The sequence below is a fragment of the Wenyingzhuangia sp. 2_MG-2023 genome (genome assembly GCF_030548295.1).
In the GTDB taxonomy this organism is placed as follows: Bacteria; Bacteroidota; Bacteroidia; order Flavobacteriales; family Flavobacteriaceae; genus Wenyingzhuangia.
The window spans coordinates 634,384-749,726 of sequence record NZ_JAUOSB010000001.1; the positions used below are offsets into that span (position 1 = coordinate 634,384).

107 protein-coding genes, 1 tRNA gene and 1 pseudogene (2 of these 109 only partly in view) are annotated in these 115,343 nt (G+C 32.9%); 73 read left to right on the top strand and 36 right to left on the bottom strand.

The window, feature by feature from the left end; translation table 11 throughout:
- From sprA to Q4548_RS02535, 15 genes are all read left to right on the top strand, one after another.
- Nucleotides 1-602: the 3' portion of a cell surface protein SprA gene (gene sprA / locus Q4548_RS02465; RefSeq protein WP_303451112.1), read on the top strand. Its footprint begins 6,409 nt before the window's first position; 602 of the gene's 7,011 nt are visible here — the last part of the coding sequence; its start codon lies off the left edge, out of view; it ends in the stop codon at nucleotides 600-602.
- Nucleotides 603-613: 11 nt separating this feature from the next.
- The gene (gcvH, locus tag Q4548_RS02470; RefSeq protein WP_303451113.1) at nucleotides 614-994 is read left to right on the top strand and encodes a glycine cleavage system protein GcvH; all 381 of its coding nucleotides are present in this window, start codon (nucleotides 614-616) and stop codon (nucleotides 992-994) included.
- Entirely contained in the window at nucleotides 960-1,349 is a 390-nt protein-coding gene (locus tag Q4548_RS02475) for a VanZ family protein (protein ID WP_303451114.1), read from the top strand. The genes gcvH and Q4548_RS02475 overlap by 35 nt, the downstream gene beginning before the upstream one ends.
- Nucleotides 1,350-1,399: 50 nt before the next feature.
- The gene (locus tag Q4548_RS02480) at nucleotides 1,400-2,140 is read left to right on the top strand and encodes an energy transducer TonB (protein WP_303451116.1); all 741 of its coding nucleotides are present in this window, start codon (nucleotides 1,400-1,402) and stop codon (nucleotides 2,138-2,140) included.
- Between the two features lie 98 nt (nucleotides 2,141-2,238).
- The gene (locus tag Q4548_RS02485) at nucleotides 2,239-3,102 is read left to right on the top strand and encodes a hypothetical protein (RefSeq protein WP_303451117.1); all 864 of its coding nucleotides are present in this window, start codon (nucleotides 2,239-2,241) and stop codon (nucleotides 3,100-3,102) included.
- A gap of 258 nt (nucleotides 3,103-3,360) precedes the next feature.
- On the top strand, nucleotides 3,361-4,392 hold the full coding sequence (locus Q4548_RS02490) for a rhodanese-related sulfurtransferase (protein ID WP_303451119.1): 1,032 nt from the start codon (nucleotides 3,361-3,363) through the stop codon (nucleotides 4,390-4,392).
- A 4-nt stretch (nucleotides 4,393-4,396) separates the two neighbouring features.
- The gene (locus Q4548_RS02495) at nucleotides 4,397-5,641 is read left to right on the top strand and encodes a peptidase U32 family protein (RefSeq protein ID WP_303451121.1); all 1,245 of its coding nucleotides are present in this window, start codon (nucleotides 4,397-4,399) and stop codon (nucleotides 5,639-5,641) included.
- Complete coding sequence (locus tag Q4548_RS02500) at nucleotides 5,641-5,871, top strand: ferredoxin (protein WP_303451122.1); 231 nt, start codon at nucleotides 5,641-5,643, stop codon at nucleotides 5,869-5,871. Before Q4548_RS02495 ends, Q4548_RS02500 begins: the two co-directional genes overlap by 1 nt.
- A gap of 139 nt (nucleotides 5,872-6,010) precedes the next feature.
- A complete protein-coding gene (ricT, locus tag Q4548_RS02505; protein WP_303451124.1) occupies nucleotides 6,011-7,570 on the top strand; it encodes a regulatory iron-sulfur-containing complex subunit RicT in 1,560 nt (519 codons plus the stop codon).
- Complete coding sequence (locus Q4548_RS02510; protein ID WP_303451126.1) at nucleotides 7,563-8,048, top strand: gliding motility lipoprotein GldH; 486 nt, start codon at nucleotides 7,563-7,565, stop codon at nucleotides 8,046-8,048. Before ricT ends, Q4548_RS02510 begins: the two co-directional genes overlap by 8 nt.
- 10 nt (nucleotides 8,049-8,058) lie before the next feature.
- The gene (locus tag Q4548_RS02515) at nucleotides 8,059-10,350 is read left to right on the top strand and encodes a transglycosylase domain-containing protein (RefSeq protein WP_303451128.1); all 2,292 of its coding nucleotides are present in this window, start codon (nucleotides 8,059-8,061) and stop codon (nucleotides 10,348-10,350) included.
- A gap of 11 nt (nucleotides 10,351-10,361) precedes the next feature.
- On the top strand, nucleotides 10,362-11,126 hold the full coding sequence (locus Q4548_RS02520; RefSeq protein WP_303451130.1) for an exodeoxyribonuclease III: 765 nt from the start codon (nucleotides 10,362-10,364) through the stop codon (nucleotides 11,124-11,126).
- A gap of 6 nt (nucleotides 11,127-11,132) precedes the next feature.
- On the top strand, nucleotides 11,133-12,083 hold the full coding sequence (locus Q4548_RS02525; protein WP_303451133.1) for an OmpA family protein: 951 nt from the start codon (nucleotides 11,133-11,135) through the stop codon (nucleotides 12,081-12,083).
- Nucleotides 12,084-12,101: 18 nt separating this feature from the next.
- A complete protein-coding gene (locus tag Q4548_RS02530) occupies nucleotides 12,102-13,634 on the top strand; it encodes a LysM peptidoglycan-binding domain-containing protein (RefSeq protein ID WP_303451136.1) in 1,533 nt (510 codons plus the stop codon).
- 5 nt (nucleotides 13,635-13,639) lie between these two features.
- On the top strand, nucleotides 13,640-14,647 hold the full coding sequence (locus tag Q4548_RS02535) for a DUF4837 family protein (protein WP_303451137.1): 1,008 nt from the start codon (nucleotides 13,640-13,642) through the stop codon (nucleotides 14,645-14,647).
- On the opposite strand, the gene Q4548_RS02540 is transcribed toward Q4548_RS02535, so the two are convergent.
- Nucleotides 14,634-15,578 carry an ABC transporter ATP-binding protein gene (locus Q4548_RS02540; protein WP_303451139.1) on the bottom strand — a complete coding sequence of 315 codons (945 nt, stop codon included), beginning with the start codon at nucleotides 15,576-15,578 and terminating at the stop codon, nucleotides 14,634-14,636. The genes Q4548_RS02535 and Q4548_RS02540 overlap by 14 nt on opposite strands.
- Nucleotides 15,579-15,694: 116 nt before the next feature.
- Between Q4548_RS02540 and Q4548_RS02545 the strand changes: the two genes are divergently transcribed.
- Nucleotides 15,695-17,059 carry a hypothetical protein gene (locus Q4548_RS02545; protein ID WP_303451141.1) on the top strand — a complete coding sequence of 455 codons (1,365 nt, stop codon included), beginning with the start codon at nucleotides 15,695-15,697 and terminating at the stop codon, nucleotides 17,057-17,059.
- Between the two features lie 78 nt (nucleotides 17,060-17,137).
- Here Q4548_RS02545 and Q4548_RS02550 read toward each other — a convergent pair whose 3' ends face one another.
- From Q4548_RS02550 to Q4548_RS02565, 4 genes are all read right to left on the bottom strand, one after another.
- On the bottom strand, nucleotides 17,138-18,055 hold the full coding sequence (locus Q4548_RS02550; protein ID WP_303451144.1) for an AraC family transcriptional regulator: 918 nt from the start codon (nucleotides 18,053-18,055) through the stop codon (nucleotides 17,138-17,140).
- A 16-nt stretch (nucleotides 18,056-18,071) separates the two neighbouring features.
- Nucleotides 18,072-18,833, bottom strand: a complete 762-nt coding sequence (locus Q4548_RS02555) for an SDR family oxidoreductase (RefSeq protein WP_303451147.1) — start codon at nucleotides 18,831-18,833, stop codon at nucleotides 18,072-18,074.
- Between the two features lie 157 nt (nucleotides 18,834-18,990).
- Nucleotides 18,991-19,350, bottom strand: coding sequence for a thioredoxin (trxA, locus tag Q4548_RS02560; protein ID WP_303451149.1), 360 nt, complete (start codon nucleotides 19,348-19,350; stop codon nucleotides 18,991-18,993).
- A 189-nt stretch (nucleotides 19,351-19,539) separates the two neighbouring features.
- Nucleotides 19,540-21,627: a glutamine--tRNA ligase/YqeY domain fusion protein gene (locus Q4548_RS02565; RefSeq protein ID WP_303451150.1), complete on the bottom strand. Its 2,088-nt coding sequence runs from the start codon at nucleotides 21,625-21,627 to the stop codon at nucleotides 19,540-19,542.
- A 209-nt stretch (nucleotides 21,628-21,836) separates the two neighbouring features.
- On the opposite strand from Q4548_RS02565, the gene Q4548_RS02570 reads away from it, so the two are divergent.
- The 20 genes from Q4548_RS02570 (at nucleotide 21,837) to Q4548_RS02660 (ending at nucleotide 42,426) form a co-directional block, all read left to right on the top strand.
- Entirely contained in the window at nucleotides 21,837-22,304 is a 468-nt protein-coding gene (locus Q4548_RS02570) for a (2Fe-2S)-binding protein (protein WP_303451152.1), read from the top strand.
- Between the two features lies 1 nt (nucleotide 22,305).
- On the top strand, nucleotides 22,306-24,459 hold the full coding sequence (locus Q4548_RS02575; RefSeq protein WP_303451154.1) for a xanthine dehydrogenase family protein molybdopterin-binding subunit: 2,154 nt from the start codon (nucleotides 22,306-22,308) through the stop codon (nucleotides 24,457-24,459).
- Between the two features lie 7 nt (nucleotides 24,460-24,466).
- The gene (locus tag Q4548_RS02580; protein WP_303451156.1) at nucleotides 24,467-25,474 is read left to right on the top strand and encodes an XdhC family protein; all 1,008 of its coding nucleotides are present in this window, start codon (nucleotides 24,467-24,469) and stop codon (nucleotides 25,472-25,474) included.
- 1 nt (nucleotide 25,475) lies between these two features.
- The gene (locus Q4548_RS02585) at nucleotides 25,476-26,081 is read left to right on the top strand and encodes a nucleotidyltransferase family protein (RefSeq protein ID WP_303451159.1); all 606 of its coding nucleotides are present in this window, start codon (nucleotides 25,476-25,478) and stop codon (nucleotides 26,079-26,081) included.
- Nucleotides 26,082-26,105: 24 nt separating this feature from the next.
- The gene (gene folB / locus Q4548_RS02590) at nucleotides 26,106-26,483 is read left to right on the top strand and encodes a dihydroneopterin aldolase (protein WP_303451162.1); all 378 of its coding nucleotides are present in this window, start codon (nucleotides 26,106-26,108) and stop codon (nucleotides 26,481-26,483) included.
- 46 nt (nucleotides 26,484-26,529) lie between these two features.
- Nucleotides 26,530-26,600: transfer RNA gene (locus tag Q4548_RS02595), tRNA-Cys, on the top strand.
- A 218-nt stretch (nucleotides 26,601-26,818) separates the two neighbouring features.
- Nucleotides 26,819-27,682, top strand: coding sequence for an MBL fold metallo-hydrolase (locus Q4548_RS02600; RefSeq protein WP_303451165.1), 864 nt, complete (start codon nucleotides 26,819-26,821; stop codon nucleotides 27,680-27,682).
- Nucleotides 27,679-29,337, top strand: a complete 1,659-nt coding sequence (locus Q4548_RS02605; RefSeq protein ID WP_303451168.1) for a S8 family serine peptidase — start codon at nucleotides 27,679-27,681, stop codon at nucleotides 29,335-29,337. Before Q4548_RS02600 ends, Q4548_RS02605 begins: the two co-directional genes overlap by 4 nt.
- 61 nt (nucleotides 29,338-29,398) lie before the next feature.
- Nucleotides 29,399-31,228 (top strand): M1 family metallopeptidase, encoded by a 1,830-nt coding sequence (locus Q4548_RS02610; protein WP_303451171.1) that lies wholly within the window; start codon nucleotides 29,399-29,401, stop codon nucleotides 31,226-31,228.
- 44 nt (nucleotides 31,229-31,272) lie between these two features.
- On the top strand, nucleotides 31,273-32,226 hold the full coding sequence (locus tag Q4548_RS02615) for a nitronate monooxygenase family protein (RefSeq protein ID WP_303451173.1): 954 nt from the start codon (nucleotides 31,273-31,275) through the stop codon (nucleotides 32,224-32,226).
- A gap of 71 nt (nucleotides 32,227-32,297) precedes the next feature.
- A complete protein-coding gene (locus Q4548_RS02620; protein ID WP_303451176.1) occupies nucleotides 32,298-34,457 on the top strand; it encodes a tetratricopeptide repeat protein in 2,160 nt (719 codons plus the stop codon).
- A 94-nt stretch (nucleotides 34,458-34,551) separates the two neighbouring features.
- Entirely contained in the window at nucleotides 34,552-34,947 is a 396-nt protein-coding gene (locus Q4548_RS02625) for a polymer-forming cytoskeletal protein (protein WP_303451178.1), read from the top strand.
- Between the two features lie 34 nt (nucleotides 34,948-34,981).
- Complete coding sequence (locus Q4548_RS17200) at nucleotides 34,982-35,128, top strand: AtpZ/AtpI family protein (protein ID WP_369281292.1); 147 nt, start codon at nucleotides 34,982-34,984, stop codon at nucleotides 35,126-35,128.
- 521 nt (nucleotides 35,129-35,649) lie between these two features.
- Complete coding sequence (gene atpB / locus Q4548_RS02630; protein ID WP_408068625.1) at nucleotides 35,650-36,798, top strand: F0F1 ATP synthase subunit A; 1,149 nt, start codon at nucleotides 35,650-35,652, stop codon at nucleotides 36,796-36,798.
- A 37-nt stretch (nucleotides 36,799-36,835) separates the two neighbouring features.
- Nucleotides 36,836-37,030, top strand: coding sequence for an ATP synthase F0 subunit C (locus tag Q4548_RS02635; RefSeq protein WP_010136965.1), 195 nt, complete (start codon nucleotides 36,836-36,838; stop codon nucleotides 37,028-37,030).
- Between the two features lie 98 nt (nucleotides 37,031-37,128).
- A complete protein-coding gene (locus Q4548_RS02640) occupies nucleotides 37,129-37,629 on the top strand; it encodes a F0F1 ATP synthase subunit B (protein WP_303451186.1) in 501 nt (166 codons plus the stop codon).
- Nucleotides 37,630-37,636: 7 nt separating this feature from the next.
- Nucleotides 37,637-38,191 carry an ATP synthase F1 subunit delta gene (gene atpH, locus Q4548_RS02645; protein WP_303451189.1) on the top strand — a complete coding sequence of 185 codons (555 nt, stop codon included), beginning with the start codon at nucleotides 37,637-37,639 and terminating at the stop codon, nucleotides 38,189-38,191.
- 27 nt (nucleotides 38,192-38,218) lie between these two features.
- Nucleotides 38,219-39,787 carry a F0F1 ATP synthase subunit alpha gene (gene atpA / locus Q4548_RS02650; RefSeq protein WP_303451194.1) on the top strand — a complete coding sequence of 523 codons (1,569 nt, stop codon included), beginning with the start codon at nucleotides 38,219-38,221 and terminating at the stop codon, nucleotides 39,785-39,787.
- Nucleotides 39,788-39,900: 113 nt separating this feature from the next.
- Nucleotides 39,901-40,761: an ATP synthase F1 subunit gamma gene (gene atpG / locus Q4548_RS02655; protein ID WP_303451197.1), complete on the top strand. Its 861-nt coding sequence runs from the start codon at nucleotides 39,901-39,903 to the stop codon at nucleotides 40,759-40,761.
- Nucleotides 40,762-41,016: 255 nt separating this feature from the next.
- Nucleotides 41,017-42,426 carry a 7TM diverse intracellular signaling domain-containing protein gene (locus Q4548_RS02660; RefSeq protein WP_303451200.1) on the top strand — a complete coding sequence of 470 codons (1,410 nt, stop codon included), beginning with the start codon at nucleotides 41,017-41,019 and terminating at the stop codon, nucleotides 42,424-42,426.
- Between the two features lie 491 nt (nucleotides 42,427-42,917).
- On the opposite strand, the gene gdhA is transcribed toward Q4548_RS02660, so the two are convergent.
- The gene (gdhA, locus tag Q4548_RS02665; RefSeq protein WP_303451203.1) at nucleotides 42,918-44,261 is read right to left on the bottom strand and encodes an NADP-specific glutamate dehydrogenase; all 1,344 of its coding nucleotides are present in this window, start codon (nucleotides 44,259-44,261) and stop codon (nucleotides 42,918-42,920) included.
- Between the two features lie 70 nt (nucleotides 44,262-44,331).
- Here gdhA and Q4548_RS02670 point away from each other — a divergent pair, with 70 nt between their 5' ends.
- The 7 genes from Q4548_RS02670 (at nucleotide 44,332) to Q4548_RS02700 (ending at nucleotide 54,174) form a co-directional block, all read left to right on the top strand.
- Nucleotides 44,332-45,636, top strand: coding sequence for an HTTM domain-containing protein (locus Q4548_RS02670; protein WP_303451206.1), 1,305 nt, complete (start codon nucleotides 44,332-44,334; stop codon nucleotides 45,634-45,636).
- A 198-nt stretch (nucleotides 45,637-45,834) separates the two neighbouring features.
- The gene (gene pheS / locus Q4548_RS02675) at nucleotides 45,835-46,854 is read left to right on the top strand and encodes a phenylalanine--tRNA ligase subunit alpha (RefSeq protein WP_303451208.1); all 1,020 of its coding nucleotides are present in this window, start codon (nucleotides 45,835-45,837) and stop codon (nucleotides 46,852-46,854) included.
- An 82-nt stretch (nucleotides 46,855-46,936) separates the two neighbouring features.
- Nucleotides 46,937-48,808 carry a DUF4153 domain-containing protein gene (locus tag Q4548_RS02680; RefSeq protein WP_303451211.1) on the top strand — a complete coding sequence of 624 codons (1,872 nt, stop codon included), beginning with the start codon at nucleotides 46,937-46,939 and terminating at the stop codon, nucleotides 48,806-48,808.
- Nucleotides 48,809-49,087: 279 nt separating this feature from the next.
- A complete protein-coding gene (locus Q4548_RS02685) occupies nucleotides 49,088-50,452 on the top strand; it encodes a carbohydrate porin (RefSeq protein WP_303451215.1) in 1,365 nt (454 codons plus the stop codon).
- A gap of 36 nt (nucleotides 50,453-50,488) precedes the next feature.
- On the top strand, nucleotides 50,489-52,510 hold the full coding sequence (locus Q4548_RS02690; protein ID WP_303451218.1) for a glycoside hydrolase family 97 protein: 2,022 nt from the start codon (nucleotides 50,489-50,491) through the stop codon (nucleotides 52,508-52,510).
- 111 nt (nucleotides 52,511-52,621) lie between these two features.
- On the top strand, nucleotides 52,622-53,704 hold the full coding sequence (locus Q4548_RS02695; RefSeq protein WP_303451219.1) for a LacI family DNA-binding transcriptional regulator: 1,083 nt from the start codon (nucleotides 52,622-52,624) through the stop codon (nucleotides 53,702-53,704).
- Between the two features lie 68 nt (nucleotides 53,705-53,772).
- The gene (locus Q4548_RS02700; protein WP_303451221.1) at nucleotides 53,773-54,174 is read left to right on the top strand and encodes a hypothetical protein; all 402 of its coding nucleotides are present in this window, start codon (nucleotides 53,773-53,775) and stop codon (nucleotides 54,172-54,174) included.
- Between the two features lie 3 nt (nucleotides 54,175-54,177).
- On the opposite strand, the gene Q4548_RS02705 is transcribed toward Q4548_RS02700, so the two are convergent.
- Nucleotides 54,178-55,173 carry an NAD(P)H-dependent glycerol-3-phosphate dehydrogenase gene (locus tag Q4548_RS02705; RefSeq protein ID WP_303451554.1) on the bottom strand — a complete coding sequence of 332 codons (996 nt, stop codon included), beginning with the start codon at nucleotides 55,171-55,173 and terminating at the stop codon, nucleotides 54,178-54,180.
- Between the two features lie 116 nt (nucleotides 55,174-55,289).
- Here Q4548_RS02705 and Q4548_RS02710 point away from each other — a divergent pair, with 116 nt between their 5' ends.
- Nucleotides 55,290-56,435, top strand: coding sequence for a methionine aminotransferase (locus tag Q4548_RS02710; RefSeq protein ID WP_303451223.1), 1,146 nt, complete (start codon nucleotides 55,290-55,292; stop codon nucleotides 56,433-56,435).
- The gene (locus Q4548_RS02715) at nucleotides 56,420-57,190 is read left to right on the top strand and encodes an amidohydrolase (RefSeq protein ID WP_303451225.1); all 771 of its coding nucleotides are present in this window, start codon (nucleotides 56,420-56,422) and stop codon (nucleotides 57,188-57,190) included. Before Q4548_RS02710 ends, Q4548_RS02715 begins: the two co-directional genes overlap by 16 nt.
- On the opposite strand, the gene Q4548_RS02720 is transcribed toward Q4548_RS02715, so the two are convergent.
- From Q4548_RS02720 to Q4548_RS02730, 3 genes are read right to left on the bottom strand one after another with little or no spacing between them, the layout of a single operon-like run.
- Nucleotides 57,183-57,941, bottom strand: coding sequence for a 1-acyl-sn-glycerol-3-phosphate acyltransferase (locus Q4548_RS02720; RefSeq protein ID WP_303451226.1), 759 nt, complete (start codon nucleotides 57,939-57,941; stop codon nucleotides 57,183-57,185). The two genes, Q4548_RS02715 and Q4548_RS02720, sit on opposite strands and share 8 nt — an antisense overlap.
- 12 nt (nucleotides 57,942-57,953) lie before the next feature.
- Nucleotides 57,954-58,382: a hypothetical protein gene (locus Q4548_RS02725; protein WP_303451227.1), complete on the bottom strand. Its 429-nt coding sequence runs from the start codon at nucleotides 58,380-58,382 to the stop codon at nucleotides 57,954-57,956.
- Nucleotides 58,382-59,080, bottom strand: a complete 699-nt coding sequence (locus tag Q4548_RS02730) for a DUF6973 domain-containing protein (RefSeq protein WP_303451228.1) — start codon at nucleotides 59,078-59,080, stop codon at nucleotides 58,382-58,384. The genes Q4548_RS02725 and Q4548_RS02730 overlap by 1 nt, the downstream gene beginning before the upstream one ends.
- A gap of 62 nt (nucleotides 59,081-59,142) precedes the next feature.
- On the opposite strand from Q4548_RS02730, the gene Q4548_RS02735 reads away from it, so the two are divergent.
- Genes Q4548_RS02735 through Q4548_RS02745 form a run of 3 tightly spaced genes read left to right on the top strand, consistent with a single transcriptional unit; the run spans nucleotide 59,143 to nucleotide 61,920 of the window.
- Nucleotides 59,143-60,585: an oligosaccharide flippase family protein gene (locus tag Q4548_RS02735; RefSeq protein WP_303451229.1), complete on the top strand. Its 1,443-nt coding sequence runs from the start codon at nucleotides 59,143-59,145 to the stop codon at nucleotides 60,583-60,585.
- A gap of 34 nt (nucleotides 60,586-60,619) precedes the next feature.
- The gene (gene dut, locus Q4548_RS02740; protein WP_303451230.1) at nucleotides 60,620-61,054 is read left to right on the top strand and encodes a dUTP diphosphatase; all 435 of its coding nucleotides are present in this window, start codon (nucleotides 60,620-60,622) and stop codon (nucleotides 61,052-61,054) included.
- Between the two features lie 2 nt (nucleotides 61,055-61,056).
- Nucleotides 61,057-61,920 (top strand): DMT family transporter, encoded by an 864-nt coding sequence (locus Q4548_RS02745; protein ID WP_303451231.1) that lies wholly within the window; start codon nucleotides 61,057-61,059, stop codon nucleotides 61,918-61,920.
- Here Q4548_RS02745 and dprA read toward each other — a convergent pair.
- The gene (dprA, locus tag Q4548_RS02750; protein WP_303451232.1) at nucleotides 61,917-63,020 is read right to left on the bottom strand and encodes a DNA-processing protein DprA; all 1,104 of its coding nucleotides are present in this window, start codon (nucleotides 63,018-63,020) and stop codon (nucleotides 61,917-61,919) included. The genes Q4548_RS02745 and dprA overlap by 4 nt on opposite strands.
- A gap of 92 nt (nucleotides 63,021-63,112) precedes the next feature.
- Between dprA and Q4548_RS02755 the strand changes: the two genes are divergently transcribed.
- Both Q4548_RS02755 and Q4548_RS02760 read left to right on the top strand, forming a co-directional pair.
- Nucleotides 63,113-64,012, top strand: a complete 900-nt coding sequence (locus Q4548_RS02755) for an SPOR domain-containing protein (protein WP_303451233.1) — start codon at nucleotides 63,113-63,115, stop codon at nucleotides 64,010-64,012.
- Nucleotides 64,013-64,054: 42 nt separating this feature from the next.
- Nucleotides 64,055-64,564 carry an acyl-CoA thioesterase gene (locus Q4548_RS02760; RefSeq protein ID WP_303451234.1) on the top strand — a complete coding sequence of 170 codons (510 nt, stop codon included), beginning with the start codon at nucleotides 64,055-64,057 and terminating at the stop codon, nucleotides 64,562-64,564.
- 62 nt (nucleotides 64,565-64,626) lie between these two features.
- Here Q4548_RS02760 and Q4548_RS02765 read toward each other — a convergent pair whose 3' ends face one another.
- Nucleotides 64,627-64,962, bottom strand: a complete 336-nt coding sequence (locus Q4548_RS02765) for a single-stranded DNA-binding protein (RefSeq protein ID WP_303451235.1) — start codon at nucleotides 64,960-64,962, stop codon at nucleotides 64,627-64,629.
- Between the two features lie 176 nt (nucleotides 64,963-65,138).
- Here Q4548_RS02765 and Q4548_RS02770 point away from each other — a divergent pair.
- Nucleotides 65,139-65,423 (top strand): annotated as a pseudogene (locus Q4548_RS02770) (hypothetical protein); the annotation flags it as partial.
- A gap of 147 nt (nucleotides 65,424-65,570) precedes the next feature.
- Here the strand turns inward: Q4548_RS02770 and Q4548_RS02775 are convergent.
- Nucleotides 65,571-66,929, bottom strand: a complete 1,359-nt coding sequence (locus Q4548_RS02775) for a serine hydrolase (protein ID WP_303451236.1) — start codon at nucleotides 66,927-66,929, stop codon at nucleotides 65,571-65,573.
- A gap of 118 nt (nucleotides 66,930-67,047) precedes the next feature.
- Here Q4548_RS02775 and Q4548_RS02780 point away from each other — a divergent pair, with 118 nt between their 5' ends.
- From Q4548_RS02780 to Q4548_RS02800, 5 genes are all read left to right on the top strand, one after another.
- Nucleotides 67,048-68,262 (top strand): aminotransferase class V-fold PLP-dependent enzyme, encoded by a 1,215-nt coding sequence (locus tag Q4548_RS02780; protein WP_303451237.1) that lies wholly within the window; start codon nucleotides 67,048-67,050, stop codon nucleotides 68,260-68,262.
- A gap of 35 nt (nucleotides 68,263-68,297) precedes the next feature.
- The gene (locus tag Q4548_RS02785; protein WP_303451238.1) at nucleotides 68,298-68,756 is read left to right on the top strand and encodes a DUF1569 domain-containing protein; all 459 of its coding nucleotides are present in this window, start codon (nucleotides 68,298-68,300) and stop codon (nucleotides 68,754-68,756) included.
- Nucleotides 68,757-68,801: 45 nt separating this feature from the next.
- Complete coding sequence (locus tag Q4548_RS02790) at nucleotides 68,802-69,728, top strand: methylenetetrahydrofolate reductase (protein ID WP_303451239.1); 927 nt, start codon at nucleotides 68,802-68,804, stop codon at nucleotides 69,726-69,728.
- Between the two features lie 106 nt (nucleotides 69,729-69,834).
- The gene (locus tag Q4548_RS02795; protein ID WP_303451241.1) at nucleotides 69,835-70,419 is read left to right on the top strand and encodes a Crp/Fnr family transcriptional regulator; all 585 of its coding nucleotides are present in this window, start codon (nucleotides 69,835-69,837) and stop codon (nucleotides 70,417-70,419) included.
- A 90-nt stretch (nucleotides 70,420-70,509) separates the two neighbouring features.
- A complete protein-coding gene (locus Q4548_RS02800) occupies nucleotides 70,510-71,142 on the top strand; it encodes an NAD(P)-dependent oxidoreductase (RefSeq protein ID WP_303451243.1) in 633 nt (210 codons plus the stop codon).
- A gap of 75 nt (nucleotides 71,143-71,217) precedes the next feature.
- On the opposite strand, the gene Q4548_RS02805 is transcribed toward Q4548_RS02800, so the two are convergent.
- Complete coding sequence (locus tag Q4548_RS02805; RefSeq protein WP_303451245.1) at nucleotides 71,218-72,216, bottom strand: aspartate-semialdehyde dehydrogenase; 999 nt, start codon at nucleotides 72,214-72,216, stop codon at nucleotides 71,218-71,220.
- Between the two features lie 408 nt (nucleotides 72,217-72,624).
- On the opposite strand from Q4548_RS02805, the gene Q4548_RS02810 reads away from it, so the two are divergent.
- From Q4548_RS02810 to Q4548_RS02830, 5 genes are all read left to right on the top strand, one after another.
- Nucleotides 72,625-73,287, top strand: coding sequence for a succinate dehydrogenase cytochrome b subunit (locus tag Q4548_RS02810; RefSeq protein ID WP_303451247.1), 663 nt, complete (start codon nucleotides 72,625-72,627; stop codon nucleotides 73,285-73,287).
- Nucleotides 73,288-73,299: 12 nt separating this feature from the next.
- A complete protein-coding gene (locus Q4548_RS02815; RefSeq protein ID WP_303451248.1) occupies nucleotides 73,300-75,312 on the top strand; it encodes a fumarate reductase/succinate dehydrogenase flavoprotein subunit in 2,013 nt (670 codons plus the stop codon).
- Between the two features lie 14 nt (nucleotides 75,313-75,326).
- A complete protein-coding gene (locus tag Q4548_RS02820; protein ID WP_303451249.1) occupies nucleotides 75,327-76,067 on the top strand; it encodes a succinate dehydrogenase/fumarate reductase iron-sulfur subunit in 741 nt (246 codons plus the stop codon).
- A 77-nt stretch (nucleotides 76,068-76,144) separates the two neighbouring features.
- On the top strand, nucleotides 76,145-76,849 hold the full coding sequence (locus Q4548_RS02825) for a 2-phosphosulfolactate phosphatase (RefSeq protein ID WP_303451251.1): 705 nt from the start codon (nucleotides 76,145-76,147) through the stop codon (nucleotides 76,847-76,849).
- A gap of 2 nt (nucleotides 76,850-76,851) precedes the next feature.
- On the top strand, nucleotides 76,852-77,361 hold the full coding sequence (locus Q4548_RS02830; RefSeq protein ID WP_303451252.1) for a GNAT family N-acetyltransferase: 510 nt from the start codon (nucleotides 76,852-76,854) through the stop codon (nucleotides 77,359-77,361).
- Here the strand turns inward: Q4548_RS02830 and Q4548_RS02835 are convergent, their stop codons facing one another.
- Nucleotides 77,362-78,129 (bottom strand): TatD family hydrolase, encoded by a 768-nt coding sequence (locus Q4548_RS02835; RefSeq protein WP_303451254.1) that lies wholly within the window; start codon nucleotides 78,127-78,129, stop codon nucleotides 77,362-77,364.
- 77 nt (nucleotides 78,130-78,206) lie between these two features.
- Between Q4548_RS02835 and Q4548_RS02840 the strand changes: the two genes are divergently transcribed.
- The 3 genes from Q4548_RS02840 to Q4548_RS02850 are packed head-to-tail and all read left to right on the top strand — an operon-like array spanning nucleotide 78,207 to nucleotide 83,180.
- Nucleotides 78,207-79,196, top strand: coding sequence for a glycoside hydrolase family 113 (locus tag Q4548_RS02840; protein ID WP_303451257.1), 990 nt, complete (start codon nucleotides 78,207-78,209; stop codon nucleotides 79,194-79,196).
- 58 nt (nucleotides 79,197-79,254) lie between these two features.
- Complete coding sequence (locus Q4548_RS02845) at nucleotides 79,255-81,168, top strand: DUF3857 domain-containing transglutaminase family protein (RefSeq protein ID WP_303451258.1); 1,914 nt, start codon at nucleotides 79,255-79,257, stop codon at nucleotides 81,166-81,168.
- Nucleotides 81,165-83,180 carry a DUF3857 domain-containing protein gene (locus Q4548_RS02850; protein ID WP_303451259.1) on the top strand — a complete coding sequence of 672 codons (2,016 nt, stop codon included), beginning with the start codon at nucleotides 81,165-81,167 and terminating at the stop codon, nucleotides 83,178-83,180. Before Q4548_RS02845 ends, Q4548_RS02850 begins: the two co-directional genes overlap by 4 nt.
- Here the strand turns inward: Q4548_RS02850 and Q4548_RS02855 are convergent.
- From Q4548_RS02855 to Q4548_RS02885, 7 genes are all read right to left on the bottom strand, one after another.
- Nucleotides 83,177-84,460 (bottom strand): voltage-gated chloride channel family protein, encoded by a 1,284-nt coding sequence (locus tag Q4548_RS02855; protein WP_303451261.1) that lies wholly within the window; start codon nucleotides 84,458-84,460, stop codon nucleotides 83,177-83,179. The genes Q4548_RS02850 and Q4548_RS02855 overlap by 4 nt on opposite strands.
- A gap of 8 nt (nucleotides 84,461-84,468) precedes the next feature.
- Nucleotides 84,469-84,987 carry a DUF3575 domain-containing protein gene (locus tag Q4548_RS02860; protein ID WP_303451263.1) on the bottom strand — a complete coding sequence of 173 codons (519 nt, stop codon included), beginning with the start codon at nucleotides 84,985-84,987 and terminating at the stop codon, nucleotides 84,469-84,471.
- A 57-nt stretch (nucleotides 84,988-85,044) separates the two neighbouring features.
- Nucleotides 85,045-88,434: a hypothetical protein gene (locus Q4548_RS02865; RefSeq protein WP_303451265.1), complete on the bottom strand. Its 3,390-nt coding sequence runs from the start codon at nucleotides 88,432-88,434 to the stop codon at nucleotides 85,045-85,047.
- 84 nt (nucleotides 88,435-88,518) lie between these two features.
- Nucleotides 88,519-89,496: a polyprenyl synthetase family protein gene (locus Q4548_RS02870; RefSeq protein ID WP_303451267.1), complete on the bottom strand. Its 978-nt coding sequence runs from the start codon at nucleotides 89,494-89,496 to the stop codon at nucleotides 88,519-88,521.
- Nucleotides 89,497-89,533: 37 nt separating this feature from the next.
- Complete coding sequence (gene purE, locus Q4548_RS02875; RefSeq protein WP_303451268.1) at nucleotides 89,534-90,025, bottom strand: 5-(carboxyamino)imidazole ribonucleotide mutase; 492 nt, start codon at nucleotides 90,023-90,025, stop codon at nucleotides 89,534-89,536.
- Between the two features lie 104 nt (nucleotides 90,026-90,129).
- Nucleotides 90,130-91,278 (bottom strand): 5-(carboxyamino)imidazole ribonucleotide synthase, encoded by a 1,149-nt coding sequence (locus tag Q4548_RS02880; protein WP_303451269.1) that lies wholly within the window; start codon nucleotides 91,276-91,278, stop codon nucleotides 90,130-90,132.
- Between the two features lie 49 nt (nucleotides 91,279-91,327).
- Nucleotides 91,328-91,777 carry a hypothetical protein gene (locus Q4548_RS02885; RefSeq protein WP_303451270.1) on the bottom strand — a complete coding sequence of 150 codons (450 nt, stop codon included), beginning with the start codon at nucleotides 91,775-91,777 and terminating at the stop codon, nucleotides 91,328-91,330.
- 132 nt (nucleotides 91,778-91,909) lie between these two features.
- On the opposite strand from Q4548_RS02885, the gene greA reads away from it, so the two are divergent.
- Together greA and Q4548_RS02895 are read left to right on the top strand one after the other, a co-directional pair.
- Nucleotides 91,910-92,383 (top strand): transcription elongation factor GreA, encoded by a 474-nt coding sequence (gene greA / locus Q4548_RS02890; protein WP_303451272.1) that lies wholly within the window; start codon nucleotides 91,910-91,912, stop codon nucleotides 92,381-92,383.
- 81 nt (nucleotides 92,384-92,464) lie between these two features.
- Nucleotides 92,465-92,851, top strand: coding sequence for an HIT family protein (locus tag Q4548_RS02895; protein ID WP_303451275.1), 387 nt, complete (start codon nucleotides 92,465-92,467; stop codon nucleotides 92,849-92,851).
- A 65-nt stretch (nucleotides 92,852-92,916) separates the two neighbouring features.
- On the opposite strand, the gene Q4548_RS02900 is transcribed toward Q4548_RS02895, so the two are convergent.
- The 4 genes from Q4548_RS02900 to mutS are packed head-to-tail and all read right to left on the bottom strand — an operon-like array spanning nucleotide 92,917 to nucleotide 97,732.
- Nucleotides 92,917-94,068: a PAS domain-containing sensor histidine kinase gene (locus Q4548_RS02900; RefSeq protein ID WP_303451278.1), complete on the bottom strand. Its 1,152-nt coding sequence runs from the start codon at nucleotides 94,066-94,068 to the stop codon at nucleotides 92,917-92,919.
- A 7-nt stretch (nucleotides 94,069-94,075) separates the two neighbouring features.
- Entirely contained in the window at nucleotides 94,076-94,537 is a 462-nt protein-coding gene (locus tag Q4548_RS02905; protein ID WP_303451280.1) for an RNA methyltransferase, read from the bottom strand.
- Nucleotides 94,530-95,153, bottom strand: coding sequence for a trimeric intracellular cation channel family protein (locus tag Q4548_RS02910; RefSeq protein WP_303451281.1), 624 nt, complete (start codon nucleotides 95,151-95,153; stop codon nucleotides 94,530-94,532). Before Q4548_RS02910 ends, Q4548_RS02905 begins: the two co-directional genes overlap by 8 nt.
- Before the next feature lie 2 nt (nucleotides 95,154-95,155).
- Nucleotides 95,156-97,732, bottom strand: a complete 2,577-nt coding sequence (gene mutS / locus Q4548_RS02915; protein ID WP_303451555.1) for a DNA mismatch repair protein MutS — start codon at nucleotides 97,730-97,732, stop codon at nucleotides 95,156-95,158.
- 184 nt (nucleotides 97,733-97,916) lie between these two features.
- Between mutS and Q4548_RS02920 the strand changes: the two genes are divergently transcribed.
- Nucleotides 97,917-98,447, top strand: coding sequence for an RNA methyltransferase (locus Q4548_RS02920; protein WP_303451283.1), 531 nt, complete (start codon nucleotides 97,917-97,919; stop codon nucleotides 98,445-98,447).
- 60 nt (nucleotides 98,448-98,507) lie between these two features.
- Here the strand turns inward: Q4548_RS02920 and Q4548_RS02925 are convergent, their stop codons facing one another.
- The 4 genes from Q4548_RS02925 to Q4548_RS02940 form a co-directional block, all read right to left on the bottom strand.
- Nucleotides 98,508-99,893 (bottom strand): outer membrane beta-barrel protein, encoded by a 1,386-nt coding sequence (locus tag Q4548_RS02925; RefSeq protein WP_303451286.1) that lies wholly within the window; start codon nucleotides 99,891-99,893, stop codon nucleotides 98,508-98,510.
- Nucleotides 99,883-100,437 (bottom strand): RNA polymerase sigma factor, encoded by a 555-nt coding sequence (locus Q4548_RS02930; RefSeq protein ID WP_303451288.1) that lies wholly within the window; start codon nucleotides 100,435-100,437, stop codon nucleotides 99,883-99,885. The genes Q4548_RS02925 and Q4548_RS02930 overlap by 11 nt, the downstream gene beginning before the upstream one ends.
- Before the next feature lie 38 nt (nucleotides 100,438-100,475).
- Nucleotides 100,476-100,895, bottom strand: coding sequence for a hypothetical protein (locus Q4548_RS02935; RefSeq protein ID WP_303451291.1), 420 nt, complete (start codon nucleotides 100,893-100,895; stop codon nucleotides 100,476-100,478).
- Nucleotides 100,896-101,162: 267 nt separating this feature from the next.
- Nucleotides 101,163-101,672, bottom strand: coding sequence for a hypothetical protein (locus tag Q4548_RS02940; protein ID WP_303451293.1), 510 nt, complete (start codon nucleotides 101,670-101,672; stop codon nucleotides 101,163-101,165).
- Nucleotides 101,673-101,717: 45 nt separating this feature from the next.
- On the opposite strand from Q4548_RS02940, the gene Q4548_RS02945 reads away from it, so the two are divergent.
- The 3 genes from Q4548_RS02945 to Q4548_RS02955 all read left to right on the top strand — a co-directional run bounded on the left by Q4548_RS02945 (nucleotide 101,718) and on the right by Q4548_RS02955 (nucleotide 106,928).
- Nucleotides 101,718-102,224 carry a DUF456 domain-containing protein gene (locus tag Q4548_RS02945; protein WP_303451295.1) on the top strand — a complete coding sequence of 169 codons (507 nt, stop codon included), beginning with the start codon at nucleotides 101,718-101,720 and terminating at the stop codon, nucleotides 102,222-102,224.
- A gap of 228 nt (nucleotides 102,225-102,452) precedes the next feature.
- Nucleotides 102,453-104,156, top strand: coding sequence for a lysine--tRNA ligase (lysS, locus tag Q4548_RS02950; protein ID WP_303451297.1), 1,704 nt, complete (start codon nucleotides 102,453-102,455; stop codon nucleotides 104,154-104,156).
- Nucleotides 104,157-104,309: 153 nt separating this feature from the next.
- Nucleotides 104,310-106,928: an AsmA-like C-terminal region-containing protein gene (locus Q4548_RS02955; RefSeq protein WP_303451300.1), complete on the top strand. Its 2,619-nt coding sequence runs from the start codon at nucleotides 104,310-104,312 to the stop codon at nucleotides 106,926-106,928.
- A gap of 105 nt (nucleotides 106,929-107,033) precedes the next feature.
- Here the strand turns inward: Q4548_RS02955 and radA are convergent, their stop codons facing one another.
- The 4 genes from radA to panC form a co-directional block, all read right to left on the bottom strand.
- Nucleotides 107,034-108,389 (bottom strand): DNA repair protein RadA, encoded by a 1,356-nt coding sequence (radA, locus tag Q4548_RS02960; protein ID WP_303451302.1) that lies wholly within the window; start codon nucleotides 108,387-108,389, stop codon nucleotides 107,034-107,036.
- Nucleotides 108,390-108,455: 66 nt separating this feature from the next.
- Entirely contained in the window at nucleotides 108,456-109,424 is a 969-nt protein-coding gene (locus Q4548_RS02965) for a lysylphosphatidylglycerol synthase transmembrane domain-containing protein (protein ID WP_303451304.1), read from the bottom strand.
- Complete coding sequence (gene panD, locus Q4548_RS02970; RefSeq protein ID WP_303451306.1) at nucleotides 109,425-109,775, bottom strand: aspartate 1-decarboxylase; 351 nt, start codon at nucleotides 109,773-109,775, stop codon at nucleotides 109,425-109,427.
- 50 nt (nucleotides 109,776-109,825) lie between these two features.
- Complete coding sequence (gene panC / locus Q4548_RS02975; RefSeq protein ID WP_303451308.1) at nucleotides 109,826-110,671, bottom strand: pantoate--beta-alanine ligase; 846 nt, start codon at nucleotides 110,669-110,671, stop codon at nucleotides 109,826-109,828.
- A gap of 103 nt (nucleotides 110,672-110,774) precedes the next feature.
- Between panC and Q4548_RS02980 the strand changes: the two genes are divergently transcribed.
- Complete coding sequence (locus Q4548_RS02980) at nucleotides 110,775-111,584, top strand: glycogen/starch synthase (RefSeq protein WP_303451310.1); 810 nt, start codon at nucleotides 110,775-110,777, stop codon at nucleotides 111,582-111,584.
- 15 nt (nucleotides 111,585-111,599) lie between these two features.
- Nucleotides 111,600-113,006, top strand: a complete 1,407-nt coding sequence (locus Q4548_RS02985; protein ID WP_303451312.1) for a DUF4270 family protein — start codon at nucleotides 111,600-111,602, stop codon at nucleotides 113,004-113,006.
- Between the two features lie 94 nt (nucleotides 113,007-113,100).
- Here Q4548_RS02985 and ald read toward each other — a convergent pair whose 3' ends face one another.
- Entirely contained in the window at nucleotides 113,101-114,192 is a 1,092-nt protein-coding gene (gene ald / locus Q4548_RS02990; RefSeq protein WP_303451315.1) for an alanine dehydrogenase, read from the bottom strand.
- A 503-nt stretch (nucleotides 114,193-114,695) separates the two neighbouring features.
- Nucleotides 114,696-115,181: a hypothetical protein gene (locus Q4548_RS02995; RefSeq protein ID WP_303451318.1), complete on the bottom strand. Its 486-nt coding sequence runs from the start codon at nucleotides 115,179-115,181 to the stop codon at nucleotides 114,696-114,698.
- 142 nt (nucleotides 115,182-115,323) lie between these two features.
- Between Q4548_RS02995 and Q4548_RS03000 the strand changes: the two genes are divergently transcribed.
- Nucleotides 115,324-115,343: the beginning of a YgiQ family radical SAM protein gene (locus Q4548_RS03000; RefSeq protein ID WP_303451321.1), read on the top strand. Its footprint extends 2,020 nt past the window's final position; the window shows 20 of its 2,040 coding nt (coding positions 1-20); its start codon is at nucleotides 115,324-115,326; the stop codon falls past the right edge of the window.

The following is a 115,343-nucleotide window of genomic DNA, read 5'->3' on the forward strand; positions in this document are numbered from 1 at the left end:
ATTTCACCAATTTTACGCTTACGCACGGATACAATTCATCTTATACGATGAACAATTTCTCCAATAATTTAAACACAGATAGTTCTAATAAATTTCAATCAGATAAAATATTTTCAGGAATTACGTTGATTGATGCATTTTCTCCGTTGATAAAAATGGATGTGAAATTGAAAAATTCCTTTACATTTAAAGGTGTTATCAACACCAATAGAACGTTATCTCTAAACTTAAACAACACAACACTATCCGAAATTGTGGGTAATGAATATGTTTTTGGAATAGGATACCGTTTTAAAGATGTGAAAATCAGAACTCGATTTTTAAGAAAATCTAAAGTTTTAAAAGGAGATATCAACATTAAAGCAGATGTTTCTTATAGAACAGATGTAACCAATATTAGAAGTATAGATGCTCAGACAAGCCAGCCAGTAGGTGGGCAAAATTTATTGGGAATTAAAGTTGCAGCAGATTATAATTTAAGTCGTAATTTTACAGCATCTCTGTATTACGATCAGAACATGACGAGTTATGCAATATCTACATTGTATCCAAGTCAATCAATCAATGCAGGATTAAGTTTAGTATATAACCTAGGAAACTAAAAACAATAAATATGAATTTTCCAGAAGAATTAAAATATACCAAAGATCACGAATGGATAAAAATTGAAGGTGATTTAGTGGTGATAGGAATTACAGATTTTGCTCAGAGCGAATTAGGAGACATTGTTTATGTGGATGTAGACACATTAGATGACACTGTAGCAGTCAACGAAGTTTTTGGCTCTGTAGAAGCTGTAAAAACTGTTTCAGACTTATTTATGCCTATTACAGGTGAGGTAGTTGAATTTAACGAAGAGTTAGAAGATGAGCCAGAAGCTGTAAATGAAGATCCGTATGGTAAAGGATGGATGATCAAAGTAAAGCCTGAAAACATAGATGATCTAAAAGACTTGTTAGATGCAAAAGACTATAAGGAACTTATTGGAGCATAGTAGTCTTTTTTTGGCGATAGGTTTTTCTGTGCTTATTATGGTTTTGAGTCTAGTCAAATTACAACGCTTGCCAAATTTTGGTACTTATGAGCACTCAGACAAGGTAAAACACTTGTTTGCGTATTCAATATTGTCATTTTTTTGGCTGTTATCTTGCCAGTTTGGTAAAGTTAAAGTTAAAAGCTTGCATTTAATTTTGATGATAATAGGATATGGTGTAATTATTGAAGTGTTACAAAGTAGCTTGACAACCTATAGAACAGGCGATTTACTTGATATTTTGGCAAATTCTATGGGGATATTATTAGGTTACGTTTTTTTGAAATTACTTAACCGTATATATTTGCAAGTCTAATTCTAATTTCGTTATTTTAGCAAACTAAAATTCAATTGAACTGAATAAAAATGGAAGTTAAAAAGAATCCCAAATCTAATCTTGAAAATTTTAGTAAGGTTTTTACCATGCTGGGGTTGGTTTTAGCGCTGTATATAGTGTATGTAGCTATAGAGCATAAAACTTACGACAGGGTTGTAGATGAATTACAATCGGTAACCTTACAGTCAGATGATGTAGAAGATATGGTCTTGATGCAAATCAAACCACCATCTACACCACCACCACCACCACCACCACCGCCACCACCACCAACTCCTGAACAATTTGAGAAAGTGGAAGACGATGCTATTATTGAAGAAGTAGTAATTCAGACTACGGAGGCTGAGGTAGATGAAAAAATAGATATTGAAACTATTGAGTATAGTGATGAAGTAGAAGAAGTAGCTTATGAAGATGTTCCTTTTGCTGCTATTCAAAATCCTGCAATTTTTCCTGGATGTGAAAAAGAAAAAGGTGCTGAAGCTCTAAAAGATTGTTTTAGTAAAAAAGTAAATAGACTAATTCAAAGAAATTTTGATACTGGTTTAGCAGATGAGTTAGGATTGTCTGGAATTCAGAGATTGTATGCTGTTTTTAAAGTTGATACCAACGGTAAAGTAACAGACATCAGAATTAGAGCAAAAAATCCTGAGTTAAAAGCAGAGTTTGAAAGTGCAATTAAAAAATTGCCTCAAATGGTTCCAGCTAGTCAGAATGGTAGAAAAGTAAACTTATTGTTTCAATTGCCTTTAGTTTTTAAAGTAGAGTAGAGAAATAATTCAATTTTTTTAAAAGAGCAAGATTTTTAGGAATCTTGCTCTTTTTTGCGTTTATGATAAAAAATTCATAAATTACTGGGAAAAAAGCTATGAAAAAAATAATTCAAGGGGTCTTTTTGTGCGCAACAGTTTCATTATTTGGCCAAAATCAAGGAGATATTGCCTTTATTGGTTTTAATGCCGATGGTGATAAAGATTTTGCAATCGTAACTTTAGCAGAGTTACCAGCAAATACAATTATCTATTTTACAGATGCTGAGCCGAATTCTGATGGAACAGGTTTAGATTCCACCAGTGAAGGAGTTCTAGATTGGAATGTAGGTGCTTCTGTTGTTGATGCAGGTACTGTTGTTGTTTTTACAGATATTGAGGCTTCATTAACAGCGTCAGTAGGTACAATTGTTGATTCTTCCGATGATTTAGGGTTTAATATATCAGCCAGTGGAGATAATATTTTTGCTACTTTAGGAAATCCTGCTACAGGAAATGTTACAAAATGGTTGGCGGGTATAGAAAATAGAAATACAGGTCAAGGAACAAATTTTGCGATTACAGGTTTGAATACAACATCTACTTATGTTGTAATTGGTGATACTGCAAGTAAAGATGGAGGAAAGTATACAGGAGTTAGAACAGCTAATACAGTTGCTGGTTATAGAACATTGATTGCAAATGAAATTAACTGGACAACATCAACAGGTGAGGGCGAGACGATTTTACCGTTTGATACAACGGACTTTGAATTTTTAACATTATCAAATAGAGAGAATTCCTCAATAGAAGGTTTGTTTTTGTCTGTTAGAAATCAATCCATTGTAACAAATAAAGGAAAAGTGCTTACGGTGCATAATGTAATGGGACAACAAATCCAAAACCAATATCTTTCTAGAGGTTTGTATATCGTTTTGGTAAAATATGAAAATAAAACAGCGTACGTAAAAATTGCTATTTAAAGAAAAATCAACGAAAAACTTCTTTTTTTTTAGAATTTTTTGTTTTGGCACAGCATTTGTAACTAGTAAAATAGTTAGAATAGTTTTTTAAAAATAGTAATTTTTCATAAGTTTTAGTTTAGAACTCTCTGTAAAAAGGAACACTTTTGCAGGGAGTTTTTTTATGTTGTGGAGTCATTCCTGAAAACTAGGCTTCATAGTTGTTTTGGATTTAATACCTTTGCAAAAATTATTACTGTTTAACTAAATTGATATAGCATGCAACTGTATAATAAGTTAAGCGCAGAAGAACGTGCGCAACTCATAGATGAGGCCGGTAAAGACCGTCTAACCATTTCTTTTTACCAATATCACAACATTGGAAATCCTCAAGTTTTTAGAGATCATTTATTCATTACTTGGGATCCGTTAGAGGTCTTGGGAAGAATTTATGTGGCCAAAGAAGGAATCAATGCGCAATTGTCTTTGCCCGCGGATAGGTTTCATGAGTTTAAAGCACATTTGGATAGCATTTCTTTTTTAAAAGATATTCGGTTGAATGTAGCAATAGAGCAAGACAATAAATCATTTCTAAAATTAAAAGTTAAGGTTAGAGATAAAATTGTAGCCGATGGTTTGAATGATGATTTATTTGATGTTACCAACAAAGGTGTGCATTTAAATGCAGAAGAATTTAACAAATTGTTAGCGGATCCGAATACTATTTGTGTAGACATGCGTAATCACTATGAAAGTGAAATTGGTCATTTTGATGGAGCCCTTACACCCGATGTTGATACTTTTAGAGATTCTTTAGACATTATTGAAGCAGACCTAAAAGACCATAAAGAGGATAAGAATTTGTTAATGTATTGTACAGGTGGAATTCGTTGTGAAAAAGCAAGCGCGTATTACAAATACAAAGGGTTTAAAAACGTTTTTCAGTTAGAAGGAGGAATTATAGAATACACTCGTCAGGTAAATGAAAAAGGAATTGAAAATAAATTTAAGGGAAAGAATTTTGTTTTTGATCACCGAAAATCAGAAAGAATCTCAGAAGATGTGGTTTCTAATTGTCATCAATGTGGAGAATCTTGCGATACTCATGTAAATTGTGCTAACGAGGCTTGTCATTTGTTGTTTATACAATGTGATTCTTGTAATAAAAAAATGGAAGAATGTTGTTCTGTTGAATGTAAAGAAATCAATGCTTTGCCATACGAAGAACAAAAAGAATTGCGCAAAGGAAAGTCCAACAGTAATAAGATTTTTAAGAAAGGACGTTCAGAAGTTTTAAAGTTTAAAAAGTAAAGTGATGAATCAGATAGAGTTGATGGCTCCTGCTGGTAATTTTGAATCTTTACAAGCAGCTTTAGACAACGGATGTAATTCTATTTATTTTGGTGTTGAACAACTGAACATGAGAGCTCGTGCATCCATAAATTTTACGTTGGATGATTTGGATGAGATTTCAAAAAGATGTGCAAATAAAAATGTTCGTTCTTATTTAACGTTGAACACCATTATTTATGATCATGATTTGTCCATTGTTAAAACCCTAATTAAAAAAGCGAAGCAAGCCAATATTACTGCAGTTATCTGTATGGATCAGGCAGTTATTGCAATTGCAAGAGCAGAGGGAATGGAAGTGCATATTTCTACACAAATAAACATTACAAACATTGAAACGGTTAAGTTTTATGCAATGTTTGCAGATACAATTGTTTTGAGTAGAGAATTAAGTTTACGTCAAGTAAAGAGCATCACCAAGCAAATAGAAAAGGAACAAATTAAAGGTCCTTCAGGAAGGTTGGTTGAAATTGAAATTTTTGGTCACGGTGCATTGTGTATGGCTGTTTCGGGTAAATGTTACATGAGTTTACATTCGGCTAATTCATCTGCAAATAGAGGAGCTTGCAAACAAAATTGTCGTAAAAAATATACGGTGATAGATCAAGAAACAGGATTTGAAATGGAATTGGATAATGAGTACATCATGTCTCCTAAAGATTTGTGTACTATTGATTTTTTAGATGAAATTGTAGATGCAGGAATCAAAGTTTTAAAAATTGAAGGTAGAGGAAGAGCTCCAGAATACGTAGCAAAAGTGATCAAATGCTATAGAGAAGCCATTGATAGTTTACAGGCAGGAACTTTTGACAAAGAGAAAGTGATTTCTTGGATGCAAGAATTAGAAAAAGTATACAACAGAGGTTTTTGGAGTGGTTATTATTTAGGTCAAAAATTAGGCGAGTGGAGCAAAGGTTCTGGATCTCATGCTACACAAAAAAAAGTGTATTTAGGAAAAGGAATGCATTATTTTCCAAAAGCAAACGTTGGGGAGTTTAAGATAGAAGCTTATGATATTACTGTGGGAGATACAATTTTGATTACGGGACCTACCACGGGAGCAAAAGAAATGGAAGTGAAAGAGTTGTATGTAGCAGAAACATCAGCAAACAAAGCGTCTAAGGGAGATAGTTGTACAATAAAGTTAGATTTTAGAATTAGACCTTCTGATAAATTGTACAAAATAGTTGAAAATACGGTAGAAGCATAATGGTAATAATTACTTTGCAACGTAACAAATGTATTGGCTGTAATTATTGTGTGGAATTGGCTCCTGAACAATTTCAGATGTCTAAAAAAGATGGAAAATCGGTGTTGTTAAGAGCTCAAGAAAAAAAAGGTTTTTTTACGTTAAAATCTCCTGACGAATCAATTTTTGATGGAGCTTTTGAAGCTAAAAAAGCTTGTCCCGTAAAAATTATAGAAGTAAAGCAGATGTAAATTCAATATATAAGCTATTAGTTTTACTTTATATTAGAATAATTATATCTTTAGAAATTGATAGAAAAAATTAACAAAGTTGTTAATTTTAAATGAATTGTGAACCTTACACTTAGTGTGAATAATAGATAAAAAATATATGAGCTGTACTAGTTGCTCAACAAAAGAAGGAGGAGTACCAAATGGTTGCAAAAGCAACGGAAGTTGTGGTACAAGTAGCTGTGATAAATTAACGGTTTTTGACTGGTTGGCAAATATGGAATTGCCTACAGGACAAAAACCATTTGACATAGTTGAAATTCGTTTTAAAAACGGAAGAAAGCATTTTTATAAAAACGAAAAAAACATTCAATTAACCATTGGTGAAGTTGTGTCTGTAGAAGGAAATCCTGGCCATGATATAGGAACAGTTTCTTTGACAGGAGAATTGGTAAAGATTCAGATGAAAAAGAAAGGAGTTGCTGTAGATAGTGATGAAGTAAAGAAAATTTATAGAAAAGCTACTGTAAAAGATATTGATATCTGGGAAGTAGCCAGAAATAAAGAAGAAGAAACCCAAAAAAGAGGTAGAGAGATCATCATCAAACTAGGCCTTAAAATGAAACTTTCTGATGTAGAATATCAGGGAGATGGGAACAAAGCAACATTTTATTATACGGCAGACGATCGTGTAGATTTTCGTCAGTTGATTAGAGAATTGGCTTCTGCTTTTTCTATTCGTGTAGAAATGAAACAAGTGGGATTAAGACAAGAAGCTGCACGTTTAGGTGGAGTTGGTTCTTGTGGTAGAGAATTGTGTTGCTCTACTTGGCTTACAGATTTTAGAAAAGTTAATACAGCATCGGCTAGATATCAACAACTGTCTTTAAATCCACAAAAATTAGCAGGACAATGTGGAAAACTAAAATGTTGTTTGAACTATGAATTAGATACTTATTTGGATAGTCTAAAAAGTTTTCCTTCTCAGAATTTGATGTTGAAAACAGAAAGAGGGCTAGGTGTTTTTGTGAAAATGGACATTTTTAAAGAAGTGTTGTGGTACACTTACAAAGATGACAAATCCAAATGGTTCAAACTAACGCTAGAACAAGTGTTAGAAATTATCTCGGAAAATAAAAAAGGAAATTCTGTAGAAGGTTTAGAAGACTTTGATGCGGAGAACATAGAAGAAACTAAGGTTGATTTTGAAAATGTAGTAGGACAAGATAGTTTGACTCGTTTTGACGAACCTAAAAGATCGAAACGTAGAAGAAGTAAAAAACCAACAAATAGGGCTACTTCTGGTTCAAACACTAGAGGAGGGGCTACACCAAGAAATGCTGGCCCAAAAACAAATACGGATAAAACTTCAGAAACACCTGTAGCAAAACAAAACGGAAACAGACCCGCAGGGAGAAGGCCAAATAATAGGAATAGAAAAAATCCGAATCAAGCACCTCAGAAACCAAACTCTACGACCAATCCGGAGCAAAAAAATAACGAATCGGCTAAACCAATTAAGCCTAGACCGCAAAGAAAACCTCAAAGGAAAAAACCTCAAGGAGGTGTTGCACCGAATCAGAATGTAAATGAAAATAAGAGTCCAAACACGGCTCCAGAAAACACACCTAATGCGGCTGCTAATAACAAGCCAAGAAGAAGGAATAACAATAGGAGAAGACCAAACAAACCGAACAATGGACCTGCTAAAAGTGAATAAAATCCTTTTGATAATTATTGCAGCTATGTTGATTGTTTCCTGTGATGGAAATAAGATATATGACACCTACCAAACAGTGGAGAACAATCGTTGGGCAGCCAATGACTCCATTGTTTTTGAAGTAAATTTAAAAGAGGTTTCCAAGCCTTTACATGTTTTTTTAAACATGAGAACAGATGCTAATTTCCCGTATAGAAATTTATATGTTATTAGTAAAATGACTCTTCCTAATGGGGTTACTATCAAAGATACTTTGGAGTACGAAATGGCAGATGCTTATGGAAAATGGTTAGGAGAGGGACTTACAGATGTTAAAAACAACAAACTCTTTTTTCTAGAAAATTATAAATTCCCACAAGAGGGAACTTATCAATTTGAATTTACACAAGCAATGAGAAAAAGAGGAGAACTTCAGGGGCTGACAGAACTTATTGGTGTAAGAGATGTTGGTCTTAGAATAGAAAAATCACAAAATTAATTTTACGATAATGGAACAAGAAAAAGTGACAAAACCAAATTATTCTTTGTATTTAAAAGTTTTTTGGGGTTTGTTTTCATTTTTAATTTTAAGCATTTCAGCTGTCTTTTTATTAATCAATATGGGGGCTTTTGGGAAGCTTCCCACCTTTGAAGAATTAGAAAATCCTGAAAGAAATTTTGCAACAGAAATTATTTCCTCAGACGGAATTACTTTAGGAAAGTATTATAGAGAAAACAGAACTCCTGTAAAGTTTCAAGATTTGCCAGAAAACCTGGTAAAAGCTTTGGTTGCTACTGAGGACGAACGTTTTTTTGAGCATTCAGGAATCGATTTTTTTGCTTTGGCTAGAGCCGTAAGTAAACTTGGACAAGATGGAGGAGGAAGTACCATTACCCAACAGTTGGCAAAACAGTTGTTTACAGAAAATTACGGGACTAAAAATATTATAGAGCGTGTTTTTCAAAAATTAAAAGAGTGGGTTATTGCTGTAAAGTTGGAAAGACAGTATACTAAGAACGAAATCATAACCATGTATTTAAACAAGTACGATTTCTTGTACAATGCAATTGGAATTCGTTCTGCTTCTAGAATTTATTACAATAAAGAACCTAAAGATTTGGCTATTGAAGAATCTGCTATTTTAGTTGGAATGGCTAAAAATCCTTCTTTGTACAATCCTAGAAGATTCCCTGTGAATGCACAAAAAAGAAGATCTACCGTTTTTGGACAAATGGAACGAAATGGATTAATTACCAAAGCAGAAAAAGATTCATTAAACAAATTGCCTCTTGAAATAGAGTTTACTCCAGAAGGTCACAGTGATGGACACGCAACGTATTTTAGAGAACATTTAAGAGACTATTTAAAAGGATGGATTAGAAATAACCCTAAAGAAGACGGAACGTATTACGACTTGTATAGAGATGGTTTGAAAATTTATGTGACCTTAGATTCTCGTATGCAAAAATATGCAGAACAAGCAGTTTCTGAACACATGTCTAATTTGCAACGTATCTTTTTTAAGGAACAAAAAAGGAACAGAACAGCACCTTTTTATGATTTGAAAAATTCAGAGATAGATAAAATATTGTTCAAAGCCATTAGAACAACCCAGCGTTACCAAACCTTAAACAACCAAGGGGTAAGCAAGAAAGAAATTTTAAGAAATTTTAAGAAACCAAGAAAAATGAAAGTTTTTGATTGGAAAAAAGGAGAAAAGGATACGGTGATGTCTCCTTATGATTCCATCAAATATTACAAATCATTTTTGAGATCTGGATTGATGGCAATAGAACCACAAACAGGACATATCAAAGCTTGGGTAGGAGGAATCAATCATAAATATTTTAAATACGATCATGTAAAACAAGGAAAACGTCAGGTAGGATCTACGTTTAAACCCTTTGTGTATGCATCGGCAATCAATCAATTTAGAATTTCTCCTTGTGAAAAATATCCTAACACACCTTACACCATTCCCAAGGGAAAATACGGTTTGTTAAGTGACTGGACTCCTAAAAATGCGGGAGAAGAATATGGTGGAGAATTAACCTTAAAACAGGCTTTGGCAAAATCTGTCAACGTAATTACGGCAAGAATGATTGATAGAGTAGGGCCGGAAACGGTAGTGAATTTGGCTAAAAAGTCGGGAATTACATCACATATAGATCCTTATCCGTCTATAGCCTTAGGTACTTTAGATGCTAGTTTGTACGATATGGTTGGAGCGTATGCAATGTTTGCCAACAAAGGATTTAGAGTACATCAAACCATGGTGATGCGTATAGAGGATAAAAACGGAAGTATTTTACAGCGTTTTGTTCCTGCATCTGAAGAAGTGATGAGTGAAGAAGCTGCTTATGCTGTTTTGGATTTGTTAAAAGGAGTTACCATGGAAGGATCTGGAGTTCGTTTGCGTGGTAAATGGGGAAAATATCCTGAAAATGTAGCTACTGGGTATCCATACCAATTTACCAATCCTATTGCAGGTAAAACAGGAACCACACAAAATCAATCGGATGGTTGGTTTATGGGAGTTGTGCCTAATTTGGCTGTAGGAGTATGGACAGGTGGAGAAGAAAGAGCTACACATTTTGCGGGAATTACTTACGGACAAGGAGCAAGTATGTCTTTACCTACTTGGGCTTTGTTTATGAAAAAATGTTACGCAGATGAAGCACTGTCTATCAGTCAAGAAGATTTTGAACAACCAGAAAATTTTGGTATAGCAATTGATTGTAATTCGTCGGGTGAGGATGAAGATGCTTCTTCAACAATTGAAACTAGTACTGATTTTTAAATTTCATCAACATGAAGATTATATCTTACAACGTAAACGGAATAAGAGCGGCTCTTAAAAAAGGTTTTTTAGATTGGTTAGAAGCTGCCAATCCAGATATTTTATGCCTACAAGAAACCAAAGCTCACAAAGAACAATTGGACTTGACCGTTTTTGAAAATATAGGATACAAATATACATATTGGTTTTCTGCACAAAAGAAAGGGTACAGCAGTGTAGCGGTTTTGTGCAAAGAAGAACCTAAGCATATAGTTTATGGTACGGGTATAGAAACCATGGATTTTGAAGGAAGAAATTTACGTGTAGATTACGATACTTTTTCGGTGATGAGTTTGTACTTGCCTTCAGGAACCAATGATGCTCGTTTGGGTTTTAAACTAAATTACATGGATGAGTTTTTAGACTATGTAACTGAGTTAAGAAAAGAAATTCCGAACCTAATTATCTGTGGAGATTACAATATTTGTCACGAAGAAATAGACATTCACAATCCAAAACAAAATAAGAACACTTCTGGGTTTTTACCAGTAGAAAGAGCGTGGTTGAGTAAATTTATTGGGAGTGGTTTTGTAGATAGTTTTAGACATTTTAACAAAGAGCCTCATCATTATTCTTGGTGGAGTTACAGGGCAAATGCCAGAAATAACAACAAGGGGTGGAGAATTGATTACCACATGGTAACGGACAATTTAAAAGAGAGAATGGAACGTGCTTACATTTTACCAGAAGCAAAGCATTCAGATCATTGTCCTATCGTTTTAGAAATTTCAAAATAATATTTTATGAAAGCAGTCTTAGTTTCTATCGTTACTTTATTCATGTTTACTAGTTGTGTGACTAAAAAAAGATTTGTGGAATTGTCAGATAAATACGACAAGCTTTACAAAACCAATGGAAAACTAATCGCTAAAAATGATCAGTTGTTAAAAGATAAAAACACTATTGGTGAACAATTGAGTGAATTGCAACAAGAGAAAAAAGAGGTTGATAATCAGGTTGCATCTTTAGAACAAAGTTTTAAAGCATTGCAAAAAAAACAAGAAAATTTGCAAGATTCTTATGATTTATTATCGTCTAAAAGTTCTTCTGAAATCAATGCAAAAGCTTCTGAAAATCAAAAATTATTGATTGCTTTAGAAGACAAAGAAAACGAATTGTTTGAAGAAGAAGCGGAGTTGAGAAAACTAAAAGCAGCTTTGGATGCACGTTCTAAAAGAATTGAAGATTTAGAAGCTTTGATAGCAAGTAAAGAGCAAGCCATGGAAAAATTGAAAGATGCCATCAGTGATGCTTTGATCGGTTTTGAAGGAAAGGGGTTGACAGTGGTGCAGAGAGACGGAAAAATCTATGTCTCTATGGATAATAAATTGCTTTTTGGTTCCGGACAATGGGCTGTGGGTGCTAATGGAAAAAAGGCAGTGATTGAATTGGCCAAAGTACTGGTAGAAAATCCGGACATCAACGTATTGATAGAGGGACACACAGACAATGTTCCTTACAAATCAGGAGGAGTTATTCAAGACAACTGGGATCTATCAGTAAAAAGAGCAACGGCAATTGTACGCATTTTACAAAACGAAAAAGTATCTGCAAATCAAATAACGGCTGCGGGTCGTAGTGAATACAATCCAGTAGCTACAAATGAAACTGTTGAAGGAAAAGCAAAAAACAGAAGAATAGAAATTGTATTGTCACCTAATTTGGATGCGATTACAAAATTATTGAACGAATAGATTTAAAGATAAAGATTGATGAGGTTACTTTTATGTTTGTTTTTTGCAACTACAGTATTGTTTGCACAAAAGTCGAAAGATACAATACAAGATGTTGATGTAAAAAAGACAATTCTTACGGAAATGGAAAGCAACATTGATCTGTCTGATACAAAAGATAGTATTGATGATGCTGCTCTGGCTAAGATAGACAGTATATGGATGGAGAATTTGTACAAATCTTCACTCATCGATAGTGTTTTTAGTCGTTTACAACCTATTGATGAAGTTGAAAATGAATGGTCTTTTTCTAGCGAATTATCTACAGATACTTTAAAGTATCGTTTGGAAAGGTTGAATGAGAAAACACCTTTCCATATAGAGTACAATATTGAATTGGAGCGCATTATTAAAAGTTATTTAAAATATAGAGGAAGGTATTATCCTGAAGTAATGGCTAGAGCGGATTATTATTTTCCGTTTTTTGAGGAGCAATTAGCAAATCTAGAAATTCCGTTAGAAATTAAATATTTGGCAATTGTAGAGTCTGCATTAAAACCAAAAGCAAAGTCTAGAGTTGGAGCAACAGGTTTGTGGCAATTTATGTATCAAACAGGTAAAATGTTTGGCTTGAAAGTAAGTTCTTATGTAGATGAAAGACAAGATCCTGTAAAATCTACCAAAGCAGCTTGTAAGTATTTAGAGGAATTGTATCATAGTTTTAACGATTGGGATTTGGCACTGGCTGCATATAATTCAGGGCCAGGAAACGTTTCTAAAGCAATTAGGAGATCTGGTAATAGAACCAACTATTGGAACATTCGTCCTTTTTTACCTAAAGAAACAGCAGATTATTTGCCTGCTTTTTATGCAACCATGTACATTTTTGAATATGCAAAAGAACATGGAATTCAGAAAGAAGAACCAAGAATACATCATTTTGCTACAGATAGCATTCAAGTAAAACAATTGCTAACCTTTCAACAAGTTCATGATATGGTTGGTACTGACATTGAATTGTTAGAGTTTTTAAATCCATCTTACAACTTAAACGTTGTTCCTTATGTAAAAGGGAGTAATTACAAGTTGGTCTTACCTATGGAAGATGCGTTGAATTTTGTAGATAATGAAGGAGAAATTTACGCGCATGCTACAGCACAGGCAAATGAAAGAGAAAAACCATTGCCTAAATATTTTGAAATGAGCCAGAGGGTTCGTTATGCTGTTCAGTCGGGTGATTATTTAGGTTCTATTGCAGAAAAATTTGGAGTGTATGTTAGAGATTTAAAGAAATGGAACAATTTAAAGTCTTCTAATTTAAAAGTAGGTCAGAGGTTAACGGTCTTTCCAAAAAAGTTAAATTATAAGGCATCAACTCCTAAAAAAGCAATAGCAAAAGTGGAGGTTCCTAAAACAGGACCTAAAAAATATCATACAGTTGTTGAGGGAGATAGTCTTTGGGACATTGCAAAAAAATACAGTGTTACAGTTACTGCAATCAGATCTTGGAACAATCTATGGAGTAGTAATAACTTAAAATTAGGAAATCAATTGGTGATTTATAAAATGTAAATAAAATGAAAAAAATAATTGCAATTTTCAGTTTGATCATTCTTTTTTCTTGCGGAGGTAAAGAAGGGAAAAAAGATGAAAAAAATGCTTATACAAAACCAGAATCAACAGGAAGAATCAACCACATAATGGTGGTGGTAAATCCAGACGATTGGAAAGGGAAATTATCAAATGCTTTTCAAGAGTTGATTGGAGATGTGATTCCAGGTTTGCCTCAACCAGAATATCCATTAAATATTTCTACAATTCCGCATCACGCGTTTAATAAAATGTTTAAAAACAGTAGAAATCTATTGGTGTTAGATATTGCAGATAAAGAAGTTTTTAGAGTTATCAAAGACAAATATTCACAACCACAAACTATTATAGAATTCAAAGCTCCATCCATAGATGCTTTGGTAAAATTGATGGAAACCAAAGGTGCTGAAATTGTAAAAACATTTAAAGAAGAAGATTTAAAAATCACTTTAAAAGAGTTTAGAAAAAACAGATACTCAAAAAAAATAAATACGTTGTCTCATTTAAAAGTAAACATGGTAATTCCAGATAAATACAGAATGGTCATGGATACTTTAAATTCTTTTATGTGGCTACGTAATCATATTTCTGGGGGAATTGCTTCTGGAGATCAGAATAACAATATTATTGCGTATCAAGCTCCAATGTTTGATGACAGCAAACCATTAATAGATCAGATTATTAAAAATAGAGATAGTATTGGAAAGGCTTTTATAAAAGGAAACGATCCTGAAACAATGTATATGATTACTGAAGCGGCAAGAAACCCTGTGGTAAAAGAAGTAATGATTGATGGTAAAAAAGCATACGAGACTAGAGGAACTTGGGAAGTATTTGGTGCTTTTATGGCTGGTCCTTTTTTAAATTATTCTGTAATAGATGAGAAGAATAATAGAGTAATTGTTTTGGAAGGATTTAACTATGCTCCTTCTGTAAAAAAACGTGATTTTATGTTTGAATTGGAGGCCATTTTAAAGTCGGCTAATATTGAATAGCAATTGAAATTAATTCTTCTTTTTGGTAGGAAATAGAGCTGTTGATTAGAATGATGTTGTTGTTTAGCAGTGCTTCTATAAGGTAATGATTTCCTTTAAAAAAACTAGATTTCACGGTTGCTTTGATTGCAGAGTCTGTTACAATTTTAATTTGTTCAGGATAAAGGATTGCATTGCCTTTTTTTTCAATGTTTAAGAGTTCGTAAGGAATTTCATTTACTTCATTGAAAAAAGAAGCAATGTATTTTGTTTTTGGATGATTGTAAATCTCATCTGGCAAACCACTAGCGATTATTTTTTTATCTCGGATGATGTGTACTCTATCTGCAAAAGAAAGCGCATCAGTGCTATCATGTGTAGCTACAATACAACTAATGTTTTGAGATTTTAAGTAGCCAAACAATCGTCTTCTTAAATTGTTTTTTCTAAAATTATCAATGTGGCTAAAAGGTTCGTCTAACAATAATATTTTAGGTTCTTTGGCCAAAACTCTTGCTATAGCAACTCGTTGTTTTTGTCCACCACTTAGATTTTTAACTTTAATATGGGCAAATTTTACCATGTCTACCACTTCTAGAAGTTCAAAAACTCTAGCATTTTTTTTGTCTTTGTAAATGTTAGACAGAAATTCACCAACATTTTCCGCTACAGTTGTAAAAGGCATCAAGCTAAAATCTTGAGCCAAATATTTCATGAAAGGATGTCCTGGAATTAAGTTGTATTTTGGACCTCTTAATTTTTCATCATTGTAAAAGATAGCTCCTTTTTCAATGTCCATCAAACCGTAAATCAACTCAAGCAATGTGCTTTTTCCACAACCACTTTCTCCCAAAAGAGCAACATATTCTCCAGCCTTTACAAGTAGGGTAATATCTTCTAAAACTGTTATATCATTAGAATATCCAAAAGAAACGTCTTTAATTTTTAACATAATTGATGAATTGAAGGGCAAAGTTAAGTTATAAAACTATAAGCTGTGGATTGGGAGTTTGATAAAATAAAATATTAATTTACGACCGTACAAAACTATAAACTAAAATAAATATTATGAAACATTCAATTCGACTTCTTGCAGTAGCTTTGATGCTTTTTCAATTAGGGTTTTCACAAGATGAATATGAAAGCTCTTTTGATAAAGAAAACAGTATCTCTGGTAATTTAGGATATACCTCTGTAGATGGACAAGCCTTTGTAGGGTTTAGATTTCAACCACAATTTTCTTTTGGAAAAATTGGTTTGGGACTAGATGTACCACTTCTTTTTGACATTGAAAGTGGAGAGTTACGAAAAGAGGAATTTACAGAAGGGGTAGGGATTCTTCGTATGATTCGTTATTTGAGCTACGGAAATAAGAAAAAAGATCCTGTGTATGTGAAAATGGGAGATATGACAGGAGAACGGTTAGGGTTTGGAGCTATTTTAGGAAATTACACTAACTCAGTCTCGTTTGAAAGAAGAAAAGTAGGAATTAGTGCAGATGTGTTGTTTAAAAAAACAATAGGACTGGAGGCTATTTATAGTGATCTTAATTTTGATGGAAGCATGAAGTTGTTGGCAGTAAGACCCTACTACAAACCTTTTACAAAATCCGGAATTCCTGTTTTGAGAACTTTAGAAGTAGGGATGAGTTTTGTAGCAGATAAAGACGATTATGAAGAAGATACAGAAAACGGAATTACATCAAACACTATTTTTACCAGAGATGGAAACAGTGCTTTTGGAGTAGATTTAGGAGTTGTTTTATTAAAAAATTCATTATTGGAATTGACTTGGGATGTTCAGTTTTCTAAGTTGAGTAAAAACGATGCTTTGGCCAATTTTATAGCTGCCAATTCAGCTATTTATACTTCTGGTGCAAGTTATGATAGTGGTAAAGGTTTTGCTACAGGATTTGAAGGTAATTTTAATTTTATTGCCAATTTGTTTCATTTAAACGCAAGAATAGAAAGACAGTGGTATGGAGAAAATTACATCCCACAGTTTTACAATTTTGCCTATGAAATTAACAAAGATGCTCGGTTGAAGGAATTAATTGGAGCTGAAAAAGCGCAAGGGATTTATGGTAGATTGGGAGCAGAAATTTTAGATTTGGTAAAAGTAGAAGGGGAGTTGTTATTGCCAGATAATTTAGAAGAAAGTAGTAGAGGTGCAGTTTTAGGATTGACATTACAAACCAAAGAAATTGCAAAATTTAGAGCCAAAGGAAAATATGTAAAAGCTCAGTTGTCAGATTTAAAAGATGCTTTTAAGTTTGATGAACGTGCTTTGGCAAATATTTTGGTTACATACCGATTGAATCAATTTATGGAGGCAGGAGTAGATTACCAATGGACGTATGCTCAAAAAGAGGATGGAACTTATGGACCTGTAAATCAAGTAAGACCTTATATCGGGTTTAGCATGAAGTTTTAAAATACACAAACACATAAAAAAGGCTGTTTGCAATTTCTGCAAGCAGCCTTTTTTATGTGTTAAAGTTTAGATTCTTACTTATGCATGAAACTTGGATCGGAATTCTGAGGGAGAAATATTAGTTTTAGATTTAAATAGTTTGCTGAAAGATTGTGAATGTTCAAAACCAAATTCATAGGCAATTTCAGTAATAGATAAATTTGTGGTTGCTAATTTTTCTTTGGCTTTTTCAATCAGTTTTTCATGAATAAACTGTTGTGTGTTTTTTCCTGTTAGGCTTTTTAGCAAGCTGCTTAAATAATTAGGTGTTAAGTGTAACAAATCAGCTATTTCTTTCACAGAAGGCAATCCTTTATTTGTAGTATTTTTACTGTTTAAAAGCTCGGTTAAAACATCTTCTAGCCTTCCTAAAACTTCATGATTCTTCTTTTCTCTGGTAATAAATTGACGTTGATAAAACCGTTCAGAATATTGAAGTAACAATTCAATCTGAGCAATAAGGATATTTTGACTAAAAGAATCAATCGTAGATTCAATCTCGTTTTTGATGTTTGAAAAAATTCCATTGATGAGAGTTTCTTCTTTTGGAGACATAAAAAGAGCTTCGTTAATAGCATAATTAAAAAACTCATATTGATGTATGGTTTTAGCCAAAGTACTTTTCCATATAAAATCAGGATGGATGAGTAAGAGCCATCCTGAAGGTTTTTTATTTGCTCTGGAATTGGGTTTAATATGCAACAATTGACCTGGAGCAATAAAAGACATTAATCCTTCGTCAAAATCATAATTTTGTTGTCCGTAGCGTAGTGTACCAACATTTCTTTTAACACCAATAGAATAGAAATTAAAATGCCATTGCTCTCCAATATGTTCTGGTAATATATCAGTATCTACATAATCAATCAAACTAATCAAAGGATGTTGTGGACTTGACAGTCCTCTCATGGTATGAAAATCACGGATGGTTTCTATTTTACGGATGTTGTTTTTCATGATTTTTAAAAAAATGTTATAACATCATTCCTCCCGATGCTTCTATGCGTTGTCCATTGATCCAAGCAGCTTCTTCGGTACACAAAAAAGCAACAATACCGCCAATATCTTCAGGTTCTCCAATTCTTCCTAGCGTAGTAACGTTAGAAATAATCGATCTTCTTTCCTCATTGTTTTTGTTTTCGCCACCACCAAAATCCGTAGCAACGGCTCCAGGAGCAACTACATTAGCAGCTATTTTTCGATGTCCAAGTTCCTTTGCCAAGTATTTAGTAAACACATCTATTGCACCTTTTGCAGCAGCATAAGCAGAAGAGTTTGGAAGTGTAAAACGAGTCAGTCCAGAAGAAATATTTACAATTCTACCTTCATCATTTAGCATAGGAACAAGTTTTTGCGTTAAGAAATAAACTCCTTTAAAATGAATGTTCACCATCTGGTCAAATTGTTCTTCAGTAGTTTCTAAAAAAGGTTGATAAATTCCTGTACCAGCGTTGTTGATTAAAAAATCAAAATGAGGTTTACCGTATTCTTTATTAAGATAAGAAGATACTTGATGGATAAAATCATCAAAAACACCAATAGTACTGGTGTCTAATTGAAAGGATTTTGCTTTTTGTCCGTTTTTTTCAATTTCAGAAACTACTTTATCGGCTTCAGCGTTTTTGGAGTGATATGTGAGTATTACATCAATTCCTTTTTTAGATAGGCTGATGGCAATTTCTTTTCCCAAACCTCTACTTCCTCCAGTTACAAGTGCTATTTTATTTGGTTTCATTTTGTAAGATTTAAATTTTTATAAAGTTCTGTAGAAATACGCATTTGGTTGTAGTCAAATTCTTGGTATTTGTAGTCAAAACTAAAACGATTAAACCACAAAACACTTTTGCATTTGCAAAAGTGTTTTGTGGTAACATTGAAATAGAATTTAAAAATTATTTTTCTACTTTCAAAATATCTTTGATCAACTCTTCAAATTGTTGTTTAGGCAATGCACCTTGAGCCATTTGAGGTTTTTCTCCTTTTGGACAAAATAATAATGAAGGAATAGAGCGAATTCCAAATGCTCCTGCTAATTCTTGTTCTGCCTCTGTATCTACTTTGTAAATATTAATCTTTCCATTGTATTCTTTTTGTAATTCCTCTAACAAAGGAGCTAAGGCTTTACAAGGTCCACACCAGTCTGCATAAAAATCGATAATTGCAGGAACATCTCCAGCAAAATCCCATTCTTGTGAAACTTCAAAGTTGAATACTTTATCTAAAAAATCTTGTTTTGTGATTGTTTGTACCATGATTTTGTTTTTTATAGGTCAAAATTATTAATTACTAAGTCGGCTTTCTGTACCAAAGATTACATAAAGTAATTTACTGTGTTATTTAAAGAATGCATCTCGACTTCGCTCGATGACCAAAACAAGTTACATCCATTATATAACTTTTTACTTTGAACCATTAATTAGTTCAATAGGCTTTTATAATGTTTATGCAATTGCTTTTTCAATAATCTCTTTGATGAAAGGACTTTTTTCTTCAGCTAAAATGCTTTCCAAAGTAGTTTTATTCTCAGCCAGTAAATCATCATTTGCAATAGTAATGTTAAGGGCCTCTAGTTTTATAGCTCCATTTTTCATTGTCAAAGCTTTGCTAATAAATGCTTTTTGCTCATCTGTTGCAATTCCAACAAATTTTAATGTTAATAAACCAGCCAATACATCTTTGTTGGCAATAGCCTCGCTTAATTTTTTAGTTAAAACGTCTGCGTTTACTTTGCTAGCCAAAGGTTCTATTTCGGTTAAAAGAGTAGCTCTATCTTCGTTAGAACGTGCTTTTAAATATTTTCCAGCCAAAGCAATAATAGCATCGTAAGAAGCATCGTTGGTAGGTGCTGCTGTTTTCTTTTCTTCTTTAGCCCAAGAATCTGTCAATCCAACTGTGCGGTTAAAGATTAATTGATTCGTATTACTATCAACATCTGCACAAAAATATCCTTTACGTTGGAACTGGAATCTATCACCTGGTTTAGAATTCAATAAACTAGGCTCTACCAAAGCGGTAATTACTTCTAAAGAATTAGGGTTGATGAATTCTTTAAAATCGATGTCTTTATGACTGTCTGGAGCTTCATCTTTAAACAAACGATCGTATAAATTCACTTGTGCTTTTACAGCATGTTTGCTACTTACCCAGTGGATGGTTCCTTTTACTCTACGTTGACTTGCCTCGGTTCCAGATCCTGATCTAGAATCTAAATCAGCAGTACAGTGAACAACAGTAATGTTTCCATTTTCGTCCTTTTCTACAGAATCAGCTTTGATGATGTAAGCGTTTTTCAAACGAACTTCACCACCTATTTTTAGTCTAAAGAACTTTTTATTAGCTTGTTCTCTAAAATCTTCTCTTTCTATATACAACTCCTTAGAAAATGGAACTTCTCTGTTTCCAGCGTTTTCATCTTCAGGATTGTTTTCGGCAATTAAAATTTCTTCTTTGTCAGCAGGATAATTATCAATCACTAATTTTATAGGATCTAAAACTGCCATCACACGTGGAGCCGTTTTGTTCAATTCGTCCTTTATGCAGAATTCTAACAAAGCTACGTCTGTAACGTTATCTCTTTTAGAAATACCTGCTATTTCACTGAATTTTCTAATTGAATTAGGAGTATATCCTCTACGTCTTAAACCAGAAATGGTAGGCATACGTGGATCATCCCAACCAGAAACCAATTTTTCTTGCACCAATTGCAACAATTTACGCTTGCTCATTACCGTATAACTAATGTTTCTACGCGCAAATTCACGTTGTTTAGGTTGTGTTTTGGCAATTTCTTTAACTTGATCTAGATACCACTCATACAAATCTCTATGGCTTTTAAATTCCAAGGTACACAAAGAGTGTGTGATGGATTCTAAATAATCAGATTCTCCATGAGTCCAGTCGTACATAGGATATATTACCCAATCGTTTCCTGTTCTGTGATGTGTTTTTTTAAGAACACGATACATAATAGGATCACGCATGTGCATATTATTATGTTGCATGTCTATTTTTGCACGCAAAATAGCTTCTCCTTCGTTAAATTCACCATTCTTCATTTTTTCAAATAAAGCCAAGTTTTCTTCTACAGAAGTATTTCTATAAGGTCCAGCTACACCAGGTTCGGTTGGGGTTCCTTTTTGTTTTGCTATTTCTTCAGAAGATTGCATATCAACATAAGCATTTCCAGCTTTTATAATTTCAATCGTCCAATCATATAATTGTTGAAAATAATCAGAAGAATACAATTCTTTATCCCATTGAAACCCTAGCCAGGCTACATCACGTTTGATAGCATCTACATATTCCTGCTCTTCTTTAGCAGGGTTGGTATCATCAAAACGTAAATTTACAGGAGCATTGTATTTTTCTCCCAATCCAAAATTCAAACAAATAGAAGCAGCGTGCCCAATGTGTAAATATCCATTAGGTTCTGGAGGAAAACGGAAACGTAAATCTTCACGTTTCATTCCGTTTGCCAAATCTTCTTCAATGATTTGTTCAATAAAGTTCAATGATTTTTTCTCGATCATTTCAACAAAATAAAAGGTTATTAAGAGAACAAATTTACAGAAATCAGTCTGAATACGATGAATTAAACTTTGGAAGTTGAAATATGTTTTACGGAGGTATAAATAATATTGATAAATTAATAGTCTTAAGTGTATTTTGGTAACATAATTGTAGAATTAAGATAGAGTTTGTAGAAAAAGAATAATTTAAGAACAATAAAACAACAACTATGGAAATAAATCTTACTGTTAATGAAAAAATAAGAAAGGTAGATGTAGATAAGAATACTCCTCTTTTATGGGTTTTAAGAGATACTTTACATTTGGTAGGAACTAAATTTGGTTGTGGTGTAGGGCAATGTGGAGCCTGTTCTGTTCATATGGATGGAGTTATTACGCGTAGTTGTTTGTTGCCTGTTTCTATAGTGGGAGATGCTAAAATTACCACAATAGAAGGTTTGTCAGAGCATAATAATCATCCTGTTCAATTAGCTTGGAGAGAAATAGATGTACCTCAATGTGGTTATTGTCAGGCAGGTCAAATTATGACAGCTTCTGCTCTTTTAAAACAAAACAACAGTCCATCTAAAGAAGATATTAAAGATGCTATGCACGGAAACATATGTAGATGTGCAACCTATCAGAGAATTGAGAAAGCGGTAGAAAAAGCAGTGGAATTAACACAAACAACCAAGTAACATGAAAAAGAAACAGCTACAAATGGATAGAAAGACCTTTATGAAGGTGTCTTTGCTTTCTGGAACAGGAGTTATTTTTGGAGTTAATTTTTTACAAAGCTGCAAGTCAAAAAAAGAAACACCTATAGATTTAGAATCGTTAAACTACAATGATTTTAATGCATATATTCAAATAGCAAATAATGGAATGGTTACTATCTATGCTCCCAATCCAGAAATTGGTCAAGGAGTAAAAACTTCTATGCCTATGATTGTTGCTGAGGAGTTAGATGTACCTTGGAAACACGTAAGAGTGGTACAAGCAAATTTAGATACTCAAAAGTATACAAGACAAGTTGCGGGAGGTAGTCAGTCTATTCGTTTCTCTTGGATGCTATTACGTGAGGCTGGTGCTACAGCAAGACAAATGCTTGTAAATGCAGCAGCTTTAGAATGGAAAGTGGAACCTGCCGATTGTAGTACAAGTGATGGATATGTAATACATCCGAACGGCAAAAAATTAGGATATGGTGATTTGGTGTTGAAGGCTGCAACTTTAGAAATACCAGAAAAGGTAATGTTAAAAGATCCTAAAGATTTTAAAATTATAGGAAAACAAGCCCGTAATGTAGATAATTTTAAAATTACACAAGGAAGCCCTTTGTATGGAATGGATTATTTTGAAGAAGGGATGGTGTATGCTTCTATTATACATCCTCCTGCTTTTGGACAAAAATTAATTGACTTTGATGATTCTGAAGCCAAAAAAATAGATGGAGTTTCTGAAATAATTAAAATAGGAAATAATATAGCAGTAATTGGAATCAATACTTGGATAGCTTTTCAAGGGAAAAAAGCAGTAAAGGCTACTTATTCCGAAGCCAATAAAAAAGAAAGTTCTACTTATTTTGATGAGGTAATGGATAACATTTTATCTGGAGAAAAAGTCAAAGGAAGTAAAGCTAAAAAATTACGTGAGGATGGAAATATTACAAAAGCATTTAAAGAAGCCGATCAAATTATAGAAAGAGTATATGAAGCTCCTTTTTTAGCACACAATACCATGGAGCCAATGAACTTTTTTGCCAATGTAACTCCTGATAAAATTGAGTTAAAAGGACCTATTCAAACTCCTGAGCTAACAGCCAGGCAAGTCGCGAATAATTTAAAAAGAAATGTTAACGAGGTTTCTTTAGAAATGTGCAGAATTGGTGGTGGTTTTGGAAGACGTTTAAAAGGAGATTATGCTATTGAAGCAGCTTTAATTTCTGATAAAATAAAGAAACCAGTAAAATTAGTTTACAGTCGAGAGGACGATATGACTACAGGTTGGTACAGGCCTAAAGTAAAGTATAAAATTAGAGCAGCTGTTAAGGATGGAAAAATTACAGGATATCATTTAACAGAAGCTTCTGTGAACGCAACTATTAATAAACAGAGAGCTGATTTCTTCCCTTCTGGGGCGATAGATAATTTATTGATAGAAACACATAGCATAAAAAGTAAGGTGACTTGTTTTGCTTGGAGAGCACCTATTTGTAATTTTTTAGCTTTTGCAGAACAAAGCTTTTTTGATGAATTAGCTTTAGAATTAAAAATAAGTCCTGTTCAAATGCGAATGGATTTGTTAGAAAATGCAAAAAAACACAAGGATAACAATATGCAGTATTCTCCTGAAAGAATGCAAGCAGTAATTCAAAAAGTAGTGGCAGATGCAAATTGGGGAAATACTCCAAAAGGAGTACATCAAGGATTAAGTGTGTACTACAGTCATAACAGTCATGTGGCTCAAATTTCAGAGGTTGAAATTAAAGAGAATCAACCAGTTGTAACCAAAGTGTATTGTGCAGTAGATTGTGGAATAGTAGTAAATCCTATGGGAGCTGCAGCACAAGCAGAAGGTGGAATTATTGATGGAATTGGACATGCTATGTTTAGTGAAATGATAGTTGAAAATGGAGTGCCAAAAAGCAATAATTTTCATCAGTATAAATTAACAAGGTTAAAAAATGCTCCGCAAGTAGAAGTTTCTTTTGTAGAAAGTTTAGAAGCTCCAACAGGAATGGGAGAACCTACTTTACCACCAGCACCTGCAGCAGCAGCCAATGCTATTTATGCGGCTACAGGAAAAAGATTGAGAAAACATCCGTTTGTGAAAAATGGATTAAATAGTTAAATGTTTCATGACTCACGAGTTTAAAGAAATTATAGAAGCATACGTTAAAGCAAAGTCTTTTTCTAAAAATACGGTGTTAGCCACTTTAGTGGCTGTTAACGGTTCGTCTTATAGAAAAGAGGGAGTACGAATGTTAATTCATGAAAATCAGCAAATTGTTGGAGCAGTAAGTGGAGGTTGTGTAGAAAAAGAAGTGGTGTTGCAATCTCAATCGGTGTTTGCTACAGGGCAATCTAAATTAATTAGTTACGATGGTAGATACCGATTAGGATGCGAAGGAACCTTGTACTTGTTGTTAGAAAAGTTAGAAATTTCAGAGGAGGTTGTTCTTAAAATTCAAGAAGCCTTTACGGATAGAATATCTTTTACTTTGCAAACGTTTTATGATGACGAGACTATAGCTGGAGGAGGAACACAAATTCAATTAGGTAATTTGATAACTTCTCTTTCTAATTTTAATCTTACAGATGTATTTCCTAATCGTTTTTGTCAAACTATGCAGCCTATATTTCAACTGTACATTATAGGTACAGAGCATGATGCAAACACTTTAAGTCAGCAAGCTTCTTTTTTAGGCTGGGAAGTGATTATTGTAAATGCTACTAAAACTGTAAGAATAATTGATGATTTTATAGGGGCCAAAAAAATCATTAACATAGAAGTAGGAAAACAAAACGAATTGGTAATTGATCATCAAACAGCTATTGTGTTGATGAATCATAATTATGCAAAAGATTTACAATTTTTAAAACATCTAAAAAACACAAAACCAATTTATATAGGTTTGTTAGGAGCCAAAAAAAGAAAAGAGCAGTTGTTTCATGCTTTAATAGAAGATGACATGGGAATTTCTGAAGAGTTTTTAGAAATTATTCACGGACCTACAGGTTTAGATATTGGTTCTGTTACTCCACAAGAAATTGCAGTTTCTATTGTTGCAGAAATTATAGCTATTAATAAAAATAAGGAAGTAACTAATCTGCAAAACACCAATAGTTGTAAAATTTTGATGTAAAATGATTCAAAACACAGCCTTTTTAATAGTAGCGGCAGGAGGTTCTAAAAGAATGAAAAAACCTAAGCAATTACTTCCTTTCAAAAACGATGTTTTGTTAACACATGCCATTAAACAAGTGTTGGCTGTTTCTAAAGAAAATGTGTTTGTGGTTGTAGGAGCCAATTCCGATATGATTCATCAGGAAATAAAAGAGTTTCCTGTAAATGTAGTAGAAAATAAAGAATGGAAAAATGGAATAGGTAGTTCTATTGCGTGTGGAGTTTCTAAAATTCAACAACAAAATAAATACCAAAGAGTAATGGTGTTGTTGGCAGATCAGCCAAGTGTCAATTCTGATGATATTCAACAACTTTTACAGTTTCATATCACCAATAAGTATAAAATTACAAAAACATCTTGTGTTAATTATACGGGAGTTCCTGTTGTTTTTGAACGTTCTTTTTTTAAAGAATTAGCAATGTTGTCTAATGATAATGGAGCCAAATCAATTCTTAAAAATTACGAATCAGAGGTTGCTGATTTTTTTATAGAGAAAGAAATTTTAGACATAGATACTCCCGAGGATTATACTAAAATGTTGAAAAGTTTGGATGCTTTGTTATAGATTTGCGTTTCCAAATAAAAAGATATGGGAATTATTAGAGTTGAAAACATAAGAATATACAGCAATCATGGATGTTTACAAGAAGAAGCTAGAATAGGTTCCCACTATAGAGTAGATGTTGCTGTTAAGGCAGATTTGAGTACTTCGGCAGAATCCGATAAATTGGCAGATACTGTAGACTATGTGCAGATTAATAAAGTGGTAGAGGAAGAAGTGCTAAAACGCTCGGAGTTGTTAGAACATGTTGTAGAGCGTGTGTTGGTTCGTTTGTTAAAAGAAATTCCAATGATAGAAGAGGCTACCGTGGCATTGTCTAAATTGAATCCTCCAATTGGTGGTGATGTTCAGGCAGTAACCATAGAAATGACTAAAAAAAGATATGATTTTTCAAAAAAGATGTAAAATGTATTGTGCAATGTACAAATTTATATAAATTTGCACGCTCAATGGTGTTTTGGCCGAGTGGCTAGGCAATGGTCTGCAAAACCATGTACAGCGGTTCGAATCCGCTAGACACCTCAAAAAAACCATCACTTTGTTAAAAGTGATGGTTTTTTGTTTTGTATTAAAAAGTCTGTAAAGCCAGTTATACATATGTTAATAGAGAGTGGTTTTTGTGTCAGAGAGTGGTTTTTGGTCACATATTTTGTTGTTATTTCATAGTTTTTCAAACCTTTTTCTATTCAGATAATATGCATGTCCAACCCATTTTATATCTTTAAAAACAAAAAAAGAGAATGAAAATTTATCCTATTGAAACAGGGAATTTTAAATTAGATGGTGGAGCAATGTTTGGAGTAGTGCCCAAAGCTATTTGGCAACGAACAAATCCTTCTGATGCGAAAAATAGGATTGATATGACGGCTCGTTCTTTGTTAATTGAAGATGGAAACCGTCTAATTTTAATAGATACAGGTTTGGGGAACAAACAAGATGATAAGTTTTTTGGGCATTATGGTTTGTGGGGAGATTTTAGTTTGGATTTATCATTGGCAAATTATGGTTTTCACAGAGATGACATTACAGATGTGTTTCTAACGCATTTGCATTTTGATCATGTAGGAGGAGCTATTCAATGGAATCAAGACAAAACTTTTTTAGAGCCAGCATTTAAAAATGCAGTATTCTGGACTAATGAAAATCATTGGCAATGGGCTACTGAACCAAACCCAAGAGAAAAAGCTTCTTTTCTAACAGATAATATTCAACCAATAGAAGAAAGTGGGCAGTTAAAGTTTGTGAATATCAATGGTAAAAAGCGTTCAAAAAACTCAGAACTAAATTTTGGCATATTTTATGCGGATGGTCATACCGAAAAACAAATGATTCCAATAATTCAATACAAAGGAAAAACACTTGTTTTTATGGCGGATTTATTGCCAACCGTGGGGCACATTCCATTGCCATATGTAATGAGTTATGATACAAGACCTTTGCTAACTTTATCGGAAAAAGAATTGTTTTTGAATGAGGCAGCAAACAACGAGTATTTATTATTTATGCAACACGATGCTCATCATGAGATTTGTACAGTACAGCATACAGAAAAAGGAGTAAGATTAAAAGAAACTTATACATTTATAGAAATATTTAATTCATGAAAATAACAAAACAAATAACCATTGTAGCACTAAGTGCTTTTGTAGCAAGTTGTAGCTCTATTCGTAAAATAGCGGTTCCAGAAGGAAGTAACGTGTCGATTATGATCCCTGCGAAAAAAGTTTTTTCGGAAGATCAGGTAAATAATTGGTCTCATGCAGATTTGGCTACAGATTCTATTCCAGGAATCAGTTTGGCAAAAGCATATCAGTTTTTAAAAGGTAAAAAATCGGTGCCGGTAATTGTAGCGGTTACAGATTCTGGTACAGATATTTTGCATGAAGACTTAAAAGCAAATGTTTGGACCAATCCAAAAGAGATAGCAGGAAATGGTAAGGATGATGATAAAAATGGATTTATTGATGATATTCATGGATGGAACTTTTTAGGGTCTACTTACGATGAAACTTTGGAGATTACTAGAGTTTATAGAATGACTAAGCCTAAATACGAAGGGAAAACTTCTGTAGATATCAAAAAGAAAGATGCGGATGATTATACAGCTTTTAAAGCTTTGGAAGAGGATTACAAGAAAAGTTTAGAAGAAGCTAAAAAAGGTCAAGAACAATACATGCAATATCAAGAAATGCTGAAAGGTGTTGAAATTGCTATGCGAAAATTAACAGGAAAGAAAGATTATACGCTAAAGGATTTGAATGAAACCAATTCAACATTTGCAGAAGTAAATGCAAAAAAAGAAATGGCGATTAGAATTTTATCTTCTGGAAGTACTATTGAAGATCAAATAAAACAATTAGATGGGGCTGTAGATTATTACACATCAAAAGTAAATACGTATTACAACTTAGATTTTGATGGTAGAGCAGCATTAAACGATGATGCTTATTCTATGGATACCAAAATTTATGGAGATAACAACGTGAAAAACCAAGGAGATGATGAAATTCACGGAACACATGTGTCAGGAATTATTTTAGCTGATAGAACAAATAATTTGGGTGCAAAAGGAGTTGTAGACAATGCTTTGTTGATGGCGGTTAGGATGGTGCCAAACGGAGATGAGTACGATAAAGATGTTGCATTAGGAATTAGATATGCAGTAGACAATGGAGCAAAAGTAATCAATACAAGTTTTGGAAAAGGATATTCTCCAAAAGCAGGATGGGTATACGATGCAATTAAATATGCAGCTAAAAAAGATGTTTTAATTGTAAATGCAGCAGGTAACGATGCACAAAATATAGATGAAAAAGTTAGTTACCCAACTGATGTTGAAGATACAAAAGAAATTTCGGACAACTTTTTAACGATTGGAGCAATTACTCGTTTTTACAATGATGGATTGTTGGCGAGTTTTACAAATTACGGAAAAAAAGGAGTAGACGTATTTGCACCAGGGCATGATATTTACAATACAGTTCCAGATAATGAATACAAAAAATTAAGTGGAACGTCTATGGCTTCTCCAGCTACAGCAGGTGTTGCGGCTTTAATTCGTTCTTATTATCCTGAGTTGTCTGCAAGTCAAGTAAAACATATTATTATGAATTCAGGTACTTTGGTAGATATGGAAGTTTCTTTACCAGGAGACGAAAGTAAAAAAGTAAAACTATCAGATGTTTCTAAAACAGGAAGAATTGTAAATGCTTATAATGCAATCTTAATGGCAGATGCAATGGTAAACAAAAAGAAATAAAAAATATATTTTATGAACAATACCAGCCTTTATTTAGGCTGGTATTTTTATTTATAACACAATGAAAAAAGCTTTATTACTATTGGTTTTTGTTGCAATAAGTGCAAACGCTCAGTATTGGCAACAAAAGACAGATTATAAAATGGATATAGATATGGATGTGAAAACATATCAATATTTAGGAAAACAAAAAATTACTTATAAAAACAATTCTCCAGAAACGTTGACCAAGGTCTATTTTCATTTGTATAACAATGCGTTTCAGCCCGGAAGTGCTATGGATGTTAAAATTCAGAATATGGTAGACCCAGATCGTAGAGTTGTTACTAATGTAGGTACAAAAGAAGCACCGATCAATCAAAGTAGAATAGCAATGTTAAAACCTGAAGAAGAAGGGTATTTAAAAATAAAAAAGCTATCTCAGAAAGGAACAGAACTTACATATAGTGTTCAAGGAACTATTCTGGAGGTTGAATTGGCAAAAGCTATCAAGCCAGGAAAGAAGACTTCTTTTGAGGTTGAATTTGAAGGTCAGGTTCCTAAACAGATTCGTCGTTCAGGGAGAGAAAGTAAAGAAGGTGTTACTTTGTCTATGACACAATGGTATCCAAAATTAGCCGCTTATGACGATGAAGGTTGGCATGCAAATCCTTATTTAGGAGCTGAGTTTTATGCAGATTGGGGAGATTATGAAGTAAACATTACCATTGACAAAGACTATACTATTGGAGGTACTGGATATTTGCAAAACCCACAAGAGATTGGACATGGTTATGAAAACTCAGATAAAAAATTAAAACAAGAAGTGATAGATGGAAAATTGACTTGGAAATTCAAAGCTCCAAATGTTCACGATTTTTCTTGGGCTGCGGATAATGATTATGAGCATTTAAAACATCAAGTTCCAAATGGTCCTGAGGTGCATTTCTTGTATAAAAATTCTTTAAGCGAGGAGAGAAAAACATCATGGGGAAAACTTCCTAAAATTATGGATAAATTGTTTGGTTTTTATAACAGTCAAGTTGGAGTTTACCCTTACAAACAATATACAGTAGTTCAAGGAGGCGATGGTGGAATGGAGTATGCAATGTGTACTTTGATTACAGGAGATAGAAATTACGAGAGTTTGGTTGGAGTTGTAGCGCATGAGCTGGCACATACTTGGTTCCAGTTTTTATTAGCGAGCAATGAAACCAAACATGCTTGGATGGATGAAGGATCTACTACGTATATTTCTACATTGATAGAAAGTCAGATTCTTGAAAATGACGAAGCTTCTTTTGGTCGTGTTTATAACTCGTATTTAAATTTGGCTACTAGTGGTAAAGAACAACCGATGACAACTCATGGAGATGCGTTTGATTATGGTTTTGGTTATGGAATTTCCTCTTATTCAAAAGGGTCTTTGTTTGTATTTCAATTAGGATATGTAATTGGAAAAGAGGCTTTGCAAAAGACTTTGAAAGATTATTTTAAGGCATATAGTTTCAAACATCCTAAACCAGAAGATTTTATAAGAGTTGCAGAAAAGGCTTCTGGAATAGAATTGGATTGGTATTTGAATTATTGGACAAGAACCACAAAAACGATTGATTATGAAGTGATAGCTCCAATCACTAATAAAATTACAATTAGCAGAAAAGGAAAAATGCCAATGCCAATAGAGTTAAAAATCACTTACACAGATAATAGCGAAGAGTTGATTTATATTCCTTTAGATATTATGAGAGGACAGAAAAAATTAACAGATGCAACAGTATTAAATGATTGGGCTTGGGCAAAACCAACCTATGGTTTTGAAGCTAAAAAAGACTTTAAAAAAATAGAGATTGATCCAAATCAACAAATGATGGATGTGGATAGAACCAACAATGTTTGGGTGAAAAAATAACTAAAGAACCGTTTAAAAACAGTATATTCAAAGAAAAAATACCCATGCCCCAATCGAAATCGATCCAAGATATTTTAGGCATTGATTTGCCGTTTTTCATTGCCCCTATGTTTTTGGTTTCCAATACGGAAATGGTGATAGAGGCTATGAAAAAAGGTGGGGCTGGTTGTATTCCAGCATTGAATTACAGATGTACAATAGAGTTGAAAAAAGCAATTCGTGAGATGAAAGCCGCCAAACCATCTAACGGAGCTTTTGGAATCAACATTATTGTAAATCCATCCAATTTAAAATATAGAGAGCAATTAAAAGCCTGTTGTGAAGAAGGTGTAGATTTTATCATCACTTCTTTGGGAAGCCCTAGAGAAGTGATTGTAAAAGCTAGAAGAGCAAAAATCAAGGTTTTTTGTGATGTAGTTCATGTAGAACACGCTTTAAAAGCCGAAAAATTGGGCTGTGATGCCTTGATAGCTGTAAATAATAGAGCAGGAGGGCATAGGGGAGATTTGCCTCCAGAGGAGCTTATAAAGCAGTTGGTGGCACATACCAATTTACCTGTTATTTCTGCGGGTGGAATTAGTTCTAAGCAAGACCTAGACTTGATGTTGTCATACGGTGCCGCAGGAGCTTCTATTGGAAGTCCATTTATTGCTTCGTTAGAATCTAAAGTATCTGAAGAATATAAAAATGCTTGTGTAAATTATGGTGCTGATGATATTGTGATGACTAAAAAAATTTCAGGAACTCCTTGTACAGTTATCAACACACCTTACGTGCAAAAAGTTGGATTGAATGAAACTTTACTGGAAAGAAAATTACATCACTACAAATTTTTAAAAAAGTGGATCAAATTATTGAGATATTTAAAAGGAACTCAAGATGTAATTTGTTCTGCTAAAAAAGCAACTTATAAAAATGTTTGGGTTGCAGGTCCAAGCATAGAAAACACGCACAAGATAGAATCTGTTTCTAAAATAATAGATAGATTTACAGAGTAAGCGCAATTGTATTTCTTTGAGAACGTTATATTTGTGATTCAAATTGCCGATACACTATCAATACTCTTTTTGTGAAACATTATATTTTTTACATATCTGTTCTTTTTTTATGTTCTTGTAGTACCCATAGAGATAAATTTTTAAACAGAAAATATCATGCTTTTGTTACCAAATACAATGTGTTGTATAATGGTAAACTTGCGTATAAAAAAGGATTAGAAAAAGTTGAAGAAACGTATAGCGATGATTTTACAGAATTGCTACCCATAGAACCTTTTAGTTTTTATGCCAATCAAGATGAGGCCGAAGATGTAGCTCCTATTGGTCAGGAAGATTTTAAGAGAGCCGAAGAAAAAGCAGCCAAAGCTATTCAGCGACACTCCATGTTGATAAAAGGAGAAGAACGAAATTCTCAAATAGACGAAGCTTATTTGTTGTTGGGGAAATCAAGATATTACACCAAAAGATTTGGTCCTGCCTTAGAATCTTTTGAATACATTATAAAAAATTATCCAGAGGCGAGTTTGATTTATGAAACCGTTGTTTGGAGAGCCAAAAGCAATATTCACATAGACAATGTCGATTTTGGTAAAAAAGCACTTCACAGGTTATTAACAGCATCTACTTTACCACCAGAAACTAGACAGCAAGCAGAAATAGGTTTGGTAATGGCTTATGAAAAATCTCCAGATAGTTTAAGTTCAGTCATCAAACATTTAGAGGCTTCGTTAAAAGCTGTAGACAAAGGTACAACCGCTTCTAGAGTTGCTTTTGTATTAGGTCAAGCATATCGAAAGCAGGGATTGATTACAAAATCAGACAAAGCATTTGATAAGGTTATAGAGATGAAAAGAGGCTTGTATCGATTTAAATTGCAATCTAAACTAGAGAAAATAAACAATCACTTAGAAGATTTTACCACAGAAAAATTTTTAAAGGAATTGGATCATTTGATTTTTGTGACTAAAAACAGACCGTATTTAGGAAAGTTGTTTTATGAAAAAGGATTGGTGTATCAAGAGATAGATTCTATGGATTTGGCCAAGAGATATTACACGGAATCCGTACTGAAATCTTACAAAGATGCAGATCAAAAAATACTTTCGTATGAGAAATTGGGTGATTTGTATTATGGAGAAAAAAAATACGAACCTGCAAAATCTTATTACGATAGTTTGGTGAGTGTGGCTAGAAATAAAAATTCAAAAAGAGTAGTTAGAATTCAACGAAAGGCCAAAAATTTAGAAAAAGTAGTATCCATTCAACGTCATGCTTTTGCGAATGATAGTTTGTTGATGATTGCAAGTTTAGGGAAGTCTGATTTGGAAGCTTACTATAAAAATCACATCGAAAAAATTAAAGATGAGGAAAAGGAGTTGAGAAAGAAAGAGCTAATTGCTTTAGAAAAACAAAACACGTTTAGTTTTGATAGAGAGTCAGATTGGTACTTCTTTAACAATGCCGAAAGAACAAAAGGAAAACTTGCTTTTGTTAAAAAGTGGAGGTTGGTTGTTAAAAACAAAAATTGGTATTCAGCATCGTTAAGTAGCAGAAGTGCAGTTGCTGTAGTTGAGGTAGATTCATTGTCTAAAGAAAAAAATGTGGTTGCCCCAACAAACAACAAATACGAGGTGGCTTATTATACTGAGCAGGTAAAAAGAGATCCTAAATTTATAGATAGCATTACCAAAACAAGAAATTTAAATTATTACGAATTGGGTAATATTTATTACAGTCTTTTAAAGGAGAAAGAGTTGGCTGTTGAAAAATTAGAGAAGTTGATTGCATTCAATCCTTCTAGAGAATTGAAAATTGGAGCTTACTATAGATTGTATAAAATATATCAAGAAACAGGTGATGTTATGAATGAAAATTCATACAAACAAAAATTAAAACAAGAATACCCAAATTCATCATTTACCAAATTGGCAAACAAAGAAAGTTACAATCAAGATTTGGATGAGGATGTAAATGAATATATTATTTGTTACGAGACCATTTATGAATTGTACAATTTAAATTCATTTGAAGCAGCAAAACAAGAAATACTTGAAGCCATTCCAAAATATAGTGATACGCCACTTTCTGCAAAATATGCTTTATTGCATGCTTACATCATGGCTAAAGTAGAAGGGAAAGAAACTTTTTGTAAACTATTGAGCGAGTTAAAGTTAAGGTACCCAAATTCAATAGAAGCTAAAAAAGCGATTGAAATATTAAATAATAAATAACTAACTTTGAAAATAACAGTAATTATTAAGAGATATGTTTAGCTCGGATAAGAATAAAAAAGTAGTAAAAACAATGGTGCAGGAAAACTTAACAATGGAAAGGAACAGAATTTCTCAAAAATCAGTTTTTAAAGGAAGTATTACTTCTCAGGGAGATTTTAGAATTGATGGAACAATAGAAGGAGATTTAATTACAACTGGGAAAGTAATTATTGGTCCAGAAGGAAAAGTTTTAGGAGAAATGAAATGTGTAAATGCAGACGTTGAAGGTACATTTGATGGGCGTTTAGAAGTAAAAAACTCATTGTGCTTAAAACCATCTGCAAAAGTTTATGGTGAGGTTTTAGCGGAAAGTTTTACGGTTGAGCCAGGAGCAGTAATCAATGCAAATTGTAGTATGTTAAGTGCTGTTAAAGAATTAAAACCATCAAGTAAGGTTGAAGAAAAATCAAACGAATCCAAGCAAGGGAAAGCTTCAAAAGTTTCTTAAATTTTCAGGAATTGGAGCGCAATTAGGAGTAACTATGTATTTGTCATCTTTGATAGGTGTCAGAGTAGATGAGTATTTTGGTTTTGAAAAACCATGGGGAACTCTTTTTTTTATCATTCTATCACTTGTTTTATTTGTCCTTAATTTAACACGGCAATTGAACAAACTAAATAACGAATAAATTTGATGATTAAAAATCATGTCAAAGGTTTGACTATTTTTTTAGTAACAAACCTTTTTGCATTTCTAGTGCACACCACAATTGAAACAAATTTTATAACAGCAGGAATAGTAAAGGTGGTAAATCTTCCTTTATCTTACTTGTTAAATGCTTTGGCTTCGCTATTTGTTTGTGTAAGTATTTACTTTTTGCACAAAAAATACGAAAACAATATCGGATTCATATTTTTAGGGTTGAGCTTTGTAAAAATGTTATTTTTGTTTTTGGTGCTGAATCCCAAAAATACAATAGGTGAAGTGTCTAATTATGATGCTGTTGCAGTTTTTTGTCCTTTTCTTATCAATTTGGTAATGGAGCAAATTTTTGTGGTAAAAATATTGAAGATTAGCGATCTTCTTGGTCAAACTAAAAAAGAGTAATGTTTTTTATTTTTCAACAATTCAGTGTTGAAAACTAATAGTATTTTTAAATTATTGTTTACATTTGCACAAATTTTGAAAACAATCAATATTCACGAGGGAATGATAGTAAAATTGAACCTAAAAGTTTTAGTGGTGTTAATGTTAACGTTACTACCGTTTACAAGTCAGGCAAACGATGAACAGCATCACGATACTGCTCAACACGAGAAAAGCGAACATGTGGCAAAAAAGCCTCATTCAGAAGAAGAAGGTTTTTTAGAGGGAGTTAATACTCCTGAAGAAATTACGGCTTATTCAGAACATCACTTGGCGGATTCTCACGACTTTATATTTTTCTCAGATGAGGCGTCAAATCATCATTACGGGTTTTCTTTGCCAGTAATTTTGTTTGAAAATGGATTGACTGTTTTTATGTCTTCTGAATTTGATCATGGTGAAAAAGTAGTCGAAAAAAACGGACAACATTACAAATTATACCACGGAAAAATTTATAAGACGGATGCTCAAGGAACTATTCACTACGATGAGCACCACCATCCAACAAACGAAAAAGCATTAGATTTTTCAATTACTAAAAACGTATTGTCAATTTTGGTGATTTCTATTATTATGCTTTTGTTGTTTGTAAGTTTGGCAAACGGATATAAAAATGGACCTATTCCAACAGGATTTGCTAGAGTTTTAGAGCCTTTAGTACTTTTTGTGAGAGATGAAATTGCTAGACCAAACATTGGTGAAAAGCAATACAGAAAATTTATGGGGTTCTTATTGACCGTATTCTTCTTTATTTGGATAACAAACTTATTAGGGTTAACTCCGTTAGGAATTAACGTAACAGGAAACATTGCGGTAACTGTTTGTTTGGCATTGTTTACGTTCTTTATTGTACAATTTAGTGCAAATAAAGATTATTGGAAACATATATTTTGGATGCCTGGAGTTCCAGTACCTATGAAAATAGTATTAGCACCTATTGAAGTATTAGGAATGTTTACCAAACCTTTCTCTTTGTTAATTCGTTTGTTTGCAAACATTACAGCAGGTCACACCGTAGTAATGGGGTTGATTGCCTTAATTTACACAGGAAAGGCAATGTTAGGTACAGGAGGTAGTATTGGAGTATCGTTATTGTTAACGTTGTTTATCAATGTTATCGAAATATTGGTTGCGTTTTTACAAGCATACATCTTTACCATGTTATCATCATTGTTTATTGGTATGGCTGTAGAAGAACACGATCATCATTAAAAATAAATTTTTTGTTTAATTATTATATATCATTATTATGGAAATCCCAGGATTAGTAGGAGCAGGTTTAATCGTTATTGGAGCAGGTTTAGGTTTAGGTAAAATTGGAGGTTCAGCAATGGACGCTATTGCACGTCAACCAGAAGCAGCTAACAAGATTCAAACTGCAATGATTATTATTGGTGCATTATTGGAAGGTTTGGCATTTGGTGCTTTAATCTTAGGAAAATAATCACAAGAAAACTTAGTGCTATCTGTAACGGTTGGTTACAGATAGTATCTATTTAAACAAAAAGTACAAAACTAAACTATATTAAATATTTTACATAGATGGATAAGTTAATTAATGATTTTTCATTTGGTCTATTTTTCTGGGTAGCAATTATCTTTGTTATTTTAATAGTATTAATGCGTAAGTTTGCCTGGAAGCCTATATTAGAAGCTTTAAATACTAGAGAAGAAGGTATTGCGAATGCTTTAGAGGCTGCTGAAAATGCAAAAAAGGAATTAGAGAAATTAAATTCTGAAAACGAAAGAATCATCAAAGAAGCTAGAGCAGAAAGAGACACTATGTTAAAAGAAGCTCGTGAGATTAAAGACAAAATAGTTGCTGATGCTAAAGAGGAAGCTAATGAACAAGCAGAAATCATTATCACTAATGCAAAAGGAGCTATCGAAGTAGAAAAACAAGCTGCTTTGGCTGAACTTAAATCTCAAATTGCAGGAATTTCTATTGATATTGCTAAAAAAGTAATAAAGAGAGAATTATCTTCAGAAGCTACTCAATTAGAATTGGTAGAAAAATCGTTAAAAGAAGTTACTTTAAACTAGTAGAAATATGAGTACAAGAGCAGCAATACGTTACGCAAAAGCGATTTTAAATCTTGCTAAGACTGATGGGAGCGAAACAGCAGTATACAATGATATGCAGTTGATTGAAGAAACCATTCAAGGAAGCGATGATTTAAAAGTGTTGTTAAAAAGTCCAATCATCAAGCTAAGTGACAAAGTATCTGTTCTAGAAGCTATTTTTGGATCTAAAGTTAACAACTACTCTCTGGGATTGATCAAGCTTTTAGCAAACAAGAAAAGATTGGATGTTTTAGAAACTGTAGCAAGTGATTATCAAATAATTTATGACCATTTAAAGTCTATAGATGTTGCTAAAGTAACAACAGCTGTTCCTTTATCGGATGCTTTAAGAATACAAGTTATTGCTAAAGTAAAAGAATTGACGGGTAACGAAACTACACTTAATAATGATATAAATCCAGATATAATTGGAGGTTTTATTTTAAGAGTTGGAGATATTCAATACGATGCTAGTATAGCAAAAAGCTTAAGAGAGTTAGAAAGAAGTTTTGACGATAGTCATTACGAAGCAAAAATTTAAAAAAATTACATCAAATAATAAATAAAGATGGCAGCAATAAAACCAGCTGAAGTATCAGCAATTTTACAAGCGCAGCTAACAAATTTTGAAGCAACAGGTTCTTTAAATGAGGTTGGTACTGTATTACAAATTGGAGATGGTATTGCACGTGTATACGGATTAGCGAATGTGCAGTATGGAGAATTAGTTGAATTTGATTCAGGATTACAAGGGATTGTATTGAATTTAGAAGAAGACAATGTAGGTGTTGTATTGTTAGGTTCTTCTTCAGAAGTACATGAAGGTTCTACTGTAAAAAGAACTGAAAAAATTGCTTCTATCAATGTTGGTGAAGGAATTGTAGGTCGTGTAGTAGATACTTTGGGTACTCCTATCGATGGAAAAGGTCCTATTGCTGGTGAAACTTTTGAAATGCCATTAGAACGTAAAGCTCCTGGAGTTATTTTCCGTGAGCCTGTAACAGAACCATTGCAAACAGGTATTAAATCTGTAGATGCTATGATTCCTGTTGGACGTGGACAACGTGAGTTAATTATTGGTGACCGTCAAACAGGTAAATCTACTGTTGCAATTGATACAATTATCAATCAAAAAGAATTTTACGATGCAGGAGAACCTGTTTATTGTATTTATGTAGCTATTGGTCAAAAAGCCTCTACAGTTGCATTGATTGTAAACTTATTAGAAGAAAAAGGTGCTTTAGCATATACAACTATTGTTGCTGCTAATGCTTCTGATCCTGCTCCAATGCAGGTATATGCTCCATTTGCAGGTGCTGCAGTAGGAGAATATTTTAGAGATACTGGTAGACCAGCTTTAATTGTTTATGATGATTTGTCTAAACAAGCAGTTGCTTACCGTGAGGTATCTTTATTGTTAAGAAGACCACCAGGACGTGAAGCTTATCCAGGGGATGTATTCTATTTACACTCAAGATTATTGGAACGTGCTGCAAAAGTAATTAACAACGATAAGATTGCTGCTCAAATGAATGATATTCCTGCTTCTTTAGTTGGAAAAATCAAAGGAGGAGGTTCTATTACAGCTTTGCCAATTATTGAAACACAAGCAGGAGATGTTTCTGCATATATTCCAACAAACGTAATTTCTATTACTGATGGGCAAATCTTCTTAGATGGAGATTTATTTAACTCTGGGGTTCGTCCTGCAATCAACGTGGGTATTTCTGTATCACGTGTAGGAGGTAACGCACAGATTAAATCTATGAAAAAAGTATCTGGTACTTTAAAATTAGATCAAGCTCAGTTCCGTGAATTAGAAGCGTTTGCTAAATTTGGATCTGATTTAGATTCAGCTACTTTATCTGTAATTGAAAAAGGACAACGTAACGTAGAGATTTTAAAGCAAGCTCAAAATGATCCATATACGGTAGAAGACCAAATTGCTATTATTTATGCAGGTTCTAAGAACTTATTAAAGAATGTTCCTGTTAACAAAGTAAAAGAGTTTGAAGCTGATTACATTGAGTATTTAAATGCGAAACACAGAGATGTATTAGACGTGTTAAAGTCTGGTAAATTGGAAGGTTTAGACGTGTTGGAATCTGTAGCAGCAGAAATTTCAGCTAAATACTAATAACAAAACAAGTAGTAAACACTAAATGCATTACGCATTTAGTGTTTACATTTCAATAAAGTTTTTGAGAAGTAGTCTATGTACTAACTACTTAATACTTAATACTAAAAGAAATGGCAAACTTAAAAGAAATTAGAAACAGAATTACCTCTATTGGCTCTACAATGAAAATTACGAGCGCAATGAAGATGGTATCTGCAGCAAAGTTGAAAAAAGCTCAAGACGCTATTACTGCCATGCGTCCTTATGCAAATAAATTAACTGAGTTGTTACAAAACTTAAGTGCTACATTAGATGCTGATGCTGGAGGTGTATTTGCAGAGCAAAGAGAGGTGTCTAAAGTTTTATTGGTAGTAGTTTCTTCAAATAGAGGTTTGTGTGGAGGTTTCAATACTTCAATCATAAAAAAGACAGAAAAAGTTATTTCTGAAAAATATCAAGGTAAAGAAATTACGCTATATACCATTGGTAAAAAGGCAAATGATATATTATCAAAAAAATACAATGTTTTAAAAAACAATGTTACTGTTTACGATGATTTAACTTTTGACAATGTTACTGTAATTGCTGAAGAATTGATGGAAATGTATGCCAATGGAGATTTTGATAGAATTGAAGTTGTTTACAATGTGTTTAAAAATGCAGCAACACAAATTGCAACATTAGAACAATATTTACCAATTGAACCTGTAGAAGTTGCAGGAAATGTTTCTTCGGATTATATTTTTGAACCTTCAAAAGAGGAAATTGTAGCAGCATTGATTCCTAAGTCTTTAAAAACTCAGTTATACAAAGCAATCAGAGATTCTTTTGCAGCTGAGCACGGTGCTCGTATGACTGCTATGCACAAAGCTACAGACAATGCAAAAGATTTAAGAGATGGTTTAAAATTGACGTACAATAAAGCTCGTCAAGCAGCAATTACAGGAGAAATCTTAGAAATTGTTGGTGGAGCAGAAGCGTTGAACAATTAATCACAATTTAAGGTAAGCTAAACTTTATCAAAAAAACATAGAGCAATTTACAGATTGTGAGTAGGTTATGTTGATTGAACAGAGGCTTTAAAAATTGAGAAATACTTAGTGAAATTTAAAATTTATAAAATCAGAAATACTTAATAAAAGTAAGAGATATTAAAATTTTAAAATATTATATTAGTGAGTACGGTTAGATTTATCTTTCCGTACTCTTTTTTTTATACCCCTATTTAAAATAAGATATTTCAGAGTATGAGATTTATTACCCCATTCATATTATTGTTTTTTAATTTTGGATTTTCTCAAGAGTCGATAGAGATTGACGTTGACTTTACACTTAAATCATTAAAAAGTGAACTGGTTTATTATCTTGATGTTTCTACACTTGAAACAAAGGAATCAATACAGGATAAAGAGTTTAGTTCTTTTGATAAAAATTTTCCGGGAGCTAACGACTCCAGAGTGTGGCTTAGATTAAAATTTAAGAATGTAACAACTAAAAATAAAGAATTAGTTTACAGAATAAACACGACTACTTTTAACAATTTATCACTGTACAAGAATACAAACGGAAGCTTAAAAGAAGTTTATAGTTTTGAAGAGAAACAAAAAAAATACATTCAGTTTCCTTTCGTCTTAAATCAAGGAGAAACAGCAGAGTATTATTTTGTTGTAGATTTTACCAAAAGTATTTTCTTTCCAATAAAGGTTTTTTCAGAAGATGGGCTTACAGATTTTTATTACAAAAGATGGATGCAATTAGGTTTGTATTATGGGTTTTCTATCGTGGTTCTTTTGATTAATTTGATGTTTTACTTTATCAATAGAAATAGATTCTTTCTTCTTTATTGTGGCTTATTAATCAGTATTACATTGTCTATATTTGAATTAGATGGTTTGTTTTATGATTTTTTTGGAAATTCAAAATGGATAGAACATCTTAATTTACTTTTTTATTGGTTGATCTTGGTGTTTGTAGTTTTGTTTAGCACAGAGGCTTTACAATTAAACAAGCACTATCCCAAATTGATTTATTATGGTGTATCATCAATTGTGCTGAGTGGAATTGTTTATTTGTTGTTTATTGCGTCTGATAATTTACTATGGTATATAGTTGGAGAGGTAATAAACTCTCTTTGCTTTACAATTTATACACTGTCTGCAGTATCGTTGTTTAAAAAGTCTTTATATGCTAGATTTGCTTTGGTAGCTTATTTAGTTTTGTATATATCTAATATATTATACATTTTACCTTCCCAGTTTGGTGTTTTTGATATTGGTTTCTCGGTTGCAAATTTGAAAACTGGGAGCATTATAGAAATGATGGTTTTTCTTTATGCGATATCTTTTAGGCATAAGAAAGTAACTTTGGAGAAAGATAAAGTTCAGACAGACTTAAATGAAAAGATTAGAATAGAAAATGAAAGTCATTCAAAATCTTCTGAAGAAACTTTAGAAGCGTTTACAAAACATTATAAATTGTCTTTAAGAGAGAAAGAAGTGATGACGTTAATATTAAAAGGAAATTCAAACAAACACATTGCGGAGGAATTATTTATTCAAGAATCAACAGTTAAATATCATATTTCAAATATTTTTAAAAAATTAAACATAAAAAAAAGAATAGAATTAGGAATTATGTTTAATGATTTTAAAAAATAAAGATACTGATAAACAGTGTTTTATATGTTTTTTTATAAAAACTAGACGAAAGTATAGGTCTGTTTTTTTGAAATATTATCATTTGTTTGGAAGATTTAAACTAGATTTGGTATTAAAGTATTACTTTTTATGATTAAAAAATACATATGTGGTAATGTTGCCTTTTTACGATGTGTTGGGTGATATACTATTTAGAATTTTATAATTATATAAAAGAAGAATTTTTAGAGTAAACTATGTACTCAACTTCAAATAAATTATTAAAGACAAAATCGAATACATATGTTTTTATTTATGCAAAAAACAAAGTAGACGTTTCATTAAAATATTAATAGTGTTTAGTTTTCTTTTAGGGGTAATATGTTAATTTAAATACTAGAAAAAGCACTTGTTAAATTTTTTAACAAGTGTTTTTGTTTTAAGCAATAAAAAAAACCGTTGAATATAAAATACAACGGCTTGATAAAATCTAGGAAAAAAGAGTAAGTCTTTTAGATCACTCCTTGAGCCAACATTGCATCGGCAACTTTTACAAAACCTGCAATATTTGCACCTTTTACATAATTGACGTAGCCATCTTGTTCTGTTCCATATTCTTCACAAGAAGCATGAATGTCTTTCATAATTTCTTTTAATTTGTTGTCTACTTCTGTTCTTGTCCATTTGTAACGCAATGCATTTTGTGTCATTTCTAAACCAGAAGTGGCAACTCCACCTGCATTAGATGCTTTCCCTGGGGCAAAAAATATTTTTGCTTTGTGAAATTCTTCAATAGCATCTATCGTACAAGGCATGTTAGCTCCTTCAGTAACACAAAAGCATCCATTTGAAATTAACGAGATAGCAGCATTTTTATCCAATTCGTTTTGGGTTGCACAAGGAAAAGCTAAGTGACATTTTTCTGCCCATGGAGTTTTTCCTATATGATAAACTGCCGAAGTATATTTAGCTGTATATTCTGAAATACGACTTCTTTTTACATTTTTTAGTTCTTTTATAAATTCTAATTTTTCTTGATCAATACCATCTTCGTCATATATATATCCCGAAGAATCTGATAAAGTGACTACTTTACCACCCAGTTGAATACACTTTTCGGCAGCAAATTGGGCTACGTTTCCAGATCCGGAAATTAATATTACTTTATCTTTTAAATCTTTGTTTTGTGTTTTTAACATAGATTCTGCAAAATATACAGCACCATAACCTGTAGCTTCTGGTCTAATTTGAGAACCTCCCCAAGACAATCCTTTTCCTGTTAAGACTCCAGTAAATTCATTTTTTAATTTTTTGTACATTCCAAACAAGAAACCTACTTCACGAGCACCAACTCCAATATCACCTGCAGGAACATCGGTATCATGTCCTATGTGTCGGAATAACTCAGACATAAAAGCATGGCAAAAACGCATAATTTCATCGTCAGATTTTCCTTTTGGATCAAAGTCGGATCCTCCTTTACCACCACCCATTGGAAGTGTGGTTAATGAGTTTTTAAAAACTTGTTCAAAGGCTAAAAATTTTAAAACACTTTGGTTTACCGTAGGGTGAAATCTTAAACCTCCCTTGTAAGGTCCTATAGCAGAATTCATCTGAACTCTGTACCCTCTGTTAATTTGTATTTCTCCATCATCATCTACCCAGCAAACTCTAAAAGAAATCAATCTTTCAGGTTCTACCATTCTTAATAATATATTTTTACCATAATATATATCGTGTTCACAAACGTATGGAATTACAGTTTCGGCAACTTCTTGTACGGCTTGTAAAAATTCAGGTTCATTTGAATTACGAATCTTAACGAGATCCATAAAATCTTGTACTCTTTTATCCATTTTTAAAGTTTTTTTTTAATATAAAAATATCTTTGTGTATTAAACTAATTTATAAAAATCTTACACCATTATGATGGATTTTCTATTTAAAAAAATTGACAACAGTCCATTGGTTATTTTTAGAATTATTTTTGGTTTTGTTTTAACAGCCGAAGCTTGGGGCTCTATTTTTACGGGTTGGATTGAACGTACCTATATAGAGCCAACCATTCATTTTAGTTACATTGGTTTGGAATGGATGCAACCATTAGACGGATTAGGAATGTATTATTTGTATGGTTTAATGGGTTTGTTGGGTTTGGGTGTATTGTTGGGATATTTTTATAAACTGTCTATTATAACATATACCATTCTTTGGACATATTGTTATTTGTGTCATAAGATATCTTACAACAATCATTACTACTTGATGATTTTGTTATGTTTCATCATGATTTTTTTACCAGCAAATAGATACGCTTCTCTAGACGTAAAAACAAAACGTATTCCAATACAATTTTACATGCCATATTGGTGTAAGTTTGTGCTGATTTTTCAAATTTCTTGTGTGTATTTTTTTGGAGGAATTGCAAAAATTTATCCAGATTGGTTGGACGGAACTTTTACAAAAATTGTATTAAAAGGAGAAGCTTCTTTTCCGTTTATAGGTCAGTTTTTTACTCAAGAATGGTTTTACATGGCAATTGCTTATGGAGGACTGTTGTTTGATTTGCTGATTATTCCTCTTTTAATGTGTATAAAAACTAGAGTGTTTGGGTTTGTTATTTCTCTGTTTTTTCATAGTTTTAATTCCATTGTATTTCAAGTAGGGGTGTTTCCGTATTTAAGTCTCTCTTTTGCTTTGTTCTTTTTTGATGCGAAAAAAATCCAGAAAATATTTTTGCCTAGGAAAGAATATTTTAATACTCAAGCATCAGGTTTTGTCAATAAGAGAATTACAGGGCTCTTACTTTTATACATTATGCTACAATTGTTTTTACCACTCAGACAATATTTTATAGAAGGAAATACATTTTGGACAGAAGAAGGACATAAAATGAGTTGGAGAATGATGTTGAGAACCGCAAGAGGAAATACTCGTTTTAGAATAGAAGATGTTACTAACAACAAAACATACATTCATCACCCCAAAATACTGTCTCAAAAACAAAAACATTTGGTCAATACGCAGCCAGATGTTATTTGGCAATATGCTCAATATTTAAAACAAGAAGAGGCTAAAAAAGGACATGAAATAAAGGTTTTTTGTATCAGTAAAAAAAGCTTGAACGGAAGACCTTCAAAAACATTTATAGACCCTAAAGTTGATTTGGCAAATACATCATGGAACTACTTTAAGCATAATAATTGGATAACCAATTTTGAAGGTTGGTGATAATTTGGAAGGGTTACATAGCTTGTAAATTGTAAATGAAATCTTTACAAAGAGAGCTTAAAAGGTTAGGACTTCAATTGGTTGGAGAATAAAAATAATTGAAAAACTATCTACGGATAGTAAAAACTCTATGCAAATTTAAACATCCTATTATAAATAGTTTGTTTAAATTTGCCATCTAATTTCTGAAGAAAGATTATGTTAGATAAAGTTAAAGAATTGATTGGAGAAGTAAATGATTTTAAGGCTACTACTAAGGAGGAGCTTGAAACATTTAGAATCAAATACGTTGGTAAAAAGGGTATTTTAAATGATCTTTTTGCTGAATTTAAAAACGTAGCCAACGATCAGAAGAAAGAATTTGGTCAAGCATTGAATACTTTTAAAAATGCAGCTGAAGGAAAAATCAACGAAATGAAAGCTTTGTTGGAAGATGCAGCTTTAGAAAGTGACTCTTTAAATGATTTAACTAGACCGGCTGAACCTTTAAAATTAGGATCTCGTCACCCAATATCTATTGTGAAAAATCAAATTATTGATGTGTTTTCTAGAATTGGATTTACCGTTTCTGAAGGGCCAGAAATTGAAGACGATTGGCACAACTTTACTGCGTTGAACTTACCAGAATACCATCCGGCACGAGACATGCAAGACACCTTTTTTATAGAACAAAACCCAGATATATTATTGCGTACACATACATCGTCTGTGCAAACAAGATATATGGAAAATAACCAACCACCTATCAGAACTTTATCTCCTGGTAGAGTATTTAGAAACGAGGATATTTCTGCTCGTGCTCACTGTATTTTTCATCAAGTAGAAGGTTTGTACATTGATACAGACGTGTCTTTTGCAGATTTAAAACAAACACTTTTGTACTTTACTCAAGAAATGTTTGGTAAATCTAAAATACGTTTACGTCCTTCTTATTTTCCATTTACGGAGCCTAGTGCCGAGGTAGACATTTATTGGGGATTAGAAACAGAAACAGATTATAAAATTACCAAAGGAACAGGTTGGTTAGAGATTATGGGGTGCGGAATGGTAGATCCTAACGTATTGAAAAATGCGAATATTGATCCTACAAAATACAGTGGTTACGCTTTTGGAATGGGTATTGAGCGTATTGCCATGTTATTGTATCAAATTCCAGATATTAGAATGTTTTACGAAAACGACGTTCGTTTCTTAGAGCAATTCAAAGCGATTAACTAGTACAACTAAAAACATAAATTTAAAAAGCTACAAGAATTATAAACCTTGTAGCTTTTTTTATATTTGATAAAAACGCAACGCTATGAAGTTCTTGTCTATTAGGTATTTATACAACAATGCCAAAGATTCTTTTTTAAAGTATCCTTTGGTTGTTTTATCTGCTTTCGTAGCTGTTGTTTTATCATTGGTTTTGGTAGAATACGATGATGAAATTACCAACAAATTACCATGTATAAATGCGTTGTTAACTTTTTCTTTAGGGGTGCCATTATTTTTTTGTATTTCGGTTTTTAAACGTAAAAATCATTTAAGTGCTAACTATTTGTATGGAATCTATCTTTTAGGATTTCTTTTCTTAGGAACAATTTACGTGTCATTTCCTTCTATAGATACTACGCACAACACCTCTATTCCTTATATTAGATATGGTGTTTTTAACGTGATTATTCACTTATTGGTTTCTTTTGCTCCCTATCTTAAAACAAAAGAACTGAATGGTTTTTGGAACTATAACAAAGCATTGTTTTTAAGACTTTGTACTTCTGTTCTGTATTCAACGTTTATTTATATTGGGTTGATCTTAGCTTTGTTTTCCGTTAAATCATTGTTCAATGTAGAAATTCATGACGAGCTTTATTTGGATATTTATATTGTAATTATTGGATTGTTCAATACTTGGTTTTTTGTTTCGGGAGTTCCAGATGATTTAAACAAACTGGAAAAGGTTCGAGAATATCCCAAAGGACTAAAAATATTTACCCAATATATTTTGTTGTCTTTATTGGTGCTTTATTTAGTGATTCTATATGCATACATTGGTAAAATTTTTATTTCTTGGGATTGGCCAAAAGGAATTGTTTCTTACTTGGTTTCGGGAGTTTCTGTTTTAGGGTTTTTTACCATTTTGTTGATTTATCCGTACGGAAAATTGTTAGGTAATGAGTGGATTCCAAAATTTTCTAAAGTTTTTTACATTCTTATTATTCCTTTGGTAATAGTACTTTTTATAGCTCTTAGCATGAGAGTTTTAGATTATGGAATTACTATTAAGAGGTATGCGGCAATTACTTTGGGCGTATGGATTAGCATGGTCTGTATCTATTTTATCATTAAAAAAGACAACATTAAGTTCATTCCGGTTTCACTTTCTATCTTGTTGATTTTGACTTGTTTTGGACCTTGGGGAATGTTTTCTGTAAGTGAAAAAAGTCAAGCACATCGATTGGAAAAAATATTGATAGAAAACGGCATTTTGGTTGATGGGAAAATTGAAAATGAAGTTCTTTGGAATCTAGACAGTTTGCCAAAGTTTAGAACTAAAAAGAAATTGATCAACAATCATATTTTAAACGATTCTCTTCATAATGAAGTTAAATCTATTTTAGATTATTTAGTCGATCATCATGGTTTTCAACAAATAAGGCCGTGGTTTGTTCAAGATTTTACGGTTCTGATTGGAGACACCATCACACACAAAAGATTTTCTTACAATAGTGAGGCTAGGAGGTATATGGAGACGATGGGGATAAAATACCGCAAGTTATACAAGAACAGCAGCAATCAAAAAACGGTGTACTACAGAACCAAAAAACCAAAATTGATTGCTACCCAAGGTGCGGATTATCTTTATGGTTTTATGTTTTCAACAAAAAAGGCATCTAAAATTATTCCTCTCCAAAATCAAACTATTCAACTTAGTAGACAACAAAAAACACTCAGAATCATAACGCAGCACGATACCTTAGTGATTCCTTTAGAGAAACTAAAAAAGGAAATCATAGACAAATGGGGAACTAGCAACAATAACTCTCTGCCTGAAATTTTATGGAGTACTACCTTTACTTCTTCAGATCTGGAAATTATTTGTGAAATTGATTATGTACACCTTAAAACAACTCAAGAAACAAATCCTGTACAAAATTTTGGTGGAACCTTATTTATTATAGAAAAGTAGAATTTTTAACGTTTAATAAAAGAACAAAACTGTAGGCATCTTGTCTACAGTTTTTTTGTGTTTACAACTCTTCTCTTTGTGATTTTTTTCCTCGGTTACAAAAAAAGTCAAAATTAAGTGATTCTTAAAAATTGACCCAAACTACCGTATTAACTGCATTCTTGCATTGTCTATGTTTTCAAAAACATAATAAATGGCAAAAAAGGAAATTAAATTCATTATTTAGTTGTATGTTTGCGAAAACATTTTAATGTTTTTGTAACAACAAATCCAAAAAATATGACAATAACTATAAACTTTAAAACCAGGTTGCTTACCTATAGCGTTGTTTTGATGACGGTATTTTCAGGTTTTGGACAAAAATTATGGGAAGACGATCAGAATTACTTTGGTACTTCAGGTTATATCAGAACAGGAATAGGGCAGAGTGAAGGAGGTGCTACTCAAGCGCATTTTCAAATGCCTGGTGCTTTGAACAAATTTAGCTTAGGAAACCAAGCAGATACTTATGGAGAATTGGAGTTTGATTATACACGTTATATAAACAAAGAAAAAAATCAATCAATAGATGTGGTTTGGATGACTTCTTTTTACGAAGCCTTTGGAACTGAAAATGAAATGCAATTTGACAAAACAGCTCAACTCTATGTTCGCGGAAACAATTTGTTGGGAAACAAAGAGGTTTTATGGATTGGAAAACGTTATTATCACAGGCAAGCCATTCACTTATTAGACAAACAATGGATGAATCCTGCACAAACAGGGTGGGGTTTGGGAATAGAAAATTTAATTACCAACAAGGGAGCTCAAGATTTTAAACTAGGAGCTTGGGCTTTTGAAGATAAAGAAGTTGTGTCTTACCTCAATCAAAACCAAAGTGTGTTAAAAGCTTTTACTGCGGATGCGCGTTGGGTACATGTTCCTGTAAGCAAAACAAGTAAAATCAATTTGGCGGTGAACTATTCGATCCGTGCGGCCAACCCAACATTGGATTATGAAACTCGTCATGGTTTTGGTGCCTTTGCTTGGTTAGACACCGAAAAAAAGAACATTACCAACACCTTTGCTGTTTTGTTTAGGCAAGGAGCAACGGTTGCACAACATCACTGGACAGGAATGTCTCAAAAAGAAAACCCTAACAACAATCAGTTGGTGTTAAACGATTTAAGAAAAGCTTATGCGCTAGAAATCAACAACAACTTTTTGTACGACGATTTGGATCGTTTTGCTATCAATGGTATTTTAATGAGTGTGTTTAAAGATTTTGGAACACAGCCTTACAATTATCAAAATGGAACTAAAAGTTACCTAGAAAACACAGGAAACAAATTGTACTGGATAGCGGTTGGGGCAAGAGGAATGTATTATTTAAATAGGTATTTTAAGTTAAGCTTAGAGCTAAGTACAGAATACGTAAACAATCAACAGGTAAATGTTGAAGGAAATTTACAACGCATTTCCTTTACTCCAGAAATTTCTCTAAACAAAGGATTTTACAATCGACCTGTTTTACGCCCCTTGATAACTTACGCTTTTTGGAGCAACGATTTAATGGGACATATAGGAACCACTCCTACAAATGCCCCTTTTGGGAACAATACCGAGGGATTTACGTTGGGATTGCAATTTGAAATTTGGTGGTAAGAATAAATAAATAAAAAAAACATAAAATTTAGAATCATGAAAAAAATAGCATTTTATAAACTTGTATTAAGTTTAATACTGGTAACAACAAGCGCAATGGGAACAACAACACAAAAGATTACAGTTACATCGCCAGACGGAGCTACAAAAGCTCAAATTAACATTGAAAACGACATTCGCTACTCCATTTCTCAAGACGAGGTATTGGTATTGGCACCCTCTAAAATAGCCATGGCATTGTCTAATGGAGTGGTTTTGGGAAAAGAATCTAAAGTAAAAAACATTCAAAAAAGCACGGTTGATAAAACCATTACTTCCCCTTTTTACAAAAGCACTACGGTAAAAGATCATTACAACCAAGTTGCTATAGAGTTTGAAGGCAATTGGAGTTTAGAGTTTAGAGCTTACAATGATGGTGTTGCTTATCGATTTGTAAGTAATAAAAGAGGAAATTTTGAAGTTGTGAACGAAATTGCAGATTACGAATTTGTAAACGATGCAGATACCACCGTACCCTATGTATATTCTCCTGGAGATTTAGAGCATCAATTGTCTCAAGCTTTTGAAAACACATATACACATTTAAAAATATCAGAATTAGACAAAGAACGTTTGATGTTTTTACCTTTAAGTGTAGCCGCTCCTAAAGGAAAACGTGTAACAATAACCGAAAGTGATTTAAGAAATTACCCAGGGATGTACATGCAGGCAACAGAAAAGGAAAATACCTTAAGTGCCTTTTTTGCTCCTTTGCGTAAGGAAGTAGAAGAGCATTCAGGATACAACAATTTACAGGTAACCGTAAAGTCTCGTCATGATTACATTGCTAAAATCAATCAAAAAAGATCGTTTCCGTGGAGAGCGGCTATTGTAACTAGTAATGATGTAGAATTGGCCAACACAGATTTATCTTATCTATTAGCCGAAGAAAATGCCATTGGAGATACTAGCTGGATTAAACCTGGAAAAGTAGCTTGGGATTGGTGGAACAATTGGAATTTAGAAGGTGTAGATTTTAAAGCAGGAATTAACAACCAAACGTATAAGTATTATATTGATTTTGCAGCTAAAAACGGAATAGAATACGTGATTTTGGATGAAGGTTGGTCTGTAAACAAAGTCTATGATTTAATGCAAGTTGTGCCTGAAATTGACCTAGAAGAGTTGCTTGCTTATGGAAAAGAAAGAAATGTGGGAATTATTCTTTGGGCTGGATATTACGCTTTTGATAAAGACATGCAAAAAGTGTGTGAACATTATAGCAAAATGGGCGTAAAAGGGTTTAAAGTCGATTTTATGAACGGAGACGATCAAGACTTGGTATATTTTAACGAACGTGTTGCAAAAATGTGTGCAAATTACGATTTATTGGCCGATTTACACGGAACATACAAACCTGCTGGATTGCAAAGAACTTATCCAAATATTTTAAACTTTGAAGGAGTACACGGTTTAGAGCAAATGAAATGGCAACCACAAACTTGCGACCAGGTAACTTATGATGTTACCATGCCTTACTTACGTATGATTTCTGGACCTGTTGATTATACGCAAGGTGCTATGAACAATGCAGTAAAATCTTTAAATACCATTACCAACACAGTAGAAACACAGTATTATCCTAACTTTTCTAAACCTATGAGTCAGGGAACACGCATGCATCAATTGGCAGAATATGTTATTTTCTTGTCGCCATTAAACATGTTGTGTGACACACCTACCAATTATGAAAAAAATCCAGTAAGCACAAAGTTTATTGCAGAAATTCCAACGGTATGGGACGAGAGTAAAACCATTGATGGGGTGATGGGAGAATACATTGTGACGGCTCGTAGAAGTGGAGATACTTGGTATATTGGGGGTTTAAATAACTGGGATGCTAGAGATATTACGATTGACGTAAAAGGAATTACAGGAAAAAGTGGACAAGCAACCGTTTATAAAGACGGAATTAACGCAGACAACAATGGTTTAGACTTTAAGAAATCTACTGAGAATGTTTCAGACAAAATTACCATTCATATGGCACCAGGCGGAGGTTTTGTTGTTAAACTATAAATCTGTTACATCCCCTACTTATACACAAATCTACTTTCTGTTTTATACAGGGAGTAGATTTCTTTATGGTGAAGTTTTAAATCCCTTATCTTTGTTAAGAACCGTACGATTATGAGCAAAAAAGTCACTTTTAAAGAGGTAGCAGCCCTAGCTGGAGTTTCTACACAAACTGTATCTAGAGTTACCAATGGAGGGAAAGGAGTAGAGCCTAAAACTTTAAAAAAGGTACAAGAAGCTATAGACAAATTAGGGTATGTTCCTAACAAAGGAGCACAGTTGTTGGTGCAAAAAAAAGTAAAAGTACTGGGAATTGTTACTTTAAAAATGTCTATGGAGGGAGCTATGAATATTGTGGAAGGCATTCGTTTGGAAAGCAAAAAACAAGATTATAGCATTGCCATTACTGTAGTAGAGCAGCAAGAGGAGAATTTAGACGAAGCCATTCGTGATTTAAGATCGCAACAAGTGGCAGGAATTATCATCAACTTAGGAGTTTCCAAACATGTGGCCGAAGCATTGGTTACCAAACATCCTCAAATTTCTTTTTTGTTTATTGATGTACCCGAAGATGCAAATGTAGCACAGGTTTCCTCTAACCATCAGCAAGGAGCGCAACAAATTGTACAGCAGCATCTTATAAAGCAAGGATATCAAAAATTTGCTTTGTTAAATGGACCTCAAAATTCATGGGCTGCAGAACTACGAAAAACTACTTGGGAGAACGAAATTAAAAGAGCAGAACAAGAAATAATTTTACAATCCGAAGGAGATTGGACGGCAGCAAGTGGCTATGTAGAAACCACAAAAATGTTACTTTATCCCAAAAAGTTTACGGCTTTGTTGGTATCCAACGATCAAATGGCTTTGGGAGCATTAAGAGCTTGTGCAGAACAACAAATAAACGTTCCAGCGCATATGGCTGTTACTGGGTTTGATGATACTCCAGACAGTGCCTATTACAACCCACCCTTAACTACAGTAAAACAAAATTTTTTAGAAATAGGAAAACAAGCTGTGTCTGTTTTGCTGAATCAAATCAACGATAAAGGTTCCTTTGAAAAAAAACAAATTGATTTGGAGTTTATAGAAAGACAAAGCAGTTTAAAACTTGACAATACGACCAATACTACTGAAGAAATTAAAACCTTGTTACAAAAAATACAAGGATTATTACCCAATATTTCTGAGACCTAATTTTAGGATTTTAGACCTACAAATTGTTATTTTTGCAGTTCATTTGCAAAAGCACTATATTCATTCGCATGAAAAAAGACATCCAAATTCCAGAAGTAGAAAATGTATTTATGGCCGTTGTAAAAGAGTACAATGAAGAATTTCAGTGTGATGATTGGAATGTTTATTTGGTGAACGATGGAGATAAAGCTTTAGAGATGGCTATTATTGTTTCTAAGGGTTATGATGAAGACAAGCTGATAGAGACATCTGTAATGCGCAAAACCATTCAAGAATTACCTGCAAATTCCTTTGCCAAAGTAGAACTGGTTCAAGAAGAGCTTTTTAAGTTGACCAACTTTTTCAATACCTCATTTTTTATTGGAAACACTATGTACGATAAAAAATACGTATTTGAGAAAAATACGATTAAAGAAGGTGCTTTACGCAGAATAAAACAATTAGGTAAAGATGGGATTGTGGCGAAATAGACTTTAATCTAAATTTTCAGAAAGTATTTTAAAGTATTTTTTCGGACTTTTTCCTTCGTAAACAATACTATAAACGGCATCAATAATAGGAGTTCTAGCACCGTTTACTTGATTGATTTCATAGGCAGATTTTACAGCGTAATATCCTTCTGCTACCATTTTCATTTCCATCATGGCAGATTTTACAGTATACCCTTTTCCTATCATGTTTCCAAACATACGGTTTCTGCTAAAGGTAGAATAACCAGTTACCAAAAGATCTCCCAAATAAGCAGAGTCATTTATGTTACGTTTCATTTTATGTATTTTTTTGATGTATCGCTTCATTTCTCTAATAGCGTTAGACATCAAAACAGCTTGGTAATTGTCTCCATAACCTAAACCATGGGCAATACCAGCAGCAATAGCATATATGTTTTTTAGCATGGCAGCATATTCAGAACCAATAATATCGTCTGAGGTTTTGCAAAAAATGTAATCTGAAGTCAAGCACTCCGCCAAACATTTTGCCTTTTCTTCATCTTGACAGGCAATGGTTAAATAAGACAATCTTTCCATGGCTACTTCTTCTGCATGGCAAGGTCCGGTAATCACACCAATGTTTTCAAACGGAATTTTGTACGTTTCGTTCAAGTGTTCTCCAACAATCAAACCTGTTTCGGGAACAATGCCTTTGATAGCAGAAAAAATGGTTTTTGAAGTTAAAGAAGTAGTTAGTTTTTCTAGTTCGGCATTTAGAAATGCAGAAGGAATAGCCAAAATAATAATATCGGCATAAGCTACCATTTCATTAATATCGTTGGAAAGAAAAAGCTGTTCTGTTTTAAACTCAATAGAAGTTAAATAATTAGGATTGTGATTGTGTTCTTTAATATAGTCTATTGCGGTAACATTTCTCATGTACCAACCTATTGTTTCAACTCTTTCACTTAACATTTTTACTATAGCAGTTGCCCAACTACCCCCTCCAAAAACTGCAACCTTCACGTCTTTTTTCATCAAAAATAATCCTTTCAATTCCTCCAAAAATAAGATTTCTATACGGATTAAAGCCTTGTTTTGTGTATAAATGACAAATCAATCCTTATTTTTATAAGGTCTAAAAAATAAACACATTGAGAATCAAATCAAAATTGCCCAATTTGACCGAAAGTATTTTTTCTACAATGAGTGCTTTGGCTAAAGAATATGATGCGATTAATTTATCGCAAGGTTTTCCAAATTTTGAAACGTCGAAAGAACTACAGCATTTGGTATTCAAGGCAATGCAAGATGGATACAATCAATACGCACCTATGAGAGGAGATGCGGAATTAAGAGAAATGATTGCTCGTAAAATTGAGAATTTGTATGGTGTAAAATACTGCTCTCATCAAGAAATTACCATTACCGCAGGTGCTACAGAAGCTATTTTTAATGCAGTTGCCTCCGTGATTACTACTGGTGACGAAGTTCTTATTTTTAAGCCTGCTTTTGATAGTTATGAACCAGTTGTGAAATTGAATGGAGGTGTTCCCGTTTTTATACAATTGTATTATCCAAATTACAAAGTGGATTGGAATTTGGTGGCCAGTAAAATAACACATAAAACCAAAATGATAATTTTCAATTCACCTTTAAATCCTACAGGAACGTTGTTTGATGTTCAAGATTTATTGGCTTTGCAAAACCTGGTAACAGGTACTAATATTGTTGTTTTGAGTGATGAAGTGTACGAGCATATGACCTATGATGGTCAGGTACATAAAAGTATTTGTGAGTTTCCTGTTTTAAGAGAACACAGTTTCTTGATTGCTTCTTTTGGAAAAACATTTCATAATACAGGATGGAAAATTGGGTATTGTGCAGCTCCAAAAATATTAATGGATGAGTTTGTAAAGGTTCATGAATTCAATGTTTTTAGCATCAACACTCCTTATCAAAAAGCATTTGCGACATTTTTAAAAGATGCAAACAATTACAAGTATTTAAACACGTTTTATCAAGACAAAAGAGATTTGTTTTTAGAGGGAATTAAAAATTCTAAATTTACTTTTGTTCCATCTAAAGGAACGTATTTTCAATTGTTAAAATACGATCAAATTACGGATGAAAACGATGTGGAATTTGCAAAGCGATTGGTAAGAGAATTTAAAATAGCAACCATTCCTATTTCTGTTTTTAATACTCATTTTTTAGACGAAAAAGTTCTGAGATTCTGTTTTGCAAAAACGGATGAAACCATTATTAAAGCAACTAAAATATTATGCAAGATTCAATAAATATTACCTTAGTACAAACCGATATTCAGTGGATGGATAGCAAGGCAACGTTATCGTATTTGGAAAAACAAATTCAGAACATAAAAACAGATTTGATTGTTTTACCCGAAATGTTTGGAACAGGTTTTTGCATGGAACCTCTTAAAGTAGCAGAAGCTATGAATGGTTTTTCGGTGAATTGGATGTTGCAAATGGCAAAAAAAATGAATTGTGCTATTTGTGGATCTTTAAGTATTAAAGAAAATGATAAGTTTTACAATCGCTTTTTGTTTGTTACACCAGACGGAATTCAATCTATTTATGATAAAAAGCACTTGTTTACGTACGGTAAAGAAGATGAAGTATACAATGCTGGAGAAAAATCCATTTTAATTTCTTACAAAGGGTTTCGTATCAAACCTTTTGTGTGCTACGATTTAAGATTTCCTGTTTGGTCTAGAAATACGGATCAATATGATATTGCTTTGTATGTAGCCAACTGGCCAGCCAAAAGAGCTTTTGCTTGGAGCAGTTTGTTGACCGCTAGAGCTATAGAAAACATGAGTTATGTAGTAGCAGTAAACAGATTAGGAATTGACGGAAATAACTTACGATATCAAGGAGATTCTCAGGTAATTGGACCGCTTGGAGAATTGATAACTCATTGTGAAGATGAACCCGTGATGAGACAATTGACACTTAAAAAAGCATCTTTAATAACAACTCGTAATCAGTTTAAATTTTTAGAAGATAAAGATAATTTTGAATTTATATAATTTTGCTTTTTACAGAGGTCTCAATTTCAGCAAACAATTCGTCAAAATTTTTATCAGATACTTTTATAGGTGAGTGTGTTTCAATAGTTAGTTTTACACCAATATTCATTGGGAATTGTCCATATTCCCATAGTTTCCATGAGTTGTTTACTGTAACAGGAATAACAGTGGCAGAAGGTGCAAATTTGGTTAATATTTTCAATCCATTTTCAGAAAAACGTTTTGGTTTTCCATCTCTACTTCTAGTTCCTTCAGGAAAAATAACTCCAGCCCTGTTGTTTTTTTGCAAGTATTTTGCAAAAGCCCCAATGGTCGTTAATGCTTGTCTGGCATCACTTCTGTCAATCAATACAGATCCACCGTGGTTTAGGTTAAAAGACACGCTGGGTATTCCTTTTCCTAATTCTTTTTTGGCAACAAATTTTGGATGTAATTTTCTAAAATACCATCCTAATGGTGGAATTTCATGCGTGCTTTGATGGTTGGATACAATGATGTGCGGAACACTATCATCAAAAGAATATTTATTGATGAATTTTACATGGGTACCTAAAATGCACAAAGATTTGGTCAAACAAAAGTTTAAAACATCTACAGATTTTTTATGACCGTTGTAACCAAATATCTTTAAAGAAAGCCATTGTATAGGATGAAATATGCATAAAAGTAATGCATAAACAAAATAAAACAATACCGATAGAGGATAGGCCAAAAGGCTTTTACCTAATGGCATTTTTTTATGTTTAGACATGTTTTGTTTGTATTAAGACAACCACTGAGCCCAAGGAATTCTAGATAGAATTAACAACAAAGCAATTCCGTAAAAAATAGCAAAAGACTTAAATTTAGCTTTGTCCTCTGTTAATTTTTTGTGACGAGACCATCCAACAGTAATTAAGACAATAGCAATAATCATCATAAGTGGATGCTCAACAGTCATCAATCTTAATTCTGAATCTTTCATTGCTTTTCCCATTCCAACATTTTTCATGCTTTCATACCAAGGAGAAACATAATAAGTTACCAAACCTATTAAAAGTTGAGTGTGAGTAAGAATTAAAGCAATTAATCCTAATTTTCTGTCTCCAGATTTAAATTGTTCAGATCTTTTTAAGCTCATAATGGCGTTAAAAACTACCATAGAAATGGCAATTAATACAAAAGCTGCTAAAATGGAATGTACGGTCTTCATTATTTTTTTGTTTGTGACAAATTTAAGGATTTTGATGGATTATCAATCATTAAATGAAGAGCTTTGGTAGGAGTTAATATTCGTGCATTGCTCCATATACCATAATAATCTTTTTTAGGAATGATGTTTCCGTTTATGTCTAGATAATTTCCGCTTTTGTTCTGTAAAATCATTTTGGTTTTTCCTTGCAAAACAGCAGCTATTACTTTCTCTATCTTTTCAGATTTAGAAGTTTTTTGTTTTTTATATTTCTTATAGAGCGCTATTCCTACACTATTGTTGTGGGCATCCATGTCAGAACTAGCTTTGTCTGGCAATTCACCATCTTCGTTTATGTGTTGAAGATAAAAATCATAATTTCCTTTTTCATGAGCTTCTCCTAAACTGCTGGCAGCTCTCCATCCTATTTTTTCTGCCAAACTCCACATCCAAAAAGCGTGTTTAAAAGCGTCTATCTGATTTCCTACTTTTAAAGGCCCTAAGGTTTTTGTTTTGGCTATAGAATCCACAACTTTTTCTACATCTTTAGAAACTTGATAGGCTTTTTTAGCTGTAAAAGGATGAAAATACACCCAGTATTTTTCATGAGAACTTAAACTTTTGAATGCTTTTTTAGGTGATTGAGCCACACCTTTAGAAATGAAAAAAAGTGCTAGGAAAAACAAAGTTAAGAAAAGGGTTAGGAATTTAATTTTCATAGGAATCTACTTTCATTTTCTTTCTGTAAAAATAGAATATATTTGTAGTATATCTTAACAATTTGAGCACACTTAACTCTTTTTTAAAAAATACGGTTGTCTATGGTTTGGCAGCTGTTTTGCCAAAGGCAATCAATGTGTTTTTGGTAGGCTTTCATACCCAGAATTTAGCAAGTACGGTAGAGTTCAATGTCAATACTCAGTTTTTTGTTTGGGCAGCTTACTTTAATGTTTTGTTGACTTTTGGAATGGAAACTACTTTTTTTAAATTTTTTAATTCAGAAAATAACAAACAAAAGGTGTTGAGTACTTCGTTTACATCGGTAGGATTGGTCACTCTTTTTGTGTTGACTCCGTTGTTTTTATTGGCAGATAAAATTGCTCCTCTGCTTGAATTTGCTGAGGTGATTCATTTTAAAACTCTTGTAGGAATTCTTGCGTTTGATACCTTGGTGGTTATTCCGTTTGCTTATTTAAGGGTAAATAACAAAGCATTCAGTTATGCAGGGTTTAGAATTTTTAACATTTCTATTTATGCATTTTTAAATCTTTTGTTTTTGTGGTATTTGCCCAAACACAATCAATTAAATGTGCTTAGTTGGTATCCTACTCATTCAAATGTTGGGTATATTTTTTTAGCAACTCTTTTGGCTAGCAGTCTTACTTTTTTGATGGTGTTGCCTAGTTTTTTAAAATTTAAAATTTCACTCGATTTTAAGTTGCTAAAAAAAATGTTGTCATATGGTTGGCCTATTTTAATAGCAGGATTGGCTTATGTGACTAATGAAAATTTAGACAAATTGATTTTGCCTCAGTTTTTGAATGAAAGTATTGGGGGAGCGTATGCGGGTACGTATAAATTAGGGGTGTTTATGGCTTTGTTTATTACGGCTTTTAAGCTTGGAGCAGAACCTTTCTTTTTTAACATTTCTAAAAATAAAAATGCAAAAAACACGTATGCCATTATTTTAGAATGGTTTACTATTTTGGGAGCTTTGATTGTTCTTGTTATTGTAGCTTATATTGATTTTTTTGCAAGCTTGTTGCTTAAAAAACCTGAATATCATGAAACATTGGCAATTGTACCAGTCATTTTATTGGCCAATTTGTTGTTAGGTATTTATAACAATTTATCGGTTTGGTACAAAAATACAGGACAAACAAAATTTGCAATGTATTTTTCAATTTTAGGAGCTGTTTTTACCATTGTTGGGTTGTTGGTTTTTGTGCCGATATTTGGTTATATAGGAGCGGCTTGGGTAACGTTTTTTGTATATTTTCTAATGATGATGGTTTCTTATTTGTATGGGCAGAAGTATTACAAAACACCCTATAACGTTAAAAAGATAGGGGCTTTGTTTTTGTGGATAATGACTTTGTGTTTTGTTTCCTTTTACATATTCAGAAACAATTTTTGGATCAACACTTCTTTGTTATTAGCAACTCTTTGTTTGATAACTTTTTCGGAAAGAAAATTTATCACCCAAAGATTCTTAAAACGCTAAATAAGAACTTACTTTTGCCAAAAATTCTTTTAGCATGAAAGTACAAATCATCAACAAGTCTAAGCATAGTTTGCCTCAATACGAAACCAAAGGAGCAGCAGGATTAGATTTGAAAGCCAACTTATCAGAAAGTGTGTTTTTAAAACCTTTAGAAAGGGCAATTATCAAAACAGGATTGTTTATTGCATTGCCACAAGGTTACGAGGCACAAGTGAGACCTAGAAGTGGTTTGGCTGCTAAAAAAGGAATTACAGTATTGAACTCTCCAGGTACAGTTGATGCAGACTACAGAGGAGAAATAGGAGTGATTTTGGTGAATCTTTCTAACGATATTTTTGAGGTAACTGATGGCGAAAGAATTGCTCAATTGGTAATTGCCAAGCACGAACAAGCTGAATGGGTAGAGGTTGATGAATTGGATGCTACGGAAAGAGGAGCAGGTGGATTTGGAAGTACGGGAAAAAAATAGTGATGAAAGAACAGTTCAGACATATTCTACAATTAAATTTAGCATTGTTACTTATCGGTACTGCGGCTCCTTTTGGTAATTATATTTCTTTGTCTCCTGAAATTAGCATTTGGTCTCGATGTGTTTTTGCGTTTATTGCCTTGGCTATTTACATCAAATGGAAAGGATTTAGTCTAAGATTTGATTTGTCTAAAGACGGAGGTTCTTTCTTATTTTGTGCTTTTTTACAAGGAGGACATTGGATTACTTATTTTTATGCTTTGCAATTGGCGGGTGCTGGTTTGGGTGTAATAGCTTTGTTTACATATCCTATTTTTACAACATTATTAGAACCATTTATACGTAAAACTACTTTTGATCCTAAGCATTTGTTTTTAGCATTGTTGGTTATTTTAGGTCTTTATATATTAACTCCAGAGTTTGATATGGGGAATCAAACTACTTTAGGAATTGTTTTTGGAATTGTTTCTGCAGTTTTTTATGCTACGCGTAATATTTTAATGAAAAAACATGTTGCTAATTACAATGCAACAGTACTTATGTTCTATCAAACTGGAATTATTTGGTTGTGCTTACTGCCTGTTTTTTTCTTTTTACCATGGACTATTGAAGATTATACAAGGCAATTACCTCATTTGGTGTTTTTAGGAATTATTACTACAGCTGTAGGGCATACGTATTTGGTGTATAATTTTAAGAATTTTTCTGCAACAACGGTTTCATTGCTAAGTTGTGTACAGCCATTATATGTTGCCATTTTTGCATTTATTTTTTTAAATGAAATTCCTACAATTGCTACAGTTATTGGTGGTCTTATGATTGTTTCGGCAGTTGTTTTAGAAGCGTTTATTAGCAGAAAACATTAAATCCTTTTGATGAGTTTTCCAGGTAAAACCTGAATCAAGGCTTTCATCTCTAATTGAAAAACAATATTGGATATTTTATAAATGGGAATGTTGCTAGTTCGCGCAATTTCGTCTATGTAAATAGCTTCGTTTTCTAACAAATCATAAACGCGTTTCTCATCTTCTTTCAATTCAATAAACAATTGTGGTTGAATGGTTTTTGGAGCAGTTTTTTGTTTTGTTTGCCAACCTAATTGTTCTATCAAATCTTCACCCGAAGTGATCAAAGCAGCTTTGTGATTTTTGATCAAATTATTACAGCCTTTGCTATAGATATCATTGGCTCTTCCGGGCACAGCATAAACATCTTTGTTGTAAGAATTGGCAATGTCAGCCGTTACCAAAGCTCCACCTTTTGCTGCAGATTCTATCACAATGGTGGCTTGACTTATTCCAGCTACAATTCGGTTTCTTTTTAAAAAGTTTTCTCGATAAGGAGGTTCGTTATAGTTGAATTCCGATAAAAAACCACCACTTTCTCTAACTTCATTGTAAAATTTCTTATGTTCTTTAGGGTAAATAGTTCCGTAACCGTGAGCCAATACAGCTAGCGTAGGAATGTTGTTTTTTAAAGCTTCTAAATGAGCACAGATATCTACACCAAAAGCATATCCGCTTACAATAAGGGGTTTGTAGTTTTTTAAAGAATCAATCAGTTCGCTACAGAAACCTCTTCCGTAAGAAGAAATGTTACGGGTACCAACAATGCTTACCGTATTTTGATATTCCTCTAATTTGTGTGCCCCATCATGAAAAAGTAACAAAGGAGAATCTGCACAATTCAATAGATGTTTCGGGTAATTGGAATTAAAAAAATAAAGAAAGTTTAAGTTTTTGGAATGTAGTTTGTCTAGTTCCTTTTCAGCTTTTATTAGTGATGTTTTGTGAAATAAAGTTTTAAACAATTGTGGATTGATGTCTTTTTTGAGATCGTTTTTCTGATGAGCTAAGTATAATTTGGTGGCACTACCATAACGTTGTATCATTTTTTTAGCAGTGATTGTTCCTATGCCTTTTGTGTCTTGAAGAGCCAAAGCATATTGAAATTCCGTAAGGTTCATAAACAGTTTTTGAGTATAAGTTACAAAAATGTTTTATGGAAAAAAGGAAAGACTACGTTTGAAACTCATCATTTTTTTGATATTTTTGTAAAATGCAGTTATCAAAATACATCAGTGAATTATTATACAGGTACGAATGTGTAATGGTGCCTAGTTTTGGAGGGTTTGTGAGTAATAAAATATCAAGCCAAATCAAAGTAGAGAATCACCAGTTTACACCTCCTACAAAAAATATTTCTTTCAATGTAAATCTTCAACAAAATGATGGTTTGTTAGTCAATCATGTTGCTACTTCATTGAAAATTACTTTTGATGAGGCTTTAGAAATGATTAAAAAAGAAGTTCATGTTTGGCAACAAGATTTGAAAAAATCTCCATTGTTACTTCAAAATATCGGTCAATTTACATTAGAAAACAATCAATTGTCTTTTGAGCCGATTCATAAAATAAATTACTTGACCAGTTCTTTTGGGTTGAGTGATGTAGATGCTAATTATGTTTTAAGACATACGGTTGCAACTCCTGAAGTTGAAATTGTAAAGAAATCTTATCAAAAATACATGGCAGCAGCAGCAGTTGTAGCTATAGGTGTTTTTGTAGGAGGAACAGCGTATGTGAATAAAGTGAAAAACAATCAAGAGGTTGTTGCACAAAAAGACATTACAGCAAAAATTCAACAAGCTTCTTTCAATATTTTACAACCTTTGCCAAGTGTTACTTTAACCGTTGAAAAAGAAGTTGAACAGGTAGCGGTTGATGAATTGCACAAGTACCATATTATTGCAGGTGCTTTTAAGGATGCAGAAAATGCAGCTAAAAAAGTAGAGTCGCTAAATGCTAAAGGGTACAATGCAAGTATTATTGGCGTAAATAAATGGGGGTTGACTCAAGTAAGTTATGCTTCTTTTCAAGACAAAAGAACAGCTGTTAATACGTTGAATAAAATTAAAAGAGAAGATAATAAATATGCTTGGTTGTTGATCAATGAATAAATAAAGATCTTATCTTTAGCAGCAGTTTTATTCTACAAACATATGAAAGCAAAACCATCATCATCTTCTTTAGCAATTACCACAGATATTATTTTACCTAGTGATACCAATGCTTTGCATGGATTGTTTGGAGGTGAATTGTTAGCGCGAGTAGATAGAATATGCTGTATTGCAGCACAAAGACATTCCAATCATATTTGTGTAACTGTTGCCGTAAACAATGTTTCTTTTGCCAAAGTAATTCCTTTGGGAAGTATGATGACGATTGAAGCCAAGGTTACAAGAGCTTTTTCATCTTCTATGGAAGTGATTGCAGATGTTTTTCTAGAAGATAGAAATTCAGGAGAACGTACCAAAGTAAACGAAGCAATCTACACTTTTGTAGCTGTTGATCAGAAAGGGAAACCGCAGTCTATTCCTGAAATTATAGCTGAAACAAATTTGGAAAAACAACGTTACGAAAGTGCTTTAAGACGTAGGCAGTTGAGTTTGGTTGTTGCCGGAAAAATGAAGCCTAAAGAGGCTACCGAATTAAAAGCATTGTTTTTATAAAAAAAGAAATGTCCAAAACTTGAATTTTCAAACTTTGGACATCATTTTCAGTTTGATGTTTTTTATTTTCCACCCAACATTAATAATTCATTTACAACAATTTTGGTAGTGTATCGTTTGTTACCTTCTTTGTCTTCCCAGCTATCGTTGGTTAGTTTTCCTTCAATGGCAATTTCACTTCCTTTGTCTAAATATTTTTCAGCAATTTCAGCATTTTTATTCCAACATACTACATTGTGCCATTGGGTATCTGTAACACGTTCACCTTCTTTGTTGTAATAAACTTCTTTGGTTGCCATAGAAAAGTTGGCTAATTTTTTATCTTTTCCAAATTCTTTTACAACAGGTGCTGCTCCTAAATGTCCGATTAACTGTACTTTGTTTCTTAAATTGTTCATAACGTTAAATTTTTAAATGTTTATAAATTGTATTGTTGAGGTTCATCAACAGGGCAAAGATGCAAACAGACTCAAGTTTTAATCGGTTATTAATTGTTTGTTTGCGGATGTAACTGTTTGTAGTCGTTTGTAAACGTTTTTTTGCGTAACTTGAAAAGGAATAAAAAGTTAAGGCAATGGAAGAAAAAAAATGTATAGAATGTGGTGAAAGAATTGTAGGTAGATCTGATAAAAAGTTTTGTAACGATTATTGTAGAAATGCGTACAATAACAAATTGGATGTGGGCGATAAAAATTTGGTAAGAAATACCAACAATGCGCTTAAGAAAAATTATAAAATTCTTTGTGAGTTGAATACTACAGGAAAAACCAAAGTGTTAAAAAGCACATTGATTCAGAAAGGTTTTAGGTTTGATTTGTTTACATCAATTTACACAACAAAAACAGGTAATCAATATTTTTAATGTTACAACCAAGGATGTTTGCACTTGGAGCAGGCTCAAGTTTTACTAGTTAAAAATTAAGAAGATTCAGACAATAATTTAAAGATAAAGTCTGTTTAAGATTGGTGTTTTTATAGCTTGGGTGTTATTAATTTGTTGATTCAATTATTGAATGCTCTTGCAAATGGTTCCCAATAAGTTATCAAATAAAGGATAAAAACCAACACGTCCTAATTGGGTAACTCCAAATCTAACCACAACCAAATCTTTAGAGGGAATCACAAAAATACGTTGTCCTTGAAAACCATCAGCATAAAAACAATCCTTAGGCACATTTGGCATGTAATTTTCCTGATTCAACCACCATTGACCACCATATTCTCCATGAGCACTTTTATTTGGTGTGCGTATATAATTCACCCAGTTTTTACTTAAAATTTGTTCTTCGTTCCAAATTCCGTTATTTAAAAAAAGTTGTCCAAATTTAGCCCAGTCTCTGGTAGTTGCCCAACTGTAAGAAGACGCTACGTAGTTTCCTTTGATATCCGTTTCAATAGTCATAGAATGCATCCCGATTTTATCAATAAAAGACTTGTACGGATAGTCTAAATACTCTTGATGTGTATTGAATTGTTGTCGGAGCAAAGCAGCTAAAATATTGCTGGTGCCAGATGCATAGTTAAAAATAGTTTCTGCGGGTGCAATTTGTGGTTTGTCTATAGGTCTTAGTGTGCAATCTTCGTCTTCAAAAAGCATTTTGGTAACATCGCAAATTTTCTTGTAGTTTTCTTCCCATTCTAGTCCGCTTTCCATTCTAAGCAAATGGCTTGTAGTTATGTTTTTTCGTGAATCTTGTTCCCATTCAGGAAAAGCGGTAATAGGAGCGTTGATGTCAAAATTGTTTTCTTTTTCCAAGACACCAAAGCAAGTAGTTAGTAAACTTTTGGTCATAGACCAACCTTGAAGTAAAGAATGCTTGTTAAAACCATCAGCATATTTTTCAGCAATTATTTGTCCTTTGTACAAGACTAAAATAGAACGAGTTTTTTTTATGCCATCAGGGTGATTTTCAATAAAACAATTATTGACAATACTATCTAATTTGTGATAATCAATATTGTTGAACTTGGTGTGTTCTGGGGCTAAATTTCCATAGGGATATGTTCGGTTGATTGTTGTAAAATCCCGATGAGGAGCCAAATGATTTTTAGGTACAATAGTGTTTTTGTTTATTAAAGTTGCTCCCAATCCAGGTCTGTAAATGGCTTTTTTTTCAGACATGCCTAATACGTTAGAAGTTGCGATTTTTTGAAGAGAATCGACTTTAGTAGAAGCTATTTTGGTCAAGGGGCCATAATTATCTGTGTTGTTGGTATAAGCTACATCTCTATGGGCTAAGAAATAACTACTGGCCATGTTTTTAGCTGCAAACCCAGATATTAGTTTGAATTTAGGATAATTAAGAGCAAAGATTGCCAAAACAATAATAAATAAAGAAATTCCAATCATTTTAAGATATTTCATTCTTGAAAACTTTTACAACAAGTTACTAATTTTTAAGAAGCAATCATAGCAAAAGAGTTGAGAGAGGTTTTTATCTTCTGCACTTAAAGAAGTACCTTTGTAACAAAGATTTGAATTCATGATACATATAGATAAAGTAAGAGCTGATTTTCCTATTTTAAGTCAACAAGTGAATGGTAAACCCTTGGTTTATTTTGACAATGGAGCTACAAGTCAAAAGCCACAGGTGGTGATTGATGCAATTACCAATTACTATTCTACTATCAATTCAAACGTGCATAGAGGTGTACATACGTTGAGTCAATTGGCAACAGATGCTTTTGAAGAAACTAGACGTAAATTGAAAGCTCATTTCAATCCTAAGTTTGAACACGAACTAATTTTTACCAAAGGAACTACGGAGGGAATTAATTTGGTTGCTACAACATTAACTTCTTTGATAAAAGCTACCGATGAGATTATTGTTTCTGCTTTAGAACACCATTCTAACATTGTGCCTTGGCAATTGTTGTGTGAGAGAACAGGAGCTACTTTAAAAGTAATTCCTATGAATGACGAGGGAGAATTGAAAATGGATGTTTATGAGAGTTTGTTAACTGAAAACACAAAAATAGTAGCAGTCAATCATATTTCAAATGCTCTTGGAACGGTAAATCCTATAGCAGAAATTATAGAAAAAGCACACAAATTTTGTGCTTGGGTATTGATAGATGGAGCACAATCTTGTCCGCATATGAGTATCGATTTGCAAGCTATGGATTGTGACTTTTTTACGTGTTCTGCTCATAAAATGTTAGGACCTACAGGAATTGGATTTTTGTACGGAAAAGAAGCAATTTTAAATCAACTACCTCCTTATCACGGAGGAGGAGAAATGATCAAAGACTGTACGTTTGAAAAAACAACTTATGCAGAATTGCCACACAAATTTGAAGCAGGAACTCCAAACATTGCAGATGTTATTGCTTTTGGAACTGCTTTGGACTATATCAATACGATTGGTTTAGAGCATATAGAAGCATATGAACATGAGTTGTTGGTTTATGGTACGGAAGAATTGTTGAAAATACCAGGCTTAAAAATATACGGAACAGCTAAAAATAAGGCAAGTGTTATTTCTTTTAATATTGGAGATATTCACCCATTTGATATAGGTACTATTGTTGACAAATTAGGAATTGCGGTAAGAACAGGACATCATTGTACACAACCTATTATGGCACGATTTGATATTCCAGGTACGGTTAGAGCATCTTTTGCTTTTTACAACACCAAACAAGAAATAGATGCGTTGGTAAGTGCATTGCAAAAAGCAGTGATGATGTTGTCATAAAGTTTATATTTACAATCTAAAAAATAAATTTTTGTATGTCATATCCAAGTATTTTTAAAGTAGCTACTTTGGCTGAAAACAAAAAACGCTTAGACAAGTTGACACCAGAGTCAAAACCTTTATGGGGTAAAATGAGCTCTGCTCAAATGTTAGCGCATTTGAATTTAACATATGATACATCAAGAGGGAAAGTTAGAATAGAATTGCACCCATTTATGCATGTTTTTTTAAAAACATTTTTAAAGAAAACACTTGTAGGAGATAAGCCTTATCCTAAAAATGCCAAAACAAATCCTTATTATATGGTTCAAGAGCATAAAGATTTTGAAGAAGAAAAATCACTTCTTTTACAAAACATGCAGTGGGTTTTTGAAAAAGGAGAAAGTTATTTTGAAGGAAGATTGACCGTTTCTTTTGGAAATTTAACAGCCAAAGAGTGGAGTAATTTATTTCAAAAACATTTAGATCACCATTTCAATCAATTTGGTGTTTGATATTTAAAATTAGAGATCGATAACTAGGTCTTGTTGCTACTAGATATGAAGTCAAAAGAATTAAAAGATAAGATAGAAAAGAAAGAAGGTGGGTATGTTTTTTATGGATTAACACCTCCAAAAACGTCTACCGATAAAGATAAAATTCAGGGAATTGCGCAAAGACAAATGGATCGTTTGCAAGGTTTGGATATTGATGGTTTGGTATTGTATGATATTCAAGATGAGTCTTCTAGAAATAACAATCCAAGGCCTTTTCCTTTTATGTCTACCTGGGCACCTGATGCGTATGCCAATACTTATTTACAAGACTTAGATGTTCCTAAAATTATATATAAAAGTGTAGGGAAATTTACAGAAGAGTCTTTAAAAACTTGGTTAATAGATAACGAAAAAAGTATTGATTTAACGGTGTTTGTAGGGGCTCCATCTAAAGAACAACAGGTAAACCTGTCTTTACAAGATGCCTATAGAATTAAAAAAGAATCTGCTACGACCATTAAAATGGGTGGCGTTACCATTCCAGAACGTCATTTTGTAAAAGGAGATGAACATATTAGGTTGACTAATAAAATAGCAAACGGATGTTCTTTCTTTATTTCTCAGTGTGTTTATAATTTAGACAATGCAAAAGATATGTTGTCTGATTATTACTTTTATACGCAAGAAAAAGGAATTAAACCTATGCCTATTATTTTTACACTTACACCTATTGGTTCTTTAAAAACATTGGAGTTTACCAAGTGGTTGGGAATTGATATTCAGCGTTGGTTAGAAAATGAGTTAAAGGTTTCTCCAGATATTCTAAATGCATCTATTGGTATTTGTAAATACATTGCCAATGATTTGATTGGTTTTGCTAAAGAAAAAAACATGCCTATTGGCTTTAACATAGAGTCTGTTGCTATTCGTAAAGCAGAGATTGATGCTTCTATAGAGTTGGTAAAAACTATAAAAGATATGATGAAATAATTTACTTGATTTTTAAAATTCACAAAACACCCTCAAAATGTTACAAACAGTTTGAGGGTGTTTTGTGTAAAAAGAGTAATTTTAGTAAGAAGAAAAACACATTAATTTGGAATATCATCAACTAAAAAAACACATTTTAAAACACATTCAAATTACAGATGAAGAATTTAAACTGTATCAGAAATATTTTAAAATTCAGCAAGTTGATAAAAGGCAATTCCTTTTAAAACAGGGAGAGTATTGTTTGTTTGAGGCTTTTGTTTGTAAAGGTTGCTTTAGGGTTTTTACTACGGATGAAGACGGTAAAGAACATACGGTTTATTTTGCTTTAGAAGATTGGTGGATTGTTGATTTAGATAGTCTTGTTAACAAAGTAACTTCTAAGTTATCTATACAGGCATTAGAGTCTAGTGAAGTTTTAATAATTCATAAAAGTGATAAAGAAAAGTTATACAAAGAGTCTCCTAAGGCAGAACAGCTTTTTAGAAAAATGTCTCAAAAAGCAATCATCTCTTTTCAACGTAGAATCGTTAGAAATTTAAGTTTAAAGGCAGAAGAAAGGTATTTAGACTTTCTAGATAATTACTCCAACATAGTACCAAGAATTACCAATATTCAACTTGCATCTTACCTTGGTATTTCACACGAATTGGTTAGTAAATTCAGGAAAAATGCAATTAAAAAAAAATAAAACAAAGGTGTTTATTGAAATATTTCAATGTTTTTAAAAAGGGATAGGTATAATTTTGACTTAGAATAATAAATCAAAATAGATATACTTATGAAAATTACAATTGTAGGAGCAGGAGGAAACATTGGACAAAGAATTGTAAAAGAAGCTGCTAGCAGAAATTACAGTTTAAAATTAATAACCTCTAAATCAAAAGACTTTTTTGGAACAGAAAATGCAGAATTACAAGCTGTAGATATTTTTAACACAGATGCTCTGGCAGAAAGTTTTAAAGGTAGTGATGTTGTAATTAGTGCATATGCACCTCCTCATTCAGATACATCAAAATTAATGGAAGCTTCTAAAAGTTTGGTTGCAGCTGCTAAAAAAGCAAATGTCCGTTTAATTGCTGTAGGTGGTGCAGGAAGTTTAAAAGTTAGTGAGACTTTACAATTGGTAGATGCACCTAATTTTCCAGAAGAGTATAAACCAGTTGCCTTAGCACATAGAGGTGTTTTAGAACAAATTTATAATAAAGAAAGAGAATTAAATTGGACGAATGTTTCTCCGTCTGCCTATATTTTTGAAGGAGAAAGAACTAATAATTTTAAAATTGGAGAAGATAATTTAATTGTAAATGATAAAGGAGAAAGTTCTATTTCTATGGAAGATTTTGCTGTTGGAATTATAAATGAGGTAGAAGAAGCTAAATTCAGTAAAAAAAGATTTACAATTGGATATTAAGTAACGGATTTCTCAAAAGTAAAAAACCATCCTTAATTAAGGATGGTTTTTTTATGATATTAAATCAAATTAGAATTAAGCAGGTAATAACCCTTTTTCTAATAAATATTCAGCAATTTGTACTGTGTTTGTAGCTGCACCTTTACGTAAGTTATCAGCAACAATCCACATGTTTAATGTGTTTGGTAAAGACTCATCTCTACGGATACGTCCTACAAAAACTTCATCTTTATCGTGAGCTAAAGCTGGCATAGGATAAATATTGTTAGCCAAATCATCTTGTACAATAACTCCAGGAGTTGCTTCTAAAATAGCACGAACCTCAGCCAAGTCAAAATCGTTAGCAAACTCTACGTTTACTGCTTCTGAGTGACCACCAGCAGTAGGAATTCGAACAGCTGTTGCTGTAACAGCAAAAGAATCATCACCTAAAATTTTCTTAGGTTCTTTAACTAATTTCATTTCTTCTTTGGTGTATCCGTTTTCCATAAAAACATCACAATGAGGAATTGCATTACGGTTAATAGGATAGTTGTAAGCCATTTCTCCATCCGTAATTCCGTTTTGCTCATTTTCTAATTGTCTAACTGCTGCTACTCCCGTTCCAGAAACAGATTGGTAGGTAGAAATAATCAAACGTTTCATTTGGTATTTTTTATGCAATGGAGCTAAAGCCATTACCAACTGAATGGTAGAACAGTTTGGGTTGGCAATAATTTTATCTTCAGCAGTTAATACATCACCGTTAATTTCTGGTACTACTAATTTTTTAGTAGGATCCATTCTCCATGCTGATGAGTTATCTACAACAGTAGTTCCAGCGGCTGCAAATTTTGGAGCCCACTCTAAAGAAGTATCACCACCTGCAGAAAATAAAGCAACATCTGCATTCATTTTAACCGCATCTTCTAAAGTTACTACTGTATAGTTTTTACCTTTGTATTCTAATTGTTTACCTGCAGAACGAGCCGATGCAACAGGGATTAATTCTGTTACAGGAAAATTTCTTTCTGCCAATACTTTTAACATTACCGTTCCTACCATTCCGGTAGCTCCTACTACTGCTACTTTCATACTTATATTGTTTTAGTTTCTAGTTGTTCAAAAATTGAGAATGCAAATATGCTAAAAATGTAGACTGTAAAATACTACCAACGTTAAAAACTACACGATTTGTTGAAAATTCATCTAATTTGGTGATTTTTAAAAATATTTAAACCGATTGATTGTTTAACTTATTGGTCAATAGCGCTTTGAATTGTGTTTTTGATTAAGAGATGTGGGCAATTTAAAGTCGATGAATAGTGAAGAATAAGTTCGGTAAGCTGTTGAATTTTTTAATCAAAATTGCATATTTGATAATTCTTTAAATTTTAGCTTGTAATCTATCTAAATAAAGGTGGAATATGAGGATTATCATACAATAATCATTCAAATGCATTAAATTTGTTAGCGTTTATTAACAAATTAATCTTAAAACTAATGAGTGGAGTTTTATCTTCTTCGATAGGAAGGAAAGTGGCCATGGCTGCTTCTGCTTTCTTTTTAATGTTTTTCTTATTGCAGCATTTTGCAATCAATTTAACATCAATTTTTAGTGCTGATGCTTTTAATGAGTTGTCTCATTTTATGGGTACTAATCCAGCAGTACAGTTTGGACTACAACCAATTCTAATTTTTGGTGTTGTTTTTCACTTCGTTATGGGTTTTGTCTTAGAAGTTAAAAACAAAAGTGCTCGTAACATTAAGTATGTAAAAAATAATGGTGCTGCCAATTCTACTTGGGTTAGTAGAAACATGATTTATTCTGGTTTGGCAATTTTAGCATTTATTGTATTGCATTTTATTGATTTTTGGTTCCCAGAAATTAATCACAAATACATTAATGTATTGCCAGAAGATCCGACAAGATATTATGGTGAATTGGTACACAAGTTTCAAAGTCCTATTAGAACAGGAGCTTATGTAGCTGCATTTGCATTTTTAGCATTACACTTATTACACGGATTTAAATCTGCATTCCAATCTAGTGGAATGAGTGCTAAACGTGCTGCTAAGTTAGAAACTGTATCAAAAATATATGCAATAGGTATTCCTGTAGGATTTATCGTTATTGCTTTGTTTCACCATTTCAATCAACACTAAGACATTTTAATTATGGCATTAGATTCAAAAGTACCACAAGGTCCTATCGCTGATAAATGGACGAATTATAAAAATCATATCGATTTAGTAAACCCTGCAAACAAACGTAACATTGATGTTATTGTGGTAGGGACAGGTTTGGCAGGAGGTTCTGCTGCTGCAACTTTGGCTGAATTAGGTTACAACGTAAAAGCATTTGCTTACCAAGATTCACCTCGTAGAGCACACTCTATTGCAGCTCAAGGGGGAATTAACGCAGCAAAAAATTACCAAGGAGACGGAGATTCTACTTACAGGTTGTTTTACGATACTGTAAAAGGAGGAGATTACCGTGCTCGTGAAGCAAACGTATATCGTTTGGCAGAAGTTTCTGCAAATATTATTGACCAATGTGTAGCTCAAGGTGTACCTTTTGCTCGTGATTATGGTGGATTGTTAGACAATCGTTCTTTTGGTGGAGTTTTAGTATCTAGAACTTTTTACGCTAAAGGACAAACAGGACAACAATTATTGTTAGGAGCATATTCTGCAATGAACCGTCAAATTGGTCGTGGAAAAATTAAAATGTACAACCGTCACGAAATGATGGATGTTGTTTTGGTAGATGGAAAAGCAAGAGGAATTATTACTCGTAACTTAGTTACAGGAGAAGTTGAAAGACATTCTGCACATGCAGTAGTAATTGCATCAGGAGGATATGGAAACGTATTTTTCTTATCTACGAATGCAATGGGTTCTAACGTTTCTGCATCATGGAAAATCCATAAGAAAGGAGCATACTTTGCAAACCCTTGTTATACACAAATTCACCCAACATGTATTCCCGTTTCAGGAGATCATCAGTCTAAATTAACATTGATGTCTGAATCTTTACGTAACGATGGACGTATTTGGGTTCCTGCTAAATTAGAAGATGCTCAGGCAATTAGAGAAGGGAAGAAAAAACCTACGGATTTATCAGAAGCAGAAAGAGATTATTACTTAGAAAGAAGATATCCTGCCTTTGGAAACTTAGTACCTCGTGATGTTGCATCGAGAGCTGCAAAAGAAAGATGTGATGCTGGTTTTGGAGTAAATGCTACAGGTGAAGCTGTTTATTTAGATTTTGCGGATGCTATTAAGCGTTACGGTAGAGAACAAGCTTTAATCCATGGAGATAACAATCCAACTGCTGAGAAGATTGATAAATTAGGGAAAGAGCTTGTAAAAGCAAAGTATGGTAACTTGTTCCAAATGTATGACAAGATTGTAGATGAAGATCCATACAACACACCAATGATGATTTATCCTGCAGTTCACTACACAATGGGTGGTACTTGGGTTGATTATAACTTAATGACAACCATTCCTGGATGTTACTGTATTGGAGAAGCAAACTTCTCTGATCACGGTGCTAACCGTTTAGGGGCTTCTGCATTAATGCAAGGTTTGGCAGATGGATATTTTGTTTTACCATATACGATTGGAGATTATTTATCTGATGATATTAGAACAGGAGCAATTCCTACTGATTCACCAGAATTTGAAGAAGCAGAAAAATCAGTAAAAGATCAAATCAATTTCTTTGTTAACAATAAGGGAACTAAATCTGTGGATCATTTCCACAAACGTTTAGGTAAAATTATGTGGAACAAAGTAGGTATGGCTCGTAATGCTCAAGGTTTAACGGAAGCAATGTCTGAAATTAAAGCATTACGTGAAGAATTCTGGAAAGATGTAAAAGTTCCAGGGTCTGCAGATACTTATAACGAAGAATTAGCAAAAGCAGGACGTGTAGCAGATTTCTTAGAATTAGGAGAGTTGTTTGCAAAAGATGCTTTGGTAAGAGAAGAATCATGTGGAGGTCACTTCCGTGAAGAATCTGCTGAAACTGAAGGTCCTCAAAAAGGAGAAGCTAAGCGTAACGATGCTGATTTTGCATTCGTTTCAGCTTGGGAATATACAGGAGAACCTGGAGATGCAGTATTACACAAAGAACAATTAGAGTTTAACGATATTGAGTTAAAAACAAGATCATATAAATAAGAAAGACCATGGATATGAATTTAAAACTTAAAATCTGGCGACAAAGTGGAGCCAATGATGAAGGTAAAATGGTAGATTACAGCTTGGCTGATGTATCTCCAGATATGTCTTTCTTAGAAATGTTAGATGTATTAAACGAACAAATTCTTAACGAAGGTGGAGAGCCGGTAGCGTTTGATCACGATTGTAGAGAAGGAATTTGTGGTATGTGTTCTTTGTACATTAATGGTGAAGCACACGGGCCAGATAGAGGAATTACTACTTGTCAGTTACACATGCGTAAGTTTAAGGATGGAGATACTATTTACATAGAGCCTTTCCGAGCTAAAGCGTTCCCAGTAATTAAAGATTTAGTAGTAGACCGTACTGCTTTTGATAGAATTCAACATCAAGGAGGATTTATTTCTGTAAACACTTCTGGGAATACACAAGATGCAAACTCGTTGCCAATTTCTAAGCATGCTGCTGATGAAGCGATGGATGCTGCTACTTGTATTGGGTGTGGTGCTTGTGTTGCTACGTGTAAAAACTCATCTGCAATGTTGTTTGTTGGTGCAAAAGTATCTCAATATGCTTTGTTGCCACAAGGGCAAGTTGAAGCTTCGGATCGTGTTAAAAACATGGTAGCGCAAATGGATTTAGAAGGTTTTGGTAACTGTACAAATACAGGTGCATGTGAAGTTGAATGTCCTAAAGGAATTTCTTTAGACAATATTGCTCGTATGAACCGTGAGTTTTTTAAAGCAAATATTTAAGCTTAAAACCCTAAAATATATACAATCCCCTTTGATTTAAAATCAAAGGGGATTTTTGGTTCATAAAAAGGAATATTATGAAAAATATAGAAGTAGTAGTAGCCCCAGAACTTACATCAAATTATGAAGTAGCTGGAAAATTAGTGGTGATTATTGATGTTTTTAGAGCCACCACCACCATCGTTACAGCTATGGCAAATGGAGTCTCAGAAGTAAAAACTTGTTTAGAAGTTAAGGATGCAATTGCTTTAAAAGAAGAAGGTTTTTTAGTAGGTGGAGAAAGAAACGGAGTAAAGGTTGAAGGCATGGATGTGGATAATTCCCCTTTGTCTTTTTTAAATGATAAATATGTGAATCATAAGTTGGCAATTTCTACAACTAATGGAACTAAGGCTGTAGAAATGTCTTTAAAGGCAAAAGAAATTATTATAGGAGCTTTTACTAATTTAAGGGGTGTAAGGGAATATATTTATCAAGCTGATTCGGATGTTTTGTTAGTTTGTGCAGGCTGGAAAGGCAAAATGAGTACAGAAGATTTTATGTTTGCTGGAGCTGTTGTTTCAGAGCTTTCAAGAGAGTTTGTTTTAACAGATAGTTCTGAGATAGCGTTGAGTTATTATTTAAGCTATGAAGAGAGTTATCAGAAAAAACTAAACACTTGCGAACACGCTCTTCGGTTAATGAATTTGAATAAGCAGAAAGATATAGATTTTTGTATTCAAAAAGACCTATATAATGTTGTTCCAAAATATTACAGAAAAACAAAATCATTTAAACTTTAACAATGAACTACACTTTTAAAAAAGCCAATATTTCTGAAATTCCAGTGATTTGGGAAATATTACAACAAGCAATTCAAAAAAGAAAACTAGAAGGGAGTAATCAATGGCAAGATGGTTACCCCAATCCTGAAGTTCTTAAAAGAGATATAGAGAAAAAGGTTGGTTTTGTGCTAACGGAAAATGAAACTATTGTTGGATATGTTGCCATGTTGGTAAATGATGAACCTGAATATGAAAATATAGAGGGGCAATGGATAACACATAAAGATTATGTGGTATTTCATAGAGTTGCTATTTCAGAAAATCACTTGGGAAAAGGATTGGCTAAAAAAATGATGAATTTTATTGAGAGCTATGCTTTAGAAAACCATATATACAGTATAAAAGCAGATACCAATCATGACAATGATGAGATGATTGCCATTTTTAAAAAATTAGGTTACCAATATTGTGGAACAGTGTGTTTTAGGAACAGTTTCAGAAATGCTTATGAAAAGGTTTTGGAGTTTTAATTAAACCCCAAAAACCTCTTTGCTGTTTTGTGTAGTAATCTCAGCTATTTCAGTAAGGGGTTTGTTGTAAATGGTAGCTAGTTTTTCAGCAACATTTACGGTATACATAGACTCATTACGTTTTCCTCTAAAAGGAGTTGGAGCTAAATAAGGAGCATCGGTTTCTAAAACGATATTTTCTAAAGGAATTTCTGCTAAGAATTTGTCTATTTTACCATTTTTAAAGGTAGCAACTCCACCAATTCCCAGTTTTAAATTGTAACCAATAGCTCTTTTTGCATCTTCTAAAGTTCCTGTAAAACAATGAAAAATTCCAAATAGCTTGTCAGACTTTTCTTTTTCTAAAATCTCAAAAACCTCTTCAAATGCATTTCTACAATGAATATTGATAGGTAGTCCTAATTCTTTTGCCCATTGTACTTGGGTCTGAAAAGCTTCTTTTTGTTGTGTTATATAAGTATCATCCCAATACAGATCAATTCCAATTTCTCCAACAGCCACAAATTTTCCTGTTTCCAACCATTCACGGGCAGTTTTCAACTCATCTAGATAATTCTCTTTGATGTGAGTTGGGTGAACTCCCATCATCAAGTGTATGTTTTCTGGAAAAGCCTCTGCGACATCAAACATACTTTGTGTATATTCAGAGTCTACAGAGGGAACAAACAAACGCTTTACACCAGCATTCAACGCTCTTTGAATCATTTCGTTTCTATCTTCATCAAACTGTTCACTGTTTAAATGCGTGTGGGTATCCGTAAAAATCATTTTGTCTAAATTTTAGAACAAAGATAAGTATCGATTTGTTTTTGAGTAATTTTAAGACCGTTTAAAACAAATAGAAAATGAAGTTTTTTAGAAATCAGTTGTTTTTTGGAATTGTATTTATTTCCTTTTTTTCTTGTTCTCAAAAAAAGATCAACGGAGTAAGTTTGGTTTCTCCTCCAAAGCATGTAGAAGATTTTTCTTTGCTTGATGTCCGTCAAATCCATGCTAATTGGGTAGCTATTATCCCTTTTGCTTTTTGTAAAGATGAATCTCCAAATGTTTACTTTAATCACAACAGACAATGGTGGGGAGAAAAAAAAGAAGGCGTTTTAGAACTTATCAATCTTGCTAGACAGCAACAGTTAAAGGTGTTTTTAAAGCCACATGTGTGGTATCGTAAAAGTTGGATTGGTGATTTTACTTTAGAGAATGAAAAAGATTGGAAAATATGGGAGCAGGATTATGTAGATTATATTTTAAGTTATGCCAAAATTGCTGAAGAACAACAGGTTGAGCTGTTTTGTATTGGTACAGAATTAAAACAAGTTGTGCTAAAAAGACCACTGTTTTTTAAAGAACTGATAACAAAAATAAAACAAGTTTACAAAGGAAAGATAACCTATGCTGCCAATTGGGATAATATAGAAGCTGTAAATTTTTGGAATGAATTAGATTATATAGGTGTAGATGCTTACTACTCTTTATCAGATAAAAAAGAACCAACTGTTCAAGAATTAAAGCTTGCTTGGGACCCCATCAAACTAAACTTATATCAATTAAGTAAGGTTGATAACAAACCTGTTCTATTTACAGAATATGGTTTTGAAAGTTCAGATTATAACACCAAAGAAACCTGGGGTAGCAATGGGAAATATCCAGTAAATGAACGAGCCCAAGTCAATGCATATCAATCTTTATATGAAACTTTTTATGGAGAAGATTGGTTTGCAGGTGGTTTTTTATGGAAGTGGCACTTGACAGATAGCACTTATAGAAATCAAGAAAAAGCATTTTCTCCACAAGGTAAAAAAGCAATAGAGGTGGTGAAAAAACAGTTTAAAAAATAGAAGGGTGAGAAAAGGTATATGTTAAGAAATTTATATATTGGGTGCTATATTCAATGCTATGAATCTGAAAATCACCTTATTTCTAGGAGTGTATTTCGTGCACTTATTTTTAAATGCTCAAGACTTTAACTTTGCGGTAAAAAAAATACCTGATAGTTTACAAACCAAAGCAAATGCTGTGCTCCGGTATTGTAGAAATGAAATCATCATTCATGATGAAAAAGAGATAACACAAAATTTTTCCAAAGCAATTACTGTTTTAAATGAGGAGGGAGATCATTTCGTAGATGCATATACATTTTACAGTAACGACTCTAAAATAAGTAAAATAGAAGCAGTAATTTACAACGCCCAAGGCTTTGAAATTCGAAAATATAAAAAGAAAGATTTTATAGACCAAAGTGCAACTTCAGGATTTTATTCCGATCATAGAGTTAAATATTTAAGATTTACACCAAGATCTTATCCTTATACAGTTCAATTTCAATACACTTTCAAAACTGAATCTACAGCATTTATTCCTAGTTGGATGCCTATTGAAGACTATTCTATAAGTGTACAGTCTAAAGAAGTGATTGTTAAGAATGAAAACAACTTACACCTAAAGGTTACAGAAAACAATTTAGAAAATTTTTCTGTACAGAACTTATCAAGTGGTACTACCATTCGTTACAAATTAGAAAATCAAAAGGCTGTAAAACGAGAAAGTTATAGTCCGTCTTTTAACAAAATTTATCCTTTGGTAAAATTTAATTTAGACAAATTTACACTCAAAGGTTATACGAGCAATGCTATCAATAACTGGAAGGATTTTGGAAAATGGATTCGAAATTATTTGTATGAGAGTCAATTAGAGTTGAGTCCAGAAACAATAAATACGATTAGAGATTTGGTTAAGAATGAAACAGATCCATTACAAAAAGCCAAACTAGTTTATGAATTTATGCAGAACAAAACTAGATATGTGTTTGTGGGGATTGGTATTGGTGGATGGCAACCTACAAAAGCAAGTGATGTTGATAGATTAGGGTATGGAGACTGTAAAGGCTTGTCTAACTATACCAAAGCATTGTTAGATGCAGTTGGAATTGAATCTAATTGGGTGATTTTATACGCTAATGAAAAGAGAGATTTTGATAAAGATTTTAATGGCCTGCAGGGTAATCATATGATTTTAAATCTTCCTAAATTAAATAAAGGAGAAGATGTTTGGTTAGAATGTACCAGCCAGTCATTGCCTTTTGGCTTTTTAGGAGATTTTACAGATGATAGAGAGGTGCTTGTTTTGGAAAAAGAAGGAGGAGTGTTAAAACACACGCCAAAATATTTGGATAAAAACAACAAAAGACAAATTGTAGGAGTTGTAAACATTGATGATAATGGAAATTTAAGTGCAAATTTATCCATTGGCTCTACAGGGATTTTGTACGGCGATACCTATAGGATAGAAACACATACAAAAAAAGAATTAGATAAATTTTACAAATCTTCACGTTGGTATTATAACAACAATGTTACCATTGACAATGTTAGTTTTGAAAATAAAAAAGACAGCCGTTCTTTTCATGAAAACATACAATTAAGATTAGGTGAATATGGAACAGTGTTAGGAGAGGAAATGATTTTAAGAATAAATGCGTTTTCAATGTTTAAAGCTTCTGCTAAAAAAGAAACTTATAGAAAATTACCACTTAAAATAAAAAGCGGTTTCAATCAGACAGATTCTTTGCAAATACAATTGCCAGAAAACTACAGTATTACAAGACTCCCTCCACAAAAAATAATTAAAAATAAGTTTGGTGTTTATGAAATTCTGGTTTCTAAAATAGATGATAAAACACTAAAATATACTAGACATTTTTATGTAAAAGAAGGAGAGTATGTTAAAGAGGATTACAATGTGTATTGTGATTTTATCAAGGAGGTTAAAAAGTACGATAATTTAAAAATTGCTATAAAAAACAAATTATGAAAAAGAAGTTTTTTTTATTAATGACAGCAATCGTATGTACAATAAATGCGGTAGCCCAAAATTATAAATTTGGAAAAGTGTCAAAAGAAGAATTGAGAGAAAAATTTTATCCTTTAGATAGTACGGCAGAAGCAGCTTATTTGTATAAAAACGAGTATGTAACTTTTAACTACAATCAACAACAGGGCATTTTTGAAAAAACAATAGAGTTCCATGCCAGAATTAAAATTTACAATAAAGATGGATTTAAGTATGGAAATCAAGCTATCCATTTTTACAATCCCGACAATGGGTCTTCAGAGAGGATTTATAGAATTAAAGCAACTACTTACAATTTGAAAGGGAAAAAAATAGACGAACAGGATGTAGATAAAGATGATATCTATACAGAAAAAGCAACAAAGTATTATAGTTATAGAAAAATTGCTTTTCCGAACATCAAAGAAGGATCTATTATTGAATTAAAATATACGCTTATATCTAAGTATTGGGACATTCCTTTGTTTAGAGTTCAAGAGGATGTTCCTATCAAAAAAATAATGTACACTACAGTTGTTCCAGAATATTTTAAATTTAAAAAGTCAACAAAAGGTTATTATTCTATTACTCCAAAAGTAGAATGGTTGAATGATAACATCACTTTAACATCTGTTTCAGGGGCTGCTTATTTTACATCAGACGTGAATCATAATGTAATTTCTTATCAAAAAGAAAAAACCTCTTTTGAATCTGAAAATATTCCAGCATTAAAAGATGATGAACCTTATACTAGTAATTATGCGGATTATAGAGGAGTGGTGAGCCATGAATTGGATTATATCCGATTTCCTAACAGTCCGCTTAAAAAGTATTCTAGTAGTTGGGAAAGTGTTTGTAACAAATTACATGAGTCACAAAATTTTGGAAAACAATTAGAAAAAACATCTTATTTTAAAGATGATTTAAAAACTGTTTTGGAAGGTAATGACACGGAGGTAGAGAAAATGAATGCTATTTTTAGTTTTGTAAAGTCTAAAATTAGATGGAACAATTACTACAGTTTGTATACCAATCAAGGGTTGCGAAAAGCTTACAAAACAGGAGAAGGAAATATTTCTGAAGTAAATTTGCTATTGGTGTCTATGTTGAGGGCTTCGGGCTTGAAAGCATATCCTATATTGTTAAGCACCAAGAGCAACGGAACGCCTTTGTTCCCAACCTTAGAGGGATTGAATTATGTAATTGCAGGTGTTAAAAATGAGCAAGGAAAAATTTTGTTGTTAGATGCTAGTGAACCATACAATGCTGTTAATGTGCTGCCAACCAGAGCTTTGAATTGGGAAGGTAGAATGATGATTGGAGATAGAGAAAACATAGCCATTCCGTTAATTCCTAAAGTAAAATCAGAAGAATTGAGTATGGTAAGTGTTGTTTTTGATGAAAATTTTAATATTACGGGCTCTATACAAACTAAATTGACTCGTAAAAAGGCTTTAGATTTTAGAGAAAAATACAATAGATTAAGTGATGAAAAACTAAAATCTAAGTTAGGTTCTAAATACGGTGTGAGTATTTCTTCGTGTGAAATAACTAACAAAAATAAAGTATCTGCTCCAGTAGTTTTTTCAGGGAAATTAATAGCAAATAATCAAATTGAAACTATTAACGGGAAAAAATACATCAATCCTTTGTTGTTTTTAAAAGAAACTACCAATCCGTTTAAATTAGAGAAAAGAAAATATCCAGTTGATTTTGTGACACCATATAAGGAAGTAATCAATGTGTTTTTTAACATCCCAAAAGGGTATAAAGTTGTTTCTATGCCTACAAGCTCAAAAGCAGTAATGTCTAACAATTTGGGAAGTTATATGTATTTGATTAACCAAATGGGGAATAGAATTAGTATTATGTTTGTAAAAGAGTTTAGTACTAACATTATTGGTGTAAACCAATATGATGAGCTAAGAGGATTGTACAGAGCAATGATTTCTAAAAACAAAGAGAAAATAGTATTAGAGAAAATAGTTCTTTAAGTGAGTTTTCCCAAAGAATTTCCTTCTTGATTTGTGTGATTTGACGTTTTAGAATTTCCTACAATTTGAGAAGTATATATTCCTGTGTGACCAGAAAACAAATAAGCGGTTACACAGGCAATAGCAATGTAAATACCACCATCCATACCAAACAATTCTATGCCCATAAATGTACAAGCAATAGGAGTGTTGGTGGCTCCAGAAAATACCGCTACAAAGCCCATACCTGCTAACAAACTAATTGGTAATGGAACAATTAGAGATAAAGCACTTCCTAAAGTGGCTCCAATAAAAAACAAGGGAGTAACTTCTCCACCTTTAAATCCAAAAGCAATACAAAAGGTTGTTAATAGAATTTTAATAGCAAAATCATAAGGATTCATGGTTGTGGTAAAAGATTCTAAAATGGTAGGAATTCCCAAACCAATGTACTTTGTTCCGATAAAATAAACCAAAATTGCAATAATCAATCCACCAGCAACAGGTCGCAAAGGAGGATAGGAGATGTGTTTAGAAAACTTACCGAAAAATCGAACTCCTTTGGAAAAAAACGTACTAACAATACCGAATAGAATTCCAGCCAGAATAGAGTAGAAAAAATTAAGAATACTCATTTTAGGTACCAAATCTATATGATAATGTGTATGTGGAACTTGCATATAATGCGCAACTTCTCTAGAGATAAAATCAGAAATAACAGCAACTAACAAACAAGGAACAATGGCATTGTAGTTTACCTTTCCAATCAATAAAACTTCCAAGGCAAAAATGGCTCCTGCTAATGGAGTTCCAAACAAACCAGCAAAACCACTACTGATTCCCATCAAAATAATGACTTTTCTATCGATTTTGTTCAATTTAAACCAGCCTGAAAATTGATCGGCAATAGCTCCTCCTATTTGAACAGCGGTTCCTTCTCTACCAACTGAGGCTCCAAATAAATGAGAAACCACGGTTCCAATAAATATAAAAGGTGCCATTTTAAAAGGAATAATATCTTTTGGACTGTTTAATTCTTCCAACAACTGATTATTTCCTTTAGCTACAGATTGCCCGTAATAATGATATAAAAGCCCTACCATCAACCCTCCAATGGGCAATAGCCAAATAATGGCTGTATTCGCTTCTCTATAATATGTAGACCAGTTTAAAGAAGCCAACAAAGCAGCAGAAGCTATCCCAACAATCACTCCTATAACCACCGAAAAACCAAGCCACTTTAAAAATTCTTGACTAATAGAGATATAGTTGTTTAGAGAGGGGATACGATAGCTTTTCATGTATGAATTTAGAATTGTTTCCCGACACTAATTCCAAATCTAGGAACAAACTGACGAGACATTTTAGAATTGAAAAGGTTTCTACCCACACCTACATTAAATTCAAAAACATAACCGTTTGTAGATACGTGTCTTCCTCCTCCTCCAATTCCTAAAGCAAAATCAGAGTAGTTTTTTTTGTCAGAAGTAGTAATTCCCATGTCGTCTGTTGTGCTTTTATCTTTTTCTCCAAAATTTAAAGTTCCAAACAATTCTCCAAAAAACTCAAAACCTTTAGATTCTGATAAAAATTGACGAAAATAAGGTGTGATTTGAAAGTTTTCATTGTATCTAAAATCTGCGTTTTTAGGTTCAAAATTAATGAACATAGAAACCCCAATCGCAGCTTCATCATTCAGCTGATTTTCATAAGAAATATCTAAAGTTCTAAATACCAATATGTCTAATAAATCTAATTTTAGCTGATTGTTTTGAGCAGTCAAACTCAAAGTGCTAAAAAGCACGATGATAAAAGATATTTTTTTCATGTTGTGAATTTTATGATTCAAAAATAGGGCATTTCTATGAGCTTGCCTAATTGGTTTTTAAAAGTTAGCTCGCAATTGTACACTTCCAATATGAATGGTGTTACTAGCGGTGTTTTTTCTTCCGTTGTAATTCAAACTCAAGTCTAAAATTTGAGTCAGTTTTTTTTGAAGAGTAATAGACCAAGTGTAGTTTCTGTCAGGTTGTAATCCTTCTAGAATTCTATAAGAAGCAGGAGTGTTTAATGGTCCAGTGTAATTGTTTTCTATCAAATTAATACTAGCTAAAACAGAACCTTTGTCGCTGTTGTTATAGCTGTAGTTCAATCCAAAATCATGACTTTGCAAAGCTTCTAATCCCAATTCATTTTTTTCATTTCTATAGGTGTAAATGCTTTCAATTTTAGAGAATTCATCTTTTAGAAAACTGATAGATGGATTTATTTTCTGAGATTTGATAGTGAAATTTCTGCTAGAGAAGTTGATACTTGTGTTGGTGTTGGTAGAAAAATTTGCTGTAGAAGCAAGTATCCAAGAGCTCTGTATGTTGTGTTGAAAATTGATTTCATGCATTTTTAACTTAGATGTTTGCGAGTCTGTAGAAATACTTTGCGTGTTTTGATTGTTTTGAAAAGTATAAGTGGTGCTGTAATGTTGCAAGCCCCGATTGAAAAACAAACTAGAATTGATGTTTTGCTGCAAGCTCACTACTTTTTCATTTTCAACGTCTAAAGGATTGATATTGAATTTTTTTCCGTCTTTCAATTGATCTTTATCGATAAGAATGCTTGATTGATTAGAGAAATGAGACAGTAATTTTAACCACTTAGAATTATGGCTTTGAAATTGACCAAAAGTTACAAACAGAGATTGACTAAGTTTTGCTTTTTGTGTAGCAATTCTTACGGTGGTAGGCAATGCCAAACGTAGGTAATTGGCTTGATCTGTGAATTGCGCAATTTCAAATTCGTCAAAATCTTTTACACCGTTATTGTTCAAATCTCCTAAATAGGTATAATATCCTTGTCCAGGTTCTACTTCTATGTAGGTGTAGTTTTGTTGCGAGGTACTTCCCGAACTAGTTTCGTATAAGGTTACAAGCCTAAGAATATTTTGAAATAATTGTTGAGAATACTGGGTTCTAGCGTTGATAACATTTACGTCTTCTGCAAAAAAATGATGAACTTTTCGGTAGTTGGCATACGTAGTTAAATTGGTGTTTTTGTTTTTAATCCATTGATTTTCTATAGAATAATTTTGTGCGTTCTGAACTTTGGCCATCTTGTTATTTTTAACGCTGTCAATCTGAGTAAGATGATAACCAAATTTTGAATAAACTTTGGTAGAATCTCCAACTCCCAATTCCACTCCCCCCATGATGTATTTTTGATTGTTTTCATGCAGTATCTGAGTTTGTTCGTTTTCTTGATGATTGTTTTCATAAGAAAATAGAGCATCAACCCATGCTTTTTGAAAGTTGTATGTTGCGGAAGATTCATTTCTTACAAATACTCCTTTTTCTTGATCGTTTTTACTTGTCAAATAGCTACTGTTTGTGTTTATTTTTAGTTTGTTAAATTTATTTAAGGTGATTAAGTCATTTTTAAAACCCCTAAAAATGCTACCTAAATTTAGATATGCCGTATTGAACGTGATTTTTTGTGACAATTGTTTTTCCGTAACTAAGGTGTTTCTTAAATAAGTTTGATTCCCTAAAAAATTAGGGGTCAGATTAATGTCTATATTCCAGTCTCGGTTAAATTCGGCATTGTACAAACGTTCAATATTTTTAAAGTTTTTTTGAACAAAATCTAGATTTAAAACGTTGTAAGTTTTCCAGTTGGCATTGTTGAGTTGTTGTTGCCAAGTTAATGTTGTTGCCAATCCTTGATTGTTTTGGTCGTCTAAAGCAGAAAATAAATTTAGATCGTTATTGCTATAAGCTATTTCGGTATTGATAAAGGATTTTTCATTGAACTGATAGCCACTTTTTATCACGGCCATTTGTGTTTTGCTGGGAGCAATAAGTTGCGTAATAGGAGCATAACTTCCGTTATTATTACCAACATATTCATAAATATTCCCTGTAGCAACGGTTTCTTTTAAGGAATAATCTCCTTGTTGAGTACCTACAAAACTAAACGAAACATTGTAGAGTGTTTTTTCCTCATCGGTACTAAAACTAAAAATATTTTGATTGTCTTTGGTGTATTGAATTCTATTTTCATCATAGGTTGTTTGCTGTGCGCTCTCTCCATACATTTTGCTGGTATCGTTTCCTGCTTGTTGCAAAATGTTTTTTTGTTCAGTACTCAAATCCTGTTGAATAGGTTGGTTTTTTACATCGGTTTCATTGTAAAAATAAGTTCCGATGGTAAATTTTTCATTTTGATACTTTACACCATTGTGTGTTACAAAACGATTGTAATTTTGATCACTGTATTGAAAATCAACAATAATTCTTTGTGAAGAGTTGATGGGGAAAGTAGGATTGAAAGTAATCTCAGAGGTGTTATAGTCAATTACATAATCATGTTGTTCTCCTCTTTTTAGCACAACTCCGTTTGCATAAACTGTTTCGCTACCAGAAATCACCACAATATTTTGTTCACCGTTGGATCCTAATAGAGCATACGGACCTTGGTTTCCTTCTTGAGGTTGAATGTTTTGAATGGTAAACTTTCCTCTTACCAAAGCACCAGAAGCTGTAATGTTTGTTTTTTGATCTCCATTGTCTAGTACAACATCTAGTTTGGCTCCATTAATTTTTTTGGTAAAGTTTAAAAAATAACTATCCTGATTACTCAAATCTACATCTCCTGCTTTGATATTCCATTTGTCGGTAAATAATTCTATAAAAACTCTATCAAATTCTCGAATATTTTGAGAAACTCCATTTTCTTGAATAGGCAGGTTGGAGTCTTTGATGCTTGCTCTAATTTTTAATTGCTCCGATAAATTTCCTGTAATTTGTAAATCCAATCCAGAGTTTAAAACAGAACCTTGTCCGTTTCCTACGGTAATTCCCCTAGTAATATTCCCGTATGTATTAACGTTTCCAAAAAAATCTGCTTTGCTGTATGTTTTTTTTAAGGAGTAAGTCTGAGCACTTGATGTGGCTTTGGGAATGATGATTTTTTTATTGAAAGGACTGTGGGTTTGTGTTAAAAAAGTAGGGTAATTAAAGTAACTAACCACGATTGTTTTTGGCTTTGAGCTGTAAAAATAAAGCTGTCCTTTTTGTGGGTTGACATAATATGAACTAGGAGAGATAAATTTTCCATCTACAGTTTTTACTTTAAAATTAACTGGACTGATGGCTACGTTTTCTAATTGTAGTGTGTCTTTGCTTGTAATGATGGTTTTTCGTACCCTATTTGTATTGATAATTTGCCCATAGGAAAAGCTACAGAAACAAAGAAAAATAATAAGTAGAAGGAATCCTTTCATTGGTAAACCAAAGTGTGTAGGACGAATTTAGTAAACTATTTCTCAATAAAAGGAAAAGCAACAGTTGCTGAAGTAGAATCCTTGTTATTTTTTACGTTCTACAACGTAATCTATCATGGTAAGTAAAGATTCTTTGTATTCTGATTCAGGATAAGTGTTTAAAATGTTCAAAGCAAGGTTTTTGTATTCGTTCATTTTTTCTATGGTGTACTCCAAACCACCATTTTTTTTCACAAATTCAATGACTTCTTTGACCCTTTTTTTATCAGTATTGTGATTTTTTACTGAATTGATTAGCCATTTGCGTTCTTTATTGGTGCATGTGTTTAAAGTGTTGATTAAAGGCAACGTCATTTTTTGTTCCTTAATATCAATTCCTGTAGGTTTTCCTATTTGCGCATCAGAATAATCAAACAAATCATCTTTAATTTGAAAAGCAATTCCTATATACTCTCCAAACTTTCTCATTTTTTCAACTTCTTCTTTACTGGCCCCTACAGATGCAGCTCCAATTCCACAACAAGCGGCAATCAATGTAGCGGTTTTTTGTCGAATAATTTCAAAATACACCTCTTCGGTAATGTCTAAACGTCTGGCTTTTTCTATTTGTAACAATTCCCCTTCACTCATTTCTCTAACTGCAATAGAAATGAGTTTTAAAATGTCAAAATCATCATTGTCAATACTTAATAACAAGCCTTTAGAAAGTAGAAAATCACCAACTAAAACGGCTATTTTGTTTTTCCACAAAGCATTTATAGAGAAGAATCCTCTACGTTTGTTGCTATCATCCACCACATCATCATGAACCAATGTAGCGGTGTGAATTAGTTCAATAATAGAAGCTCCTCTGTACGTTCTTTCGTTAAAATCTCCGTCAGAAACCATTTTGGCTACTAAGAACACAAACATCGGTCGCATTTGTTTTCCTTTTCTACGGACAATATAATGCGTAATACGATTTAACAACGGCACTTTGGTAGCCATGGCTTCTTTGAATTTGTCTTCAAAAGCGGCCATTTCAATGTGTATGGGTTGCTGAATGCGTTCTGTTATTTTCATGGTAAGGCTAATAAAAGTATAAACTTATTAAAAAGTTTTATTGTTGAGAAGTTTTTACACGCTCTGCAGCTTCCATTACTTTTGTTTTTAAGCTTTCTTTATAAGCAACAATTGTGTCTAATACAGCACTGTTGGTTGCTCCAATAATTTGAGCAGCCAAAATTCCTGCATTTTTAGCTCCGTTTAGCGCAACCGTTGCTACAGGTACACCTCCTGGCATTTGTAAAATAGATAAGATAGAATCCCAACCATCAATAGAATTGCTTGATTTTACAGGAACTCCAATTACGGGTAATGGACTCATACTCGCTACCATTCCTGGTAAATGAGCAGCACCTCCTGCTCCGGCAATAATAACAGAAATTCCTCTTTTGTGAGCGTTGTTAGAAAAATCTACTAATTTTTCTGGAGTTCTATGTGCAGAAACAATGTCTACTTCTACATCTATTTCAAATTCTTTTAAAATATCTATGGCTTGTTGCATTACTGGTAAATCTGAATCAGATCCCATTACGATAGCTACTTTCATGTGTTCGTTTTTTAAAGTAAAAGAAGAGATTAAAATAGAAAGGTGCTTTTTATATATCGCAAAATCCCTTTAATCTTTCTTATAAAATCTTTAGGTTTAATAGTTTATTTACTAATTACTTTTACAGTGTTTTTCACCAATTCTGCAGTTTTACGAGCAATATTGATGTCTTTATTTACAATAGTTACATGTCCCATTTTACGGAAAGGTTTGGTGATTTTTTTTCCATATAGATGAGGTGTTACACCGTCTATTTTTAAAATATCAATAATATTTTTATAAACAACTTCACCTTCATAACCTTCTGCACCAACTAGGTTTACCATGATTCCTGCCAATTTACTTTCGGTATTTCCTAACGGTAAATTTAAGATGGTACGCAAATGTTGCTCAAACTGACTTGTGTGTGATGCTTCTATGCTGTAATGACCACTGTTGTGTGTTCTTGGTGCCACTTCGTTAATAATGATGTCGTCACTTTCTGTTTGAAACATTTCTACAGCCAACAATCCTACATGTTTAAATGCATTGGCAACATCCATTGCAATTCTTCTTGCTTTGTTGGCTACTTTATCACTAATACGAGCAGGACAAATTACATATTCTACTTGGTTGGCTTCTGGATGAAATTCCATTTCTACCACAGGATATGTTTTTACTTTTCCATCAGCATTTCTAGCAACAATCACTGCCAATTCATTTTTGAAAGGAATCAATTGTTCTACAATGCACTCTGTGTCTGGTAAATTATTGATGTCATCAACAGAACGAACAATTTTTACACCCATTCCATCGTATCCAAATTGAGCCGATTTCCATACAAAAGGAAAATTAGTAAGGTTGGCCTCTTTTAGTTGTTTTACCGAATCAAAACGTTGATAAGGTGATGTAGGAATGTTGTTTTTTTTGTAAAAATCTTTTTGTTTTCCTTTGTGTTGAATGATTTCTATTACACTAGGTTGAGGATAGACTTTTATGCCTTCTTCTTCTAATTTGTACAACGCTTGTATGTTTACATGTTCAATTTCAATGGTAAGAACATCTACTTTTTTACCAAAATTGTATACATCATTGTAGTCTAATAGGTTTCCTAAAAAGAATTCATTACAGTAAGGTGCACAAGGAGCATCTTTAGAGCTGTCTAAAACGCACGTGTGTACGTCAAATTTTTGAGTTTCTGCCAATAGCATTCTTCCTAATTGACCTCCACCAAGTACTCCTAATTTAAAGTTAGAAGAAAAATAATTTTCCATGGAATTATATTTGGGGTCAAAAATACAAATATTGAGTTAATATAAGGTTTTAAAAATTAGTGATTCTTACTGCGTTTCCTTCTAAGATAGCGCTATACTGTCTTAATGAATAAGTTTGGCCGTTTACAGTTGCACTTGTGTTGTATTGTGTAAAGCTAATATCGTCATTGGCACAATTGTCACAACTCATTTTACCAGAAGTGTTTACACTCATAGATGCGGTACATTCCTCAGGGTCTATATAAGGACAAGTTAAGTCAAATGCTAAAAAATAATTGTTACCTAGGTTAAAAACAATAATTCCGTTTGCATTGTAGCCTTGACCTGTAATAATTGTATATCCTCCAACTCCTGTATTAGATATAAAGGTTGGGTCAAAAGGGTTTGTAGTTGTGTTTACAGCTGTGTAAGGAACCAGTGTTTTTTGTTGATTAAATTCTTGCTTGTTACATGCCGTCAAAAGAATCAATAAAAAAAAGAAAATTATTTTTTGAAACACAGTTAAGATAGATTGAAAAAATTATTATGTAAATATACAGCAATTTTTTGGCTTCCAAATAATTCTGTATATTTGTGTGAGTCTCATTTCCAAATGGTAATGGGATTTTTTATGTTATAAAATTTAGAGAAGATGAGTGAAGTATCGTACTATTCAGAAGAGGGATTTAAAAAGTTAAAAGAAGAGTTAGAATTTTTAGAGCAAGTGGAACGTCCTAGAGTTTCAAATGAAATTGCAGAAGCCAGAGATAAAGGAGATTTGAGTGAAAATGCAGAATACCATGCAGCTAAAGAAGAACAGTCTTTACTAGAATTAAAAATTGCGAAATTAAAGAATGTTGTCGCGGGAGCTCGTATTTTGGATGAGTCTCAAATGGACACGTCTAAAATATTGATTCATTCTAAAGTGACAATTAAAAATGTAGCGAATGGAATGGAGTTCAAATATACACTGGTGGCAGATTCTGAAACGGATATTCGTAATGGAAAATTGTCTGTAAACTCTCCTATTGGAAAAGGTTTGTTAGGGCATAAGTTGGGCGAAATAGCAGAAATTAAAGCTCCTAATGGAATTATGAAATTTGAAATTGTAGAAATTTCTAGATAGATTTTAGCTGTTTGAGCGGAGTTTTAAATTTAGTCAGTTTGTTTAAACACAGTTTGATAAATAATTCAATATTAAAAAGACATGAGTATTTTTACCAAAATTATAAACGGAGAAATTCCTTGTTATAAAGTAGCAGAGAACAAAGAATTTATTGCTTTTTTAGACATCAATCCTAATGCTGCTGGACATACCTTGGTGGTGCCTAAAAAAGAGGTTGATAAGTTGTTTGATTTGGATGATGATCTGTACATCAAGTTGTTTGAGTACTCTAAAAAAATTGCAATAGCTATAGAAAAAGCTATTGCTTGTGAGCGAGTAGGGCTGTCAGTTATTGGTTTGGAAGTGCCACATGTACACGTGCATTTGATTCCGTTAAACTCTATGGCAGATGCTACTTTTGGTAAAAAAGAGAAGCTAACTCCAGAAGAATTTAAAGCAATTGCAGAAAATATTTCGAGTTATTTGTAAACGAATTTTATAAGTAAAACAACAACTCCATCAAATTTTGATGGAGTTGTTGTTTTTTAGAAGAATTACTTTTTTTTCGGAATGTTAATCTGAATAGTAGTACCTGTATTTTTTTGTGATTGTTTTACAAATATTTTTCCGTTGTGGTATTGAGTGATGATCCTTTTAGTTAAAGACAAACCAAGACCCCAGCCTCTTTCTTTGGTTGTAAATCCAGGTTCAAATATTTTTCTATGTAAGTTTTTAGGAATTCCTTTTCCTGTATCAGTAATCAAAATTTGAATATCAGTTGATGTTTCTTTTAGTGAAATGTCTATTACCCCTCTTCCTTGCATTGCATCTATGGCATTTTTAATCAAGTTTTCTAACACCCAACCAAACAAATCTTTGTTAAGTTTAACGAGAATTTCTTGTTGAGGTTGCGTATAATTGAAGAGGATGTTTTTAGAACTTCGGACTTTAAAATAAGCAATTGTTTTTTCTATGAGTATAGAAGGATTAGAAATTGTACGCGTAGGTTGTGAGCCTATTTTAGAAAAACGATTGGCAATCACGCTCAAATGTTCTACATCTTTTTCAATTTCATCTACATAAGTTTGGTCAATAGCTTCTGTTCTTAAAATTGCTACCCAGCCCAATAATGATGACAAAGGAGTTCCTATTTGATGAGCAGTCTCTTTAGCCAATCCACTCCAAAGCTTGTTTTTATCAGAAACAGATGAGGCGGTAAAAACAGTGTAGAGAATAATTAAGAAGATGATAAAAATAAAAATCAAGGCCAATGGATAAAATCGAAGTCTTTCTAAAATTTCTGAATTGGAATAATAGATGTATTGATTTTTATTTTCGGAAATGTTGATTTCTATAGGCGTGTGAAGTCTTTTCATCTCCTTTAATTTTTTGGAGAGTACTTTTTCTTGATTGCTTTTTTTGTAGGTAATATTCTGATCTAACAAAATTTCTCCCTCTCCATTGGTTACAATCATTGGAATGGTTTTGTTGTTCTCAATTATTTTTACCAATAAACTAATGTCATCTTCAGTCTTGGCTTTGTTAAACTGAAAATAAGCATCTGCTAAAATTTCCATTTTAATTTCTTCCTGCTGTTTGAAACTTTCAAAAAATTGATAGGTGTTCCATAAAATGGCACTAACAATTCCGATGGCAATTACCAGCAACATTTTTTTTGATTTGATCAAACGGAAAAATACATTCATAAAAGAACTATAGATTGATAGGCGTTTTTGAACCTCTGTCGTACATAACAATGCTGCCGGCTACAGCTACATTTATACTTAGAGTTGTGTTAAATTTAACTAAAAAATGTGATTTTTCAATAGCATCTTTAGACAAACCGTGGTCTTCTGCTCCTAGTAAGTACACGCATCTTTTAGGGTGTTTAAAAGTTTCTAGAGAAACCGCTTTCTCGTCCAATTCTACACCTACCAAAACAGCACTTTTGGGCAAATGTTTGTAAAATTCTTCAAAAGTATCGTAATGGTAATAAGGCATTGCACCTACTGCTTTGTGTGTGTCGCAGGCTTGTTTTGCATATCTATTACCAATGGTGTAAATGAAACTAGCCCCCATGTTTTGGGCGGATCTCCATAAAACACCTAGGTTTTCGGGTGTTTTTCCATTGTAGATTCCAATACCAAAATAACCTTGCTCTAAATTGTTAATCATGTTTAAATTTGTCTTTGTAAATAGAGGGTAATGATACGTTAAAGTATACAGCTCCTAAGCGTATTAAAATAATAAAAAAGATGGGGATGATTTGTAAATAAGGATTTGGAATTTTACAGTTCATTAAAATGATATATAGCAATCCTCCTAAAATACTTGCAGTTGCATAAATTTCTTTTTTAAACACTACGGGTATTTTGTTAACAACGACATCTCTTAAAACACCTCCAAAAACACCTGTTACCGTTCCTAATATGATACAAATTAGATAATCTAAGTTGTTTTCTAAGCCAATTTGTACTCCTGTAATGGTAAATAAGCCAAGTCCTAAAGCATCGTAAAAAAACATAGGTTTGTCAAAAAAGTTCAAGTTGCTTTTAAAAATCATGGCAACAATGCTTCCTAAAAACACAGCATAAAGAATAGAGGTGTTGTATAACCAAAAAATTTCCCTATCAATTAAAATATCTCTTAGCGTTCCTCCTCCAACAGCAGTGATGAAGGAAACAATTAAAACTCCAAAAGGATCTAGTTTTCGTTTCATAGCAATTAAAGCTCCAGAAACTGCAAAAACAAAAGAACCAGAAATGTTGATGTATTCTATAATGGTGATCATGTTTATTTTCCTATTAACATTCTTTTGATTTCGTTCAATTTCATCAAAGCTTCTACGGGAGTCAAATTATTAATGTCCGTAGCTAAAATTTCATCTTTTATGTTTTCTAACAAAGGATCGTCTAGTTGGAAAAAACTCAACTGAAAATCATCTTCTTGTGTAGCGTTTTCAATTTTTGCTTTGTTGTTTTCCAGTCCGTGACTGTTTTCCAATTGCTTTAGCATTTTATTGGCTCTGTGAATTACAGCTTGGGGCATTCCTGCCAATTTTGCTACGTGTATTCCAAAACTATGCTCGCTGCCACCAGTTGTTAATTTACGTAAGAAAATCACTTTGTCTTTTAATTCTTTTACCGATACATTAAAGTTTTTAATTCTAGAAAACGTACCAGACATGTCATTCAATTCATGATAATGTGTGGCGAATAAGGTTTTTGCCTGACTTGGATGTTCATGTAAATATTCTGCAATGGCCCAAGCAATAGAAATTCCGTCATAAGTACTAGTTCCACGTCCAATTTCATCCAATAAAATCAAACTGCGTTCGGATACGTTGTTTAGAATGCTGGCTGTTTCGTTCATTTCTACCATAAAAGTAGATTCTCCCATAGAAATATTATCACTGGCTCCAACTCGGGTAAAAATTTTGTCAACCACTCCAATTCTGGCTTGTTCTGCGGGTACGTAACTTCCCATTTGAGCTAATAAAACAATCAATGCTGTTTGTCTTAAAATAGCCGATTTACCAGACATGTTGGGTCCGGTAATCATAATAATTTGTTGTTGATTTCTGTTAAGAACAATGTCGTTAGCAATATATTCTTCGCCAAAGGCTAATTGTTTTTCAATTACAGGATGACGACCGTTTTTAATTTCAATTTCGGTAGTTTCATCAATAATAGGTCTAGTGTAGCAGTTGCTCATGGCCAAAGTGGCAAAACCACACAAACAGTCAAGTTGTGCAATTAAATTTGCGTTTAGTTGAATGGGTTGAATATAATCCATTAAAAAACCAATCAGCTGAGCAAATAACTGTTGCTCTAAAAGGCCTATTTTTTCTTCGGCACCTAAAATTTTAGTTTCGTATTCTTTTAACTCTTCAGTAATGTATCGTTCGGCATTTACCAAAGTTTGTTTGCGAATCCAATCCTCAGGAACTTTGTCTTTGTGTGTGTTTCTAACCTCAATATAATAACCAAATACGTTGTTAAAGGCTATTTTTAAGGTGGTAATTCCTGTTCTTGCAATTTCTCTTTGCAACAAATTATCTAAATATTCTTTTCCTGAATTGGAGATGTTTCTCAATTCATCCAATTCTTTAGAAACACCACTTGCAATTGCATTTCCTTTGTTGATGCTTACGGGAGCATCGTTTACCAGTGTGGTGGCAATTTTTTCTCGTAACAACGTACAATCTTGCAATTGTTCTCCAATGGTTTTTAAGGTGATGTTGTCACTTGCTTCTGCTGCAGTTTTTATGGGGATAATAGCATCCAAAGATTGTTTTAGATACACGACTTCTCTTGGATTGATTTTTTGAGTGGCTACTTTAGAAATCAAACGTTCTATATCGCTTATTTGTTTGATTTGATATTCCGTGGTTTTGTAAAAATCATCATGATTCATAAAGTAATTCACTACTTCATGTCTCTTGGTAATTTGAGTACCTTCTTTTAAAGGCAAAGCCAACCAACGTTTTAACAAACGACTTCCCATAGGAGAATTGGTTTGATCAATAATGCTTAGCAACGTTACTGCATTTTCGTTTGTAGAATGGTACAATTCCAAATTACGAACGGTAAACCTATCCATCCAAACATATTCGTTTTCATGAATACGTTGGATACTTGTGATGTGTTTTAGTTGGTTGTGTTGCGTTTCTGATAAATAATACAAAATGGCTCCAGAAGAAATAATTCCTTCGGATAAGTTTTCTACACCATAACCTTTTAGAGAATTGACCTTAAAATGATTTAGCAAACTTTCTGTGGTAAATTCAATTTGAAAAACCCAATCGTCTAAATAAAAAGTATGGAATCGTTCTCCAAATGTCTCGTTGAACAAGACTTTGTTTTTTTTCTCGACTAAAATTTCGCTTGGCAAAAAGTTTTGCAACAATTTGTCTATGTAATTTTCATCTCCCTGAGCAACCAAAAATTCCCCAGTAGAAATGTCTAAAAATGAAACCCCTAAATTCTTTTTGCCAAAATGGATTGCCGCTAAAAAGTTGTTGTTTTTAGATTGTAAAACTTCGTCATTCAATGCAACTCCAGGAGTTACCAATTCAGTAACACCACGTTTTACAATGGTTTTGGTCATTTTAGGATCTTCTAACTGATCACAAATAGCCACACGCAAACCTGACTTTACTAATTTGGGCAAATAGGTGTTTAGAGAATGATGTGGAAATCCTGCCAGAGCAGTTTCAGAATCGCTACCAGCACCACGTTTGGTAAGTGTAATGTTTAAAACCTGAGCAGCTTTTACGGCATCAGATCCAAAAGTTTCGTAAAAATCACCTACTCTAAATAGCAACATTGCATCAGGATATTTGGTCTTGATGCCGTTGTATTGTTTCATTAAAGGAGTTTCTTTTTTTGCTTTGGTTTTGGACACAGGATTTGTTTTTGGGTTTCTTAGCGAAAATAATTTTTTTTAAAGGGATGGATGAAAAATCACCCAAAAAGTTATCAAGGTTCTATTGACAATTTTCTTGTGTTGTTATAGAAATACCCTAATTTTGGCAATTCTTAAAGGAATGAAGATGCGCAAATTAAAAAATACAGAATTGAATCGATTGGATGTTGAAACATTTAAGTTGACAGAAAAAACACCGTTGATTGTTATTCTAGATAATATTAGAAGTTTGAACAATATTGGATCTGTTTTTAGAACTAGTGATGCTTTTGCTATTGAGAAAATTTATTTGTGCGGAATTACAGCCGTTCCACCCAACAAAGAAATTCACAAAACAGCTTTGGGAGCTACCGAATCTGTAGATTGGGAATACGTGGAAGATACGTTAACTTTAGTAGAGAAGTTAAAATCTGAAGGAATTGTAACCGCAGCTATAGAACAAGCAGAGAAAAGTGTAAAGCTTCAGAACTTTAATGTGAAATCTGTAGAAAAGTATGCTATTGTAATGGGGAATGAGGTGAAAGGTGTTCAGCAGGAAGTAGTGGATGCTTGTGATTATTGTATAGAAATTCCACAGTTTGGAACCAAACATTCTTTAAATATTTCGGTAACCACAGGAATTGTACTTTGGGATTTGTTTAAACAATTCCGTTATTAATCAATACTAAATTTTCTCCAATCTTTCTAGTTCTGGTTTGTAACATTTTTTTTCATAAGGTTAAAATTTAAAGTTGATACCAGAAGAAATACCAAAAAGGTAAGGAGTATTGCTGCTTTTGCTAAAGGTTTGCGTTTGGAGTTTAAAAGTTGGGTTTACGTTTAGAAACCATTTTTCCGAAAAATGATATTCTATGTCTGTACCAATATTCAAACTAAAATTGATACTGTTCAAATTGGTGGCTTCTCCTTCAGAATATGAAAATCCATTGCTTTCTATTTCTAGATTATTCTCTGTTAAAAATAGTGTGCTAAAACCTCCAACTACATAAAAAGAAAGTTGATTGGTTTGGTACAATCCATAATTTGCTTCCATAGGAATTTCTATATAACCAAAACGTTGTTCTAATTCGTTGTTTTGAGTGCTTGATTTTGCCAATTCATCATTTAGAGTCACAATTTGAGATGTTAATGAATTTGCATTTTGATCAAATGATGAATCGCTACTTTCAATAAGTTTAGGAGATGAGTTTTGAAAACTAGAAATTTTAATAACACCTGAAAGTGCATTGTTGTTGGTTGTTTGTAGCATGGTAATTCTATGTATTCCAGTTTTTATTTTTATCTTTTTTGAAACTTGATAAGCTACATTAAATCCATAGGCAGTGGTTCTTTGTCCTGTTTTTTCGGCATCGTCTAAGCGTGGATCTACAGTGGATTTGTCGGAAAAAGAACCATATACGTATTGAGAAATCATTGGGGCAATACTCCAAAAATTTCTAAAAGAATCTTTTTGGTCATGCTGTTCTTCTAGAGGATTTTTAGCCAACAATTCCTTTTCTAAGTTTTTTTTCTGAGTACCAAGAACAGTGTCTGTAATTGAAGGTTTGCTAATTGCTGTTATTAGTTTCTTGTCTTTGATGCTGGAAACAGGTGTATGTTTTTCATTCGTTCCAACCACTGTAAATTCTGTTTTTTTTGTTTGGGTTTTAGAGTTGTAAATGCTTGCTAAAGTAGGTTGTGTTTGTTGCTGTTTTACTTCTTTCTTTTTAGGAGAAAATGTCTGTTTCTTTTCAGATGTAGCAACAACTGTGTTTTTTACAATTGTTTTTTTGTTTGTAGGTGTTTTGTTGTTGTTCTCTTGATTTGTTTCTGAGGTATTTTTGTTGTTAACAGTATTTGTAGAATCTTGCTTTTTAGAAGATTGCTCTGTAGTTTCTTTTTTAGAAGCTATCAATTCTTTGGGATGAGGTTGATAAAGGAACAATCCCAGTAAAAACAATGCAGCAACAGTAGCTCCAGAAAAACACCAATAAATAACTTTTCTTTTGGATTTTTTTTGAGTGATTAAAGAATTTTCAATTTTATTCCACACAGCAGGATTGGGATTCATTTCTAAATCCTTTAATTTTTCTCGATACAATTTTTCTAAATTTTTAGAACTCATCATAAAAAGTGTTTAAGTTTTGCTGTTGGCTTTGAGTCAATTCTTTTTTTAACAAAACCTTTGCTCTAGACAGGTTTGATTTTGAAGTTCCTTCTGAGATTTCCAACATATTTCCTATTTCTTTGTGAGAATAGCCGTCTAAAATATACAGGTTGAAAACCAGCCTATATCTATTGGGTAAATTCTGTATGCCGTTTAACAATGTTTCTAGTTTAATGGTTTCATCATCAATGTCTAAGGTGTCTACTTCTTCAATAGATTCTTCGTTGATCAATGGGAAAACTTTGTCTTTTCTGTATTTTTCTAAGGCGGTATTGATCATAATTCGTTTCATCCATCCTTCAAAAGAACCTTGATGTTTGAATTGGTTTATTTTTTTAAATATGGTTAAAAACCCATCGTGTAAATTGTCTTCGGCTTCTTGTGTGTTTTTAGAATATTTGTAACAAATTGCATAAAGTTTAGGTGCGTACAATTCGTACAAAGTTGCTTGAGCTTTGGAATTGTTCTTTTGGCATTTCTTTATGATTTCGTTGATATTCATACCAAGTCAGACAGGTTTTTAAATCTATAAATTTAGATTTATTGTTCGTCTTCTTCTAAGACTGGCACTATAATTTCGTCATAAACATCTTCATTGTCATCATCTTTTCCTTTCCAAATTTTAAAAATATAATCTTCTTTTTGAGCGGCAGTAATTTTAAAAGTTTGTTCTTCTTCTCTTGTTTCTTCAGTGCACTCAGATTCATCGTCTACATAGGCTACTATGGCTACGGTTCTAATAGAATCATTGGTTTTGTAATACAGGTTGTCAAAATAGTAGCAACTATTTGGCATGGTGTATTTAAAGGTAATGTCATATTCTTCATTATAATCAAATGTGCTCGGAAATATTGCTTCGTCTATGGGTAAATATTCTATGTGAAATTTTGAAAAATTATCATCATCAGAACATGAAAATAAAAATAAAGTCAATAAGCTTGCTAATAAAAGGCGTTTCATATGAGGTATGTTTTAGAGTTATAAATAATTACTAATTGTTAGATGTACAGAGAGAGCAATGGTTGCGTTGACCTTGTGTTTTTATGTTTTAAGAGACAACTTAATTTCTGACAACGCTTATTACTTTCAAAAACAAATCGTTGAATATGTCTAGTAAATACAAAGCATAGATGGTGACAAAAGTTGATAACAAACGGATCATGATAATTCTTTTCTTTTTAGATGTAGAATTTCTGAAAGGGTTGCGTATGAGTGAAAAAATAAAAATTATTTTGTTTGAATTAAAATGGGAATCATATACGTAGATGTAACAGGAATGCCTCTTTTTTGTGCAGGATTTACAGGGTCAAGTTCATGAATAATTTCTTGAACCTTGTTGGTTAAGTCTGGAAAATACAGTTGCAATGTATCACTTACTTTTATCTTATTGCATTTGAAATACCCTTCTTTATCAATAGTAAAATGGATGAGTAAAGTGTCAGAAATGATGTAGGTAGATTTCAATTTTAAATTTTGAACACGATCGTTTATTTTTTGATGCAAGGTGTTTTCAAAACATATTTTTCCTTTCTGATGATTTAACAAGGCATCGCAGTTTTTAAATTGTGGAAACTGATCTACTTGCGAAAAATCAATAAAATCTTTATTGCTTGTTTTTTCTAAAAACCATGCAGATGTCACGGAGTTTATCTTTTCGCAAGAGAAAAAAGACAGCGCAATAAATAAAATAAGTAGTTTTTTCATATAAGGATGAAATCGGAAAATCCAAAAATACATTTTTTTAAGAAGATTGATGTATCTTGCTTTAAAAGAAAGATTCACATGGATTATATCTTATTGTTTATAGGCTTTTTTCTAATGATAGGTGGTATTGTTGGTTCCTTTTTACCCATTGTACCTGGACCACCTACAGGTTGGATTGGTTTGTTGTTGTTACACCTCACCGAAAAAGTTCCTACAGATTGGACTTTTTTAGGAATTACTTTAGCAGTTGCCATTTTGGTGACTATTGCAGATTATATAATTCCTGCGTTGGGAACTAAAAAATTTGGAGGTAGCAAATATGGTGTGTGGGGTTCTACTATTGGTTTGGTGGTTGGTTTAATTTTTACTCCAGTAGGGATGGTTTTAGGATTGTTTCTGGGAGCTCTTATAGGTGAGTTGATCAACGATGGAAAAGATTTGAAAAAAGCATTTAGAGCTTCTTTAGGGTCGGTGATAGGTTTCTTTTTCTCTACGGGAATCAAGTTTATTGTAGGAATTGTGTTCTTGGTTTATTTTATAAAACATTTTTTAATTTACAAATCAGAATTTTTTGCGTGGCTATAGCCTTAAACAAAAAAAGCAACCCTATAGGGAAGCTTTCCATTGGTAATTAAACCCTAAAACTACAAGTGTAGTTCTACAACAACAGTACAAATGTACTTAAAATATTTAGGAATTTTATTCATTTAAGAACAAACATTGATACTTCATTTTAAATTCTTCATTAAAACCACCTATTTCATTATCTTTGCGGGCTAAGAATTAACGCATTATAATTTAAAAAGTACCAGCATGCAATTATCAGAACAAGAAATTGTAAGAAGAGAAAAGCTTGACAAATTAAGAGCTTTAGGAATCAACCCATATCCTGCAGATTTATTTCCTGTAGACATATACTCTAAACAAATTAAGGAAGGATACGAAGAAGGAAAGAAAGTAGTAATTGCTGGGCGTTTGATGCGAAAGAAGATCCAAGGGAAAGCTTCGTTTGCAGAGTTGCAAGATGCAGAAGGAAGAATTCAAATCTATTTTAACAGAGATGAAATTTGTCCAGGAGAAGACAAAACCATGTACAACGATGTCTTTAAAAAACTATTGGATTTAGGAGATTTTATTGGAGTAGAAGGAGAGTTGTTTAAAACGCAAGTAGGAGAAATTTCTGTAATGGTTCGCGATTTTAAATTGCTGAGCAAGGCTCTTAAGCCTTTGCCATTGCCAAAAACAGATGCCGAAGGAAATACATATGATGAGTTTAACGATCCAGAATTGCGTTACCGTCAGCGATATGCAGATTTGGTTGTAAACCCACAAGTAAAAGAGGTGTTTGTAAAACGTACCAAGTTGTTCAACGCAATGCGTCAGTTTTTTAACGATAAAGGATATTTTGAAGTTGAAACTCCCGTTTTGCAACCTATTGCAGGTGGAGCATCTGCAAGACCGTTTATGACACATCACAATTCGCTAGACATTCCATTATATATGCGTATAGCAAATGAATTGTACTTAAAACGTTTGATTGTTGGTGGTTTTGATGGAGTGTATGAGTTTTCTAAAAATTTCCGAAATGAGGGAATGGACAGAACGCACAATCCTGAATTTACTGCTATGGAAATTTACGTAGCTTACAAGGACTACAATTGGATGATGACTTTTACAGAAAATCTGTTAGAGCATTGTGCATTGGCGGTTAACGGAACTACAGATGTGGTTTTTGGAGAACACCAAGTAAGTTTTAAAGCTCCGTTTGCAAGAGTAACCATGGCAGATTCTATCAAACACTTTACAGGTTTTGATATTACTGGTAAAAATGAAGATGAGCTAAGAGCAGGAGCAAAAGAAATGGGTATTGAAATAGACGATACCATGGGGAAAGGAAAGTTGATTGACGAAATGTTTGGTGAAAAATGTGAAGGAAACTACATTCAGCCAACGTTTATTACTGATTATCCAAAAGAAATGTCTCCTTTGTGTAAAGAACACAGAGACAATCCTGAATTAACAGAACGTTTTGAGTTGATGATTTGTGGTAAAGAAGTAGCCAATGCTTATTCTGAGTTGAATGACCCAATTGATCAAAGAGAACGTTTTGAAGCACAATTAAAATTAGCAGAAAGAGGTGACGATGAAGCATCTAACTTTATTGATGAAGATTTCTTACGTGCTTTAGAATACGGTATGCCACCAACGTCTGGTTTGGGAATTGGAATGGATCGTCTGATTATGTATTTAACCAACAATCAATCTATTCAAGAAGTATTGTTCTTTCCTCAAATGAGACCTGAGAAAAAAGCTCCTTCTGTAGAATTAACAGAAAATGAAAAAGTGATTTTAGACATTCTTCAAAAAGAAGCTAAAATGGACATTTCGGCACTAAAAACAGCTGCTGGTTTGAGCGGTAAAGGTTGGGATAAAGGAATGAAAGGTCTTAGCAATCACAAACTGATCAAGGTAGAAGTAGATGGAGATGTGAAAAATGTAGTGTTACAAGAACTGTAAATTATTTTAAAGAAAAATATGGAGCCTATTACAAATTTGTAATAGGCTCTTTTTACAAATACGAATCTAGGTTAATAAAACGTTACATTATAAAAATAGTTGCTGAGAAATATTTAGTAGCGTACCTTTAATCTTAACAAGAAAATAAAAATTATGACTAAAAAAATATTAAAAGGATTGGCCATTTTTGTGGGAATTGTCTTTTTATTGTTACTGATACTTCCTTTTGCTTTTAAAGGAAAAATCACCAAAATAGCCAAAGAGCAAATTAACAATAGTGTAAATGCAAAAGTAGATTTTCAAGATTTGTCTATTTCTTTGCTAAGAAGTTTTCCAAACGTTTCGGTAGATTTACAAAATTTGTCTGTAATCAACAATGCACCTTTTGCAGGAGATACTTTAGCGGCTGTAGGACATACGTATATCAATATTGATTTGTCTAGTTTGCTGGGAGATACACCTAAAATTAATAGTATTCAACTTGCAGATGCTTATATAGATGTTAAAGTAAACAAAGATAGCATCGCCAATTATGACATTGCATTGCCGTCAGACACTCAGATAGAAGAAACAACTACAGAAGAGCCTGCTCCATTTTCTTTAGCTATTCAAGAGTATAGTTTTAAAAATATCAATTTAAAATATGCAGATAAAGTAGGGAGTATGAGTGCAAATGTTGTCAACTTTAACCATCAAGGTAAAGGAGATTTGTCTCAAAACAAGTTAGATTTAGATACGCACACAGATGCAGAAGCAATTAGTTTTTTAATGGATGATGTTGCTTATTTAAAAGACTTAAAATTGAACTACGATGCAATTATTGATGTGGATTATGCGAATGATTTAAAGTTGACATTTAAAAACAACATGGCTCAAATAAATGATCTGAATTTGGCTTTTGATGGTGTTTTTACCATGTTAAAAGATGCGTATGATTTGGATTTTACGTTCAAATCTGAAAAATCAGAATTTAAAAGTCTATTGTCTTTAATTCCGAATGCATATACAGCAGATTTTCCAAAAGTACAAACCACAGGGGTTTTGGATTTTAACGGAAAAGTAAAAGGACAGTATTCAGAAACCACCATTCCAACGTTGGATATTGTTTTAAAAACGGACAAAGCAAGTTTGAAATATCCAGATTTGCCAAATAAAATAGAAAATATTGATGTAGATGCACATATTACCAACACAACAGGAGTGATGGATGATGTTGTTGTAGAGGTGAAAAACTTTGGCTTTAAAATAGCAAAAGATGTTTTTTCGGCCAATGCTTTGGTAACAAAACCAATTTCTAATCCAACGGTAAAAGCTACGGTAAATGGACAAATAGACTTGGGGAATTTAAAAAATGCTTATCCGATTCCTCCTTTAGAATATGATTTGAAAGGAATTGTGAAAGCAAGTATTTCTACAGCGTTTGATATGAATGCAATAGAAAAAGAACAATATCAAAAAATAGATAGCAGAGGAGAAATTGTTTTGCAAGGAGTTGCTATTGGATCTGAATATACTCCCAAGCCAATTTTTATTCAAAAAACAGCATTGTTGTTCAATCCTAAAAATGTGACGTTAAAAGAAACTGCCATCACTACGGGAGCTTCAGATGTTCGAATGAAAGGAACCTTAGACAATATATATGGATATGTTTTTTCAAACACAACGTTGAAAGGGAATGTCTCTATAACTTCAAATGTTTTTAAGGTAGATGATTTTTACGAAGCCGATACAACTAAGGTGGTTGCTGAAGTAAAGAAAGAAGAAACTTCATCAAAAGACTCAAAAGAGGTTGTGGAAGAGCAATTTAAAATTCCAGAAAATGTAGAAATGACTGCTAGTGTAGACGCTAAAAAAGTGATTTACGATACTATGGAGTTGACTAATTTTAAAGGAGTTACTACGGTTAAAGACCAGCGAATTACTTTTAAAAACGCAAGTGCGAATGTGTTTCAAGGAGCTATTTCTATAGATGGATTTGTAGATACCAAACCTAATACTACGGAGTATGATTTTGACATGAAATTGAAACAAGTAGATATAGCGAGTGCTTTTAATGGCATGGGAATGTTACAGAAAATTGCACCAATTATTGCAGCTTTTAATGGTCATTTTGATTCTGATTTTGATATCAAAGGAGTTTTGGGTAGTGATTTTATGCCAGATTTATCACAATTAACAGGAGTTGCTTTTACCAATTTGCAAGTGGATAAAATAGATGCTAGCCAGAACAAATTTTTAAGTTTGGCAGAAAGTAAAATGAGCTTTTTGGATTTTGATAAAACAGATTTGAAAGATTTAACAGCTAAAGTTAGTTTTGAAAATAGCAAAGTAAACGTACAGCCTTTTACGCTAAACTACAAAGATATTCCCATTACAATTGGAGGTTCTCATAGTTTTGATAATACAATGGACTACAACTTAACGTTGGATTTGCCAGCCAAGTATTTAGGAAAAGAAGCAAGTAGTTTGGTGAGTAAATTGAGTGGTTCTGACCAAGAAAATATTAGAGTTCCTTTGAGTGTAAAAGTAGGAGGGTCTATTACAAGTCCTACCGTTGTGCCTAATATGAGCAGTGCAATTAGTTCACTGACTAAGGCAACATTGAACAAGCAAAAAGAAAATTTAAAATCGGAAGCTAAAAACAAACTAACAGATTTGTTAGGACTTAAAAAAGAAGAGGCTTCTGACACAACTAAGACAGAAGAAAAATCGTCTGAAGAAAAAGTAAAAGAAGCTGGGAAGAAAATTCTGAATGGTTTGTTTGGGAAATAAAAGAAATGATTTGTTTATTGATAGAAATCCCCTTCATTACGAAGGGGGTTTTTTATGTATGAATAGTTTTTAGTGTGAGAATTTCTTTTGAGACAAAGATGTTTCTTAGAATAGTAAGTTCACCAAATCTTCAATGGTAGAAATTTTCACGACTTCAATATTGCTTTCTTTTTGTGATATTTTACAGAACTTGGAGACAAATATTTTTTCGAAGCCTAGTTTTTCAGCTTCAGACACACGTTGTTCTACTCGGTTGATAGGTCTTATTTCTCCAGCCAAACCAATTTCTGCAGCAAAAGCGTAATTCTGTGGAATAGGCTCATCTTCGTTGCTAGACAAAACAGCAACAACTACAGCCATGTCAATAGCGGGATCGTCTACAGAAATACCTCCTGTAATGTTTAGAAAAACATCTTTGGCACCCAATCTAAATCCAGCTCTTTTTTCCAAAACGGCAAGAATCATGTTCAGTCGTTTCAAATTATAACCAGTAGCGGAACGTTGAGGAGTTCCGTAAACGGCGGTACTTACCAAAGCTTGTACTTCTATCATCAAAGGTCTCATTCCCTCTAAGGTGGCAGCAATAGCAGTTCCGCTCAAATCACCATCTTTTTTAGAAATTAAAATTTCTGACGGATTTTTTACCTCTCTCAATCCTCCACTACGCATTTCAAAAATTCCCAATTCTTGTGTAGATCCAAAACGATTTTTTAGAGCTCTTAAAATTCTATAGGTGTGGTTTCTATCTCCTTCAAATTGCAATACCACATCTACCATGTGTTCCAGTATTTTAGGACCGGCAATGCTTCCTTCTTTGTTGATATGTCCAATAACCAAAACAGGAGTTCCGGTTTCTTTAGCAAATTTGATCAATTCTGTAGTGGTTTCTTTGATTTGTGAAACTGAACCCGCAGAACTTTCTACATAATCAGTGTGTAGTGTTTGGATAGAATCAATCACTAAAATTTCGGGTTGTTCTATTTGTATAGCTTTGAATATTTTTTGGGTATTGGTTTCGGTTAAAATCAAACAATCTTCGTTGAGGTTTTGCACTCGCTCAGCTCTTAGTTTTATTTGAGTTTGACTTTCTTCTCCAGAAACGTACAATACTTTGTATTTCATACTCAAGGCGACTTGTAACATCAAGGTAGATTTACCAATTCCAGGTTCTCCGCCTAGTAAAATAATAGAACCAGGTACAATTCCACCACCAAGAACATTGTTAAGTTCTGTGCTTACGGCATTGTATCGTACTTCGTTTTGAACTTCAATATCTTTTACTTTAAGAGGTAAATTGGCTTTTCTAGGTTTGTCATCTATTTTCCAATCAGCTTTTTCTTCTTTAGAAACGACTTCTTCTACAATGGTATTCCATTCTTTACAAGTTCCGCATTGCCCCATCCATTTGGCATGTTGAGCTCCGCAATTTTGACAAAAATAAGTGGTTTTGGTTTTAGCCATAATGATTTTTAGAAGGAATGATAAATGTAAATCCTTGTGAGCAAATTAACAACAGTTGTGTGCGGTTTATCTGCTCTTGTTAAAAATAGGCAATAAAATAAAAGAAAGTCCTCCTAAAAGAATAACTAACAGAGTCTGAGCAGACCACATAATCCATCCAAAACCAGCACCAATTGTTTCGGGAATGGCGTAAAGTAATAACGTTTTTTGCATAATGTAAGGGTAGCTTCCAATACCTCCGTTGGTTGTAGCATAGCTAAAAGTACCTGCCACAAAACAAATTAGAATAGCGTTGAAACCTAAGTCTTTGGTTTCTGGAAATGCAAAAATAACCACATACAACATTAAAACGTAGGCAAGCCAAATAAATAATGTGTGAGCTATGAAAGCCCACTTTTTTTTCATAGTATAAATGGTAAGCAAACCTTCTTTTAAGCCTATTGAAAAAGATCTTAATTTTACGAAAAAAACATTTTTAGAGTTTTTGATGGCTTTAAGAAATACAAAACATAAAACAGAAAAGCATAAAACGATACCTCCGATCAATAATGGGTTTGGGGGAATTTTGCTTAAAATTAAATTGTAGATAATATCATATTGAGCTAAAAAAGCCAAAAAGATGATGAGTAAATAAACGGCCATATCTGCCAAACGTTCTGCTACAATGGTTCCAAAAGCTTTTTCAAACGGAATATTTTCATACTGATTGATGGTTGTTGCTCTGGCAAATTCACCCGCTCTTGGAATCCCTAAATTCACCAAATAACTAATGGCTACAGCAAAAAATTGATTGTAAAACTTGGGTTGATATCCCATTGGGTCTAAAGTGAATTTCCATCGATAAGCTCTAGAAGCGTGACTCAAAATACCTAGAAAAACAGACAAGACGATCCACCAATAATTTGCATTTGTTAGTGCAAATTTGATTTCAGAAATTTCTGCTTCTGTAAATTTAGATAAGGAGTGCCAAATTAAAAAAATCCCCAAACCAACAGGTAGGATGGTTTTTAACTTCTTTTGAATATTCCCTTTCAATTAGTTAAGCTTGTTGGTTTCTTCGTTAGGAAAAACAATGGAAGGACTAAAGCTTTTTGCTTCTTCAAAATCCATCAAACCGTAAGAGATGATAATGATGATGTCTCCAGGAGCAACACGTCTTGCGGCAGGTCCATTAAGTGTAATTTCACCGCTGTTTTTTTCGCCAGGAATGATGTAAGTTTCCAATCGTTCACCGTTATTCACGTTAACAATAGCTACTTTTTCACCTTCAATCATGTTTGCAGCCTCCATTAATGCTTTATCAATAGTGATACTACCAATATAGTTCAAATCGGCTCCAGTGACCTTTACCCTGTGTATTTTTGATTTTACGACTTCAATTTGCATGGTGCAAAAATAATTATTTATATCTGATTTTTAACTATGAATGCGTATAATTAATAAAGAGCAATGTTGTCTATCAATCGGATGTCTCCTGCAAAGACAGCTATAAACCCCCTATATTTGCTATGGTTGTTAAAAGTAGAAATGCTTTTTAAATCTTCTTCTTTAGCAATAGAAAAGTATTCTAAAACTAAATTAGGATGATTGTTAAATTTATCAACAACCCAATTTTCAAGTTGTTTTGGGGTTGTGTTTTTGGCCATTTCTTTTGCAGCTAATAATGTTTGATGGATAAAAGGAGCTGCTTCTCGGTGTTCTTTGGTCAATCTCATGTTTCTAGAGCTCATTGCCAAACCATCAGGATCTCTGTGTATTGGACAGCCGATAATTTTTACAGGTTGTTTGGTGATGGTGGTTAGCTTTCTGATAATCTGCAATTGTTGAAAATCTTTTTCTCCAAAATAAGCATTGTCAGGAAGTAGTGTTTCAAATAATTTTTTGACAATAGTTCCAACACCATTAAAATGATTGTCACGAAATGCTCCTTCCATAACTTGATCCAATCCATCAAAATTAAAAATTTCAGCTTTCTCATTTTCAGAATACATATCGTTGGCTTCTGGAGTAAAAACCAAATCACAATGCACACTTTCTAGTTTTGCAAGATCTTCTTCTAAAGTTCTTGGGTATTTATCTAAATCATCAGAGTTGTTAAATTGAGTTGGATTTACAAAAATACTTACGACAACCAAGTCGTTTTCCTCTTTGGCTTGTTGAATCAAAGACAAGTGACCTTGATGCAAAGCTCCCATGGTAGGAATCAATCCAATGGTAGTTCCGTTGTTTTTTAAACCAGCGATGTAGTTATTTGCTAATTCTTTGACAGAGAATACTTTCATCTTTTGTTTTTCAGTATAAGCGACTGCAAACTTACTATAAATACCAATATATTGCGTATTTTTTCGTAGTTTTGCAAAATTATATTCAACAACTGAATGATTTATGAAGAATAAGAGAGTTTTATACGTTTCAAGTGAGGTAACTCCCTATACTCCCCAAACAGAAATGTCGGAAATGTCTTTCGAGGCAGCAAAAAAAGCACATCACAAAGGTATACAAACAAGAATATTCATGCCAAGGTTTGGATTGATAAATGAAAGAAGACATCAGTTACATGAAGTAATTAGGCTTTCTGGAATGAACTTGATTATCAATGATATGGATATGCCATTAATCATAAAGGTTGCTTCTATTCCTAAAGAAAGAATGCAGGTTTATTTTATTGACAACGAAGAGTATTTTAAGAGAAAGGCTACGTTTACTGATGAAAATGATGAAATGTTTATTGACAATGATGAGAGAGCTATTTTCTTTGCTAAAGGTGTTGTAGAGACAGTCAAAAAGCTAAACTGGGCACCAGATATCATTCATGTACATGGTTGGATGGCATGTTTATTGCCATTGTATTTGAGAGAGTATTACAAAGATGATGCGTTGTTTGCAAATACAAAAATTGTAACTTCAGTTTATGATAATGAGTTTGAAGGAACTTTAGATGTAAATATGATCAACAAAGTTCGTTATGATGAAATTCCAGAAGATAAATTAACAATATTAGAAAATCCAACGTTTTCTAACATTCTTAAAAGCGCTATTGACAATTCTGATGCTGTAGTAAAAGCAAGTAGATTTGTAAATGATGAATTGGAAGATTATTTAGATGAATTAGAAAAGCCGTTTTTAGATTATCAAACAGAAGATACTTTTGCAGAAGCATATTTAGAGTTTTATTCAGAGAAAGTTTTAAACTAACGAAGTAATAATAATATGATACTTTTTAACAAAAGAATTATAAAAACCATAAGTGCATTAGGTACTGTGGTTTTTTTTATGAGTTGTGCCAATGACGTTCCTGAAACAACAGGAGGTCTTATCAATAATAATGATTTTATAAGAGATACCGCAATATTTGAACCTGTAATAAGCACCAAAGTTGTTGAAAAAGTAAGTACTAGTTCTTTGGGGACCTATTTATTGGGAGATTATACCAATAGCACCTTTGGTAATGTAAAGGCTGGTTTGGTAGGTCAAATAACCCCAGATCTTTTTCCGTTGAAAAGAACAGATAGTGATACTCCAGAAAATGTAGTTACTGATAATGTTGAGGCTCGTTTGGAATTTCCACTAACAATGGTAGTTAAAAGTGATGATTCTGAGGCGTTTGAAATTGCTAATTTCTTAGGAGATTATGCTTCTGAGATGACATTGACCGTAAGTACGTTTACTACTTTTTTAGAAAGATACAATGCAGATGGTTCTTCAAGAATCTATTACTCTGATGGGACAAATAATGCAGGGAGTAAAGAAGATTTAGGTGGTGAAACGGTATTGGGGACTGTGTCTGGAATTACATTTAAAGAATCTTACACTGTATTAGATACTTTGAAGATTCCTTTGAATTCTGATTCGTTTGATTTTAAAACTGATTTTTTAGATAAATTAGACGATTTGGAAGAAGAAATATCGACTAATGAAGCTATGAAGAGTTTTTTCAAAGGGTTAAAAATAACAGCTACCAATACAGGAAATGGTTTTGTATTGCCTTTTGATTTGTCTAAAGGAAAGCTAAGAATAGATTATACCAATAAGGAAGGAGATGAAGAAGAGGAGAAAGATTCTTTATTTTTCAATTTCAATTACGGAGCTTTATACAATTTGTACACAGATAATCAAGGCTATTTAAATGAACCAAATAAGGCTTATGTACAAGGGGCTGGAGGTTATGAAATGTCTATGGATTTGAATAGTTTTATTCAGGCTCAAGGCATAGATGATGAAAGATTTATCAATCAGGTAACATTGAAGATTTATGTAGATAATGTTGATGATAAAACATTGACTGATTTTTATATTTATGGAGTAGATAGTGACGGTGAGGCTGTTGCAATAAGTGATTATTCGTTTTTTGGTTCTGGAGCGGTAGATGGTGTTTTAAGATACGATGATACTGAAAATGAAACGGATCCTTATGTTAGATTTTTTATCACGGACTTGATCAAATCGGCTTTGGCAGATGGTGAAATCAATGAACTAAGAATTAAAGCTAGAGAAGGTGCAGAATCTAGCGTTGTAGATTTAAGATCTACAACTGCAAAGGGAGCTGTTTTTATTACGGATGTTGCTTCTGAAAAAGCTCCAAAACTTGAGATGATATTCTCTAAAATGGGTGAATAATCAATTAGAGATACTTAGAGAAATAAGTAAAAACCCCTAAATCATAATTTTATGATTTAGGGGTTTTTTTAGAGGTAGATAAAAAAGGATTGCATTAGACAACCCAATCAAAAGCTTCTGTAATTTCTTTGTAAATAACTTCTCCTTGAGAAATGTTCAAACCTTTTTGGAGTCCTGGGTCTAAATCAAGTGCTTTTTTCCAGCCCATGTTTGCTATTTTAATTGCGTATCCTGTGGTTACATTTGTCAAAGCCAATGTAGAAGTGTAGGGTACTGCTCCTGGCATATTTGCTACTGAGTAATGAACTACATCGTCAATAATATAGATAGGGTCTTCATGCGTTGTGGGTCTTGTTGTTTCAACACATCCTCCTTGGTCTACGGCAACATCAACTATCACAGCACCAGGTTTCATGGTTTTCAACATGTCTCGGGTAATTAAATTAGGGGCTTTTTTTCCTTTTAATAAAACACCTCCAATAATCAAATCGTGAGTTTTTACATTGGTTCTAATGTTGTATTCGTTGGAAAATTCTGTTACACAATTGCTCGGTAATATATCATTTACATAACGCAAACGTTTCATGTCTATGTCCATAATGGTTACCTGAGCTCCAAGACCAGAAGCCATTTTAGCGGCTTGTACTCCTACAACTCCAGCACCTAAAATCAATACTTTCCCCGGAGAAACACCAGGTACGCCTCCTAATAAAAGGCCACGACCTTTTACGGGTTTTTCTAAATATTTTGCTCCTTGTTGTATGGACATTCTTCCAGCAACTTCAGACATAGGTGTTAATAGTGGCAAACCACCGTCTTTGTCTTCAACGGTTTCGTAGGCTATACAAATAGCACCGCTTTTTATCATGGCTTTGGTTAGTGCTTCGCTAGATGCAAAATGAAAATACGTAAATACAATTTGTCCTTTTTGAATTAGATTGTATTCAGATTCAATAGGTTCTTTCACTTTTACAATCATTTCTGCTATTTTATAAACTTCTTCAATAGTTTTTAAAATGGTTGCTCCGGCAGTTGTATACGCTTCATCTGAAAAACCACTATTGTCTCCAGCGGTTGTCTGTACAAATACTTGGTGGTTGTTTTTTACAAGTTCAAAAACTCCACTTGGAGTCATTCCAACACGACTTTCGTTGTTTTTAATTTCTTTTGGGATTCCTATTTTCATGGTAAAGAATTTTATAAAATAATATTGATGAACCTGAGTGTATAATCTCAAAACGTAGCTCTTTCAAATTTCCAACAAATAGTTGTGATATAAAACCAAATATTATGAAAAATGTAGTGTGGTGGATTAAAATTGCGAATATGGTATTTCTATGCTGATTTATTACGGCATAATTATAAATATGTGAATGAAGTGTGGGTATTGATAAAGAAAGCTTGTTTTGGTTATGTCGGTGTCTGTGAGTGTTTTAGGGTGTTTTTCTCTTTTAGACTAAAGAACTGTTTTTTCAACATCTTTTGGGTGTTGAAATGTCATGTGGCTTTGACGGTAAGAATGCTAAAGCTGTAAATAATTTGATGAAAAGTTATAGGTTTTTCTGTTAGTTGTGGGTTGGGAGTCAAGTAGATTGTCTGTAGTCTAATTATTGTATCGTCCTGAGATAGCGTTACGTATTGGTAAATAAAAAAGTCGTCTAAAATTACATTAGACGACTTTTTTATGAATTAAGCTTTTGGCTCTTCATGTTTGTGGTTTCTTTCTCTTCTAGAATCACCTTTCTTTTTGTCACCATGTTTCATTGCTATTTGTTTTCTTTTCTCTCCATGTTTTTTGTGCATTTTTTTCCATGTTACATATTGTTCTTTGTCCAAAATATTTTTCATTTTGTTTTGCAAAGTTTCCTGCTCTTCTAGGTGAGCCATGGCCATTTTAAATTTATCATCACTAGAAAGTATCTTTCTTTTTGATTTGTGATCACCTTTTTTAGATTTAAATTCGGCTTTTCTTGCTTCCATTTTACTTGCTTTTTCAACAACAATAGGAGTAATTTTAGCTACTTGTTTAGGAGTTAAGTCTAAATCAATCGTCATTTTTTTAATAATCAATTGAGTTTTCTGCTCAGTAGTAAATTCAGTTTTTGGATGCTGTTTTTTCTGAGAAAAAGCAGTGATCGAAATAAATAATACGGCTAATAAAAGTATTTTTTTCATGATATAAGATTTTATAATTACTAGTACTTTGACCTTAAGTTTTTAAAATAGTTTTGAAACTTCTTAAGTTTTTTGTCATTATCAATAAGTACTGTTTTCTTGTTAGGGCTTACAATTCACTTTTTCCCCGTATCTTTGCGCTATGGAACAAGAGTTAAGACT

Coding starts and splice junctions, on each gene's coding strand:
- gcvH (WP_303451113.1), top strand. CDS start 614: ATGAATTTTCCAGAAGAATTAAAATATACCAAAGATCACGAATGGATA.
- Q4548_RS02475 (WP_303451114.1), top strand. CDS start 960: ATGCAAAAGACTATAAGGAACTTATTGGAGCATAGTAGTCTTTTTTTG.
- Q4548_RS02480 (WP_303451116.1), top strand. CDS start 1,400: ATGGAAGTTAAAAAGAATCCCAAATCTAATCTTGAAAATTTTAGTAAG.
- Q4548_RS02485 (WP_303451117.1), top strand. CDS start 2,239: ATGAAAAAAATAATTCAAGGGGTCTTTTTGTGCGCAACAGTTTCATTA.
- Q4548_RS02490 (WP_303451119.1), top strand. CDS start 3,361: ATGCAACTGTATAATAAGTTAAGCGCAGAAGAACGTGCGCAACTCATA.
- Q4548_RS02495 (WP_303451121.1), top strand. CDS start 4,397: ATGAATCAGATAGAGTTGATGGCTCCTGCTGGTAATTTTGAATCTTTA.
- Q4548_RS02500 (WP_303451122.1), top strand. CDS start 5,641: ATGGTAATAATTACTTTGCAACGTAACAAATGTATTGGCTGTAATTAT.
- ricT (WP_303451124.1), top strand. CDS start 6,011: ATGAGCTGTACTAGTTGCTCAACAAAAGAAGGAGGAGTACCAAATGGT.
- Q4548_RS02515 (WP_303451128.1), top strand. CDS start 8,059: ATGGAACAAGAAAAAGTGACAAAACCAAATTATTCTTTGTATTTAAAA.
- Q4548_RS02520 (WP_303451130.1), top strand. CDS start 10,362: ATGAAGATTATATCTTACAACGTAAACGGAATAAGAGCGGCTCTTAAA.
- Q4548_RS02525 (WP_303451133.1), top strand. CDS start 11,133: ATGAAAGCAGTCTTAGTTTCTATCGTTACTTTATTCATGTTTACTAGT.
- Q4548_RS02530 (WP_303451136.1), top strand. CDS start 12,102: ATGAGGTTACTTTTATGTTTGTTTTTTGCAACTACAGTATTGTTTGCA.
- Q4548_RS02535 (WP_303451137.1), top strand. CDS start 13,640: ATGAAAAAAATAATTGCAATTTTCAGTTTGATCATTCTTTTTTCTTGC.
- Q4548_RS02540 (WP_303451139.1), bottom strand. CDS start 15,578: ATGTTAAAAATTAAAGACGTTTCTTTTGGATATTCTAATGATATAACA.
- Q4548_RS02545 (WP_303451141.1), top strand. CDS start 15,695: ATGAAACATTCAATTCGACTTCTTGCAGTAGCTTTGATGCTTTTTCAA.
- Q4548_RS02550 (WP_303451144.1), bottom strand. CDS start 18,055: ATGAAAAACAACATCCGTAAAATAGAAACCATCCGTGATTTTCATACC.
- Q4548_RS02555 (WP_303451147.1), bottom strand. CDS start 18,833: ATGAAACCAAATAAAATAGCACTTGTAACTGGAGGAAGTAGAGGTTTG.
- trxA (WP_303451149.1), bottom strand. CDS start 19,350: ATGGTACAAACAATCACAAAACAAGATTTTTTAGATAAAGTATTCAAC.
- Q4548_RS02565 (WP_303451150.1), bottom strand. CDS start 21,627: ATGATCGAGAAAAAATCATTGAACTTTATTGAACAAATCATTGAAGAA.
- Q4548_RS02570 (WP_303451152.1), top strand. CDS start 21,837: ATGGAAATAAATCTTACTGTTAATGAAAAAATAAGAAAGGTAGATGTA.
- Q4548_RS02575 (WP_303451154.1), top strand. CDS start 22,306: ATGAAAAAGAAACAGCTACAAATGGATAGAAAGACCTTTATGAAGGTG.
- Q4548_RS02580 (WP_303451156.1), top strand. CDS start 24,467: ATGACTCACGAGTTTAAAGAAATTATAGAAGCATACGTTAAAGCAAAG.
- Q4548_RS02585 (WP_303451159.1), top strand. CDS start 25,476: ATGATTCAAAACACAGCCTTTTTAATAGTAGCGGCAGGAGGTTCTAAA.
- folB (WP_303451162.1), top strand. CDS start 26,106: ATGGGAATTATTAGAGTTGAAAACATAAGAATATACAGCAATCATGGA.
- Q4548_RS02600 (WP_303451165.1), top strand. CDS start 26,819: ATGAAAATTTATCCTATTGAAACAGGGAATTTTAAATTAGATGGTGGA.
- Q4548_RS02605 (WP_303451168.1), top strand. CDS start 27,679: ATGAAAATAACAAAACAAATAACCATTGTAGCACTAAGTGCTTTTGTA.
- Q4548_RS02610 (WP_303451171.1), top strand. CDS start 29,399: ATGAAAAAAGCTTTATTACTATTGGTTTTTGTTGCAATAAGTGCAAAC.
- Q4548_RS02615 (WP_303451173.1), top strand. CDS start 31,273: ATGCCCCAATCGAAATCGATCCAAGATATTTTAGGCATTGATTTGCCG.
- Q4548_RS02625 (WP_303451178.1), top strand. CDS start 34,552: ATGGAAAGGAACAGAATTTCTCAAAAATCAGTTTTTAAAGGAAGTATT.
- Q4548_RS17200 (WP_369281292.1), top strand. CDS start 34,982: ATGTATTTGTCATCTTTGATAGGTGTCAGAGTAGATGAGTATTTTGGT.
- atpB (WP_408068625.1), top strand. CDS start 35,650: ATGATAGTAAAATTGAACCTAAAAGTTTTAGTGGTGTTAATGTTAACG.
- Q4548_RS02635 (WP_010136965.1), top strand. CDS start 36,836: ATGGAAATCCCAGGATTAGTAGGAGCAGGTTTAATCGTTATTGGAGCA.
- Q4548_RS02640 (WP_303451186.1), top strand. CDS start 37,129: ATGGATAAGTTAATTAATGATTTTTCATTTGGTCTATTTTTCTGGGTA.
- atpH (WP_303451189.1), top strand. CDS start 37,637: ATGAGTACAAGAGCAGCAATACGTTACGCAAAAGCGATTTTAAATCTT.
- atpA (WP_303451194.1), top strand. CDS start 38,219: ATGGCAGCAATAAAACCAGCTGAAGTATCAGCAATTTTACAAGCGCAG.
- atpG (WP_303451197.1), top strand. CDS start 39,901: ATGGCAAACTTAAAAGAAATTAGAAACAGAATTACCTCTATTGGCTCT.
- Q4548_RS02660 (WP_303451200.1), top strand. CDS start 41,017: ATGAGATTTATTACCCCATTCATATTATTGTTTTTTAATTTTGGATTT.
- gdhA (WP_303451203.1), bottom strand. CDS start 44,261: ATGGATAAAAGAGTACAAGATTTTATGGATCTCGTTAAGATTCGTAAT.
- Q4548_RS02670 (WP_303451206.1), top strand. CDS start 44,332: ATGATGGATTTTCTATTTAAAAAAATTGACAACAGTCCATTGGTTATT.
- pheS (WP_303451208.1), top strand. CDS start 45,835: ATGTTAGATAAAGTTAAAGAATTGATTGGAGAAGTAAATGATTTTAAG.
- Q4548_RS02680 (WP_303451211.1), top strand. CDS start 46,937: ATGAAGTTCTTGTCTATTAGGTATTTATACAACAATGCCAAAGATTCT.
- Q4548_RS02685 (WP_303451215.1), top strand. CDS start 49,088: ATGACAATAACTATAAACTTTAAAACCAGGTTGCTTACCTATAGCGTT.
- Q4548_RS02690 (WP_303451218.1), top strand. CDS start 50,489: ATGAAAAAAATAGCATTTTATAAACTTGTATTAAGTTTAATACTGGTA.
- Q4548_RS02695 (WP_303451219.1), top strand. CDS start 52,622: ATGAGCAAAAAAGTCACTTTTAAAGAGGTAGCAGCCCTAGCTGGAGTT.
- Q4548_RS02700 (WP_303451221.1), top strand. CDS start 53,773: ATGAAAAAAGACATCCAAATTCCAGAAGTAGAAAATGTATTTATGGCC.
- Q4548_RS02705 (WP_303451554.1), bottom strand. CDS start 55,173: ATGAAAAAAGACGTGAAGGTTGCAGTTTTTGGAGGGGGTAGTTGGGCA.
- Q4548_RS02715 (WP_303451225.1), top strand. CDS start 56,420: ATGCAAGATTCAATAAATATTACCTTAGTACAAACCGATATTCAGTGG.
- Q4548_RS02720 (WP_303451226.1), bottom strand. CDS start 57,941: ATGTCTAAACATAAAAAAATGCCATTAGGTAAAAGCCTTTTGGCCTAT.
- Q4548_RS02725 (WP_303451227.1), bottom strand. CDS start 58,382: ATGAAGACCGTACATTCCATTTTAGCAGCTTTTGTATTAATTGCCATT.
- Q4548_RS02730 (WP_303451228.1), bottom strand. CDS start 59,080: ATGAAAATTAAATTCCTAACCCTTTTCTTAACTTTGTTTTTCCTAGCA.
- dut (WP_303451230.1), top strand. CDS start 60,620: ATGAAAGTACAAATCATCAACAAGTCTAAGCATAGTTTGCCTCAATAC.
- Q4548_RS02745 (WP_303451231.1), top strand. CDS start 61,057: ATGAAAGAACAGTTCAGACATATTCTACAATTAAATTTAGCATTGTTA.
- dprA (WP_303451232.1), bottom strand. CDS start 63,020: ATGAACCTTACGGAATTTCAATATGCTTTGGCTCTTCAAGACACAAAA.
- Q4548_RS02755 (WP_303451233.1), top strand. CDS start 63,113: ATGCAGTTATCAAAATACATCAGTGAATTATTATACAGGTACGAATGT.
- Q4548_RS02760 (WP_303451234.1), top strand. CDS start 64,055: ATGAAAGCAAAACCATCATCATCTTCTTTAGCAATTACCACAGATATT.
- Q4548_RS02765 (WP_303451235.1), bottom strand. CDS start 64,962: ATGAACAATTTAAGAAACAAAGTACAGTTAATCGGACATTTAGGAGCA.
- Q4548_RS02775 (WP_303451236.1), bottom strand. CDS start 66,929: ATGAAATATCTTAAAATGATTGGAATTTCTTTATTTATTATTGTTTTG.
- Q4548_RS02780 (WP_303451237.1), top strand. CDS start 67,048: ATGATACATATAGATAAAGTAAGAGCTGATTTTCCTATTTTAAGTCAA.
- Q4548_RS02785 (WP_303451238.1), top strand. CDS start 68,298: ATGTCATATCCAAGTATTTTTAAAGTAGCTACTTTGGCTGAAAACAAA.
- Q4548_RS02790 (WP_303451239.1), top strand. CDS start 68,802: ATGAAGTCAAAAGAATTAAAAGATAAGATAGAAAAGAAAGAAGGTGGG.
- Q4548_RS02800 (WP_303451243.1), top strand. CDS start 70,510: ATGAAAATTACAATTGTAGGAGCAGGAGGAAACATTGGACAAAGAATT.
- Q4548_RS02805 (WP_303451245.1), bottom strand. CDS start 72,216: ATGAAAGTAGCAGTAGTAGGAGCTACCGGAATGGTAGGAACGGTAATG.
- Q4548_RS02810 (WP_303451247.1), top strand. CDS start 72,625: ATGAGTGGAGTTTTATCTTCTTCGATAGGAAGGAAAGTGGCCATGGCT.
- Q4548_RS02815 (WP_303451248.1), top strand. CDS start 73,300: ATGGCATTAGATTCAAAAGTACCACAAGGTCCTATCGCTGATAAATGG.
- Q4548_RS02820 (WP_303451249.1), top strand. CDS start 75,327: ATGAATTTAAAACTTAAAATCTGGCGACAAAGTGGAGCCAATGATGAA.
- Q4548_RS02825 (WP_303451251.1), top strand. CDS start 76,145: ATGAAAAATATAGAAGTAGTAGTAGCCCCAGAACTTACATCAAATTAT.
- Q4548_RS02830 (WP_303451252.1), top strand. CDS start 76,852: ATGAACTACACTTTTAAAAAAGCCAATATTTCTGAAATTCCAGTGATT.
- Q4548_RS02835 (WP_303451254.1), bottom strand. CDS start 78,129: ATGATTTTTACGGATACCCACACGCATTTAAACAGTGAACAGTTTGAT.
- Q4548_RS02840 (WP_303451257.1), top strand. CDS start 78,207: ATGAAGTTTTTTAGAAATCAGTTGTTTTTTGGAATTGTATTTATTTCC.
- Q4548_RS02845 (WP_303451258.1), top strand. CDS start 79,255: ATGAATCTGAAAATCACCTTATTTCTAGGAGTGTATTTCGTGCACTTA.
- Q4548_RS02850 (WP_303451259.1), top strand. CDS start 81,165: ATGAAAAAGAAGTTTTTTTTATTAATGACAGCAATCGTATGTACAATA.
- Q4548_RS02855 (WP_303451261.1), bottom strand. CDS start 84,460: ATGAAAAGCTATCGTATCCCCTCTCTAAACAACTATATCTCTATTAGT.
- Q4548_RS02860 (WP_303451263.1), bottom strand. CDS start 84,987: ATGAAAAAAATATCTTTTATCATCGTGCTTTTTAGCACTTTGAGTTTG.
- Q4548_RS02865 (WP_303451265.1), bottom strand. CDS start 88,434: ATGAAAGGATTCCTTCTACTTATTATTTTTCTTTGTTTCTGTAGCTTT.
- Q4548_RS02870 (WP_303451267.1), bottom strand. CDS start 89,496: ATGAAAATAACAGAACGCATTCAGCAACCCATACACATTGAAATGGCC.
- purE (WP_303451268.1), bottom strand. CDS start 90,025: ATGAAAGTAGCTATCGTAATGGGATCTGATTCAGATTTACCAGTAATG.
- Q4548_RS02880 (WP_303451269.1), bottom strand. CDS start 91,278: ATGGAAAATTATTTTTCTTCTAACTTTAAATTAGGAGTACTTGGTGGA.
- greA (WP_303451272.1), top strand. CDS start 91,910: ATGAGTGAAGTATCGTACTATTCAGAAGAGGGATTTAAAAAGTTAAAA.
- Q4548_RS02895 (WP_303451275.1), top strand. CDS start 92,465: ATGAGTATTTTTACCAAAATTATAAACGGAGAAATTCCTTGTTATAAA.
- Q4548_RS02900 (WP_303451278.1), bottom strand. CDS start 94,068: ATGAATGTATTTTTCCGTTTGATCAAATCAAAAAAAATGTTGCTGGTA.
- Q4548_RS02905 (WP_303451280.1), bottom strand. CDS start 94,537: ATGATTAACAATTTAGAGCAAGGTTATTTTGGTATTGGAATCTACAAT.
- Q4548_RS02910 (WP_303451281.1), bottom strand. CDS start 95,153: ATGATCACCATTATAGAATACATCAACATTTCTGGTTCTTTTGTTTTT.
- mutS (WP_303451555.1), bottom strand. CDS start 97,732: ATGAAACAATACAACGGCATCAAGACCAAATATCCTGATGCAATGTTG.
- Q4548_RS02920 (WP_303451283.1), top strand. CDS start 97,917: ATGCGCAAATTAAAAAATACAGAATTGAATCGATTGGATGTTGAAACA.
- Q4548_RS02925 (WP_303451286.1), bottom strand. CDS start 99,893: ATGAGTTCTAAAAATTTAGAAAAATTGTATCGAGAAAAATTAAAGGAT.
- Q4548_RS02930 (WP_303451288.1), bottom strand. CDS start 100,437: ATGAATATCAACGAAATCATAAAGAAATGCCAAAAGAACAATTCCAAA.
- Q4548_RS02935 (WP_303451291.1), bottom strand. CDS start 100,895: ATGAAACGCCTTTTATTAGCAAGCTTATTGACTTTATTTTTATTTTCA.
- Q4548_RS02940 (WP_303451293.1), bottom strand. CDS start 101,672: ATGTATTTTTGGATTTTCCGATTTCATCCTTATATGAAAAAACTACTT.
- Q4548_RS02945 (WP_303451295.1), top strand. CDS start 101,718: ATGGATTATATCTTATTGTTTATAGGCTTTTTTCTAATGATAGGTGGT.
- lysS (WP_303451297.1), top strand. CDS start 102,453: ATGCAATTATCAGAACAAGAAATTGTAAGAAGAGAAAAGCTTGACAAA.
- Q4548_RS02955 (WP_303451300.1), top strand. CDS start 104,310: ATGACTAAAAAAATATTAAAAGGATTGGCCATTTTTGTGGGAATTGTC.
- radA (WP_303451302.1), bottom strand. CDS start 108,389: ATGGCTAAAACCAAAACCACTTATTTTTGTCAAAATTGCGGAGCTCAA.
- panD (WP_303451306.1), bottom strand. CDS start 109,775: ATGCAAATTGAAGTCGTAAAATCAAAAATACACAGGGTAAAGGTCACT.
- panC (WP_303451308.1), bottom strand. CDS start 110,671: ATGAAAGTATTCTCTGTCAAAGAATTAGCAAATAACTACATCGCTGGT.
- Q4548_RS02980 (WP_303451310.1), top strand. CDS start 110,775: ATGAAGAATAAGAGAGTTTTATACGTTTCAAGTGAGGTAACTCCCTAT.
- Q4548_RS02985 (WP_303451312.1), top strand. CDS start 111,600: ATGATACTTTTTAACAAAAGAATTATAAAAACCATAAGTGCATTAGGT.
- ald (WP_303451315.1), bottom strand. CDS start 114,192: ATGAAAATAGGAATCCCAAAAGAAATTAAAAACAACGAAAGTCGTGTT.
- Q4548_RS02995 (WP_303451318.1), bottom strand. CDS start 115,181: ATGAAAAAAATACTTTTATTAGCCGTATTATTTATTTCGATCACTGCT.